Consider the following 113,365-nt stretch of genomic DNA (forward strand, 5'->3'; position numbering starts at 1 on the left):
GTCAACAAGGAGGGGCACCTGAGCAACGCCGACCGCGAGCTGCTGGCCGTCGTCGTCAGCAGCGTCAACCGGTGCACGTACTGCGAGGTGAGCCACGGCGCAGCCCTCCGGGAGCACACCGGAGACCCCGTGACCGCCGACCTCGTCGCCTCGAACTGGCGGCAGGCAGGGCTTGCCCGCCGTGAGTATGCGATGGCCTCCTACGCCGAGAAGCTGACTCTCCATCCCGCCGAGGTCACCGAGGCCGACCTCGTCCCGCTGCGAGCCGTGGGACTCGACGACCACCAGGTGGTCGAGCTCGTCCAGGTCGTCGGGATGTTCAACCTCACCAACCGGGTGTCGACGGCGCTGGGGCTCGTGCCGAACTCGGAGTACCACTCGAGCGGCAGAGCGACCTCATGAGCCGGGTGGCGCTCGCCGCTCCGGGTCCGGCGGCCCTGCAGGCCGGGCTCGAGGTGGCAGCCGAGGGCGGTAACGCCGTCGATGCGGCCATCGCCGCGTCCCTGGCGGCCATGAGCACCGAGCCCGGGGTCGTCAGTCTGATGGGTGGCGCCTTCGTCAACGTGTGGCTCGCCGGCGACGACCCTGTCGTCATCGACGGCAACGTCGAGATGCCCGGCCGGGGACTGGACCGGTCGGCCTTCGGCCACGGCGTCCGGCAGGTCCCCACCGACTACGGCGGCGGGGTGACGATCGGTGCGGGACACGCTGCGGTCGCGAACTCCGGTGCCGTGCAGGCACTCTCAGCCGCCAGGGACCGCTTCGGGAAGGTGCCGTGGCGGCGGCTCGTGGAGCCGTCGGCCCGGACCTGTCGCGACGGGTACCGGGTCGGCGCGGCCGCCGCCCTCTACCTCGGCATCGTCCGCGACACGCTCTTCGGCCACGACCCCGAGGCCCACGCCCTCGTGACAGGAGCCGACGGCGGACCGCTCGAGCCGGGCGAGACCTCCCTCAACGTCGACCTCGCCGACATCTTGGACCTCCTTGCGGCACAAGGGGCCTCGCTCTTCACGACCGGCGCCGTCGGACGCGTTCTCGTCGAGGACATGGCCGCGAACGGTGGGTTGATCACGATGGCCGACCTCACGGCATACGAGGCCGTGGAGCGTGCACCCACGATGCGGACCGTCGGCTCCTGGCACATCGCCCTCAACCCGCCGCCCTCCGTGGGCGGCCCGATGCTCGCGGCCATGCTCGGCCAGCTGGCGCGGCACGAGGACTGGACGTGGGCCGAGGTCATCGAGATCCAGCGCCGGGTCCTCGCCTACCGCCTCTCCGTCCACGACAGGTCCCTCGACCTCGACGCCGACGGCCATGCCCTCCTCGAGGCGGTGGAGCGACACGGGCTGGCGGGGCTTCCCACCTCGGCCTCCACTGCTCACGTCTCCGCCGTGGACGAGGACGGGAACGCGTGTGCCATCACGATGTCGTGCGGATACGGCGCCGGCATGGTGATCCCCGGCACCGGCATCCTGCTCAACAACGCCCTGGGCGAGCCGGAGCTCAACCGGCTCGGCATCCACGCCGTGTCCCCCGGCACGCGGCTCGCCTCGAACATGGCCCCGACCACCGGCCGCAGCTCCTCGGGCACCGCGCTCGCCGTCGGCTCACCCGGGGCGGATCGGATCACGACGGCGCTCATGCAGGTGCTCGGACGCGGACTCCTTCGCGGCGACGACCTCCAGCACTCGATCGACGCCCCGCGCTTGCACGTGCGGTTCATGGACGATGGGTCCCCACGCGTCGAGCACGAGCCGTCGGACGACATCGCGGCCGCGATCGAGGCGAGCGGATTCCCGTCGCACCGCTTCCCAGGGCCGCACATGTACTTCGGTGGGGTGGGCGCAGCGGTGCTGGGTCCGGACGGGCTGGTAGCCGCCGGGGACGCGAGACGGGACGGGTCGGTGGGGGTCTCCTCCTGACCGGGTGCGGTCGCCATCGCCACCAAACTCGGTGCGGACGTGGGCGTGCCGTGCGATCCTCGTCGCACCCGGACGGTCGGAGGGCCGACGGAGACTCGGGGGGCACGGCCATGCAGCGACGCCGACGAACCAGCTGGCTCCGCAGGCTGCCTCGCTGGGTGTCGTCGTCATGCAGGCGACCTATCGCACCTCGACCCGCGAGTGGCGCGTCGTCGGGAAGCGACGGGCCTGCCGCCGGATCTCGAGACCGTGCGCCTCGGAGCTGCCGACACCCTCATCGGGTCGGCCGCCGTCGACACCACGGGCGCATGGTCCGTGCGCGTCCCCGACGGCTCCTGGGGGCAGGCGCGGGACGCGAGGACGCGATCCGGGTATCTCCATGACGGTGCGCCGTGCCGCCCCATCCGACGCGCGGCCGGCACCGAATCATCTTGAGTCGACCCCCAACGAGAGGCCACCCCGATGACCATGACCGACGACCGCCCCGACGCTCCCGCCCCCTCCGCGGCGTCCTCCCGACCGAACGGCATCGCCGCCCGGCTGGCGGCCGTCGTCGAGCCCCTCTTCGGCGGCCAGCTGCCCGTGCGCCTCAAGGCGTGGGACGGCACCGTCGCCGGACCCGCCGACGCCCCGACCGTCGTCCTGCGCGATCCCGCGGCGCTGCGCCGGCTCGTGCGCCACCCCGGCGAGCTCGGTCTCGCCCAGGCGTACGTCACGGGCGAGCTCGACGTCGAGGGTGACCTGCTCGACGGCTTCCGTCGCGTGTGGTCGACGGCCCGTACGCTCGCGGGCGGCCGTCCCTCGGCCGGCACCGTGGCTTCCGTCGCCACGAACGGCATCAGGACGGCGTTCGACCTCGGTGTCGTGGGGCTGCCGCCCGAGCCGCCCGTCTCGCAGGCCCGGCTCCGCGGGCGCCTGCACACCCAGACCCGCGACCGCAGCGCCATCGAGCACCACTACAACCTCTCCAACGAGTTCTACTCGCTCATCCTCGACCCGCACATGGCCTACTCGTGCGGCTACTGGACGAGCACCGAGCCCGGCTACACCGTCGAGGACTCGCAGCGCGACAAGCTCGACCTCGTGTGCCGCAAGCTCGGCATCGCGCCCGGCAGCCGGCACCTCGACATCGGCTGCGGCTGGGGCTCCCTCTCGCTGCACGCAGCCGAGACGTTCGGCGCCCACGTCGTCGGCGTGACGATCTCGAGCGAGCAGAAGGCCTTCATCGACGAGCGGATCCGCGAGCGCGGCCTGCAGGATCGCGTCGAGATCCGGCTCCAGGACTACCGCGAGGTGCCGGACGGCCCCTTCGACACCATCTCCTCGATCGAGATGGGCGAGCACGTCGGGCAGAAGAACTACCCGGCGTTCACGGGGCAGATCCACCGCCTGCTGCGGCCGGGCGGTCGCGCGCTGATCCAGCAGATGTCGCGCACGACGCGCCCCGGCGGCGGTCCCTTCATCGAGGCCTTCATCGCGCCCGACATGCACATGCGTCCGGTCGGCGAGACGGTCGACCTCATCGAGCAGGCCGGTCTCGAGGTCCGCGACGTGCACGCCCTGCGTGAGCACTACGTGTGGACCGTCAACGCCTGGTACGACACGTTCGAGGCCAACTGGGACCAGGTCGTGGCCATGGTCGGCGAGGAGGTCGGCCGTGTCTGGCGTCTCTACCTCGTCGGTGGCGCGCTCGCCTTCGAGGAGGGCCGCATGGGCGTCGACCAGATCCTCGCCGTGAAGCCGACGGCCGACGGCCGCAGCGGTATGCCGCCCGTCCGGGCCTGGTGACCACCGTGACGTCAGTCTGGACGTCCGTCGCTCCCGTCGTGGCTCCGGCGGCCGACGCCGCCGGCTTCGACGGCGGCGCCTTCGGGCGCACGCTGCTGTTCACGGCGCTCGCCGTCGTGGTCGTTCTCGGCATCACGTTCGCCGTGGCGCTGCGCGTCGGCAAGCAGGCCGTCATCGACGTGACCTGGGGGCTCGGGTTCGCGGCCATCGCCCTCACGGCGTTCGTGACGAGCGGCGGCCACGGTGACGCGCTGCGGCGCTGGCTGGCGCTGGTGCTCACGGTCGTGTGGGGGCTTCGCCTGGCCGCGCACATCTTCAGCCGGTCACGGGGCAAGGGTGAGGACCCGCGCTACGAGGCGATGCTCAAGCGTGCCGACGGCAACCCGAACGCCTACGCGCTGCTGCACATCTACCTCCCGCAGGGCGTCATCATGTGGTTCGTCTCGCTGCCGGTCCAGATCGCGATGTTCGTCGAGGGTGGCATCGGCTGGGTGCTGTGGCTGGGCGTCGTCGTCTGGGCCATCGGCTTCTTCTTCGAGTCGGTCGGCGACCTGCAGCTGACACGCTTCCGCAACGACCCCGCCAACAAGGGCACGGTGCTCGACACCGGCCTCTGGCGCTACACGCGGCACCCGAACTACTTCGGCGACGCGAGCGTCTGGACCGGGCTGTTCCTCGTCGCGGCAAGCGCCTGGCCCGGCGTGCTGACGATCCTGTCGCCGGCCGTCATGGTGTGGAACCTCTACGGCGGCACAGGCAAGAAGCTGCTCGAGAAGGACATCGGCGACCGCCGCCCCGACTACGCCGACTACGTGCGCCGGACGAGCGGCTTCTTCCCGTGGCCGCCGAAGCCCGCAGACCCGTCGGTGAAGCCCGGCTGAGCAGGCACCATGACCATCGGTGCTAGGGGCGGGATGATGGACGGCATGCGCCCGCCCCTCGCGGACGTCCTCGACCTCGAGCCGCACCCGGAGGGCGGGTGGTTCCGGCAGACGTGGGTCTCCCCCGACACCGTGACGCTTCCGGACGGTCGCGTGCGAGCGACCGCCACCCTCATCCACTTCCTCCTGCCCGCCGGCGAGTCCTCGGCCTGGCACCGGGTCGCCTCCGACGAGGTGTGGCTCGCCCACACCGGCTCGGTCGTGCTCGAGCTGGGCGGCACCGGAGCCCAGCCACCCTCCGAGGGTGGTGCCGACCCGGTCGCGCTCGGTCTCGACCTCATGGCGGGACAGGTGGCCCAGGTGGTCGTCCCCGCGCACGTCTGGCAGCGCACCGTGCCGGGTGATGACGACGCGCTCGTCAGCTGCCTCGTGTCGCCCGGCTTCGACTTCGTCGACTTCGAGCTCGCGCCGGGGGCCGCGCACGACTGACGGGCCCTCACCCGGAAACCGCGCGGACCTCGTCCCCGTCTGTGACGACTGCGACGTCACCCTCGAGGTCGGTGCGGTGCACGTGGAAACCCCTGTCCTGCAAGGCTTCCATCGTGGCGGGCGCAGGGTGGCCGTAGTCGTTGCCGGCGCCGACGCTGATGAGCGCGAGCCGTCCGTCGACGTGGTCGAGGATGCGGTCGTCGCGGTTGCTCGACCCGTGGTGGGCCACCTTGAGCACGTCGACGCGGCCCCAGCGCTGCGGGTCGAGCTGTGACTCGTGGAGCACCTGCCCGGCGGCCTCGCGCTCGATGTCACCTGCCAGCAGCACGGTGACGCCGTGGACGTGCATCGTCATCACGACCGAGCCGTTGTTGGGCACGGAGCCCGCGTCGATGCGGCGCGCGGGCCACCAGACGTCGGCAGTCACCGCCCCGACGGCAAGGCGCTCTCCGGCCCGCAGCTCGCCCAGAGGTATGCGTCGGGCGGCGGCGAGCCGGGCGACGCGGGCTGCCTCGGCGGGCGGGTCGAGCACGGGCGAGGCCCGGATCTCGGCGACCGGCCTCTCGAGCACCGCGGCCAGTCCGCCGACGTGGTCGGCGTGGTAGTGGGTCAGCACGACGAGGTCGACGGCCGTCGCGCCGATGCGCTCGAGGCAGGCCCGCATCGGCTCCGGGCCGGGACCGGTGTCCACGACGACGACGTGTCCGCCGCCGTTGTCGACGACGAGCCCGTCGCCCTGACCGACGTCGCAGGCGATGAGGGCCCATCCGGGTGGGGGCCAGGCGATCGGCGCGGTCGGCGCCGCGAAGCCCGTCGCGAGCACGACGACGGCGACGGCCACCGTGGGGCGGTGTCTCGTGCGGAACCACGCCCACGGCGCCCCGGCGACGACGCCGACGGTGAGGACGGCGAGCAGGATCGCCGCGCCGGCCGAGTCGCCCCAGGCGATGCTGCCGAAGGGCAGGTCGGCGCACCACCGCGCCACGGCAGCGATGGCCTGGGCCGGTAGCGCCGCGACCCACGCGAGCCCCGCCGCACCCGCGACCCAGACGACCGAGACGAGCGCGACGACGACGCCGACGACGGTCGTCGGCGCGACGAAGGGCGCAGCGAGGAGGTTGGCGAGCACGGCGACGACCGAGACACTCCCCTGCAGAGGCACGACGACCGGCGCACAGACGGCTTGCGCCGCGACCGGGATCGCGAGGACGGGACCCAAGGGCTTGAGGAGTCTCGGGAGCCCCCGGGAGATGACGCGCCCCCACGGCCGGGCGAGGACCAGCAGCCCGAGGGTGGCGATGCTCGACAGGGCGAAACCGTAGGAGCGGGACAGCCACGGGTCCCACACGAGCAGCACGACGATCGCACCGGCGAGCGCCGGGATGCCCGCCCGGCGCCGCGACGTCGAGAGTGCGAGCAGCCCGACGAGCCCCATGACGGCGGCGCGCACGACGCTGGGCTCGGGGCGGGCGAGGACGACGAAGCCGAGCAGGCCCAGCGCAGCCGCCGCCGGGCGCCAACGTCGCCGGACTCCGACCAGCCCGCAGAGCCACACCACCGCGGCGAGCACGAACGTGACGTTGCTGCCGGACACCGCGCTGAGGTGGCTGAGACCCGTCTCGAGCATCGCCGCGGTGAGGTCGGGGGGCGTCTGTGAGGTGTCGCCGACGACGAGCGCCGGGACGAGCCCGCGCGCGTCGGGCCAGAGGTCGGCGGTGGCGGCTCGGAAACGCCCACGCACCGCATCGGCCGCCGCGAAGACCCCACCGGCGGACCCGACGACCTCGACGGCGCCCTTGGGGGTCGCCACCGCGACGACGTCGTCGCCGGGCTCGGCCGGTCCGAGCCGCAGGACGGCCTCGACCTCGTCGTGCCACCGCAGTGTCGACCACTGCGTGCCTCGTCCGATGACGAGCACGGGAGCGGTCACCGTCGTGGTGCGACCTCGCCCCGCGACCTGGGTCACGTCGAGGCGCACGACGCTGACGACGGCGGCATCGGGACGGTCCGCCGCCCCGGCGCCGGTCCCGCCACCGACCGCTCGTGGCTCGGCGGCCACCGTGGCCCTCACCGTGACCACGGCTCGCTCGGCGGCCAGTCCCTCGACCGGACCTGCGGTCCGCACGGCCCGGTGGCCGACGCCGGCGCCGAGCAGGAGGGAGAGGACGGCGCAGACGGCTGCCACGCCGCGCAGAGCAGGCGGCCCGAACTCCATGGCACTCGCGCGCACGCCCCCACCGCGACGCGGCAGCCGCACGAGCCGCGGTAGGCACGCGGTGACCCCGCGCCCAGCCGCGGTGGCAGCAAGGACACCTCCCGCGATGGCGGCCAGGGCCACCGCGGCGACGAGCCAGATCGGGGCGAGGAGTCCCCAGAAAGCCAGGGCAGGCCACACCACCACCACGGGCACCAGGAGCCGCAGGTCGAGGCGCCGCGACGTGCGGGGCCGGACTCGCCGCACCGTCTCGCGCCCGGTCAGCACGACGAGCGATGGGCCCCGCGGCGCCTGCTCGCGCTCCCTCGGGGGGTCCGACGCCCGCGGCGTCACAGCGTCACCTTGGGGCGCAGCTGGGCCATGAGCTTGTCGCCGATGCCGCTCACCTCGCCGAGCTCGTCGACCGAGGTGAAGCGACCGTGCTCGGTGCGCCAGTCGATGATCCGCTGGGCGAGCACCGGCCCGACGCCGGGCAGCGTGTCGAGTGCTGCCGCGTCGGCCGCGTTGAGGCTCACCGGGCCGTTCGAGCCACCGGACGAGCCCGACGTGCCTGCGCCACCGGCGCCACCGGCGCCGCTGCTTCCCGCGCCCCCAGCCCCTCCGGCTCCCGGACCTACGGCCGGCGACTCCCCCGGCCTCGGCACCCGGATCTGCTCGCCGTCGACGACGAGCCGCGCGAGGTTGAGGGCCGCGACGTCCGCGCCCGTCCGGGTGCCCCCGGCTGCCGTGAGGGCATCGGCCACGCGGGCTCCGGGACGGAGCCGCACGAGGCCCGGACGCACGACCTGCCCGACGACGTGCACGACGAGCTCCGCGCCGGACGTCGGGCCACCCGACGGCGCACCCGACGCAGCGCCTGACACCGCGCCCGACACTGCGCCCGACACAGCGCCAGTCGACGGGTCCGTCGTCGCCCGGGCCGCTGCCGTCGCCGTCCCACCCACGACCTGGACCGATCTCGACGGTCCGGGCGCGACGTCCGGAGCGGAGGCCGAGCGTTCGGCCCACAGGACGCGCAACACGAAGACGCAACCGACGGCCACGACGAGGGCGAGCATCGAGACGACGGCCGCGCTGCTCACCCCGCGCCGCCCCGTGCGCAGCTCGTCCGGGACCGTGAGGACGCCCGGCCGCCGCGCCCGACGAAGGTCGGCGTCGAGCCGCTCCACCTCGTCGTCGTCCGTGGCCCTCTGGGTCAGCCTCCGCACTGCCGACGCCACCGGGTTCTCGCCGACGGCCGCGCCCGGAGCGCGAGGCACCCAGCCGCCGACCTCCTCGCCCTCCGCCGGAGCAGCGCGGGCACCGTCATCCCCCGGCCCGACACGACCGGTGTCCGCGCCGAGGATCCGGGCCACCCGCTCGAGGTCCGGCGGTCTCTGGGCGGGTCGGAACGGCATACCCCGACGCTAGGAAGCCCGCCGCCCACCCGCCCGCCCTCGGGCACCCGCTGGGGACAACCCGACCCGCACTGGAGGGGGTGTGGACGGCCACGGCCCGAGACGGCCCGCGCGTCGATTCACGCCCTCGTGTCCGGCTGGTCCAGACTGCTCCAATGGCTCGGCACATCATGACCCTCACCTGCGACGACCGACCCGGCATCGTGGCGGCCGTCTCCGCGGCGCTGCTCGCCGTCTCGGCCAACATCGTCGAGAACCAGCAGTACTCCGACGAGGACACCGACCTCTTCTTCATGCGCACCGTCTTCGACGCCGAGGCGCACGAGGTCGAGCAGGTCCTGGCCGCGATCCGTGAGAGCCCGGCCATCGCGCACCACCACCTCGCGGCCCGGCCCGAGGACGAGCACTGCCGCACCGTCATCCTCGTCAGCAAGTTCGACCACTGCCTGCTCGACCTGCTCTACCGCTGGAAGTCCGGCGACCTGCCCATCGACATCGTCGGGGTCGTCAGCAACCACGAGGACTGCCGCGGGCTCGTCGAGTACTACGGCCTGCCGTTCACCGTCATCCCCGTCACGAAGGACACCAAGGCCGACGCCGAGGCCGAGCTGCTCCGTCTCGTCGAGACCGAGGACGTCGGGCTCGTCGTGCTCGCGCGCTACATGCAGATCCTCAGCGACGGCCTGTGCCGCGCGCTCGAGGGCCGGGCCATCAACATCCACCACTCGTTCCTGCCGGGCTTCAAGGGCGCCAAGCCCTACCACCAGGCGCACGACCGGGGCGTCAAGCTCATCGGTGCCTCGGCCCACTACGTGACGGCCGACCTCGACGAGGGCCCGATCATCGAGCAGGACGTCGTCCGCGTCACGCACGCCGAGTCCCCCGAGAGGCTCGTGGCCATCGGCCGCGACGTCGAGCGTCGCGTGCTCTCGCGCGCGGTCCGCGACCACGCCGAGTCCCGCGTCTTCCTCTCGGGCCGCCGCACCATCGTCTTCTGAGCCGCCACCACAGCGTGCGCATGCCGTGTGCTCCCACAGGCTGACCGCGCTCTGTCGCGCTCGGCGCTCGACGCCGAACGGGCGCCGTCCGGTCGGTAGCGTGCTCTCATGAGTGGGTCCGCGTTCGTCGTCGGTCAGCCGCACTTCGGTCGGTTCACCCGAACGCCGGAGGAGAACGAGGACGCCCTCGAGGCGGCCCGCACCGGCCTCACGTCCGCCGTCGAGGCAGCGCCCGGCGACGGCGCGGGCAGCGCGGTGCTCGACGCCGCCGTCGACCTCGCCGAGGCGCTCACCATCGCCGGGCTGGAGCAGGAGGCCGTCGCGCTGGCTCGCCCGGCGGTCCACGTCGCCCGGGACACCGGCCGCGGCGAGACGCTGCGCTGGGCGCTCCTCGTGCTCGCGACGGCCGAGCACTACGCCGACGAGGTCTCCGCTGCCGAGGCGCACTTCCGTGAGGCGCTCGAGCTCGCTCGCACGTCAGGCGACCGGGTCCTCGAGCACTACACGCTGCACCACCTGGGTCGGTTCCTCGTCGACACGGGGCGCACCGACGAGGCCCTCACGTGCTTCGAGGCGTGCCTCGTGATCCGCGAGGAGCAGGGCGAGCTCCGGGCCGAGACGACCCGCGCCGCCCTCGCCGCCCTGACGGGCCCTGACCTCATGTCGAGCGAGAGGATCGAGTCGAAGTAGTCGTTCGCCGGCAGGCGCGGCAGCAGACCTAGCGCCGCGTGAGCGCCGAGCAGGCCCCCGGCACAGGTTGCCCGCCCAGTCGGGGGACGTGGACCCGGTTCCCGTCGACGGCGGGAGTGCCCGAGACGTCGCGGCCGGTCGTCAGCTCCCACTTCTTCGTCAGTCCCCGACCGTCGCCACGGAACTTCGACTCGCAGTTCGTGAGAAGCAGCGGTCGAAGTGGGACGAAGCCGCTCAGGGCAGGTGCCGCTGACGCCACCAGCCGACGACGTTGTTCTTGTGACGGGCCAGGACGAGCAGCCCGATCGCCATGAGCCACAAGCCGGTCCACACATCGCCAGGCGCGTGACCCGTCCAGATGAGGACGGCGACCGCGAGCATCGCGAGGGCGCCGAAGATCGATCCGGCCGCGACCCAGCGGGTCAGCGCGACGGCGACGGCGAAGACCACGACGACGATGAGTGCCACCCACGGGTGCACCCCGAGGATCGCCCCGAGCGTCGTCGCGACACCCTTGCCACCGCGTCCCTTGAGGAAGGGTGACCAGATGTGTCCGAGCACCGCGGCGATGCCGACGGCGTATGCCGCGTGGGCGCCGAAGAGGTGGCCGGCGACGAACGTCGGGACGAGACCCTTGAGGACGTCGAGCACGCCGACGACGACACCCCACTTGCGCCCGAGAACCCGGCCGGCGTTCGTCGCGCCCGGGTTGCCCGACCCGGACGAGGCGAGGTCGTGGCCGAGGAGGCGGGCGATCATCGTCGCCGGGTTGAGCGAGCCGACGAGGAAGGCGGCGACCACTCCTCCCGCCCAGGCGAGCACCGTGCCGACGTTCACGACCCGGAGACCTCGCTGGGTGACGGACGGTCCGGCAGCGGGTCGCCGGGACGTGGGCTGACGGCGATCGCGACGGTGCCGGGCCCCACGTGCGCGCCGACGACGGCGCCGAGCTCGACGACGAGCACGTCCGGCGAGCCCGGGACCATGGTGCGCAGCTCCGACGCGATCTGCTCGGCGCGGGCGCGTGCGTCGAGGTGGTGCACGGCGATGTCGACCGCGAGGCCTCCCTTCGCGACCTGCTCGACGACCATCGCCTCGATGCGGGCCACCGCACGCGCGGACGTGCGGACCTTCTCGACCGGCACGATGCGACCGCCACGGACGGCGAGGATCGGCTTGATGGCGAGGGCCGAGCCGAGGAGGGCCGACGCGGCACCGATGCGACCGCCACGCCGTAGGTGCTCGAGCGTGTCGACGTAGAAGAGGACGCCCGAGGGCTGGAGCCGCGAGCGCACGACGTCGAGGACGGCCGTCACGTGGGCGCCGCCGGCGGCCGCCTCGGCCGCTGCCACGACGGCGAACCCCATGGCCATGCCGATGGTCTCGCTGTCGACGACCTCGACCGCGACCGGGGCCTCTGCCGCCGCGAGCCGGGCTGCCTCGACCGTGCCCGACATCTGCGACGACAGGTGGATCGACACGATCGCGGTCGCCCCCTCGTCGGCGAGCCGTTGGTACGTCTCGGCGAACGCCTGCGGCGTCGGGCGCGACGTGGTGACGATGGTGTACTCGCGCAGGGCCGCCGCGACCCGCTCGGCCGAGATGTCCCGGCCCTCGACGTGGTCGCGGCCCCCGACGACGACGTGGAGCGGGACGACCTCGATGCCGTGCTCCTCGAGGACCCCACCGGGCAGGTAGGCCGTCGAGTCGGTGACGATCCTCGTGGTCACGTCCCGCTCCCTCCGTCGTCGGTCAGCAGCTCGTCACATCGGGACGACGTTGACGAGCTTGGGTGCCCGCACGATGACGGTGCGGATGCCGCCCTCCGTCGCCGCCCTCACCTTGTCACGACCGAGCGCCAGCTCGCGCAGGTCGTCCTCGGAGATGTCGGGGCTCACCTCGACACGGTCGCGCACCTTGCCCTTGATCTGGATGACGCAGGTGACCTGCTCCTCGACGATCTTCGCGGGGTCGCTGACGGGGAACGCGGCATACGCCACCCCACCGTCGTGACCGAGGCGCTGCCACATCTCCTCCGCGATGTGCGGGGCCACGGGAGCGAGCATGAGCACCATCGTCTCGACCACCTCGCGCGGCGGGGCGTCGAGCTTCGTCACGGCGTTGTTCAGCTCGATGAGCTTGGCGATGGCCGTGTTGAAGCGCAGCCCCTCGAAGTCCTCGCGGACCCCGGCGATCGTCTGGTGCAGCTGAGTCGTCAGGGCCTGGTCGAGCGGCGCTTCGACGACCCGGACCTCGCCCGTCGACTCGTCGACGACGTTGCGCCACAGGCGCTGCAGGAACCGCTGGCTGCCGACGACGGCGCGGATCTCCCACGGCTTGCTCAGCTCGAGCGGGCCCATCGACATCTCGTAGACGCGGAAGGTGTCGGCGCCGTACGCGTCGTACATCTCGTCGGGGCTGACGGAGTTCTTCAGCGACTTGCCGATCTTGCCGTACTCGCGGAAGACCTGCTGCCCCTGCCACGTGAACGTCGGCTCGGCGCCGTGGCTGCCCGGGTGCTCCTCGACCTCGGACGCGGTGACGTACTGGCCGCGGCTGTCGGTGTAGGCGTACGCCTGGATGTAGCCCTGTGAGAAGTACTTCCGGAAGGGCTCCTCGCTGTGCACGTGGCCGAGGTCGAAGAGGACCTTGTGCCAGAAGCGGGCGTAGAGCAGGTGCAGCACGGCGTGCTCGACGCCGCCGACGTAGAGGTCGACGCCGCCGGGGTCGCGGGTGCCGGCCGGGGCGCCCTCCACCGGGGTGGCCTGGCGGCCCATCCAGTACGCCTCGTTGGCCGGGTCGACGAACGCCTCGTGGTTGGCCGGGTCGAGGTAGCGCAGGTAGTACCAGCACGAGCCGGCCCAGTTGGGCATGGTGTTCGTCTCACGGCGGAACGAGCGCGGGCCACGGCCGTCGCCGAGGTCCTGCTCGACCTCGACCCACTCGGGCACGCGCGACAGCGGCGGCTCGGGGCTGCTCTGCGAGTCGTCGGGGTCGAACGTCTTGGGGCTGTAGTCCGGCACGTCCGGGAGGGTCAGCGGCAGTTCGTCGTCGGGGACGGCATACGCCACCCCGTCCTCGTCGAACATGATGGGGAACGGCTCGCCCCAGTAGCGCTGGCGGCTGAAGAGCCAGTCGCGGATGCGGTAGCTGATCGTGCCCTCGCCGATGCCTTCGTCCTCGAGGAACGCGACGATGCGCGCCTTGGCCTCGGCGACGTGCAGGCCGTCGAGCGAGACGCGGTCGTTGGCGGAGTTGATCGCGACGCCGTCGCCGAGGAACGGCTCGTCGGCGGGGTGGCCCTCGGTGGGCTGGACGGTGCGGATGATCGGGATGTCGAACTTCTCGGCGAACTCCCAGTCGCGGGTGTCCTGCCCCGGCACAGCCATGATGGCGCCGGTGCCGTAGCCCATCAGCACGTAGTCGGCGACGAAGACCGGGATGCGCTCTCCCGTCAGGGGATTCGTGGCCCACGACCCGGTGAAGACACCGGTCTTGTCCTTGCCCTCGGTCTGACGCTCGACGTCACCCTTGCGAGACGCCGCGAGCTGGTATGCCGTCACGGCCTCCTTCGGGGTCGCCCGCGCGTCGGCGTCCGCACCCGTCCAGGCGTCCTTGGTGCCCTCGGGCCAGCCGCCGGCCGGCAGGAGCGCGTCGACGAGTGGGTGCTCCGGCGCGATGACCATGAAGGTCGCTCCGAAGATCGTGTCGGGGCGCGTCGTGAAGACGTCGATGCCGTCCGTCTCGCCCGTGCCGGTGACGACGGGGAAGGTGACGCGGGCGCCCTTGGACCGACCGATCCAGTTGCGCTGCATGAGCTTGACCTTCTCGGGCCAGTCGACACCGTCGAGGTCGTCGGCGAGGCGGTCGGCGTACGCGGTGATGCGCATCTTCCACTGGCTGAGGTTGCGACGGAAGACGGGGTAGTTGCCGCGCTCGGAGCGCCCCTCGTTCGTGACCTCCTCGTTGGAGAGCACGGTGCCGAGGCCGGGGCACCAGTTGACCGGGGCGTCGTCGGTGTAGGCCAACCGGTGGCCCTCGAGGATCTTGGCGCGCTCGGTCGCGGACAGGTCGGCCCAGCCGCGACCGCCGGCGTCGACGACGGTGCGACGGCCGGACTCGAACTCCTCGACGAGCTCGCTGATGGGGCGCGCCTTGCCGCGGCCGCCGTCCTCGCGCACGGCGTCGGCGTCGTACCACGCGTCCCAGATCTGCAGGAAGATCCACTGCGTCCAGCGGTAGTAGTCGTCGTCGATCGTCGCGAAGGTGCGGCGATTGTCGAAGCCCAGCCCGAGGCGGCGCAGCTGGCGCTTCATGTTCGTCATGTTCTCCTCGGTGGTCTTCCGAGGGTGCTGCCCGGTCTGGACGGCGTACTGCTCAGCGGGCAGGCCGAACGCGTCGTAGCCGAGGGCGTGCAGGACGTTCTTGCCGAGCATCCGGTGGAAGCGGCTGTAGACGTCGGTCGCGATGTAGCCGAGCGGGTGGCCGACGTGCAGGCCGACGCCCGAGGGGTAGGGGAACATGTCGAGGACGACGAGCTTCTCGCCGCGCGCCGCGACCTTCTCGGGCTCGGCCCAGGGACCGGCGGGGTTGGGGGCGTTGAAGGTGCCCTCCTCCTCCCAGCGGTCCTGCCAGGAGGTCTCGATCTGCTGCGCCATCGCCGCGGTGTACCGGAACGGGTTCTCGGATGTCTGCTCGCTCATGTCTTCTCTTTCGTCGCTGCTCGGCCTGGGCAAAAGAAAACCCCTCGCACAGGAGGGGAAGCCGCGTTGATGTCGGGAGTCCCGACCTTCGTCAACGCGGCTGCGGAAGGAGCAGCAGGCCAGCCATGCGCCCAAGGTTAGCGCAGCCCCACTCCCCCTCCCGCGGGCGCTCACCCGAGTGCGCCCCCACCACGCCGAGCGGCCCCGCACCCACCCGCCACACCATGGGTCGTCCCCCGACAACTCGAGTGAGCGCCCAGCCACAATCGAGTGAGCGCCCCGTCACCATCGCGGGCTCACGCCGTTCCGCATCCCTCGCTGGATCGCCACGTCGATCGCGTGCTGTGAGAAGAAGCGCGGGCTGACCTCGCTGAGCCGGAGCTCGTCGGCAGGAACCCTCAAACTCCAGGCCATCCTCTCCACGAGGGATCGCCGTGCTTGATCATCACTGACGTCGGACTTCCAGATCTCCTGCACGGTCCAGCCATCCCGTTCGAACCCGCGGCGGCGATGCTTGTCGTGCTCACGTTGTTCGTCGGATGCGTGGAACTCCTCTCCTTGGTACTCACCGATGACCTTGACGGGCTTCTTGCCGGGTCGATGGATCTTCCAGACAAGGTCACCGAACCCCAGCAGACGACCGGAGCCGTCGGACGCGTGGACCGGCTCGTTCAACAGCGGCTCCGGCAGGCCGGCGCGCACAAACATGACCCGGACAACCGACTCCATCGGTGATGCCGAACCGAACCGGATGAGTCCCAGAGCCTCTTGGAGCGTGCGCTTGCCACGCGGACGTGTTCTCCGCCCGAGTGCAACGCGTAGGGGTTCGACAGCGCCGAGTCTCGTCGCACAGGCATCCCCGAGGACGATGAGGTCATCGAGTCCGACAGGTCTCCCCCGCCCGACCAGCTCACCCATGTCGACCCAGGTGTCCGCAGGACAGACGACCTGCATGCCGTCGACCGTCACCATCTCGCGGGGGTGATGGAAGCGATGTCCGACGATCCCGTCGATTCGCGTCTGCGCGTGAGCGATCGGCCTGATGGCGTGCAAGCGCACGTCTTCCGCTATGGCATACGACCAGGGAAGACCGAGCAGCCGCGCCGCAGTCACGTGTGAGAACGCGCTGGAAGCTGGCAGCACGGGAAAGGCCGCCCTGCACTGAGCGAGGAGCGCCTCGTCGATGACGGGCTCTGGCACCTGAAGTCTGCGCACCCGTTCACTGTCGGCACCGAGCACCGACAGCGGAAGTGCGAGGACACGTCTGTGGAAGCCGAGCTCTGAAGGCAAAGAGGTGTGGACGAGCGCTCACTCGACTGGGAATGCGCGCTCACTCGAGTGTGGTGGGGGCCGGGGTCAGCGGTAGAGGGCTACGACGATGAGGGTCTGGGCGACGTGGTAGGTCACGATGACCGTGAGCGGCGCCCAGCGGCGCTCGTGGACGAAGCGGTCGTGCCCGAGCACGGTGTCCGAGACGACGAAGACGAGACACCCCAGGAGCAGCAGCCAGTCACCCGTGCCTGCCGCCACGAGCACGAGCACGAAGAGGACGAGCTGGTAGACGAACACCGGCCCCCTCTGCGGCCCGGAGTGGCGCACGATGTCCCGCCCGGCCTTCGCGTGGAGCACCGCCAGGAAGGGCACGGCCACGAGGACCGGCCACGGGAATCCCTCCGCCCGCACCGTCTCGAGGATGGCCCAGACGTAGGCGAGGTGGGCCACGAGGAAGGCCCCCAGGCCGACGAGGAAGCGGGTCTCCGTCGCGTGCAGCAGCGCGACGTCGCCGATGAGGCAGAACGTGAGCGCCACGATGACGGTCAGCAGCGGCGGTGAGCCCGGCACCCGTCCTTCCCAGTAGAGCGACCATGCCAGCCCCATGAGGAGCAGCACGACGAGCGGCTTGGTGATGCGCTCGACGAGGTGGTCGCCGCGCAGGACGGAGCCCCAGTTGATGAGCGCCGTCACCCCGAGCGCCACGCTGGTAACCCACAGATGGGTGGTCACGGACCCACATTCCCAGCCGCGGCTCAGGTTCGCCGCGCAGACACGCTGCGGACGTCCACCACCTGTCGAGACGAATCGGCGTACGTCCAGTTCTCTGCCAGACTCGTCCAATGCCCATGCGCAAGTTCCAGCACACGGTGACCGCCGACGACACGTCCGCCCAGGTCGGCAGCGGTGACCTCGACGTCCTCGCGACCCCGCGTCTGATCACGTGGTGCGAGAACGCCGCGTTCCAGGTCTGCAAGCAGAACATCGACGCCGACCACACGACCGTCGGCACCATGGTGAGGCTCGAGCACGTGAAGGGCAGCGCGGTCGGCTCCGAGATCACCGTGCTGTGCGCCGAGCCGATCAACGACGGACGCCGCCTCGTCTGCCACGTGACCGTCAAGGACTCCGACGGCGAGGAGATCGCCAAGGGCGAGTTCCACAGGGCCGTCGTCGACCCGGACCGCTTCATGAGCAAGTGCCAGCGGGTCCACTGACCCGCAGCCACCTCCCAGCCGCGGTTGCCACGATGACCGCGTGACGCTCGGACTGCTCGGTGCGCTCCTCGCAGCGCTCGCCTACGGCGGGGCCACCGTGCTCCAGGCCGTGGGCGTACGCCGCGTCTCCGCGCTGCCTCCCGGCACGACCCTGCGCGACCGGGTGCGGACCGGCTGGCCGTATGCCGTGGGCCTCGCCCTCGACGGCGTCGGTTTCCTCGCGTCGCTGGCCGCCTTGCGCACGCTGCCGCTCTTCCTCGTCGAGTCCGCGGTCGCCTCGTCGGTCGCCGTCACCGCGGTGCTCTCGGTCGTCGTGCTCGGCGTGCGTCTCGGGAGGGCCGAGGTGGTCGCGCTGCTCGTCGTCGTCGCCGGGCTCACCGGGCTCGCCCTGACCGCGGAAGCCGGACCGGCCGTGCGCCCCGGGCCCGGCGCGACCTGGTGGCTCCTCGCGGCAGCCGCTCTCGTCGCCCTGCTGTTGGTCGTCGGGACCGTCGACCACGACCGACGACGGGGGGCCGTCGTCCTCAGCGTCGGCGCGGGCCTCGGCTTCGGAGGCGTCGGCGTGGCGGCCCGACTGCTCGAGGTCCCCCCGTCGGCCTGGCAGCTCGCCACGGACGGAGGCGCCTGGGCCCTCGTCGCCCACGCCGTGCTGGCGACCGTCGCCTACGGTCTGGCCCTGGCCCGCGGCCGGGTCACGACCGTCGCGGCCCTGACGTTCGCCACCGAGACGGTCGTCCCCGCCCTCCTCGGGGTGCTCCTCCTCGGTGACCGCGTCGCGCCCGGGCAGGGTCCCGCCGCCGCGCTGGCCTTCGTCGCCACGCTCGGCGGCTGCATCGCCCTCGCCGGTCGCGCCGAGCCCCCGGGCCCCGCCCACCCGAACCCGGGCGACGACGCGAGAGGTCCGGCTGCCGTGCCCGACGTGTCCCGGCAGCGCTGACCTGCGGTCACCGACGCCGCAGGCGCTCCATCTCGGTCTCGATCTGTTCCTCGGTCGGCGCATCGACGACGTAGGCGTCCACGGCGTTCGCCACGACGCCGATGCCCCAGCCGGCGATCGGGAAGACCGGCCAGAAGAAGCCTGCCCCGGTCATGGCCCAGATCAGGACGAGCATCCCGTTGACGAGCACGTAGATGAGCAGATGGACGCGGAAGTCGGCCTTCTTCTTGAGCCTGCCGAGCGCTCTGCCGCGCAGATCGACCTCCGTGACAGCGCGGTCGATCGTCGGGTCGGGCGCGTCGTGGTGGGGTACGACCGGAAGCTGGTTCGCGGTCATGGTCGTCACCGCTCCTTCGCGGGCCGCCGCGCAGGAACTCTGCGCAGCTCCCTGCTTCCAGCGTAGGCCGGACCCGTGCGGCCGGCCGGCGAGCGTGCGGGACGTCACCGTCGCACACACCCCACGGGGCTCACGAGCGGTCAGAGCACGTAGGCGTCGCCGTCGCGGTGGAAGCCCAGGCTCTCGTAGTACGGCTCGACCATGTCCGGCGGTGTCAGCACCCGCCGGAACCCGCGCCGTCGGAACGGCCCCTCGGGACCGAAGACGAACTCCCCCGGCGTGACGTCGCGGTGGCGCGGCGTCACCCAGTCGAGCAGCAGCTGCGCCGTGTGCTGGCCGGCGTCGCGCATCAGGACGACGCCGACCGTCTCGTCGCCGCGGAGCACGAGGTAGGACGGGTCCCCCGCGAACGGGTCGTGCACGAACGCCGGGTTGTAGCGCCGGATGTCACCCTCGTGCACCCGCAGCACGTGCCGCAGGTAGGTGTCGTCGCCGGCGACCTCGAGCACCTCGTAGACGCCGGAGTCGTGCTTCTCACGCGACATGCGCGCGAGGTAGTAGACGTTGATGCCGGCGAGCACGACGTTGAGCCCGACCATCGGCCAGACGTGGTTGACCGCGTTGTAGGCGATGAGGACGACGCAGCCGACGAGGTTGATGATCCTGAGCCGGCGCAGCTGCGTCTGCAGCAAAGACCAGACGAGGATCGCCGACCCGATCCAGCCGACGGCCTCGAGCCACCAGGTACCCATGGGCGCGACCCTAGCGCCCGGGGCGACCCGGCCGGCCGGGATTCGGGGTGGCCCGCGTCGCCCGGACGCGGACCACCCCGAAGCCGCCGCTCAGGCGTCGGGCGCGACGAACTGCGGCAGCGCCACCTCGAACCGGGAGTCGAGGGTGAGCGAGGGCAGGATCTGCCCCTGCTTCTGCGCGTCGGCCGCGACCGACGCGCCCCATGACGAGGCGCGCAGCCGCTGGTCGGGCGTGCCGTGGTGGCCTGCGCTGGTGAACGCGCAGTCACCCACCTGGTAGAAGGACTGCTCGGCCTCCAGGACGCGCCTGGTGTTGAGGGCGAGGCCCCGCTTGTGGGTGACGAAGTACGTCCCGAAGGCGTCGGCCATCAGCTCGGTGCGACGGGTCGCCTCCGGGCCGGTCAGCGGCGAGGCGAAGAGGTTCTTGTCGTACTGCACGTGGTGGCCGTACTCGTGACCGAGGACGGCGCGCGGCCCGACGTCGCCGACACCGATGGCGCCGAGCGCATCGAGCATCCCGTCACCGAAGACGAGCTTGTCCGGCAGCGAGGAGATGACCGGGTCGGGGTCGCCCACCCCGCTGAAGGCGAAGGCGTTGAGGGTGAAGATCGGGCTGGCTCCGCCGTCGAGGCCGGGGTCGGACGTGACGACGTCGACGACGATCGCCGCGAGCTTGGCCGCGTCGGCGTCGGAGACGCTGTAGAGCACACCGATCAGACGGGCGAGCCGGGCGGGGTCACGCATGACGTCGCCGTGCATCGCCATGAGCTGGATGTCCGTGCCGTCGGTGTCCCAGAACTTCTGGGCCGCCCGGAACGAGCTCGTCAGCTCGTTGCGCGAGTCCTTCGTCAGGGCGTAGGCCGGGTCGCCCGTCGACCCGAAGAGCAGGGCGTCGTAGGTCGGGAAGTCGAAGCCGCCGAGCAGTGAGAGCACGAACAGGCTCGACGGGTCGATGCGGGCCACGACCCCGTCGACGTACGCGTCGAGCCGGGTCGGCGCGCACTGGTAGTGCGTGGGGTCGATGGCGCGCCCCAAGGCGTCCTGGGCCGCAGACGGCTCGACACCGAACCTCTCGAGGGCGCTCGCCTCCCGGGCCCGCCAGTCGGCGGGCAGGTGCGCCCGTGCCGCGGCGAGCAGCGCGGACGCCCTCGGGTCGGTCGTCGTGCCCGAGACGTAGTCGTAGGTCTGGCCGTCGGCGGCGACGGACGCCGAGACGCTCCGGCTCTGGGCCTGGGCAGCGGGAGCCGCCGTGGCGACCGCCGACCCGGTGGCCCCCGAGATGGCCAGCGACGTGACGAGAGCGATCGTCCTGGTCGTGGTCCTGCGCACGTGAGAGCTCCTTCGTGTCGTGCCCCGGCCCGCTGCCGGGGCGACGAGCCCATCATCACCGCCGGCGCCGACACCGACCACCGAACCACCGCATATCCGGGTGAACGGCGCGATGCGTCTCACCCCGCGGGAGCGTCGTCCCTGCCCGGGGTCTCGGCCGGCTCGTGCCCGACGAGCTTGAGTCCGACGACCGCGGCGACGATCCCGACGAGCAGGACGACCTTGACGGCGGAGAACGCCTCACCACCCGTCGTCATCGCCCACGTCACGGTGAGCGCGGCCCCGAGACCCGTCCACACGGCATACGCCGTCCCGATGGGGATGGTGCGCACGGCGTGCGCGAGCCCGACCATGCTGAGCGCGCCCGCGACGAGGAAGACGACCGCCGGGACGGGGCGCGAGAGCCCCTCGGACGCGGCGAGCGCCGAGGCCCACACCGCCTCGAGGACGGCGCTGACGAGCAGGACGACCCACGGCATCACGCCACCGCCTTGAGGCCGGCGACGCACGCGACGAGCACGACCAGGAGGGCGGCCCGGGCGCCACCGAGGCGCTCCTCGCCGCGGGCGACCGCGAGCAGGACGGTGCCGACGGCGCCGATCCCGACCCACACGGCATACGCCGTGCCGGTGGGCAGGGCGGTCATGGCCCACGCGAGGCCGACCATGCTGAGCACGAGGGAGACGGCGAAGAGGACGGTCGGCCGCGGACGGCGGAAGCCGCCGGACGCGGCGAGCGCGGTGGCCCACACGGCCTCCAGCGCGCCGGACAGGATGAGGACGAGCCAGTGCACGGCGTTCCGATCTGGCCGTCTTGTCGCTGTGCGGGTACGGCTCCCTCGTCCGCGAGCGCGGCTCGCGCTCACCGACGATTCTACCGAAGGGGCGCGTCCGGGTCGAAACGACGTATCAGGAGCACCCGCCCGGCGTACTGTCGAGTGCAGGCGCGCTCCTGCGAACAGAGGATCGCCATGAGCCGTGACTATCTCGACTTCGACGTCGCCGTCACCCGTGAGGGCCAGGGGTATGCCGCTCACGTCCTCGCCTCGCCCGCAGGCGAGGCGTCGGCCCCCTTCACGCTGCCGTTCGCCGCCACGGACCTCGCCCAGTTCATGATCGCGGTGGGACCGCCGCGGGTGTCCTCGAGGCGACTCGTGCCCGCCGAGGCGCGCGTCGTCGACGTCAAGGAGTACGGCCGCCGGCTCGGCGACGCACTGCTGTCGGGAGATGTCGGGCGGGCCTTCCGCGAGAGCCTGACGACCGCCACCGGCCAGGGCAGGGACCTGCGGCTGCGGCTGCGGCTCGACGCCGTGCCGGACCTCGACCCGGTGCCGTGGGAGTACCTCTACGACTCGAGGCTCGGTCGCTTCCTCACGCTCTCGCAGGAGACGCCGATCGTCCGTCTGCTCGACTCGCTCGAGCGTCCGCCGGTGGTCCACGTCGATGCGCCCCTGCGCGTCCTCGTCATGATCTCGAGCCCGAGCGACATGCCCGAGCTCGCCGTGGACCGCGAGCGAGAGCTGCTCACGGCGACGACCGGCGACCTCGTCAAGGGCGGCCGCCTCAGCGTGACGGTCCTCGAGGACGCGACCCTGACAGGCCTCCAGCGCGCCCTGCTCGACGACTTCCACGTCTTCCACTTCATCGGCCACGGCGGCTTCGACCAGCAGGCCCAGGAGGGCGTCCTCGTCCTCGAGCGCGAGGACGGCACGGCGCACCGGGTCTCCGGAGCGCGGCTCGGGACGCTGCTCCACGACGCCCGGACCATGCAGCTCGCCGTCCTCAACGCGTGCGAGGGCGCACGGACGTCGGGACGCGACGCGTTCTCCGGCGTCGGCCAGGCCCTCGTGCGCCAGGGTCTGCCGGCGGTCGTGGCGATGCAGACCGAGATCTCCGACCGGGCCGCCCTCGTCTTCAGCCACGAGTTCTACTACTTCCTCACCCGCGGACTGGGCATCGACGCCGCGATCTGCGAGGTGCGCAAGGCGATGGCCGTCTCCGACGAGGCCTCGGAGTGGGGCACCGCCGTGCTGCTGCGGTCGGGCGCCGACCAGCCCTTCTCGTTCACGACGAGCGCCACCGCCGTGACCGAGCGGCCCGACAGCCGGCTCGAGTCCCTCTACGACGCCGCGAAGGGCGCGTTGCTGGCCCGCGCCCCCGCGACAGCCCTCCCGCTGCTCGAGCAGATCGCCGCCGAGCATCCCGACTACCAGGACGTCACCCAGCTGCTCGAGCGGGTCCGGCCCGAGGCAGCGCCCGTCGGCGACGGCTTGACGCCGCGGCCTCGCCGCGATCCCGTGACGCTCACGCAGCCGATCCCGCAGCCGATCCCGCAGCCGGACACCCAGCCGGACACCCAGCCCGACACCCGGCCGGACACGCGACCGGTGGCCCGTCCCGAGCCGCAGCCGGACCCTCGGCCGGACCGCCGGGGAGACGACGCGCCCGCACCACCCGACCCGCACCCCCGCCGCGGGGGCAACGGCTTCGTCCGCAGCCTCATCGGGCTCGTCGTCCTCTTCGGGCTCTTCTGGCTCGGCGCGACCCAGGTCCCGAAGTGGTTCAAGGGGGCCACGGCCGACGTCACGAGTGCCTGCGGCCCTGCGCCCGCGGCCGCGAACGCCCCGGCGACGACGTTCGTCGCCGGGTGCGCCACGACGACACCGGCCATCGACGGTGACTTCGCCGACTGGGACGGCGTGCCCACGGCCCCGATCCCGCACGTCATCGCCCAGGTGGGCACGCCCCAGCCCGAGTTCGGTGGCGACTGGCAGGTCGTCTGGGACAGCGGCGCGCTCTACCTGCGCCTGCACGTCGTCGACCCGGACATCCGCAGCGTCAACCTCGCCACCCCCGGGGCCTGGTTCAACGGCGACGGCTTCTCCTTCGAGTTCGGCCCGGACGCCCGGAGCCTCGACCCGAAGGCCACGACGCGACGCGGTCAGGACGTCCACGTCATGGTGGGACTGTCCCGTGACGCCCCGACGTCCGGCGTCGCCTCGATCAACCCGGCCGGCCGCGGCACCTTCACCACCGGCACACGCCACCCTGAGATCACCGTCGGGCGCGCCGACACGCTGACCGGCTACGACCTCGAGGCCCGGGTGCCGTGGTCGGCCCTCCAGCTCAGGAAGGCTCCGGTCCGTGGCTCCGTCTTCTCCATGAACGTCAACCTCAGCGACGCGACGAGCGCCCCGGCCACGTGGAGGCTGCGCACCATGAAGAGCACGAATGCCGCCCGCACCGCCGACACGCAGGGCTTCCCGCACGGCTGGCAGACGATCACCCTCGCCGACGCGGCCTCCTGAGACGGCCGCCTCAGATGGCCGGACGCCTGCTCGCCCTCCTCGTCGGGATCGACGCCTACCCGACGCCGATCCCGCCCCTGTCGGGCTGCGTCAACGACGTCACCGGCTTCGCCGACGTCCTGCGCGACCGCGTCGGCGAGGACGCCCTCGACCTCGTCGTGCTCACCGACGGCCAGGCCACGCGGGCGGCCGTGACCAGCCGGCTCAGCGAGCACCTCGGCCGCGCGGGCGCCCAGGACGTCGCGCTCTTCTACTACAGCGGGCACGGTTCGCAGCAGACGACCCCCGAGGAGCTCTGGTCCATCGAGCCCGACCACCGCAACGAGACCCTCGTGTGCGTCGACAGCCGCTCTGCCGGCAGCTGGGACCTCGCCGACAAGGAGCTCGCGGCCCTGCTCGACTCGATCTCGGCGACCGGCTGCCACACGCTCGTCGTGCTCGACTGCTGCCACTCGGGCGACGGCACCCGGGACGCCGACGAGGTGGTGCGCCTCGCGCCCCCTGACCCGCGACCCCGACCCGCGTCGACGTTCGTGGGGCTCGGCGACGCCACGGCCGGCGCACCCACCCGGGGTGCTGCGCGCTGGACACCCGCAGGCCGTCACGTCCTGCTCGCCGCCTGCCGGTCGTCCGAGAAGGCGAAGGAGGTCACCGTGCTCGGCCGCCAGCGCGGCGCCCTGTCGGCGGCACTCGAGGCCGCCCTGCTCGGCAGCGACGGACGCCCCTCGTACCGCGACGTCCTGCGGATGGTGACCGCCGACGTGACGAACCGCGTCACCGACCAGCACCCACAGGTCGAGACCGCCGACGCGACCGAGCTCGACCGACCCTTCCTCGGCGGCGCGATCCCGGCCACCCCGAGGCCGCTCACCCTGAGCCGGCTGCCCGACGGCTGGTCGATCGACTCGGGCGCCGTCCACGGCGTGCCCGAGCCCATCGGTGACGACACGACCGAGCTGGCCGTCTACCCCCTGACCGGCGAGACGTCCGGGTCGCCGCTCGCCACCGCACTCGTCACGAGGGTCCTGCCCGACCGCAGCCTCGTCCGCCTGACGCCCGAGCTCGACGAGGCGTACGTCTACCGCGCCGTCGTCACGTCGATCCCACTCGCGCCGCTGCGCGTCGGGGTCGTCGGCGATGCCGCTGGGACGGCGGCGCTCCGGACCGCCGCCGATGCCGCGGACGAGACGCTCGTCGACCTCGTCGAGGGTGCGGGGGACGGCGACGGCCCTGCGGACCTCCTCGTCGAAGCCACCCCTGACGGCTTCGTCATCACCCGTCCCGGCGTCACGCGCCCCCTCGTGCCCGTCGTCGCGGGCGAGGCCCGCGAGGAGCGCACCATCCTCGCCCTCGAGCGCGTGGCCCGCTGGCTGCGCCTCTCCGCACTCACGAACCCCGCCACGCGCCTGCCCGACGCCGCCGTCCGCGTCGAGGTGGACGCGGGCACCGGGCCTGTCGGTGCGGGGGGCACCCTGCCGATCGCGTATGCCGGCACCGACGCCCCCCGCTTCACCGTCCGTCTCGCGAACACCACGTCCACCCCCCTCTGGGCGGCGCTCCTCGACCTCACTGAGACCTACGGCATCTTCACCGACGCGTTCCCGGCCGGATCGGTGGCGCTCGGCCCCGGCGAGGCGACGAGCGTCGACCTCGTCGGCCAGGTCGACGACGGGCTGTGGGAGGCGGGCGCCGTGTCGCTGCGCGACCAGCTCATGGTCGTGACGAGCACGCTCGAGTTCGACCCGAGGTCGCTCGAGCAGGAGGAGCTCGACGTCAGCGCCGTGCCGGCCGCCGGGACGACGAGGAGCGCCGACGGGCCGCCGGCCCTGCGCTCCACCCTCGAGCGCGTGCTCGGCGGCACCCGGACGCGGCGCCTGGGGCCGCGCACCGCATCGGCGGCCGTGGCCGACTGGCGCACCGACTCGGTCTTCGTCGTCACGACCCGCCCACGCGCCTGAACTCGCACCCGGGACGGAAGAAGGGCCAGACGGCGTCCCGTCTGGCCCTTCTTCGTTCGGTGGAGCTGAGGGGACTCGAACCCCTGACCCCCTGCATGCCATGCAGGTGCGCTACCAGCTGCGCCACAGCCCCTTGCGGGTGTCACCTCGTCGAAGCGACTGCGTAACCATAGCGGGTCTCCGGCCGAGAGCCAAAATCGGGGGCGGCCTTTCGGGTCAGACGTTCCAGGGCCCGAGGTTCCAGCCGCTGATGCGCCACCGGGTCACCTCGGAGAAGCTCTTGCCGGCCTCCACGAGCTCGATCCAGTGGCAGTTGTCGAGCCCGCGGAACACCGCGTCCGACACGTCCTGGTCGAGCCCCACGAGGGCGCTGGCCGCGACGCGTGCGGACACGCCGTGGGCCACGACGACGGCGGTCTCGCCGGGGAGCAGCTCCCGCGAGACGTCGCGCAGCGCGGCGCCGGCACGCTCGGCCACCTGCGCCCGGGTCTCCCCCGTGACCCCGCGCGGGGTGTCCTCCCCCCGGTCGAGGGCGGCGATGACGTCCGGGTAGCGCTCACGCACCTCGTCGGCGTGCAAGCCCTGCCACTCGCCGACGTGCACCTCACGCAGGCGGGCGTCGAGACGCACCTCGAGGCCCGTCAACCCCGCGATGGCGTCGGCCGTCGAGGCCGCACGCCGGAGGTCGCTCGAGACGATGAGTGCCGGCGCGTAGGCGGCGAGGTGCGGGGCCGCGGCCTCCACCTGCTCGTGGCCGCGGTCGGACAGCTCTGTGTCCTTGTGGCCCTGCCAGACGCGGGCTGCGTTGTCGACCGTCTCGGCGTGCCGGACGATGACGATGCGGCGCGGCCCGACGGGGGGCACGGACCCGGCTGCCGTCACGCCTGGTCGACCTCGTCGACCTCGTCGGCCCCCGGACGGGCCGGCGCCTCCACCGTGGAGAGGTCGATCTCGGGGCAGTCCTTCCAGAGGCGCTCGAGCGCGTAGTACTCGCGCTCCTCCTCGTGCTGGACGTGGACGATGATGTCGCCGAAGTCGATGAGGACCCAGCGGCCCTCGCGCTCGCCCTCGCGGCGGATCGGCTTGCTGCCCAGCTCACGCAGGCGGTCCTCGACCTCGTCGACGATGGCGCCGACCTGCCGCTCGGACGGTGCGGAGGCGATGACGAACACGTCGGTGAGCGGCATCTGCTCGCTCACGTCGATGGCCATCACCTTCTCGGCGAGCTTCTCCTCGGAGGCCAGGGCGGCCACCTTCGCGAGCTGGATCGAGTGGTCTGCTGCGGTCACGAATCTCCTCGGGGCGGTGCCGACGACAGGTGCGTCGGCACGGTGCCTGCGCTCGCCAGGTCGGCGGCATACAGGCGGTACTTGTTGATGTACTGGACGACCCCGTCGGGCACGAGGTACCAGACCGGGGCGCCGTCGGCGACGCGCGCCCGACAGTCGGTGGAGCTGATCGCCATGGCCGGCACCTCCTGCAGCGTGACCCGGTCCTCGGGCAGCCCCTTGTCGGACAGCTCGTGGCCGGGACGGGTGACGCCGATGAAGTGGGCCAGCTCGAAGAGGTGCTCGGCGTCCTTCCAGGACAGGATCTCGGCCAGGGCGTCGGCGCCGGTGATGAAGAACAGCTCGTCGTCGGGCCGCTCGGTCCTGATGTCGCGCAGGGTGTCGATCGTGAACGTCGGCCCGGGCCGGTCGATGTCGACCCTGCTGACGGTGAAGCGCGGGTTGGAGGCCGTCGCGATGACGGTCATGAGGTAGCGGTCCTCGGCGGGCGAGACGTGACGGTCCGCCTTCTGCCACGGCTGACCCGTGGGGACGAAGACGACCTCGTCGAGGTCGAAGCGCGACTGGACCTCACTGGCGGCCACGAGGTGGCCGTGGTGGATCGGGTCGAACGTCCCGCCCATGACGCCGAGGCGCATGGTCAGTGGTGGGCCCCGTCGGATCCGCTCGTGCTGCCGTGCGTGCCCTCACCCCGGCGCGGCGACTGCACCTTGTAGGCGGTGTTGCGGAAGCTCCACGTGACGGCGAGCGCCACGAGGAACAGCGAGAAGGTGATGAAGAAGTAGGCGATCACCGGCATGGGAAGCTCGCGGGCGGCTTCCTCCCCCTCGGTGACGAGTGCGAGGACACGATCAGACATGCGCCCAGCCTAGCGCCCGCCCGCCCCGGCCGACGCAGCGCGTGCCCACCGGGCGCGTATGCCGTCCGCCCGGCTCACTCGGCACGCGGCGCCGCGTCCCCGCTCGGGACGGGCGCCTGCGCCTCCGCGCGTCGCAGCCAGTCGCGCCCGACCGTCGCGAACGGCTCGTCGCCGGCCACGACGGCCGCGTGGACGAGGTCGCGCCACCGTTCGGCGAGGGCGACGACCTCCTCCGGGTAGTCGAGCTCGACCTGGTGCTGCGCGAACTCGTCCTCGTCGTCGACGTAGAGGTGACCGTCGCGGGTCAGCACGACGTCGAGGTCGAGGTCCACCATCGTCACCTCCCACTCCGGCCCGCCGTCGGCGGCCTCGCGACGCTGCCAGGCCGGTTCGGTGGTCATGTCGACGTAGACGCTGACCTCGCGGTGGGCCGGGTAGAAGCCCACGACGAACGCGCCCTCGTGCGGCACGAGGGAGACCCAGCCGCTCGACTCGACGAACTCGACGCCGGGACGCACGCACCGCGTGCCGACCGGTGCGTACCACCAGTGACCGTGCTCGTCGGACCCGAGATAGCGACCGTCCCACTCCCAGTGGCGGCCACCGCCCCACTTCGTGAAGCGCCCGGCGACGGCCGTGCCGGGCTCGAGCCCGCCCGGCGGCATACCTCGTCGGGACGGACGGTCGGCGGCGGCAGAGGTCACGCTCGGCACGCTACCGTCGCCGCGGCGGAAGTGTAGGGCACGAGCAGGGACGTGCAGGCGACGTGCGGTACAGCACGCGCACAGCGAGGTGACAGGCACAGCCCATCCGCGGCCGTACCCTAGAACCCATGGTTCCCGAGTTGTCCGTGGTCATCCCGATGTACAACGAGGAGGAGGTGCTCCCCCTCCTCGTCGAGCGGCTCCGACCGCTCCTCGACGGCATGGGCACCAGCTACGAGGTCGTCGCCGTCGACGACGGCAGCAAGGACCTGACCGCCGCGCTGCTCCAGCGCTACCACCGCGAGTGGTCCCAGCTGCGCGTCGTGCGCCTGCGCGCCAACGCCGGGCACCAGGCCGCGATCTCCGCCGGCCTCGTCAGCGCCCTCGGCGACTACGTCGTCACGATCGACGCCGACCTGCAGGACCCGCCGGAGATCATCCCGCAGATGCTCGCGGCCGCGAAGGACGACGGCGTCGACGTCGTCTACGGCGTGCGCAACGACCGCTCGACCGACACGTGGTTCAAGCGGGCCTCGGCCCAGGCGTTCTACAAGCTCATCGGCCTGATGTCGCAGACCTCGGCCCACGCCGACGCCGGCGACTACCGCCTCATGTCGCGCGCCACCGTCGACGCGGTCAACAGCCTCCCCGAGCACAACCGCGTCCTTCGCTTCATCGTGCCGGCCCTCAACTTCCCGTCCGACACGGTCGAGTACAAGCGCGAGGAGCGCGCGGCCGGGGACTCGAAGTACCCGCTGATCAAGATGATCAAGCTCTCGCTCGACTCGCTGACCGGCTTCTCGACGGCGCCGCTGCGGCTAGCGACGTTCGCCGGCTTCGGTGGTGCGGTCCTCGCCGTGCTGCTCGTCCTCTACACGCTGATCTCCCGGTCGCAGGGCCACACCGTCGCCGGTTGGACCTCGACCGTCGCCATCGTCGCGGGCGTCGGCGCCGTCCAGCTCGTTTGCGTCGGCATCCTCGGCGAGTACATCGGCCGGATGTACGGCCACATGCAGGGCCGCCCGACCTACTTCATCGCCTACGACTCGATGACGACCGACATCGGCGCGCACGGTCCGACCGACACTCCCCTGCCGGCTCAGCCCAGCGGGGAGCACATCCTCACGACGTCGGACGAGTCGGAGACCGACACCGTGACGCTGCTCGACCCGACAGCGGACCCCACGCCGCAGCCGGCGCCCCAGCCCACGCCCCAGCCCACGCCCCAGCCGGCGCCGCAGCCGATGCGTACTCAGCTGCGCGGCTGAGCGCGCACGAGGAGGCTGACGCCGGGCAGGCCGCCGACGGGCAGGTAGCGCTCGGCGGTGATGATCGTGCGCAGCCCGAAGTTGACGACCGGGTGGAGGTTCTCGAGGTCCGAGCCCGAGCTCGTCCGGCGGCGCATCGCCACGACGGGACGCAGCAGCACGTTCCACGACCGCACATCGGTGACGTCGAAGCCGCCGTGGTCGAGCAGGTCGAGCACGCCCTCGCGGGTGTAGCGGCGTACGTGGTCGACGGCCTCGTCGTGCTCGGACCACAGCTTGGGGTCGGCCGGCACGGCCACGAGGTAGGTGCCGGTCGGCTTGAGCACACGGCGCACCTCGGCCACCGCGGCGGCGTCGTCGTCGAGGTGCTCGAGCAGGTCGAAGGCCATGACGAGGTCGAGCGAGTCGTCCGCGAGCGGCAGCCGGGTCGCGTCCCCGCGTAGCGTCGCGAGCCCGCGACCGTGCGCCACCTCCGCGCCGTCCGAGCCGTACTCGAGGGCGACGGCGTCCCAGCCGTGCTCGCGCAGGACACGGGTGTTGCCCCCGCCCGCGGCGCCGATGTCGAGGGCGCGTCCGGGCACCAGCCCCGAGATGGCCTTGGCCAGGAGGTGACGCCGCTCGCGGTACCACCAGTGGTCGTCCTCCAGCTCAGCGAGCTTGCGGACCTCGGTGCCTTCCATGGTGCGCCATCATGCCACCCGGGGTCGGGGGTTGCGCCGGCACCCGTCAGCGCGTGTGGCCGTCGCCCTCGACGATCCACTTCGTCGTCGTCAGCTCGGGCAGGGCCATCGGCCCGCGGGCGTGCAGCTTCTGCGTCGAGATGCCGATCTCGGCGCCGAAACCGAACTCTCCGCCGTCGGTGAAACGGGTGCTCGCGTTGACCATGACCGCCGCCGCGTCGACCTCCGCCGTGAAGCGCCGGGCCGCTGCCCGGTCCTCCGTGACGATCGCCTCGGTGTGTCCGGTGCCGAACCGACGGATCCGATCCATCGCCTCGTCGAGGTCGTCGACGACGGCCACGCTCATCTCGAGCCCGTGCCACTCGGTGCCGAAGTCGGCCTCGCTCGCGAGGGCGTGTGCCGCACCGGCCGCCTCGGCGTACGGCGTGACCTCGGGTGCCACGTGCAGTCGCACCCCGGCCCCGGCGAGGTCGGTGAGCGCCTTGGGCAGGAAGTCGGCGGCGACGTCACAGTGGACGAGGAGCGACTCGGCCGCGTTGCAGACGCTGGGGCGGTGGGTCTTGGCGTTGAGCGTGATGGCCCGGGCCTTGTCGAGGTCGGCGGCCCGGTCGACGTAGACGTGGCACACCCCGACGCCGGTCTCGATGACGGGGACCGTCGACTCGCGGACCACCGTCTCGATGAGGTCGGCACCGCCGCGCGGGATGACGAGGTCGACGTGGCCGCGCGCCGTCATGAGGGCCCGCGCTGCGTCGCGGCCTCCTTCCTCGAGCAGGGTCACGGCGTCGACCGGGAGGCCCTGCTCGGCGAGCGATCCGCGCATCGCCTCGACGAGGGCGTGGTTGCTGCTCGCCGCAGCCGACCCGCCGCGCAGGAGGACCGCGTTGCCGGACTTGAGGGCGAGGCCGGCCGCGTCGACGGTGACGTTGGGCCGCGCCTCGTAGATCATCCCGATGACGCCCATCGGCACCCGCACCTGGCGGATCTGCAGACCGTTGGCGAGGGTCGACCCACGGACGATCTCTCCGACGGGGTCGGGAAGGGCCGCGACGTCGCGCAGGGCCTGGGCGACCGCAGCGACGCGGGCCTCGTCGAGGCGCAGCCGGTCCTGGAGGCTCTCGCTCATCCCCGTGGCCCGACCTCGCTCGATGTCCTCGGCGTTGGCCTCGATGACCGCGGGTGCAGCGGCGTCGACGGCGTCCGCGAGCAGCAGCAGGGCCGCGTCCTTCTCGGCACGGGACATGAGGGCGAGCCGTCGTGAGGCGGCGCGGGCGCGCTCTGCCAGGGCCGTCACGTGCTCGACGACTGCGGGGTCGATCGTCTGGGACATGCCTCCAGCGTAGGTCGTCGCGCTCCCGGACGACCGACCGTCTCCGGGGGCTGGACCGGTGGTCCGCGACGGACAGCCCTGCGTGGTCCCACGGCCCGTCACTAGAGTTCGAGGTGTGTCGCCCCACTCCGTCATCAGCACCGCTCGACGGCTCGTCGTCAAGGTCGGCTCCAGCTCGCTGACCGGCGTCGACGGCGGCATCGACCACGGCCGGCTCGTGGCTCTGGCGAACGCCTTGGCGCACAAGCACCTCGACGGCACCCAGATCGTCCTCGTCAGCTCCGGTGCCATCGCCGCCGGCATCCACCCGCTCGGCCTGAGCGCCCGACCCCGTGACCTCGCGACCCAGCAGGCAGCCGCCTCGGTCGGGCAGGGCGCCCTGCTCGCCGGCTACACGCAGGCGTTCGCCGGACACGACATCACCGTCGGTCAGGTGCTGCTCACCGCCGACGACGTCACGCGACGTACGCACTACGCGAACGCCCGACGCACGCTCGAGCGGCTCCTCGACCTCGGCGTGCTGCCGATCGTCAACGAGAACGACACCGTCGCCACGAGCGAGATCCGCTTCGGCGACAACGACCGGCTCGCCGCCCTCGTCGCCCATCTCATCGACGCCGACGCCCTCGTGCTCCTCTCCGACGTCGACGCCCTCTACGACGGGCCCCCGAGCCGCCCCGGCGCCCAGCGCATCCCAGTCGTCCGCGGCCCGCAGGACCTCGTCGGCGTCGAGATCGGGGGCAGCGGCTCGAAGGTGGGGACGGGTGGCATGACGACGAAGATCGAGGCGGCCCGGATCGCGACCGCCGCGGGCGTGATCACCACGGTCACGGCCGCCGACCGCGTCACCCAGGTGCTCGCCGGCGAGGACGTCGGCACCGTGTTCCTGCCGATCGGAGTCCGCGGACGCTCGAGACGGCTCTGGCTCGAGCACGCGACGACCGCGCGCGGGCGGCTCATCATCGACGACGGCGCCGTCACCGCGCTGGTCCAGCGCAAGAAGTCGCTGCTCCCCGCCGGCATCACGGCCGTCGAGGGCACCTTCCACGACGGAGACCCCGTCGACGTGTGCTCTCCCGACGGCACCGCGATCGCCCGCGGTCTCGTCAACTACAGCTCGTCCGAGCTCCCGTCCTTGCTGGGACGGTCGACGAGGGAGCTCGCCCGCGAGCTCGGCCCGGAGTACGAGCGGGAGGTCATCCACCGCGACGACCTCGTCGTCATCTGACGACGAGCACCAGGGCGCTCCGTCACCGTCCGCCCGAGAGGTAGCGGCTGGCGGACCGCTCGACGGTGCGACGCCCGCCGCGGAGCCGAAGACCGGCGCGACGAGCCCGGCCCGCCATCCGGACCCGATGACGTCGACGACGCCGGTGAGGCTCCAGGACGCGCGAGTGGCCGCGCACGCCCCTGGCGTGCGCCTCGGCGTACTTCGCCGCGTTGTACTCACGGCTCGTGACGGTCCCGATGTAGCCCAGGACGAAGCCGAGCGGGATCGAGATGATGCCCGGGTTGTCGAGCGGGAACCAGTGGAAGTCGACCCCCTGGAGCATCGACGGGCTCTTCTTCGTCAGCGGGTCGATCGGCTTGCCGGAGACGACCGGGCTGAAGATGATCAGCGTGATGGCGCTGATGAGGCCGCCGTAGATGCTCCACAGCGCACCCCTGGTGTTGAACCGCTTCCAGAAGAGCGAGTAGAGGATCGTCGGCAGGTTCGCGCTCGCGGCGATGGCGAAGGCCAGCGCCACGAGGAAGGCGATGTTCTGGCCCAGGGCGAAGATGCCGCCGATGATGGCGATGGCGCCGAGGACGAGCGCTGCGATGCGCGCGACCTTGACCTCCTCCTCGGGGGTGGCGGTGCCCTTCTTGACGACCGTGTTGTAGATGTCGTGCGAGAGGGAGGCGCTCGCCGTGATGGTCAGCCCGGCGACGACCGCGAGGATCGTCGCGAAGGCGACCGCCGAGATGATCCCGAGCAGGATCTCGCCGCCGAGCTCGAAGGCGAGCAGCGGGGCGGCGGAGTTGACGCCACCGGGTGCGGCCTTGATGGCAGCGGCGCCGACGAGGTCGGCCGCTCCGAAGCCGAGGATGAGCGTGAAGATGTAGAAGATGCCGATGAGCCAGATCGCCCAGACGACGGAGCGACGGGCCTCACGCGAGGTCGGCACCGTGTAGAAGCGCATGAGGACGTGCGGCAGACCGGCCGTGCCAAGGACGAGTGCCATCGACAGGGAGATGAAGTCGACAGGGTTCTTGTACTGCAGACCCGGCTGGAGCAGGTCCTTGCCGCCGGCCTCCTGCGACGTGGCCGTCGCCTCGCCGAGCAGGTTCGACAGGCTGAGGCCGAACTTGGCGAGGACCCAGAAGGTCATGATCGCCGCGCCGATGATGAGCAGCACGGCCTTGATGATCTGCACCCAGGTCGTGCCCTTCATGCCGCCGAAGATGACGTAGAAGATCATGAGGATGCCGACGACGACGATGACGAGCCGCTGACCGACCGCCCCTTCGATGCCGAGCAGGAGGGCCACGAGTCCACCGGCCCCCGCCATCTGGGCCAGCAGGTAGAAGAACGACACGACGAGCGTCGAGATGGCCGCGGCGATGCGGACCGGACGCTGGCGCAGCCGGAAGCTGAGCACGTCGGCCATCGTGTACTTGCCGACGTTGCGGAGCAGCTCGGCCACGAGCAGCAGGGCGACGAGCCAGGCCACGAGGAAGCCGATGGAGTAGAGGAACCCGTCGTAACCGTTGATGGCGATGGCGCCGGCGATACCGAGGAAGGAAGCCGCCGACAGGTAGTCACCGGCGATGGCGATGCCGTTCTGACGGCCGGTGAAGGCACGTCCACCCGCGTAGTACTCCGCGGCGCTGCGGTTGTTGCGCGACGCCCGGATGACGATGGCGAGGGTGACGACGACGAAGAGGGCGAAGATGCCGATGTTGATCGCCGGGTTGCCGACCGTCGTCGCCGCGGGGACGAGGGACGGGGCGGAGGTGAGGAGCGCGCTCACTGCTGCACTCCCATCTTCTGGGCGAGGGCTTCGGCCTCGGGGTCGAAGACGCGGTCGGCCCATCGGGCGTAGACCATCGTGATCGTGAAGGTCGAGACGAACTGGAGGAGGCCGAGGATCAGGCCCCACGTGATGTTGCCGAGGACCCGCGTCCCCATGAAGTCCTTCGCGAACACGGACAGCAGGACGTAGAGGAAGTACCACGCGAGGAACAACGCGGTCAGCGGGAAGACGAACCTGCGGAACTTGCTGCGCAGCTGGTCGAACTCGGGCGAGTTCTGCATGGCGACGTTGGGATCGTCGACCATGCGCTCTGGAGCCTCTTTGCTCACTGGGCCACCTCCGGGGCGGTTGGGTCGTGCCTGGGTGCTGGGCGTTCAGCGCGGTCCTGCCGCCGCCGCTCCCCCGGACGGTCCCGTGGTGACGTCGACGCCCCTGTCGCTCCGCGCTGCCGGCACAGGGCCGGCGAGAGCCAAGGTAGGAGCCCGCGCGGTGCCCCGGCAGGCGCAGCGTGGGCGGCATCGCCCAGCGGCGCCGACGGCTCGCCGTGCGCGGGATCAGCTGCGACGAGCGGTCGTCCCGGGGCGACGAACGGTCTCCGCCGTGCTGCCGTATGCCGGGTGCTGCGTCCCGTCGGACGCCCCCTCCGCGGTCGGCGGGCGCCGGTACCAGCGCTCGGGGTGGAACGAGCCCCGGTTGAGGTCGACGTTCTCGGGGGCGTGCAGCCGGACCATCGTCTGCGCGACGTGCTCCGGGGTGCTCGATCGGGTGGCCAGCGACACGAGCACCATCGTCGCGAAGGCCAACGGCACGCTGACGGCCGCGGGCTGGGTCAGGACGACGCCGAACCAGCCACCGGTGGCGATGCCGAACGTCGTCGTGACGACGGCTCCCATCGAGAGAGCGCCCCCGACGACGAGGCCCGAGATCGCCCCACGCGAGGTGAGCCCCCGCCACCAGATCCCGAGGAGGAGCATCGGGCAGAACGTCGACGCGGCCACCGCGAACGTCAGCTCGACCGCGTGGGCCACGGGGACGCCGGCCGAGACGACGGTGAGCACGAGCGCGCCGGCCACGACGGCGACCGTCGTCAGGCGGAACGTGCGGATGCCCTGGCGGTGCCCGGCGCCCCAGCGCACGAGGTCCTGGCTCACGACGCCGGCGACCGACACGACGAGGCCGGTCGACGTCGACAGGAACGCGGCGAACGCCCCCGCGGCGAGGACGGCGGTGAGCCCCTCTGCGACCGGGCCGTCGAAGAGCCGGCTCGGCAGCTCGAGGACGACCGAGTCGGCGCGGCCCGCGGCGACGAGGTCGGAGGCGACGTAGCGCCCGATGACGCCGTAGACGACGGGCAGCAGGTAGAAGCCGGAGAGGAGCACGAGGACCGCGAGCGTCGTCCGCCGCGCCGCCCGGCCGTCGGGGTTGGTGTAGAAACGGACGACGACGTGGGGCAGCCCCATCGTCCCGAAGAAGGTCGCCAGGACGAGGGAGTACGTCAGGTAGAGGGCGTGGTCACCCTGGAGCGGCTCGACCCAGTCGGTGACGAACACCGCGCCGGCGGCGGGGTCGTCGCTGCGTTCGCCGACCGCGCCGAGCAGGAGGAAGAGGGGCGTCAGCAGGGCGAGCAGCTTGAGCCAGTAGTGGAAGGCCTGAACGAGGGTGACGCTCCGCATGCCGCCGGGCAGGACGTTGAGACAGACGACGACGGCGACGGCGAGCTGCCCGACCCACGACGGCGCCCCGGTCAGGGTGCGCAGCGTCAGGCCCGCGCCCTGGAACTGAGGGATGAGGTAGAGCAGGCCGATCGCGACGACGAGCAGGCTCGACGCCCGGCGGGCGACGACGGACTCGAGGCGCAGCTGGGCGAAGTCGGGCAGCGTGTAGGCCCCCGACCGGCGCAGGGGCGCCGCGACGAACACGAGCAGCAGGAGGTAGCCCGCTGTCCAGCCGATCGGCAGCCAGAGCATGTCGACGCCGCGCGCGAGGATGAGCCCGGCCACCCCGAGGAACGATGCGGCAGAAAGGTACTCACCGCTGATGGCCGAGGCGTTGAGCACCGGGCTGACGCCGCGGGAGGCGACGTAGAAGTCGCTCATGGTCCGCGAGAGCCGCAGCCCGAACGCGCCGACCGCGAGGGACGCGATCGAGACGAGGACGACGGCGACGATGCTCGCGGCGTTGTTCACCGGTGACGCACCCGGGTCACCGGCCGTCGAGCAGGTCGCTGAACGTGGCCTCGTTGCGCTCGGACCGCCGCACGTAGAACGCGCCGAGGCCGATGATCTCGACGAACGCGACGACCGTGAGCAGGATCCACGGCAGCGGCACCCCGAGCAGGTCGATCCCGGCAAGGCCGGGGACGGCCGTGAAGAGGAGGGGCAGCAGCCCGAGCGTCGAGGCGAGCACGAGCAGGACGCCGAGGGCGAGGCGGAGCTGGCTGCGCATGAGCGAGGTGATGTAGACCTCGCCGAGCCGGGTCTGCTCGTCGATCTCGGATGCGATCGAGACGTTGCGGGTGCGCGCGGCCGACGTGCGGGGGCTCGTGACGCGGACCCGCGCTCGAGGCGCCTCGGGCGTCATGACCCACCGCGCCCGAGCGGCTGGGCACGTCGCACGAGCAGGTCGCGCAGCGCACGCGTGTGGCGCCGGCTCACGACGAGCTCGTGCCCGCCGACGACGACGGTCGTGCGCCCGCCCTCGGTGCGCCACTCGGTGATGTGGCCCAGCGCGACGAGCGAGGACCGGTGGATGCGGACGAACCCCGCCTCGCGCCACTGGTCGGCGAGGGTGGTGAGCGGCACACGGACGAGGTGGCTCTCGCTCGCCGTGTGCAGGCGGGCGTAGTCGCCCTGCGCCTCGACGTAGAGGACGTCGGAACGCGGCACGAGCCGGCTCACCCCGGCCAGCTCGACGACGATGGTCTCGTCGCCCGTCGCCGCGGACGTCTCACGCCCGTGGATCTGCCGGACGACGCGGCGCACCGCCTGGTCGAGCCTCTCGTCGCGCACCGGCTTGAGGACGTAGTCGACGACGTTGAGCTCGAACGCGTCGACCGCATGCTGCTCGTGGGCGGTGACGAAGACGATCGGGGGTTGGGTCGTGAAGCGCGACAGCACCCGCGCGAGGTCGAGGCCGCTGAGGCCCGGCATCTGCACGTCCATGAAGATCGCGTCGACCTGCCCCTCGTGGAGCACGCGCAGCGCCGCCTCCCCCGACCCGGCCGGGACGACCTGGCGCACGCACTCGTGACGGCCGAGCATCCACGTGAGCTCGTCGAGGGCCGGTGCCTCGTCGTCGACGGCCAACACCCGCAGCAGCGGAGCGAGCTCGGTGTCCGGGGTCGTGGTCACACGTGCACCCCCGGACGGAACTTCGGCAGCCGGACGACGACCTTGGTGCCGGCGCCGGGCGCCGTCTCGACGACGAGACCGTAGTCGTCGCCGAAGGCGGTGCGCAGGCGCTCGTCGACGTTGGCGAGGCCCACGGAGTCGCTGCCCGGGTCGCCCGCGAGGACCCGGCGCACCCGCTCCGGGTCCTCGCCGACGCCGTTGTCCTCGATCGTCACGACGCACTCGTGGTCGGCGTCCTGCGCGAGGATGCTGATCTCACCGCGGCCTGCCCGGCCCTCGATGCCGTGCTGCACGGCGTTCTCGACGAGTGGTTGGAGACAGAGGAACGGCACGACGACGGGGAGCACCTCGGGCGCGACGCGGACCGTCACAGTGAGCCGGTCACCGAAACGGGCCTTCTCGATGACGAGGTAGGCCTCGATGGACCGCAGCTCCTCTGCCAGCGTCGTGAACTCGCCGTGCCGCCGGAAGGAGTAGCGGGTGAACTCGGCGAGGTCGACGAGCAGCTCCCGGGCCCGCTCGGGGTCGGTGCGCGTGAACGACGCGATCGCGGTCAGCGAGTTGTAGATGAAGTGCGGGCTGATCTGCGCCCGGAGGGCGCGCACCTCGGCCTCCATGAGCCGGGTGCGCGAGGCGTCGAGCTCGGCCAGCTCGAGCTGTCCGGACACCCAGCGCGCCACCTCGTTCGTGGCCCGGACGAGACCCGCCGAGGCCCGGCCGGTGAAGACCTGCAGCGTCCCGACGACCTTCTCGTCGACGTCGAGCGGCGCGACGATCGCCTGGCGCACGATGCACGAGGGCTCGGCGCACCCGACGTCCGCACCGTCGACGACGGTCGTCCGGCCGTGGCCGAGCGTCCCCGCGGAGATGACGACGGGCTGGTGGGCGTGGTGCGAGCGACCGCCTTCCCATGCGAGCAGCGCGCTCGTGTCGGTCATGGCGACCGCCGGTGCTCCCAGGAGCGACCGGAGGTGCTTGAGCGAGCGCTCGGCGGCCGCCGGCGTCAGGCCCATCCGCAGCGGGGGCGAGGCCAGCAGCGCCGTGTGCAGGGTGCGGTACGTCGCACGGTCGGCCTCGGTGCCGAGGTGACCGCGACGCAGCAACGCGCCCCACGAGCTCATGCCGACACTGTAGGCGGTCACCGCGCGCCGGGGGCGCCGTCCTCGCGACCCGCGGGACCGACCCCGACCCCCGGCGGAAGACACCCCGCGACGGGGTGCGGGTGGACTCAGGCGTCGTCGCCCTCGTCGGCGGCGACGTGCCAGAGGCCCGAGCGACGCTCGGCCTCGAGCTCCTCCTGCGTGGCCGCGCGGGCTGCGTAGCGGTCCTTCTGGGCCTCGCGCTTCTCGTCACGGGTGGGCCGCGAGGACTCCGCGAGCCGCAGGTCGGTGCCACGGGTGCCGAGCAGCTCGGCGCCGGCCTGCAGGGTCGGCTCCCAGTCGAAGACGACGGCGTCCTCGGCGGTACCGATGACGACGGTGTCGCCGGCCACGGCGCCGACCTTGTAGAGCTCCTCCTCGACACCGAGACGGCCGAGCCGGTCGGCGAGGTAGCCGACGGCCTCGTCGTTGGAGAAGTCGGTCTGGCGCACCCAGCGATAGGGGCGCTCGCCGGCGACCCGGAAGATCGGCCCGTCCGGACCGTTCTCCTTGACGATGCTGAAGCCCTTGTCGTCGACGGACTTGGGGCGCAGCACGACGCGCTTCGGCACGGCGGCCTCAGCCTCGATCTCGGCGCGGGCGGCATCGACGTGGCGGGCCATCGCGAAGCTCAGCTCGCGCAGGCCCTGGTGGGCCACCGCGGAGACGATGAAGACCTCGATGCCGCGCGCCTCGAGGTCCGGCTTGACCATCTCGGCCAGCTCGCGGGCCTCGGGCACGTCGGCCTTGTTGAGCACGACGATCCGGGTGCGGTCGGCGAGCGGCTTGCCGCCGAGGTCGGCGTCGGGCACGTAGAGCGACAGCTCGTTCTCGATGACGTCGAGGTCGCTCATCGGGTCACGACCGGGCTCGAGGGTCGCGCAGTCGATGACGTGGACGAGGACCGAGCAGCGCTCGACGTGGCGCAGGAACTCGAGGCCCAGGCCCTTGCCCTCGTGCGCGCCGGGGATGAGACCCGGGACGTCGGCGACGGTGAATCTGGCCGAGCCCGCGGTGACGACGCCGAGGTTGGGCACGAGCGTCGTGAAGGGGTAGTCGGCGATCTTCGGCTTGGCGGCCGACAGCACCGAGACGAGCGAGGACTTGCCGGCGCTCGGGAAGCCGATGAGCGCGACGTCGGCGAGCGTCTTGAGCTCGAGCACGACGTCGACCTCCTCGCCGGGCTCGCCGAGGAGCGCGAAGCCGGGCGCCCTGCGGCGGGCCGACGACAGCGCCTTGTTGCCGAGACCGCCGCGGCCGCCACGGGCGATGACGTGCTCGGTGCCCATGCCGACGAGGTCCATCACGATGCGCCCCTCGCCGTCCTTGACGACCGTGCCTTCCGGAACCGAGAGCACGAGGTCGTCGCCGTCGGCGCCGTTCTTCTCGTCGCCGGCACCGGGCAGGCCGTTGACCGCCTTGCGGTGCGGGTGGCGGTGGTAGTCGAGCAGGGTCGTCGCCTGGGGGTCGACGCGCAGGATCACGGAGCCGCCGTGCCCGCCGTTGCCGCCGTCAGGACCGCCCAGCGGCTTGAACTTCTCGCGCTTGACGGAGGCGACGCCGTGCCCCCCGGCGCCGGCGCTGAGATGCAGCACGACGCGGTCGACGAAGGTCACAGCCATGGGGGTCACTCTTCCAGATCAGGGTGGGCGGACGGCATACCCGCGTTGGGGATGCCGTGTGCCCGGGAAAGGCGGAAGGGCGGGCCACGCGGGCCCGCCCTTCCGGTACAAACTCAGTTGTGATCAGCAGATCACTCGGCAGCTGCGGTCTCGACCTGCTCGATGTTGACCGTCTTGCGGCCGCGCTTGGAGCCGAACTTCACGGCGCCGGCGACGAGGGCGAAGAGCGTGTCGTCGCCACCGCGACCGACACCCTCGCCCGGGTGGAAGTGCGTGCCGCGCTGACGGACGAGGATCTCGCCCGCGTTGACCTTCTGGCCACCGAAACGCTTGACGCCGAGGAACTGTGCGTTCGAGTCGCGACCGTTGCGGGTCGAGGACGCACCCTTCTTGTGTGCCATGTCAGTCCTTCTCTCGTGAGTCTCTGGGTTCCGGGTGGATCACGCGTTGATGGCGGTGATCTTGACCTGGGTCAGCGGCTGACGGTGGCCCTGACGCTTGCGGTAGCCGGTCTTGTTCTTGTACTTCATGATGACGATCTTGGGGCCCTTGGCGGCCTTGACGACCTCGGCCTTCACCGACACCTTGGACAGCTTGTCGGCATCGGACGTGACCGTGGTCCCGTCCACGAGGAGCAGCGGCGTGAGCTCGATGGCATCGCCGGGCTGACCCGTCACCTTGTCGACGAGCAGGACATCGCCCACCGACACCTTCTCCTGGCGACCGCCAGCGCGAACAATCGCGTACACAGTGAAACTCACTCTCTCATCAAGGTTTGGTATCGCCGCTTTCGGCACCGGCCCGTCAACACGGGCCCGGTGGGCGCACCAAGGGAAAAGATTACCGGCTGGAAGGTCCGACCTCCAAACCGAGGTCAGGCCCCGCCGGTGCTGCCCGACTCGCCGCCCGCGTCGCCGCTGGCACGAGGCGGGCCGGCCGGGGCGACGACCCGGCCGCGACGACGCCGACCCCGGGCTGCGGGCTGCACCTCGACGACCGCCTCGACCGGAGCAGGGCCGCTGGTCTCGGCGCTGACCTCGGGCGAAGCGGGCGCCACCTCGGCGGCTGCTGCGTGACCCGCACCTCGGCCGCTACCGGTCTCGTCCAAGACGTCGGACTCCAGCTCGACGTGGGCGCCTCCCTGGGTCGCCTGCTCGTCGGCGGCGTCGGCGTCGTGCGCGTCGTCTCCCGACCACGGGCCGTCGTCCTGGGGGAAGGCCTTCCCGTCGTGGACCTCGGTGCTCATCTCGGCGCTCATCTCGGCGACGGCCTCAGCTGCCGCCTCCCCCGCGGGCTGGCCGGAGGCGCTCTTGAGCGCGGCCGCGTGGGCCGCTGCCGCGATCTGGGCGGCCGTGGGGCCGTTGCCCTTGGACTCCGCCTGCGGTGCCTGCTGGGACTGCTGGCTCGCCTGCTGCCCCCCGTTGCCCTGGGTGCCGCCCTGGCCCGAGGCCTGGCCGGCGCCCTGGCCCCGGCCACGACGACGACTGGTGCCGCCACCTCCGCCGTTGTCGCCCTGGCTCTGCTCGTGCGCGTGAGCGCCCTTGTCGACGGGGTCGGTGTGGATGATGAAGCCACGGCCGTTGCAGTGGTCGCACGTCTCGGAGAAGACCTCGATGAGGCCCGACCCGACGCGCTTGCGGGTCATCTGGACGAGGCCGAGCGAGGTGACCTCGGCGACCTGGTGCTTGGTGCGGTCCCGACCGAGGCACTCGAGCAGGCGACGCACGACGAGGTCGCGGTTGCTCTCGAGGACCATGTCGATGAAGTCGATGACGATGATGCCGCCGATGTCGCGCAGCCGGAGCTGGCGCACGATCTCCTCGGCCGCCTCGATGTTGTTCTTGGTGACCGTCTCCTCGAGGTTGCCGCCCGAGCCGACGAACTTGCCGGTGTTGACGTCGACGACCGTCATCGCCTCGGTGCGGTCGATGACGAGGGAGCCGCCGCTCGGCAGCCAGACCTTGCGGTCCATCGCCTTGGAGAGCTGCTCGTCGACCCGGTGGTGCGTGAAGAGGTCCTCCTCGGCGGTCCACTTCGTGACGCGGTCGGCGAGGTCGGGCGCGACGGAGGAGATGTAGGGGTGGATCTCGTTCCACGCCTGGTCGCCGGCCACGACGAGCTGCTTGAAGTCCTCGTTGAAGACGTCGCGGATGACCCGGACCGTGAGGTCGGGCTCACCGTGCAGGAGCATCGGGGCCTGGCCGCCGGTGACCGACCCGGCCGCACCGTTCTTCTTCTTGCCCTTGCTCTTGCCGGCGCGGGGGGTGGACGCAGCCTCGGCCTTGGCCTGGATGTCCTCCCACGTGCGCGTCAGTCGCTCGACGTCGGCACGCAGCTCCTCCTCGCTGGCGCCCTCGGCCGCGGTGCGCACGATGACGCCGGCCGAGTCCGGCACGACGTCGCGCAGGATCTTCTTGAGGCGCGCCCGCTCGGTGTCCGGCAGCTTGCGGCTGATCCCGGTCATCGAGCTGTTGGGGACGTAGACGAGGTAGCGACCCGGCAGCGAGATCTGCGAGGTGAGGCGGGCGCCCTTGTGGCCGATCGGGTCCTTGGTGACCTGGACGAGCACCGTCTGGCCCGAGCCGAGGGCGTTCTCGATGCGCTTGGGCTGGTTGGCCTCGAGGCCGGCGGCGTCCCAGTTGACCTCACCGGCGTAGAGCACGGCGTTGCGGCCCTTGCCGATGTCGACGAAGGCGGCCTCCATCGAGGGCAGGACGTTCTGCACGCGGCCGAGGTAGATGTTGCCGGCCATCGAGACGTTCGTGGCCTGGTCGATGTAGTGCTCGACGAGGACGCCGTCCTCGAGCACGCCCATCTGGGTGCGCCCCTCCTTGTTGCGCACGACCATGACCCGGTCGACGGCCTCACGGCGGGCGAGGAACTCGGCCTCGGTGATGATCGTGCGGCGGCGCCCGGCCTCGCGTCCTTCGCGACGGCGCTGCTTCTTGGCCTCGAGACGGGTCGAGCCCTTGACGGCGACCGGCTCGTCGCTCTGGCTGCGCGGCTGGCGCACGCGGGTCGAGACGTTGGGGGTGTCGTCACCGGACTCCGGGGCGGAGCCGGCCCGGCGGCGGCGACGGCGACGACGGCTCGAGCCGCCCTCGTCGTCGGAGTCGCCCTCGGAGTCGGAGTCGGCGTCGGACTCGGCGTCGTCCGCGCCCTCGGCGGACTCGCCGCGAGCGTCGGCCGAGCGTCGGGAGTCGCGGGAGTCGCGCTCGTCGGTCTCGGACTGCTGGTCCTGCGCCTCGTCGTCGTCGGTGGCGCGGCCCCGGCGCCCCTTGCCGCCGCGGCGGCGGCGCGAGCGACGCGGGCTGCTCTCCTCGTCGGTCTGCTCGTCGGTCTGCTCGTCGACGTCGGTCTGGTCCTCGTCGGCGACGGTGGGCTCGTCGTCCTCGACGTCGGAGGTCGGCTCCTCCGCCTCGGGTGGGGGCGTGCCACGGCGTCGACGCGTCGGCACGGCCTGGCTCGCGTCCGGGGCCTGGAAGAGCACGCTGAAGCTGGGGACGACGGCTCCCTGGCGGTCGTCGTCGGCGTCAACGGCGGAGGCAGCGTCGTCGAGGTCCTCGGACTCGTCGAGGGCGTCGACGTCGATGAGGGCGGAGAGGTCGATCGCCGCGGGGTCGGCGGCCGTGTAGGTCGCCGCGCTCGCGTCTGCGGGGCTCTCCGTGGTCGCGTCGTCACCCGAGAGCGCGCCGGCGACGAGCTCCTCGACGGCCGCGTTGGCGCGGTCGGCCTTGGTGCGCGATCCACGCTTCGTGGCCCGGGCGGCTCGCGGTGCCCTCTCGGCCCTGGGGGCCTTCTCAGCCGGCGCGGGCTCGGTGGACACCTCGGAGACCTCGGAGACCTCGGCGACCGGGCTCGGCCCGTCGGTGTCGGGGGCCGGCTCGACCGGCGCGGCGACCGTCGCCTTCTTGCGCGTCGCGCGCTTGCGGGCCGGACGCTTGGTCTCGGGGGCGGTGGCCTCAGCCGGGGCGTCGCCGGTGGAGACTCCCTCGGGTGCTGCGGCGGCCGCGGGCTCGTCGGTGGAGGCCTCAGCGGTCGCGTCGGCCGGAGCTTCGGCCGGAGCCTCGGCGGAGGGCACGATCGTCGTGGCCTTCTTCGTGGTGCGACGCGTGGCGCGGCGACGCGGCGCCGGCGCGTCCGCGCTCTGCTCGTTGCCCTGCTCGGAGGGGAACAGCGTGGCTTCGTCGCCGGTGGTGGTGTCGTTGGGTGCCATCAGGCAGCCTCCCGTCAGGTGCGGTGTGACCCACACGCGGCCGGGGCCGTCGACACCGCACGAGTGCGGTTGCAGTCGTCGCGCCGCGTCTGCGACGGGACGGAAGTCGTCTCGCTACACCCGAAAACGGTTCGCGCTGGGCGCGGCCCCGTGATCGAATGCCGTCGGCGTCCTGGTCGGCAACCATTTCGTCGTCATGACCTGGCAGGTCATTCCAGCGGGTCGGTCACCCGCACGTTTGCGGTGTCGAGCGGTCCCTGCGCCAGTCGCGTCACCAGTGGGGGGCGCGGAGGCTGCAGGTCGGCGATCTCACGCAGCGCGGTCAGAATGTCGTCGGGGCGTACAGCCGGTGTGGTGTGCCGTACGACCATGCGCAGTATCGCACAGTCGGTCCCGACTTCGTGAGTCGTGACCGTGTCGCCGAGCGCGTCGCCCGGGCTCAGGACGCGTGCGGCCACGATCGAGCCACGCACGTCGAAGGTGCGCGGACCGGACTTCGTCAGCCGGGTCACCTCGGCCGAGTCGCGCTCCATGAGAGCCGCGACGGCCGCCTCGAGGACCTCGAGCGGCACCCCGGCGAACTCGAGGAGCCAGTCGCTCGCCTCGAGACGGTCGGCGAGCGCCCCGGGGGTGGCCTCGACGACCTGGAGGATGTCGATCCCCTCGGGCAGGGCCTCGTCGAGCGCGGCGCGGACCGACTCGGGCTCGACGCGCTGGGTCACCGAGATCTCGAAGTACTCCGCCTCGCTGCCGGTGCCCGTGGCCGCGGCGTTGGCGTAGCTGATCTTCGGGTGCGGGTGGAAGCCGGCCGAGAACGCCATCGGCACATCCGCCCGGCGCAGCGCGCGCTCGAGCGCGCGCTGGAAGTCGCGGCTCGAGGTGAACCGCAGTCGCCCCCGCTTCGTGTAGCGGATCCGGAGCTTCTGGACCGCGGGGTCCGGAGCCGGACCCTCGGGGACGCGCTGACGTGCCTGACGAGCCATGCCCGGAAGGCTACCGGCGTCGGCTCGTCGCCCGGAACGTCCTCACCCAGGACCGGGTCACCCGGGCGGGAACCCCCGCTGCTCGTCGGCGCGTCGCTGCCGCTCCAGCGTGTCGGCCTCGTCGAGGCGGGTCGCCTCGGCGAGCGTCGGCGCGGTGCCGCCCATGCTCGCGGGGAGGAACTTGAGGTCCGGGCCGGTCAGGGGCTCGTAGGCCGCCCGGGCGACCGCGAGCAGGTCGGCCATGACGGCCTTGTACTGCTCGGTGACGGCCACGGGGTCGGCGTCGGGCGCGACGGCGATCGGCTCCCCGACGTTGATGAGGATCGGGACGTTGGTGCGGCCGAGCCGCTTCGGGTGGCCCTTGGTCCAGACCCGCTGCGAGCCCCAGATCACGACGGGCAGGATCGGGACACCGGCCTCGACCGCCATCCGGGCCGCACCGGTCTTGAACTCCTTGAGCTCGAACGAGCGCGAGATCGTCGCCTCCGGGAAGACGCCGACGATCTCTCCGGCGCGGAGCGCGTCGACGGCGCTGGCGTACGACGCCGCTCCCGCGGTCCGGTCGACCGGGATGTGCTTCATGCCGCGCATCAGCGGACCGCTGACGGCGTGCGAGAAGACACCGTCCTTGGCCATGAACCGCACGAGGCGGTCGGACTTCTGGGCGGCGAGCCCGGCGTAGGCGAAGTCCATGTAGCCGGTGTGGTTGATCGTCATCACCGCTCCCCCGGTGCGCGGGACGTTGTCGTCGCCGAGGACGGTGAACTTCAGCCCCTGCATCGCGAACACCCCGCGGGCGAAACCGATGACGGACGAGTAGACGGGCTCCATGGGGACACTCTGCCCTGCGCCGCTCCGCTTCGGCACGCCGATGGGCCGATCGCCCCTGCCGACGAACACGGGATGACCGTGATAGCGAGCGCGGCCGTGACGCACGCCACGCCCGTCGCGGCTCTTGACGTGCCGACCCGCTGGGGTGGCGCGCGGACCGAGCCGGACGGCATACGCGCGTGGTCCGACCGTGCCGGTCGGTCGGGGGAAAGCCGGTCGAGGGCACCCCGGCGCGCATGGAAGGATTGGGCGCATGACTGACACACCTGCACCCACGACCTCGCGGATCCCCGAGCGACCCACGCTCGACGGGCTCGAGGAGAAGTGGATGCAGGTATGGGCCGATGAGGGCACCTACGCCTTCGACCGCGAGAAGGCCCTGTCGCTCCCCCGCGACCAGGTCTTCGCCATCGACACCCCGCCGCCGACGGCGAGCGGCAGCCTGCACGTCGGCCACGTCTTCAGCTACACCCACACCGACTGCATGGCCCGCTACAAGCGGATGCAGGGCCTCGAGGTCTTCTACCCCATCGGCTGGGACGACAACGGCCTGCCGACCGAGCGCCGGGTGCAGAACTACTACGGCGTGCGCGGCGACGCGAGCCTGCCCTACGAGGAGGGCTTCACGCCGCCCTTCGAGGGGGGCGTCGACGCCAAGGGCAAGGCCATCAAGGCCGCCGACCAGCGCCCGATCAGCCGCAAGAACTTCATCGAGCTGTGTGACGTCCTCACCGTCAAGGACGAGGTGACCTTCGAGTCGCTCTTCCGTCGCCTCGGCTTCAGCCTCGACTGGGACATCTCCTACCGCACCATCGACGAGCGCTCGCGCGCCGTGGCGCAGCAGGCCTTCCTGCACAACCTCGAGCGCGGCGAGGCCTACCAGAGCGAGGCCCCGGGCCTCTGGGACGTGACGTTCCAGACCGCCGTGGCGCAGGCCGAGCTCGAGGCGCGCGACTACCCCGGCGCGTACCACCGGGTCGCCTTCCACCGGGACGGCGGCGAGCCGGTCTTCATCGAGACGACCCGACCCGAGCTCATCCCGTCGGTCGTGGCACTCATCGCGCACCCCGACGACAAGCGCTACCAGTCGCTCTTCGGCACGACGGTCACCTCGCCGCTCTTCGGCGTCGAGGTGCCGGTGGTCGCGCACCGTGCCGCCGAGATTGACAAGGGCGCCGGCATCGCCATGTGCTGCACCTTCGGCGACCTCACCGACGTCATGTGGTGGCGCGAGCTGCAGCTGCCGATCCGGTCGCTCATCACCCGCAACGGCCGCCTCCAGGCCGAGACGCCCGAGTGGCTCGCCGGCGGCCCGGGCGAGTCCCTCTACGCCGAGTCGCTCGCGACGAAGACGACGTTCAGCGCGCGCGAGGCCGTCGTGGCCGCGCTGCGCGAGTCCGGCGACCTCGACGGCGAGCCGCAGAAGACCCAGCGCAAGGCGAACTTCTACGAGAAGGGCGACAAGCCGCTCGAGATCGTCACCTCGCGGCAGTGGTACATCCGCAACGGGGGCCGCGAGGAGGCGCTGCGCTCCAAGCTCGTCGGCATGGGTGACGAGGTCGACTTCCACCCCGCCTTCATGCGCTCGCGCTACAAGAACTGGGTCGAGGGCCTCAACGGCGACTGGCTCATCTCGCGCCAGCGCTTCTTCGGCGTGCCGTTCCCGGTCTGGTACCCCGTCGACGCCGCGGGTGAGGTCGACCACGACCACCCGCTGACCCCGCCCGCCTCCGCGCTTCCCGTCGACCCCCAGATCGACGTGCCCGAAGGCTACGAGGAGTCCCAGCGCGGCCAGGCCGGTGGCTTCGTCGCCGACCCCGACATCATGGACACGTGGGCCACGTCGTCGCTGACGCCGCAGATCGCCGCCGGCTGGCCCGTCCGCGAGGGCGCCCCCGACGGCGACCGGCTCGGGTCGGACGAGGCGCTCTTCGCGAGCATCTTCCCCTACGACCTGCGTCCCCAGGGGCACGACATCATCCGCACCTGGCTCTTCGCCACGGTGACGCGCTCGTACTTCGAGCACGGCGTGGCGCCGTGGAAGCACGCCGCGATCAGCGGCTGGATCCTCGACCCCGACCGCAAGAAGATGAGCAAGTCCAAGGGCAACGCCGAGACGCCCGAAGACGTCGTCAAGGCCAACGGCGCCGACGCGGTGCGCTACTGGGCGGCCTCCGGTCGCCTCGGCACCGACGCCGCCTACGACACCGGCCAGATGAAGGTCGGGCGCCGGCTCGCCATCAAGGTGCTCAACGCGAGCAAGTTCGCCCTCGGCTTCGGTGACGTCGACGGCGACCTTCGTGCCGCCGTCACCCACCCCCTCGACCTGTCGATGCTCGCGGCCCTCGCCGACGTCGTCGACAAGGCGACCCAGGGGTTCGAGGGCTGGGACTACACCCGCTCGCTCGAGGCCACGGAGACCTTCTTCTGGACGTTCTGCGACGACTACCTCGAGCTCGTCAAGGACCGCGCCTACGGCGGTCAGGGCGACGAGGCCGCTGCGAGCGCCCGTGCCGCGCTGCGCCTCGCCCTCGAGACGCTGCTGCGCCTGCTCGCACCGTTCCTCCCCTACGCCACGGCCGAGGTCTGGTCGTGGTTCGGCGAGGGCTCCGTGCACCGCCAGTCCTGGCCGACCCGTGGCGAGCTGCCCTCCGGTGGCGAGCCCGCGCTCCTCGCGTCGGTGGGGTCGGCGCTGGCGGGCGTGCGCAAGGTCAAGTCGGAGGCCAAGGTCGGCATGCGTGCCGAGGTGCGCACCATGACCCTCGTCGCGCCCGCCGCGTCGGTCGCCCACGTGCGGGCGGCCGAGTCCGACCTGCGGGCCAGCGGCCGCATCAGCGAGCTGGCGTATGCCGAGGGCGAGGTCGTCGAGGTGCGTGACGCCGAGCTCGTCCCCGTCGAGAAGCCGCCCGCCCAGGGCTGACCCACCGAGCGACCCGTCGGTCGTGTGCCGTCCGGACCTATCGGGACGGCAACGATCGGCCGGCTCGGGGACCGTCGACGAGCCCGCTGGCATAGGGTCACTCGCATGTCGAGGCCGGGGGCTCAGGTCACCATCGTGGGTGGCGCCGTCGTCATGGCCGCTCTGGTCGTGGCCGCGTTGGGCCAACCCGTGCCGTTGCTGTCCCGGCCGCTCGACGCGCAGACGTTCACGCCGCTGCCGACCCTGACGTCCCTGCCTCCCTCCGCGACGCCGTCCCAGCCCACGTCGACGTCGACGTCGACGCCCTTCGACCCGTCTCCCGTGCTCGTCACCCTCGTCCAGATCGTGCTCGTGCTGGCAGCCCTCGTGGTGCTCGTCGTCCTCGCGCAGCTGGTCCGGTCGCTGCTGCGCCGGCGCCCGCACCTCGAGCTGCACGAGGAGCCCGACTTCGCGATCCCGCTCGTGCCGACCGAGCTCCTCGAGGAGGCGCGGGACCGGCTGCGGGACCTGGAGAGCGGCGAGCCCCGCAACGCCATCGTCGCGGCCTGGCTCGGACTCGAGACCTCCGCCGCCGCGACCGGACTGCCGCGACTGGCCGCCGAGACGTCGACGGAGTACACCGAGCGCGTCATCGGCGTGTGGCCGGTCGACTCCGCCCGGCTGGGCGACCTCGCCGCCCTCTACCGCGAGGCGCGCTTCTCGGTCCACGACCTCGGCGAGAGCCACCGTGACCGGGCGATCGCCGACCTCCGGGTCCTCATCGCCGACCTCGAGCAGGTGGCTTCGCGGCAGGCTGCCGAGCGTGGCGCGTCGGCGGCCGCGCAGGAGGAGTCGTCGTGAGCAGCCAGCCGGACGGCATACCTCCTCGGACCCGGCGGGAGGCGCGCGGGGCGCGCGACCAGGCAGCGGCGTCGGCCGGACGGCCACTCCCCCGCGGCGCGGTCCGCCGGGCGCCCTCGCGGACCCGGGAGATCGCCCTGGCGCTGCGCCCGTGGCGTCGTCGACTCGTCGGCCTGTTCCTGACGTGGGTGGTCCTGGCGGCACTCACGGCGGGGCTCGGTCTCGCACCGGACGTGCCGGTGCTCCTCGTGATCCTGCTCGCCGCCGCGCTGCTCGTCTGGCACCTCATCGACCACACCGCGCCGCAGCACCTGACGGTCTGGCCCCTCGTCGACGGCGACCTCGGCGGGCACTCGCGCGGCAACGACTTCCGCGTCACCAACCTCGCGGGACGGCTCGAGGCGGCCAACACCCGCCGCGAGGGGCGCGAGAGCGTCGTGCACGACCTGCACCTGCAGCTGCAGGTGCTCATCCGCGAACGGCTCTACGCCCGGCACGGCATCGTCGCCGAGGAGGAGCCGAAGTGGGCCCAGGGCGTGACGCCACCCGAGCTGTGGGACCTGCTCGTCGGCCTGCCCCCACCCGACCTGTACCGTCCCCAGCGCCTCGACCCCATCCTCCGACGAATCGAGCAGTGGTAGCGCATGACCGAGATGAACCTGGCCCGGGTCAGTGAGCTGAGCGGTGCCGTCCTCGACGAGGTCGACCGGGCCGTCGTCGGCAAGCGCGAGTCGCTGCGGCTCGTCCTGTCCGGCATCCTCGCCGGCGGGCACGTCCTCATGGAGGACTTCCCCGGCCTCGGCAAGACGCTGGCGGCACGCAGCTTCGCCCAGACCCTGGGGCTCGACTTCAAGCGGGCCCAGTTCACGCCGGACCTGCTGCCCGGAGACATCACCGGCTCGTTCATCTACGACCAGCGGTCGGGCGAGTTCGAGTTCCGCGCGGGGCCCCTCTTCGCCGGACTGCTCCTCGCCGACGAGATCAACCGGACGCCGCCGAAGACGCAGGCGGCGCTCCTCGAGGCGATGCAGGAGAAGCAGGTGACGGTCGAGGGCCGCACCTTCCAGCTCCCCCGCCCCTTCCACGTCCTCGCGACCGCGAATCCCGTTGAGTACGAAGGGACCTACCCGCTCCCGGAGGCGCAGCTCGACCGCTTCCTCATGCGCATCTCTTTCGGCTACCCGACCCTCGACGAGGAGTGGGAGATCCTCTCGAACCGGATGGCCCGCCAGCGCGAGGAGCAGGAGCTGCGCCGCATCGTCGACGCGGAGCAGCTGCTCGCCATGCAGGCGGCCATCGAGGCGACGGCCGTCGACGAGTCGGTCGGGCGCTACTGCGTCGCACTGACCGCAGCCAGCCGCACCCACGCCGACGTCCTCATGGGCGCCTCTCCCCGTGGCGCGCTCGGCCTGCTCCTGTGCGCCCGGGCGTATGCCGTCGTCGACGGTCGCGACTACGTGACCCCCGAGGACGTCAAGGCCGTGGCCGTGCCGGTCCTCGCGCACCGCATCACCGTCAAGCCCGAGCTGTGGATGAGCAACGCCTCGGGGCGCAGCATCGTCGAGAGCCTCCTTCGGACGGTCGCGACCCCGTCGGCCCGGGAGCACCTGGCGCCGGGACCGGTCGCCGACTCGTCAGCCGGCCCGGCGGCTGGCGGCTGAGAGCCCGTGCAGCCCTGGCACCCCCACCGGACCGCCACGCGCCGACTCGGCGGGTGGGAGCCGACCGCTGCCCACCAGCGGGCGATCCTCCTCGCCGCCGGGGGCGCGATCGTCGCCGTCGTCGGTCGCCGGGCCGACCTGCTCGTCATCGTGGCGCCGCTCGTCGTCGCTGCGCTGTGGGGCCACCTCGCGCGGCCACGCACGGAGGTGACCGCGACGGCGCGACTCGGCGACTCGACGCTGCGCGAGGGGTCGGCGACCGGGGTCTACGTGACCACCGAGCCGGCCCTGCACGACGTCCACGGCGTCGTCACCCTGGCCCAGGCCCCGTGGGTCGAGCGGAAGCCGTCGAGCGGGATCGCCGAGCTCGAGGACGGGGCCGCGACGCTCGGGCTGCGCTCCACGCGATGGGGACGACGTCGCGTCGGCACCGTCAGCGTCGCGCTCGTCAGCACGTGGGGAGCCTTCCGTGCCGGTCCCGTCGACCTGCCCGACCTCGACTCGGCCACCCTCCCCGTGCCGGCCTCCTTCGACGCGAGCGCCCCCACACCCCACCCCCGCGGCATCGTCGGGCTGAACCGGTCGAACCGGCCCGGGTCCGGCTCGGAGTTCAACACGATCCGCCGCTTCCACCCGGGTGACCGGCTGCGGCGGATCCACTGGCCCGTCTCGATGCGGACGGGCGCCCTGCACGTCACGTCGACGTTCACCGACGAGGACGCCCACGTCTTCCTGCTCGTCGACTGCTTCAGCGACGTCGGCCCTCGCGAGGGCATCGACGGACGCCCGACGAGCCTCGACGTCACGGTGCGGGCCGCCGGCGCGATCAGCGAGCACTTCCTCCGGAGCAACGACCGGCTGACCCTGCGCACCGTCGGCGCGGCCGAGGTCCCGACCCTCGGCGTCGGCTCCGGCACGAACCACCTCCGGCGCGTGCTCGACACGCTCGCCGCGATCTCGCCGGCCACCGAGCGACGCGACACCGGCGAGCACGCGATCCGCGGCGTCGACCCCAACGCCCTGTGCCTCGTCCTTTCACCGCTCATCGACCCGACGATGGTGACGCTGGCCCACACGCTGGCGGCGCGCGGCATGACCGTCGTCGTCGTCGACACGTTCCCCGACCACCTCGTCGCCGACCCGTCTAGCGTCTACCAGGCGTTGGCCTGGCGGATCCGGCTGCTGTCGCGCGACGCCGAGGTGCACAACCTCCGGCTGCGCGGTGTCCCGGTCGTGCCCTGGCGGGGCGCCGGCTCCCTCGACCAGGTCCTCCGCGACATCGCGCGCCGGGCGTCGGCACCACGGATGGCGAGGCGGTGACCGTGCGGGCACCTGCCGAGGACCCGCTGCCCCGGGAGCCGCTGCGGTCGACGCGTACGCCGTCGGTGGCCCGCCGCGTCCGGCTGCGCCGGACCGTGCGGTTCGGCGCCGGACCCGAGTGGTCGCTGAGCCAGCTCGGCGCGACCGGCGCGGCGATGGGCGGTGTCGCCGTCTACCTCGCGAGCCTCTCCCTCGCGGTCGGCGGGTTCGACTCCCTCTGGTGGGCGCTCGTGCTGCTGCCGCTGGTCACGATGGCCTGGGCCGGCTCGGCGGCTCCTGCCGCCTACTGGACCCTGCTGCTCTACGGGTGGTTCACGCTGACGCCGACGGGGAGCTTCTCGTGGTGGTCGCTGCCGGCCGCCGCCGGCTGCGTCGTCGGCCATGCGGCGACCGCGCTCTCCGCGTCGTCACCACCGGCGGGGTCGTTCACCGCCGCCACCACCCGTCGCTGGGTACGCCACACGGCCCTCGCCTTCGCGGCGGCCGTGCCCGTCGCGATCCTCGCGGGGCTGCTCGCCGGACGTTCGCCGGGACTCGTCCCGGCGGCATACGTCATCGGGCTCGGCGGGGTGGCCGCCGGCCTGTGGTTCGTGCGCACGAGCCCGCCCGTCGAGCGGGTCTGAGCCGTTCCGTCCGTCGGGGCGGGACGTCCGCCAGGTCGACGCACCCAAGGCTCGACACGTGGTTTGCCAACAGGCCCGTCCCGATCTACTGTTTGATGAAACGAAACAGTTTCGTTTCATCGGTGGAGTCGGGGTGAGCATGAGCACGACCAGCGCGAGCACGACGGACGCCGCACACGCGAGCCGTCCGCGTGTCGCCGGTGACCGTGAGGTCGAGATCCTCGAGGCAGCGATCGACGTCCTGCGGGAGAGCGGCTACGACCGGCTCACCTTCGACGCCGTCGCCACGGCCGCACGAGCGTCCAAGGCGACGCTCTACCGACGCTGGCCGCACAAGCGCGACCTCGTCATCGACGCCGTCGGGCTCTTCATCGACTGCCCTGCCGAACAGGACCCCCACACCGGGAGCCTGCGCGGCGACCTGCTTGCCCAGGCCTGCGCCGACGGGGGCCTCGACGACGAGGTCGTCATCGGCACGTGGGGGGCGCTGCTCCCCGTCATCCACCGCGAGCCAGAGCTGGCACGCGGCATCCACGAGCGGTTCCTGGCCCCGAAGATCGAGGCCACCCGCACCATCTTCGAGCACGCCCGAGAGCGTGGTGAGGTCGGCGCCGACGCCGACCTCGACACCCTGCTGATGATCCTCCCGTCCCTGTCGATCCACGAGGCACTGCTCTCCGGACGTCGACCCGGGCCGGACCGCATCGCCGAGTTCGTGGACAGCGTCGTCCTCCCGGCCTGCGCCGCCACCCTCGCACCCGCGCCCAGCACTCGCTGAGCAGGACCGCGACGGGGGGCGACCCCACCATTCCTGCATGTCTTCGAGAGGACACCCATGTCTGCCACCACGGTCGAAGAGGTGGACGAGCCCCAGGGCGAGTTCACCTCCCACGACGCACCGCCGAAGCGCCTCGGCCTGGCGCTCCTGGTCATCTGCGCCGCCCAGCTCATGATCGTGCTCGACGGCACCATCGTGAACATCGCCCTCCCCCACATCGAGACCGACCTCGGCTTCAGCCAGGCGAACCTCCAGTGGGTCATCACCATCTACACCCTCGCCTTCGGTGGCGTGCTGCTGCTCGGCGGTCGCCTCGGTGACCTCTACGGTCGGCGGCGGCTCTTCTTCTGGGGCATCGTGCTCTTCACGCTGGCCTCGCTCGTCGCCGGCGTGGCCCAGAACGAGGCGATGATGCTCGCCGCCCGGGCCGTCCAGGGTCTCGGTGGAGCCCTCGCCGCCCCCAACGCGCTCGCGCTCATCACGACGACCTTCCCGGCCGGCAGGGAGCGCAACCGCGCCATGGGCGTCTTCGCCGCCATGTCCGGCGCCGGCGCCGCCATCGGCCTCATCCTCGGCGGTGTGCTGACCGAGATCGACTGGCGCTGGAACTTCTTCATCAACCTGCCGATCGGCATCGTCGTCGCGATCCTCGCCCTGCGGATCCTCACCGAGTCCGAGGACGGCGGCGGCACGCTCGACATCCCCGGCGCCATCACCTCCATCGCGGGTCTCTCCTCGCTCGTCTACGGCCTGACCCACGCCGCGAGCACCTCGTGGGGTGACGCCACGACGGTCACCTACCTCGCCATCGGTGTCGTCCTGCTCGTCGCCTTCGTCGTCATCGAGACGCGGGTCAAGCACCCCCTCCTGCCGATGCGCATCCCCGGCGACCGGACGCGCGGTACGTCGTACTTCGTCATGCTCATCGTCGGCGCCGGCATGTTCGCGATGTTCTACTTCCTCGGCATCTACATCCAGACGATCCTCGGCTACTCGCCGCTCAAGACGGGCCTCGCGTTCCTGCCCTTCTCGGTCGGCATCGTCGTGGCCGCGCAGCTCGCGTCGTTCCTCATCGCCAAGGTCGACCCACGCTGGATCTCCGGTCCGGGCGCCGGCTTCGCGGCGCTCGGCATGTGGGGCTTCACCCACCTGACGCCGCAGAGCACGTATGCCGCCGACCTGCTGCCGTGGATCGTCGTCCTCGCCTTCGGCCTGGGTCTCATCTTCGTGCCCCTCACCCTGACGGCCGTCCACGGCGTCGCCCACGAGGACTCCTCGGTGGCCTCCGCCGTGCTCAACACGATGCAGCAGGTCGGCGGCACGCTCGGCCTTGCAACGCTGAGCACGATCTTCGTCAACAACATGGGCGACAAGGTCGCCGAGCTGACCGCGAAGCTGCCGCAGGGTGGCCCGGCTCCCTCCAAGGAGCAGCTGGCCGCGGCCCAGAAGATGATCGCCGACGAGGCGTTCACCTACGGCGCCAGCCGCGCCTACCTCGTCGCCGCGATCATGATCGCCGTCGCCGGCGTCGTCACGCTCGTCGCGCTGCACGTGCGACACGAGGAGCTCGCGACCGACGGCGCGGCCCCGGCCCACATGGGCTGACCTGCCTGACCCACCGCTGGCCATCGACGGGCCACCGAGAGGCCACCGTTCATGCGAACGGTGGCCTCTCGCCGTGTCAGGGGTGGGGATCGGCCCAGACGGCGGCCCAGGGCACGTCCCATCCGGCGATGGCGAGACGGCGCTCGACGAAGGCGTGCTCCGGGAGGTCGACGACGCGCCCGACCGACGGCTCGTAGACGTCGAGCTCCTGCTCCCCCGTCGGTGGCATGACGAGCACGACGTGCCGCGGCGCCCAGGCGTTGCCGACGTAGAGGAGCGCCGGACGGCCGGGACGCACCCGGGCGCGGAGGGCGGCATACGTGTGCCGGAGCCCGACGCGTCCCCGCTGGCGGAACCACGCGAGGTCGTAGTCGGCCTCGGGATCGGCGGCGCCGTACTCGAGCTCGTTCAGCGCGCCCCACGGGGGCGTGCCGAGCGCCCGCGGCCACGGCAGCTGCAGCCGGCCCCCCGCGCCGACCACGGCATTGGTGCGGGACGCGACGACCTGCTCGTAGGCGGCGAAGCGCTGGGCCTCGGTGCCGCCGTCCGGCACGTCCCCGTCACGCGCATCCTTGCGTATGCCGTCCCGGACCCACTGCGCGAACGCCGGGTTGGCGAGCATGCGGGCGACGGTCAACGAAGCCGACCCGCACGTCGTGCTCGTCTGCTGCACGGGCGCGTGGTCCCCGGCCACGAGCCGGAAGGGAGCGACCACGGGTCAGCCTCCGTTCACGCGGCCGCGGCGCGGGCGACCATGAGGGTCAGGCAGATTCCTTGCGCGGACGCTTGGCCCGCGGCTCGGCCTCGCGACGCACGATCGTCGGGTTGACGTTGTCGAGCACGACCTCGCGGGTCACGACGACCTTGGCGATCTCGTCGTCGCTCGGCACGTCGAACATCACCGGGAGGAGGACCTCCTCCATGATGGCGCGCAGTCCGCGAGCACCCGTGCCGCGCAGCAGCGCCTGGTCGGCCACCGAGGCAATGGCGTCGTCAGTGAACTCGAGGTCGACGCCGTCGATCTCGAACATCTTCTGGTACTGCTTGACGAGCGCGTTGCGCGGCACCGTGAGGATGTTGACGAGGGCCTGCTGGTCGAGGGGCGCCAGCGTCGTCAGGACGGGCAGGCGGCCGATGAACTCGGGGATGAGACCGAACTTCAGCAGGTCCTCGGGCATGACGTCCTGGAAGCTGTCGCCGAGGTCCTTGGGGTTGTGCAGCGGCTGGCCGAAGCCGAGGCCCTTGCGACCCGAGCGCGACTCGATGATCTTCTCGAGGCCGGCGAAGGCGCCGCCGACGATGAAGAGCACGTTGGTCGTGTCGATCTGGATGAACTCCTGGTGCGGGTGCTTGCGCCCGCCCTGCGGGGGCACCGACGCGGTCGTGCCCTCGAGGATCTTGAGCAGGGCCTGCTGGACGCCCTCGCCGGACACGTCACGCGTGATCGACGGGTTCTCGCTCTTCCGAGCGATCTTGTCGACCTCGTCGATGTAGATGATGCCCGTCTCGGCCTTCTTGACGTCGTAGTCGGCGGCCTGGATGAGCTTGAGGAGGATGTTCTCGACGTCCTCGCCGACGTAGCCGGCCTCGGTCAGCGCCGTCGCGTCGGCGATGGCGAACGGGACGTTGAGCATCTTGGCCAGCGTCTGCGCGAGGTACGTCTTGCCCGAGCCCGTGGGGCCGATGAGCAGGATGTTCGACTTCGCGATGTCGATGTGGTCGTCGTCGCGCTTGACGCCCTCACCGGCCTGGATGCGCTTGTAGTGGTTGTAGACGGCGACGGCGAGCGACTTCTTGGCGACGTCCTGGCCGATGACGTAGTTCTCGAGGAAGTCGAAGATCTCGCGCGGCTTCGGCAGGTGGTCGAGTCCCAGCTCGCTGCTCTCCGCGAGCTCCTCCTCGATGATCTCGTTGCAGAGGTCGATGCACTCGTCGCAGATGTAGACACCGGGACCGGCGATGAGCTTCTTGACCTGCTTCTGGCTCTTCCCGCAGAAAGAGCACTTGAGGAGGTCTCCGCCTTCTCCGATGCGTGCCACCGATTCGCTCCTGGTTCGTCGGCGCCGAACGCTGGGGTGCACCCGGCAGGCCCCAAGCTAGGGGCCGACTCCTATTAGACGACGAGGTGGCCCCCTCCCGCTCGCGCAACGCCGCTTGTCCGCTGATGGCGGACAAACGACGAGGCTGTCACTTGAACGGCGTTCCATTCGAATCGCGCTGTGTCGCATCATCGCTGCCGTCGGTCCGGCCACGCCGCCGACGGGTGAGGAGCCCGAGACCGATCGCCAGCGCGAGACCCCCGAACGTCACGACGAGCAGCCCCACGAGCGCGATGACGAGCATCGTCGTCAGCGACATCCCTCCGCCTCCGACGTCGACAGCCGCAGCACCGGGGAGCACGGCGCCGTCCGCAGCCGGCGCCCGGGCCGGACCGGCGGCAGCCATGAGGGCTCCGGCAGCATCGGTGCCGGTGGCGACGACGTCCTGGCAGCCGGTGGCCGTGAGCTCGCCGCCGGACTCGACGAGGGCGAAGACGTAGCTCCCGCCCGAGCTCACGAGGTCGGGACTCTCGGTCAGGGCCCGGACGTGCGTGGTCTGCGGCGCACTGCCCCGGTGCACCGCGCTGACCGCGATGGTCCAGGCGACCGGACGCGGGTTGTGGTCGCCTCCCGGGTCGTCCACCGCGGTGACGCGCCCGGTGAGCACGACGTCCGAGTCGGCGACCACCTGGGCGGGCTCGCGGCCCGCGCACGAGGCGAGCGCGGACGACGGCGTCGCCACCAGCCCGACGGCCACGAGACCGACGAGCGCGACCAGGCGCACGGCATACGTCCTCATGACGCGAGCGTAGGGCGGGAGCTCCCGACGCGCCGCCTCGCCGGTCGCGCCGTGGCTGGATCGTTGTGGTCAAGTGGACGCTCCGACCGCAAACATCCCGCCACGGCGGGACCCACGCTCATGCCGGCTCCCGCTGGTCCTCAGACGTGCTCGGGAAGTGCCGCCGCCGCTCGTCGTCGACCGGCGGGACCGACATGCCACGGCCCCGCATCGCCGCGCGAATCCGGGACAGGGTCGCTGCCGGTGTGCGATGGAGGTCCTTGGCGATGACGACGACGATGCGCCAGTCGTTGTCGTCGAGCCACTCGCGCCGATCGCGGTCGGAGCCCCACTGCGTCTGCGACTCCACGTGCTGCCACCCGTCGTACTCGATGACGAGGCCGTCGTCCGGATAGCTGAGGTCGAGACGGAACCGCACCTCACCGTCGGGCCAGTGGATCTTGTGGTTCACCACGGGTTCGGGCAGTCCCGACAGCACCATGAGCATCCGAAGGCGCGACTCCATGGCCGAGTCGACGTCGGCGCGCACTAACCCTGCAGCCTTGCGAGCCAGCCGCCCACCCGTCCCTCGATGGGCAGTCGCTGCCTCGACGAGCAGGTCGACCGTCACTCGCTTCCGCCGCACGAGCGAGTCGCCGAGTACGACCAGGTCGACGAGGCTCAGCACTGCGGCGAGGTCGAGGAACGTCTGGACCGGCGTCGTGACGGGGATGCCACGCCACCTCGTCGCCCGCTTCGGGCGGCCGCACCGATGAGTGCGGATGCCCTCGACCTGCGGACGGCGAGTAGGACAGGTCAGGTGCACGAAGCCGTCGTCCGGAACGACCGCTCCCCACAGGCGCGCTGCGCTGTGGTGCGAGACCGTTGCGTCCGGCGCCACGAGCAGGGCTCCCCGTGCCAGCAGGAGCGGAGTGAGCTCGGCCTCTCGGTCGACGTAGACGTCATGGAAGAGCCGCCGAAACCGTGACGTGCGCAAGTGCCAGTCGGTGATGCCAGGAGGCCGCTGACCTCGGCGGAAGGGCTCTTCAGTCGGCATGCCCGATCGTTGCGCGGTCCGGACGGCGTGCGTAGACGTCGTCCACAGGCCCCCAGACCCTCGCCGTGGCGGGATGATCGCGGCCCCAGCGCCCGGTCCGCCGCAGAGATCCAGCCACGGCGGGACGAGGGCGGGTCAGGCGGACGTGAGGTCGCGGACGATCGCGACGTACTGCTCCTGCGCCGCCTCCGGGGCCGTGCCCGAGAGCTTGGCCCACGCGTCGTACTTCGCGCGCCCGACCGGGTTGGTGAAGCCGGGACGCGACCCGCTCACGTCGCCGGCCGTCGCCTGCTTGAAGAGGCCGTAGAGCCGCAGCTTGAACTCGTTGCCGGGATCGGTCGTCAGGCCCTTGACTGACTCGACCGCCTGCTCGAACTCCGCACTCGCCATGACCGGACCTCCACGCTCGACACCAGGTTCACCGCCCATCCAAGCAGGTACGCCGAGGGCCGGGTCCCAGCGGAACCCGGCCCAGCGGCATACGTGCTCGTGACGAGCGGGAGGTCAGTCCTCGAGCGAGGCCTTGCGCGAGGCGAGGACCTCGTCGATGAGGCCGTAGGTCTTGGCGTCCTCGGACGACAGGATCTTGTCGCGCTCGATGTCGCTGCGGACCTGCTCGGACGTGCGCCCCGTGTGGTGCGCGAGGGTGTCCTCGAGCCACGTCCGCATGCGCAGCACCTCGTTGGCCTGGATCTCGATGTCCGAGGCCTGGCCGTAGTCGCCGCCCGAGAGCGCCGGCTGGTGGATGAGGATGCGGGCGTTCGGCAGGGCGAAGCGCTTGCCCGGTGCACCGGCGCCGAGGAGCACGGCGGCGGCCGAGGCGGCCTGGCCGATGACGAACGTCTGGATGTCGGGCCGGACGAACTGCATCGTGTCGTAGATGGCCGTCATGGCCGTGAACGAGCCACCCGGGCTGTTGATGTACATGAGGATGTCGCGGTCGGGATCGAGCGACTCCAGCACGAGCAGCTGGGCGATGATGTCGTCGGCCGACGCGTCGTCGACCTGCACGCCGAGGAAGATGATGCGGTCCTCGAAGAGCTTGTTGTAGGGGTCGGACCGCTTCATGCCGTAGGAGGTGCGCTCCTCGAACTGCGGCAGGATGTAGCGGCTCGAGGGCTGGGCCACCGCGAGGCGGTTGGTGGGTTCGATGTTCATGCGTGTCTCCAAGTCCTGGTCAGGCCGCGGTCAGTTCTCGGCCTTGGCGTCGGCCTGGCCGACACCCTTGCCCTCGACCGCCTGGTCGGAGCGGCTGAACACGTGGTCGACGAAGCCGTACTCCTTGGCCTCCTCCGCGCTGAACCAGCGGTCGCGGTCGGAGTCTTTCTCGATCTGCTCGACGGTCTGTCCGGTGTGCTCGGCGATGAGCTGCGCCATCTGCTTCTTGACGTAGAGCATCTGCTCGGCCTGGATCTTGATGTCGGTGGCGGTGCCGCCGATGCCGCCCGAGGGCTGGTGCATCATGACGCGGGCGTGGGGCGTGGCGTAGCGCTTGCCCTGCGTGCCGGCCGACAGCAGGAACTGGCCCATCGAGGCGGCCATGCCCATCGCGACGGTGGCGACGTCGTTGGGGATCCAGTTCATCGTGTCGAAGATGGCCATGCCGGCGGAGATCGAGCCGCCGGGGCTGTTGATGTAGAGCCAGATGTCCTTCTCAGGGTCCTCGGCCGAGAGCAGCAGCAGCTGCGCGGCGATGGCGTTCGCGTTGTCGTCGCGCACGTCGGACCCGAGGAAGATGATCCGCTCCTTGAGCAGGCGGTTGTAGATGTGGTCGTCCAGACCACCCGGCATGCCGTTGCCGTTGGCGGAGGTCTCCGAAATCACCGTGTCTCCATCGTCGAAGTGGTCCAGCCTCTCGCCACGGGATGTGGCGCCTGGCTGGCTCGTCACTGACCCTAACGCCCGACCCCTCGGCCAGATTTCCCGAACCGCGCTCTGTTCGCCGTGAGCGCACAAACCTGAGCGGGAGGGGCGCAACCACACGCACGGACCCCACCGGTCGTATGCCGTCCGGCGGGGTCGGTGGGCAGAGCGCGGTCAGTCGGTCAGGCCGTTGTCCTGGCCCGAGTCGCCGAGGTCGGCGGCGTCGCTCTCGGGGCCGGCCTGCTCGGACGCGTCGTCGAAGGATCCGTTGCCGCCGGCCTGGTCCAGCGAGCGGTCCCGCGGCTCGTCGACGGCGTTGCTGCCGTCGAGGTTGCCGCGGTCGGCGTCGTCGCCCTGGCCCTGCGGTGCGGCCCCGTCGCTGCCGTCGTCGTGCCCGGGGACGTTGGTGCCGTCGGCGTCGGTGCTGTTGATGTCGGTGTCCGCCATGCCGGCGCCCGACTCGTCGGTGCTGCTCATCTCTGGCTCCCTCGTCGAGGTGCGTGCCGCCGGACGGCGACCGTAGGCCACGTACCCGGGCCACCGGGTGGACAACCGCGGGGACACCAGCGGGGCCACGCCGTCGGTCCGACCCCGGACACGCGTGAGGCCGGCTCCCGAGCGGGAGCCGGCCTCACGGCAGTCGTGGTGGTGACGGTCAGGCGTCGGCCTTCTCGGCCTTCGCCTCGTCGGTGCCCTCGGCAGCGTCGACAGCCTCGTCCTCGTCGCCCTCGGTGCCGGGGACGGCCTCGTTGAGGTCGATGACGTTGCCGGCGGTGTCCTTGACGGAGACCTTCTCGAGGACCGTGGCGAGCGCCTTGCGGCGGGCGACCTCGGCGACCATGGCGGGGATCTGACCCTCCTGGTCGAGCGACTGCGCGAACTGGTTGGGGTCCATGCCGTACTGCTGCGAGCTCATGACGAGGAACTCGATGAGCTCCTGCTGCTCGACCTTGACCTCTTCCTTCTCCGCGATGGCGTCGAGGACGAGCTGGGTCTTGAGGCCCTTGCGGGTGCTCTCGCCGACCTCGGCACGGTGCTCGTCGTCCTCGAGACGACCCTCGCCCTCGAGGTGGCTGTGCACCTCGGCCTCGACGATGCTCTCGGGGATCGGGACCTCGATCTTCTCGAGGATGGCCTCGAGGAGCTGGTCGCGGGCCGCGACGCCCTGGGCGAACTTGGCGTCGACCTCGGCCTTGGCGGTGAGGTCGGCCTTGAGCTCGTCGAGCGTGTCGAACTCCGAGGCCAGCTGGGCGAACTCGTCGTCGAGCTCGGGCAGCTCGCGCTCCTTGACCGCGGTGACGGTCACGGTGCAGCTGGCGTCCTGGCCCTCCTGGTCACCACCGGCGAGGGGGGCGGTGAACTGCTTGGTCTCGTCGGCCGTCATGCCGACGAGCGCCTCGTCGAGGCCCTCGAGCATGTTCTTGCTGCCGACCTCGTAGGAGACACCGGTGACCTCGTCGATCTGCTCGCCGTCGATCTCGGCGGACAGGTCGATGGAGACGAAGTCGCCGTCCTGGACGGCACGGTCGACACCCTTGAGCGTGCCGAAGCGGGCGCGCAGGTCGGTGAGGCGCTGCTCGACGGCCTCGTCCTCGACCTTGGCCTCGTCGACGGTCAGCTCGATGTCGCTGAAGTCGGGCAGGTCGATCTCGGGACGCTTGTCGACCTCGGCCGTGAAGACGAAGTCCTCGCCGTCGGTCGCGGGCACCTGGAGGTCGGTGATCTCGGGCTGGCCGAGCGGGCGGACCTCGTTCTCCTCGAGGGCCTGGCCGTAGAACGTCGGAAGGGCGTTGTTGACGGCCTCCTCGAGGACGGCCGCTCGGCCGACGCGCTGCTCGATGATGCGGGCCGGCACCTTGCCCTTGCGGAAGCCGGGCACCTGGATGTGCTCACCGATGTGCTTGATGGCCGCGTCGAGGCTCGGCTTGAGCTCCTCGAACGGGACCTCGACGGTCATCTTGACCCGGGTCGGGCTGAGGGTCTCGAGCGCACTCTTCACTGCGGGGTACTCCATAGGGGCTGGTGCCGACGTGGTCGTCGACGGTGAACGGACGGGCCAGCGCACCATGCTATAGGCCGCGCGGCGGATGGCTAAATGCGCGGATCGTCCGCCGGGCCCCCGCGCCTATGCTCGGGAGCCATGAGCACCCCTCCCGGCCCCTTCGCCTCCCCCGAGAGCGCAGCCCTGCGCCCGATCCAGATGGTGTCGGTCGCGGTCGGCATGGGAGCCCTGATGCTCAGTGCCGTGCGGATCCTCGTCGACCCGTCGGCGCCCCTGCCGTCACCGTGGGCCATCGGCATCGTGCTCGCCACGCTCGTCGGGTCGGCCACCCTGATCCGCTACGTCGGGTATGCCGTTCCGGCGCTCCCCCACGGCCTGCCGCGCGAGAACGCGGAGACGACGAGCCTGCGCTACTTCACGTCGACGACGACCCTGCGCACCGCGCTGGCCGAGGCCCCCGTGCTCGTGGCGTTCGCGTGCTCGTTCGTCTTCACCCCGCACTCGTGGCTGACGCTGCTCATCGCCCTGCCGGGCGGGCTCGCGCTCTTCTGGGTGCACGGGTGGCCGTCGCCGCGCACGGCTGCCGCCGTCGAGGCCGGTCTCGAGGCCGACGGCGCCGAGAGCTGGCTCAGCGAGGCGCTCGGCTTCCGCTGAACCCGACCTCGCGTATGCCGTGTGGCGCGGGCTGAGGGACCGGCGCAGTCAGTCGACGGTCCCGCCGCTGCGCCAGTAGAACCCGTCGGCCCGGTCGAGGAAGCCCTCCTCGACGAGGTAGCGGCGCAGGGCCGCGACGTCGGGGTGGAAGGCGCGCAGGCGGTTGTTGACCTGGCTCTCGTCGTAGCGCTCCCCCGGCTCGAACTCCTGCGACAGCAGGTCGAGGACGACGAGGCGCTTGCGGATCTTCGTGGGGATGCTCGTCAGGGTGCCGTCGGCGGCGAGGAACGAGCGCAGGACGGCGTCGCGGTCGCGGAGGGCGTCCTGCAGGTCTGGGCGGAACATGCCACCCACGCTAGGAAGGGGGGAGTGCCGACGCCAAGGGAGTTTTGGAGCGGGCGACGAGAATCGAACTCGCGTGATCAGTTTGGAAGACTGAGGCTCTGCCATTGAGCTACGCCCGCGGGGCACCGGTCGTGCCGGCGATCCGAGGCGTCAGCCTACTGGTTCGCGCCCGATCCACAGAAATCGACCCGCCCGCGCCGCGTGGGAAGAGGTCGGTTCGCCCGCCGGTTGTCGGCTACGATTCCGACGCCACGGGGTGTGGCGCAGCTTGGTAGCGCATTGCGTTTGGGACGCAAGGGCCGCAGGTTCAAATCCTGTCACCCCGACCGCGCCGAAGGGCCTGGTGGAAGAGCGACGGAGTCGCCTTCCGCCAGGCCCTTCGGCTTGTCGGGAGACAGGATGCCGGGAGGCCGAGCAGGCGCGGCGAGGAACGAGCCGCGGCAGCGAGGCCGGCGTCCTGTCACCCCGAGAGGCAGCGACGCGGCTCTGTCCGAAGGTCGTGGAGATCATCCGGCACCAGGCGCCGAAGGAACTCCTCGACCTTCCCGGCTGACGGTCGCGCGGCTAGGGCAAGAGGTCCAGGCGCAGCTCGTTGATCGTGCGCCCGGCCGCGATCCCCTTGGCCTCGAAGCCGTCCCGTGGCCGCCACTGCGGCCGGTCGGTGCGGCGGGCCTCGAACCTCGGGTGCGCCGCGACCTCGGCGAGCGCGTGTTCGGCGTAGAAGTCCTGGTCGGTGGCGATGAGCACGTGGCCGCCCGGCTTGAGCACGCGCGCGAGCAGGTCGAGGTTGGCGGGGCTGACGAAGCGCCGCTTCGTGTGCTTCTGCTTGCGCCACGGGTCGGGGAAGAAGAGGTGGACGGCGTCGAACGTGGCATCGGTGACCCGCTCCTCGAGGAAGAGCACGGCGTCGCCGATCTCGACACGCAGGTTCGGCAGGCCCGCCTCGTCGGCATCGGCGAGCATCCGGGCGAGTCCCGGGGTGTGGACGTCCATGGCGAGGATGTCGCGCTCGGGGAACGCGGCGGCATACGCGATCGCGGCGTGGCCGTGGCCGCAGCCGATCTCGAGCACCACCGGGGCGGTGCGCCCGAACGCGGCCGCGGGCCCGAAGGGCCCGTCTGGCACGGAGCGGGCGGGCGCGAGCCGCTCGACGCGGTCCTTGGTCAGCGACGACAGCCGGCCCCGGCGCACGAAGGTGCGGACGCGCGCGGGCGCGACGCCGGGCGGCAGGTCGGGTACGACGTGCTCCCTGCGCCGGTCGGGGCCGGCCTCGCGGGCCGGCGTCGTCGCTTCGGTGGGGTGCTCGCTCACGCAGGCATCGTAGTGACGGGCCGCGTTCACCCGAAGTTCGCGGCGGACGCCTGCTTCGAGGAGGCCGCGCGGGGCTACGGTGACAGGTGCACGGGGGCCACGAGACGGTCTTCGACGACGGAAAGGCCAGTCATGGGCGTCTTCGACAACATGAAGGACAGGGCCAGCGAGCTCGTGGACCAGCACGGCGACCAGGTGGGCGACGGCGTCGACAAGGCCGGCGACCTCGTCGACGAGAAGACGGGCGGCCAGTACGCAGACAAGGTCGACCAGGGTCAGGACGGCCTGAAGAACGCGCTCGACGGCCTCGACGGCCAGGACGACGACATCAACTGATCCTCACGGCGCCGCGCGCCGGGACGCGAGCGGCGGTGACCTGGCCGGGTCACCGCCTTCGTCGTGAACGACCGGGTCCCCGGAGGGTCGCGACCGGTCAGGTGCGCCAGATCGTCACGACGGCGCGGTCGTCGCCGAGACCGGCCGCGGCCTGGTCGCAGAGCCGCTGGGCGAGCCCCTCGAAGCCGGTGCGGATGAACGACTCGGCGCGGCCGAGCATGCGGTCGATGCCGTCGACGAGGGCCTTGTCGCGGGCCTCGATGACCCCGTCGCTGTAGAGCACGAGGGCGTCGCCGCGACGGATCGTGCCGGTCTCGCGGGGGTACTCGGCGTGGTCGATGACGCCGAGCAGCGGCCCGCGTCCACCGGAGAGCATCCGCCAGCGGCCCGACCCGGCCGCGAACTGCGCGGCGGCGGGGTGGCCGGCGTAGCCGATGGTGAAGTTGCCGGTCTCGAGGTTGACGGCGACGTGCACGGCTGTCGCGAAGCCCTCCGGCCAGCGCAGGCGCAGCAGGTGGTTGTTGGCGGACTGGAGGAAGCCCCGCTCGCTCATCTCGCCGAGCAGGCCCCCGAGCGCGCCGGAGAGGAGCAGCGACCGGGCACCGACCTCGCGACCCTTGCCGGAGACGTCGACGAGGGCGATCTCGAGGGTGCAGCCGTCGGTGGAGCGACTCGCGACGACGAAGTCGCCGGCGAAGCTGTCGCCGTACGCCGACTCGAGCGCGACCTCGGCTCCCCACTGTGCGGGCAGCGGCGGCAGCTCGCCCTGGGCGCGGAGCCGGTCGCGCATGTCGACGAGCATCGACTCACCCGTGACCCCGACGACGCCGACCTGGGCCCTGGCGTGCGAGAGCCAGATCATGAGCAGCATCGTGACGACGGTGACGATCTGCGCCCCCGTGGTAGTCGGCTTCACCGGACCGAGGTAGGCCCCGAGGATCGCCATGGCGAGGAAGAGGCCGATGTAGACGACGAGCAGGTAGCGCGGCTCGAGGAACAGGCCGGCGGCCACGACGATGAGGCCGTAGACGCCCCACGGGACCACCGTCGGCCACACGAAGACGGCCGCCGTCGCGAGGATGCTGAGAAGCAGGAACGCCGTGACGACGACCCAGGGGGCACGGCTGAGCCACGGGCCCAGGAGTCGGAGTCGTCGCATCGGTCCGGCAGCGTAGCGCGGGCGTCGAGAGACGGAGCTCTCGTTGTGGGCCACGTGCCTCCCTTGCGGCGATGAAGGGGGACGGCGGACGTCGCGACGTCAGCGTGCGTCCGAGTCCGGCAAAGCCGGCAAGTCCCCCGTGGTCTCGTACGCGGAAACCATACCCAGACGACGGCTGTGGCGCGCCTCATCGGTGAACTTCGTCGCCACGAAGGTGTCGACGATCTCCTTGGCGACGTCGTCGGCCGTGAACCGCGCCCCGATCGAGACGACCTGCGCGTTGTTGTGCTCGCGCGCGAGGCTCGCGAGCTCGGCGCTGTAGGCGAGCGCCGCCCGGATGCCGCTGACCTTGTTGGCCGCCATCTGCTCGCCGTTGCCCGACCCCCCGAGCACGACACCGAGCGAGCCCTCGTCGGCCGCGACGGCCTCGGCCGCACGGAGCACGAACACCGGGTAGTCGTCCTGGGCGTCGTACGTGAACGGGCCGTGGTCGACGACCTCGTGGCCCGCGTCGCGCAGGTGCGTGGCGAGGGACTGGTGGAGCTCGTAGGCCGCGTGGTCGCCGCCGATGTGGATGCGCATGTCCGTCCTTGGGTGCGTCGGGTGGAGCAAGGGTCAGGTGAAGATGGGACCGAGCGTGCGGGTGCGCTTGAGCTCGAAGAAGCCGGGCGTGCTCGCGACGAGCACGCAGCCGTCCCAGAGCCGGGCGGCGTCCTCGCCCTTGGGCGCGGGCGTCACGACGGGGCCGAAGAAGGCGACGCCGTCGACGGCGATGATCGGCGTGCCCACGTCGGTGCCGACGAGGCTGATCCCGCGCTTGTGGCTGCGGTGCAGGGCCGCGTCGTGCTTCTTGTGGTGGGCCTCCTTGGCCAGGTCGACGGGCAGGCCCACCTCCTCGAGCGACTCGCGGATGACCTCGTCGAAGTCGTTCATCTTGCGCAGGTGGATGCGGGTGCCCATGGCGTCGTAGAGCGGCTTGATGACGGAGTCACCGTGCGCCTCGACGGCGGCGATGATGACCCGGACCGGGCCCCACGCCTCGTCCATCCGTGCCCGGTAGGCGGCGTCGAGGTCGTGACGATGCTCGTTGAGGACCGCGAGGCTCATGACCGACCAGGTCACCTCGATGTCGCGCAGCGGCTCGACCTCCATGAGCCAGCGGGAGGTCATCCACGCCCACGGGCAGATCGGGTCGAACCACATCTCGACGGCGTCGCGGCTCGTCTTCGGGCTGTCCTTCGCATCGGCCATGCGGCCCATCATGGCACTGCCACCCGGCCGCCGATCGCGGTGGTGGACGGGTCGGGGTTCCGTGCGAGGATGGCCCGCGACGACGGCGTCCGACCGACGATCCGTCGCGCCCACAGCACCCTTCCCAGGAGGTCCCTACGTGCCCGGCAAGAACCTGACCCGCGACGAGGCGGCGAGCCGCGCCAGCATCCTGCGCGTCGACTCCTACGACGTCCGTCTCGACCTGACGACGGGTCAGGAGAACTTCCACACCGTCACCACGGTCACGTTCACCTGCTCCGAGCCCGGGGCCGACTCGTTCATCGACCTCATCGCCGACTCCGTCGAGAAGGTCACGCTCAACGGCGTGGACCTCGACCCCGACGAGGTCTTCGCGGACTCCCGCATCGCCCTCGCCGGCCTGGCCGCCGAGAACGAGCTCACCGTCGACGCCACCGGCCGCTACACCAACACGGGCGAGGGGCTGCACCGCTTCGTCGACCCGGTCGACAACGAGGTCTACCTCTACACGCAGTTCGAGGTCCCGGACTCCCGGCGCATGTATGCGGTGTTCGAGCAGCCCGACCTCAAGGCGACCTTCCGCTTCACGGTGACCGCCCCTGCGCACTGGAAGGTCATCAGCAACTCCCCCACGCCCGCCCCGCAGGCCGCCGGCGTGGCCGACGGCGTCGAGCGCGCGACGTGGTCGTTCGAGCCGACGCAGCGCATCTCCTCGTACATCACGGCACTCATCGCCGGCCCCTACGACGAGGTCCGTGACGAGGTCGAGACCCGCAAGGGTGTCGTGCCGCTCGGCGTCTTCTGCCGCAAGTCGCTGACGCAGTACCTCGACGCCGACAACATCTTCGACTGCACGAAGAAGGGCTTCGCGTTCTTCGAGGAGGAGTTCGACCAGCCGTACCCGTTCGAGAAGTACGACCAGATCTTCACGCCCGAGTACAACATGGGCGCGATGGAGAACGCCGGCGCGGTGACCTTCGTCGAGGTCTACATCTTCCGGTCCAAGGTGTCCGAGGCGAAGATCGAGCGCCGGGCCCTGACGATCCTGCACGAGCTGGCCCACATGTGGTTCGGCAACCTCGTGACGATGAAGTGGTGGGACGACCTCTGGCTCAACGAGTCGTTCGCCGAGTGGGCGTCGACGACGTGCCAGGCCGAGGCCACCGAGTGGACGAGCGCGTGGACGACCTTCGGGACGTCGGAGAAGGCGTGGGCCTACACCCAGGACCAGCTCTCCTCGACGCACCCGATCGCGGCTGACATGCGCCACCTCGAGGACGTCGAGGTCAACTTCGACGGCATCACGTACGCCAAGGGTGCGTCCGTGCTCAAGCAGCTCGTCGCGTACGTCGGCCGCGAGCCCTTCGTGGCCGCGCTGCGCGAGTACTTCCGCAAGCACGCGTGGGGCAACACGACGCTGGCCGACCTGCTCGGCGAGCTCGAGAAGGCCTCGGGCCGCGAGCTGACCGAGTGGAGCAAGCTGTGGCTCGAGACGGCCGGCGTCAACACGCTGCGCCCCGTCTTCGAGGTCGACGCCGACGGTCGCTACAGCTCGTTCGCGGTCACGCAGACCGCGACCGAGGAGTACCCGACGCTCCGCCCCCACCGCATCGGCATCGGGCGGTATGCCGTCCGGCCGGGTCAGGGCGGCGACGTGCTCGAGCGCATCGGCTACGACGAGGTCGACATCGCGGGAGAGCGCACCGACCTGGCCGAGCTCGTCGGCCAGGAGCAGCCCGACCTGCTGCTGCTCAACGACGACGACCTCGCCTACGGCAAGATCCGCCTCGACGAGCGGTCGCTCGCGACGGCGCTCTCCCTCCCCCGCGGTTTCAGCGACTCGCTGCCGCGCTCGCTCGTGCTCGGCGCGACGTGGGACATGACGCGCGACGGCGAGATGCCGGCTCGTGACTTCGTCCGCTTCGTCCTCGAGTCGATGCCGGGCGAGACGGACTCCACGCTGCTGCGGGTCCTGCTCGGCCAGGTGTCGACGGCGGCCCGGCTCTACACGGCTCCGGAGCACCGGTCCGAGGTGTCGGCTCTGCTGTCGTCGTCCCTGCGCTCGCTCGCAGAGACGGCCGAGGCCGGCAGCGACGCCCAGTTCCAGCTCGTCGAGGCGTGGGCGGGCTCGACGTCCGACCCGGCCGACGAGGCTCGCCTGCGCGCGCTGCTGACCGGGACCGAGACGCTGCCGGGCCTCACCACCGACACGGAGCTGCGGTGGACCTTCCTCAAGGCCCTCGCGGCCCTCGGGGTGGCCGACGAGATCGAGATCGAGACCGAGCTCGACCGTGACCCGACGGCCACCGGCAAGGAGCGCGCCGCGGAGGCGCTCGCCGCTCGTCCGACCGCCGAGGCCAAGGCCGACGCCTGGGCCAAGGCCGTCGAGCGCAACGACCTGTCCAACCAGATGGTCGAGGCGGTCAGCGCCGGCTTCCGACGCAGCCGCGACCTGACGCTGCTCGAGCCGTACGTCGAGAGCTACCACGCGATGCTCGTCGACGCGTGGGCCGAGCGCAGCGTCGCCATCGGTGAGCGGGTCGTCGGCGGCTTCTACCCGTTCTCGCTCGCCAGCCAGGAGCTCAAGGACGCCTCGGACGCGTGGCTCGCGGCCAACGCCGACGCGGCGCCCGGCCTCGTGCGCACGGTCGCCGAGAACCGCGACACCATCGCGCGCGCCCTCGTGGCGCAGGAGCGCGACCGCCGCGGCTGAGCCCGTGGTGCGGGGCCGTCCGGACGGGCCGCCCCGCACCCAGGCTGCGCCGAGCCCGACTCCGAGCCTTCCTGACCGACCCTGACCGACCCTGACCGACCCTGACCGAGACCCTTGACGAGACCCTGACCGAGACTCCTGTGATCGACGCCTTCACGAACCTGACCCCTTTCGGCTCCACCCCGACACCCAGCCCGCCACCCGCCCAGGACCCAGCCATGACGCTTTCCATGCCCGACCTGTCGACCCTGACGTGGGCCGGGGTCGGCGACTGGCTCGCCGGTGCGCCGTTGCTGATCCTGACGACCGTCGTCCTCGGTGTCGTCGCGCGCTGGGTGCTGCACCGGCTCATCGACCGGGTGGTCGCGACGGCGACGTCCCGGCGCGCGGAGCACCTCGCGAGGATCCCCGGCGCCGGGCGGGCGCTGCAGGCGGTGGGCGGCGTCGCCAACGCCCGCCACGTGCAGCGCACCGAGACCGTCGGAGCCCTGCTCAAGAGCATCACGACGTTCGTCGTCTTCGGCATCACCGCGCTCACGGTGATGTCGCTCGTGGGCATCCCCCTCGGGCCGATGCTCGCCTCCGCCAGCGTCGGCGGCGTGGCCCTGGCCTTCGGAGCCCAGAGCCTCGTCAAGGACTTCCTCTCCGGCGTCTTCATGATCGTCGAGGACCAGTACGGCGTCGGCGACGTCATCGACACGGGTGAGGTCGTCGGCACGGTCGAGAACGTGTCGCTGCGTGTCACCCAGCTGCGCGACGCGGGCGGCATGACGTGGTACGTCCGCAACGGCGAGATCATCCGCATCGGCAACAAGACGCAGGGCTGGTCGACGGCGATCGTCGACGTACCGATCGCCTACGACCAGGACGTAGAGAAGGCGATCACCGTGATCCGCGACGTCGTCGGCGTCATGGACGACGACGACGCCTTCAAGGACATCCTCCTCGAGGAGCCGAACGTCGTCGGCGTCGAGTCGATCGCGAACGGCGTCATCACGATCCGCATCGTCGCCAAGACGATCGCCAACGAGCAGTTCGGCGTGCAGCGCGAGATGCGCGAGCGGGTCAAGGCGGCCTTCGACCGTGACGGCGTGCGCAGCCCCCAGCCCGTCATGCCGCCCTACGGCGGGGCGGCCCCGCAGTGACCGCCGGCACCGCTCTGGGAGACTGGCCGACGTGACGTACTACGACGACTTCGGCGGCCACGAGACCTTCGCCAAGCTCGTGCGCGAGTTCTACCGCGGCGTCGCGGAGGACGAACCGCTGCGCGCGCTCTACCCCGAGGAGGACCTCGGCCCGGCGCAGGAACGCCTGCGGATGTTCTTCGAGCAGTACTGGGGCGGCCCGACGACCTACTCCGAGCAGCGCGGCCACCCGCGGCTGCGGATGCGGCACGTGCCGTATGCCGTGACGCCCGACATGCGTGACCGCTGGCTGCTGCACATGATGAACGCCGTAGACACGCTCGAGCTCTCCCCCGAGAACGACGACCGGCTGCGCGACTACCTCACCCGGGCGGCATACTCCCTCGTCAACGCGCCGGGACCCGACGGCACCTTCTGAGCACGGCCTCACACTCCCGAGGACTCACAGCAACTCACAGCGCATTCACGGGTCACGGTCCTCGAGCCGGGTGTTCTCTGGAGTCAGGCGTTTCCACGGTCGGACCACGTGTCCGACGACGACGGAGGGATGCGGCATGGTGTCGATCAACAAGAAGGTGGCGGGGATCGCCGTGGTGGGTGCCGCTGCAGCCGCCATCGGACTCGGTGTCTCGCAGGGGGCCCGCGCCGACGACGCCACGACGACGACCCCCAGCCCGACGGCGACCTCGACCCAGGGAGACCCCAACCAGGGCACGACCGACAGCACGCCGGGCAACGGGCGCGGCTGGGGCCCCGGTGGCCGCCACGGCGACATGGGACCCGGCATGGGCAAGGGCGTGGACCTCGCGGCGCTCGCGACGAAGCTCGGCGTCGACCAGACCAAGCTCGAGGATGCCCTCAAGGCCGTGCGACAGGACCTCAAGGCCAAGCCCACTCCCGGTCAGGGCACGGCGACGAAGCCCGACCGCGCGACGATGCAGGACGAGCTGGCGACGAAGCTCGCGAGCGAGCTGGGCATCGATGCCGCCAAGGTCAAGGCGGCGTTCGCCGACCTTCGCGCCGCGCACGAGGCCGATGAGCAGAAGGCGTTCGACGACCGCCTCGCGCAGGCCGTCAAGGACGGCACGCTGACCCAGGCGGAGGCCGACGCGGTCAAGAAGGCCGCCAAGGCCGGCGTCATCGACATGCACGACGGACCCCACTGACGGTGGGCTGACTGCGCCGTCGCAGGGCGTCACCGGGTCCCGGGTGACGCCCTCAGCGCGTCGCGAGGTGCGCCCGCAGGGAGGGCACGACGTGGTTGCGCAGCAGCGGCGCGAGGTCGGCCGGCAGCTCGTCCTCGAGACCCAGCCAGCGCTGCTCGGCGATCTCGGCGAGCGGCGCCGGGGAGTCCTCGGGGAGCAGGTGGGTGACGTAGACCGTCGCGTCGACCCACGCACCCGGCTCGTTCGCGGCGACGTCGTGGAACCGACCCAGCGGCTCCCCGACACCCGACACGTCGAGTCCGACCTCCTCCATCACCTCGCGGACGGCCGCCTCGCGCGCGGACTCGCCCGGGTCGATCTTGCCGCCGGGCAGCATGAACCGCGTCGAGCCGGCCTTGCGGACGGTGAGCAGGTGGCCGTCCCTCACCAGGCAGAACGCAGCGGTGACAAAGGTCGTCATGCCCCCGACGGTAGTGCCGACTCCTCGGCGTTCTGCTCCCCGGGCTCCCACCGCACTCGGTGACCCGTGATCCACGCGCTCGAGCGATCGGTGACCACGAAGCGGAAGACGAGCCGCATCATCGCGTCGCGGACCGCGCGGCCAGCGCGTCCCGGGATCTTCGAGCTGCTGCTGCGCGCACCGGCGGCGACGATGCGCTCGACGCGCGCCCGTCGTGCGGTGTCGTATGCCGTCAGGGCCTCCTCCACCGTGCCCGCATCGCGCAGGCACGTGGCGAGGACGACGGCGTCCTCGAGCGCCAGGGCGGCTCCCTGACCCGAGCTCGGGGACGGCGCGTGCGCGGCGTCCCCGATGACGACCATCCGGTCGCGGTGCCAGCGGGCGACACGCGGCAGGTCCTGGGTGTTGTCGGCCCAGAGCTCGAGCCGGCCGCTCCGCACGAGGTCGGCGGCAGGCCCGGCGTCGGCGGCGAGCAGCCCCTCGAGGTGGTCGCGCCACTGCTCCGGGGTGCGCGCCGCGCGTTCGGCCGAGGTGATCGCCGGGCCGGGGACGTTGACGAACCACACGACGTCGCCGTCTGGCGTCGGGTGGGCTCCGAAGAAGGCGCGCGACCCGAAGACGAAGTGCCACTCCCGGGCCGGGAGGGCGCCGGCGATCGACGTCGCCTCGGTGATGCCTCCGAAGTTCGTCAGCCCGACGTAGCGCGCCGGAGCCGCTTCGGGGTCGATGGTGCGACGGACCAAAGAGCGGACACCGTCGGCGCCGACGAGCAGGTCGCCCTCGAGCCTCGACCCGTCCTCGAGGGTCACGGTGACCCCGTCGGGGCGGCTCGCCACATCGACGACCCGGCTGTCGTGACGCACGTCGATCCCGCGTCGCCCGGCCTCGTCGAGGAGAGCCGCGGCGAGGCGGGAGCGCTTCATGGTCACCGCGACGGTGCCGTCGTCGAGCGGCACGCCGAGGCTCATCGTGCCGAGCACGCGACCGGTGGCGCCGACCATGACGTTGCGCTCGCTCGGGAAGCCGATCGGTGCGACGAGGTGCCGTGCGCCGAGCAGGTCGAGGGCGTGCAACCCGTTCGAGGCGAGCGTGAACCACGACCCGGCCTCGCCGTCGGACCGTGGCCAGGCCTCGAGGACGACGGGCTCGATCCCGGCCTGCTGGAGGGCGAGCGCGGCGGCCGGACCGGCGATGCCGCCTCCCACGACGAGAGCCTTCATCTTGATATCCTTCCCTACGAGAATCGAATGTTTCGAGATTCGAAAGGTAAGGCCGATGTCGTCCGTCCGTCAACCCCCTGACCCCGGAAGCCGCGAGCAGCTCGTCCACGCGCTCGGGGACGCGATGCAGCAGTACCAGCGCTCGGTGCAGGCCTTTGACGACACCGTCGGGCGGGCCCTCGCACTCGGACCGGCCGACCTGCGGTGCCTCGACTGGCTCGTCGACGGCCCGAAGTCCGCCGGCCAGCTGAGCACCGCGACGGGCCTGCGTCCGGCCGCGACGACAGCCCTCATCGACCGGCTCGCCAAGCGGGGCCTCGTGCGGCGGACGCGCTCTGAGGCCGACCGCCGCACGGTGCTCGTCGAGATGACCGAGCTCGGCCAGACGCGGACGTGGGAGGCCTACGGCCCGCTGGTCCGGGCCGGCCAGCCGATGCTCGACGAGCTGGACACCGAGCAGCTGGAGTTCATGGCCGACTACCTGCGCCGGATCACGGCACTGACCGACGAGCACCGGGCGCTGCTCGCTCAGCACCCACCCGAGCCCGCCTGACCGGCGCCACCCCACGGCATACGCCGTGTGGTTCGCGCGCGAAGTGGCGGGCTCAGCGGCTCGTGGGCGGACCCGCCTCGATGCGGCGGCGCACCTCGGCGAGACCGTGCGGCCCCGGCTCGAGGTCCCACCAGCTCTCGATCCACCACGTGGCGCCGGCCTGCTCCCAGGCGGCCGGCTCAGCGGGCTCGAGCGCGGTGAACGAGCCCCACGAGTCGGCCTCGATGACGACGTCGTAGGGCTGCGGGGCCAGACCCGCCTCCGCACGGAGCCGGTGCACCGCGTCGACGACGGCCGCGAACGCCTCGACGGTCTTCGGCTGCCCGTCAGGCGGGTGGATCGCGGGGATGAGGCCCTGCCAGCGCGCCGCCCGCTCGAGCGAACGCTGACGCCCGCCCCCGGGCGTCGGTGCCCCGACGACCCACACGGGCGGGTGGGGACGCTGCGGCGTCGGAGGCGGGAGCATGAAGTCGTCGGGCCCGGCGCTGTAGTGCTCACCGGCATACGTGAAGGTCGAGGCGTCGCCGAGCAGGCCGGCGTAGATCGCCAGGCACTCGTCGAGCTTGCGGGCGCGCACCGCACGACCCTCGTCGGCCTCGAAGGCCGTCCACCCGGGGTGGAGAGCGCCGAGACCGACCGACATGAACGCCCGTCCGCCGCTGATCCGGTCGACCGAGCCGACGCGGGAGGCGAGGTCCCACGGGCGGTGGCGGGACGCCGGCGTCAGCAGGGTGCCGAGCCGGATGCGCTCGGTGACCATGGCGGCCGCGCCGAGCTGCACCCACGCGTCGACGCCGTAGAGCGCCTCCCAGCCGAGAGCGGCGTCCCATCCCCGCTCCTCGCCGAGCCGCGCCAGGTCGGCGAACTCGAGCTCGGTGGCATACGGGACGACGAAGCCGCTCTTCATCCTCCGTTCCTACCAAGGCGCGGTGACAGGCCGGCACAGGCGACGCGTTGCAAGAAGTTGCAGAACTTTCTTTGAGTTTTCGGCGTGATGCGGAACGATGGTGGCCCGTGACGCGATCAGCAACCCAGACCCTGAACCACCCGGCGCTCGACCTCGAGGTGCGCGAGGACGCCACCCCCGTGCACGCCGCGGACCGCCCGGACGCCGCCTGGTGGCGCCAAGCGGTGATCTACCAGATCTACCCGCGCTCGTGGGCCGACGGCGACGGCGACGGCATCGGTGACCTCCCCGGCATCACCTCGCGCCTGCCCCACCTGCGCGCGCTCGGCGTCGACGCCATCTGGCTCTCGCCGTTCTACACCTCGCCGCAGGCCGACGCGGGCTACGACGTCGCCGACTACCGCGACATCGACCCGATCTTCGGCACGCTCGCCGATGCCGACGCGATGATCGCGCGCGCCCACGAGCTCGACCTCAAGGTCATCGTCGACATGGTGCCCAACCACTCCTCCGACGAGCACGTGTGGTTCCAGGCCGCCCTGGCCGCCGGCCCCGGCTCGGCCGAGCGCGAGCGCTACATGTTCCGTGAGGGACGCGGTGAGCACGGCGAGCTGCCCCCGAACAACTGGGAGTCCGTCTTCGGCGGAGCCGCGTGGACCCGGGTCACCGAGGCCGACGGCAAGCCCGGCCAGTGGTACCTCCACATCTTCGACACGAAGCAGCCCGACTTCAACTGGCAGCACCCCGAGGTGCGCGCCGAGTTCGAGTCGATCCTGCGCTTCTGGCTCGACCGCGGCGTCGACGGCTTCCGCGTCGACGTCGCCCACGGCCTCATCAAGGAGCAGGGCCTGCCCGACACCGAGGAGGAGCGCACGACGATGCTCGGCCACTCCGAGCACGAGCACGGCCTCGAGGGGCTGCACGAGGCCGCCCCCGTCGAGGAGGCGCCGCGGATCGACCACACGAAGCGCAGCCCGATGTGGGACCAGGACGGCGTCCACGAGATCTACCGCGCCTGGCGCCAGATCCTCGAGTCCTACGGCACGCCCGACCGCATCCTCTGCGCGGAGGCGTGGGTCGAGCCGCAGGAGCGCGCCGTCGCCTACGTCCGTCCCGACGAGATGCACCAGGCGTTCAACTTCGACTTCCTCACCGCCTCCTGGACGGCCGAGGACCTCCGCGCCGTCATCACCTCGTCGCTGCACGCCGCGGACTCCGTCGGCGCCCCGTCGACGTGGGTGCTGTCCAACCACGACGTCGTGCGCCACGCCTCGCGTCTCGGCTTCGCACCGGGCACGCCCCGCATGAACGGCATCTCGGCGACCGACCCGCAGCCGGACCGCGCCCTCGGCCTGCGCCGTGCCCGCGCGGCCACCTCGCTCATGCTCGCGCTGCCCGGTGGCGCCTACATCTACCAGGGCGAGGAGCTCGGCCTGCCCGACTCCACCGACATGCCGGCCGAGTTCCGCCAGGACCCGACGTTCGCCCGCACCCACGGCGCCGAGACCGGCCGCGACGGCTGCCGCGTCCCGATCCCGTGGTCGGCCCACGGCCCGTCTCTCGGCTTCGGCCCGGGCGACAGCACGTGGCTGCCGCAGCCCGCCGTCTACGCCGACTACGCCGTCGACCGCCAGGAGGGCGTGGCCGGCTCGACCCTCGAGCTCTACCGCTCGCTCCTCGCCGCGCGCCGCGAGCTGTCTCTCGGGACCGGCTCGCTCACGTGGGTCGAGGGGTATGCCGGCGACGTCATCGCGCTGACCAACGGCTCGTCCCGGCGTGACCGGGTGCTCGTCGTCGCCAACCTCGGCGCCGAGTCCGTCGCCCTCCCTGAGGGCGCGGAGCTCATCGTGGCCTCCGGGCCGCTCGAGGACGGCCTCGTCCCGACCGACACGACGGTCTGGGCCCGCTGGTCCTGATGTCCTGACGACGGGTCCACGACCCGCCCGCACGTGAGGCCCCGTCCTGCTGGACGGGGCCTCACGGCATACCGGGGCCTGTGGATGACGCCGGAGACGGCGTCGCGGGCTCTCCTACGGTCGGGGCATGACGCGCTACGCCATCGACTCCGACGGGGTGTCCCGGGAGTGGCTCGCGCTGGCGCACGACCCGGCGGAGCTGCGCGAGTGCGCGTCGCACGTGGCTACGGCGACCGCCGGCGCGGTGGCCTCGACCGGCGACGAGGGCGACGTGCTGAGGGTCGAGCTCGACCGCTTCCGGGTGGTCCATGCCCTCGCACTCGACGCCGTCGCCGATGCTGCCGGCGCCTTGGCCGACCGGCTCGACCGGTCGACGCTCGAGGCTCGGTCGGTGGAGCTCTTCGTGACCGCCGGGTTCGCCGGTGTGACGGCGAGCAGCACTGTGAATCTTGGTGATCCGGTCAGCGCAGTGGTGCCGTGAGTCGCGTCCACGAGGTCGGCCACGCGTCTGCGGCGATTCCCGGCGGCGTTGCGCTTCCCCTCCCGACGGGTGACGTCGCGGGTCTTCGTGCCGCGGCGCGCTCGCTCGGCCAAGCTGCGTCCCGGGCGCGTGCGACGGCCACGGTGCGGGGGACGCTGGGACCGCGGCTCTCGGCCGTCTGGACCGGGGAGGCGGCGACCGCGGCTCGCTCGGAGGCGGACGAGCTGGGCACACGCGCACGCGGTGTCGTCGAGGCGCTGCCCGCCGCCTCCCGCTCGCTGCTGACGTATGCCGCCGCGCTCGACCACGCCCAGGCGCGCATCCGCTCGTTGCAGCGGCAGTGGGACGCTCTCGACGCCGAGCACACGCTGGCTCTCTTGCGGATCGCAGCACTCACCGATCCGACGGGTGCCATCGGGGTGCTGGTCACTGAGCGGGCTCGGTCGGAACAGGCGGAGGGGCGGGTCCGACTGAGCCGGACGTACGCCGGCGTCCTCGACGACCTGCGCGCGACGGCTCGGCGCTGCGCGGGACTCGTGGCGGCCGCTACCGACGTGACGTTCCCGTCCGGGGCCTCGGCCAGTACGGGACGGGTGCGCTCTGCTGTCACCGGCGGACTGTGGTTCGCCGACGGCGTGGTCGCAGCGCGGGCATCGCGCGACGCTGCTCTGGCCGACGGCCTGATGGCACGCACGGTCATGGCCGGGGGTCGCGCGTCGGGCGGGCTCACGGACGCCGAGGTGGCCGAGCTGGCGACGCACGTCCGTGCACGAGTCGACGACCCGGTCTACGCGCAGGCGCTGCTGTCGGAGATCGGGGCCGACGGACTCGCCAGGGTGCTCATGGCCGCCGGTGCGGCTCGGAGCGCGTCAGGTGCAGACGTCGACACCGTCCGTGAGCTCCTCGGGGCGTTCGGCTCGCTCGTCATCACGGCCACGAGTCACGGAGCGCCCGCCGGCACCGACCCGCGGACGCGCGCCCAGCTGGCCTCCGGGGCGGCCCTGCTCGCAGACGACCTCGTCGCCGCTGTCGACACGGTCCAGGTGGACCCCGTGGCAAGGGGCCGGGCGACCGGGGCGTGGCTGCTGGGCCAGCTCCTCTCGGGCGCTCGGGCCTCGGGTGACGACCGTCGCCTACCCGGGCGGTTCGCGCGACGTGCAGCCGCCGCGGCGGCCACCGCCGAGATCGCTGAGACGCGCGACGACGACGACGCCCTGGCGCACGGGACGACGCTGCGCGCCGACGCCGGAGCGACGTTCGCGTCGTGGTTCGACGACGGCTCGCGCACCGGTGACCCCGTCCACGCCCTGCTCGGGCACGTCGTTGACGATCCCGCCGAGACGTCGGCGCTGCTGGCCGAACCGCTGCCGGACTCGGAGGCTCCTGCCGGCGCCCTGGCCAACAGCCGGGGTGACCGGATCACCCTGGGCGAGTACCTCGTGCGTCGATGGGTCGCCTACGAGGCCAACGGGATCGAGAGTCACCCCGATCTTCGGCTCTCGACGGACGCCGACCTGGCGAGACTCCTCTCGAGCGTGTCGACCCCGACCGATGAGGGGGCTGCCGAGACCCGCACGCGCGTGATGCTCGAGGTCTCCCGCACCAGCACGCACGCGATGCTCGAGGCCTCGACGACGCACCTCTACTCGGGTGCCACCGCGCCGCTCGAGCACGTCGTCGCCGACTGGCTCTCGGCGATGCGTGAGAACGTCGACGCCACCCTCGCGACACCACCCCTGGGTGCAGCACCTGCCACGGGCTACGTCCGGCAGACCTCAGGGGGCATGGAGCCGTGGCTCGACGCCGAAGAGCTGACCGGAGTGCTCGCCGCCCTTGCCGTCGACACCGGGATGGGCTTGCGCGCCAAGGACGCCGGCGCGGCATACGGAGGTCTCGTCGACCGAGAGCTCCGAGCGGCACAGGACACCGCGGAACGTGGTGGCGACGTGCGTCGCGATGTCGTTCGGCTGGGCTTCCTCGACCAGGCGGCCTCCGCCGCGCTCGTGGCCGTCGCCCGCCGGCAGGACGTGCTGAACCGCTCGGCCTGGCAGGGACTAGCCGAGGCCGGTCACGTCATCGAGGAGATCCGTCGCGGGAGCCTGGCGGACTCGGCGTCGACGGTGCGCACCTACGTCGACGGCGGGACGATGCGCACGGCAGCCGACGACCTCGTCATCGCACTGGTCCGCTCCGACGTCGAGCTGGCGCAGACCGAGCTCGACGACGCACGACGGGCCCAGCTGGTGACGCGAATCTGTGAGGTCACCCGCGGTCGCGCCGACGTGCTCCCGGCCATGCAGCTCGGAGCCGCCCGTGCTCCCCTGCTCCCGACGGTCGCCGAGCTCCGGGCTGTCCGTGACGCCGAGATCCGCGCTGCGTTCGACGCTGCCGTCAAGGACAGCTCGCGAGGCGGCGCCAGCTCGGCCGCGGACCGCCTCAAGCAGCGCACCACCCCCACCGACCGCGTCCACGTCGTCCACCCATCCGACGGGAGCCCTGCGCGTCCACCCGGCACCGTCGACGAGACCCTTGCCAGGGACGTCGCCCCTCACGAACGAGCGACTGCTACGCGACTCGCGGCCCACGGATACGACGTCACGTTCCTACCGGCGACCGGGCAGGGCAAGTCTGCCGATGCTCTCATCAACGGTGAGCGCTGGGAGTTCAAAGGGGTGCAGGGGAAGGGCAAGAGCACCGTGGTCGGCCTGCTCAGACAGGGGCGCAGGCAATCCCCACGGATGGTCCTGGACATGGCGGAGTCAGAGTTGTCGCTCGAGGAAGTCCTGCGCCAGGTCGACTACACACTGCGTCGTTACGATGGCATCACCGCCATCCGTGTCATCACCAAGGACGAGCGCATCGTCGAGAGGAGACCGTGAAGTGTCCGGATGGATGATCAACATCGACCTAGCTGTCGACGAGGTCGTACCTCTCCTGCAGGCGATGCCGGGCGCCCAAGCGGGTGGAACGCCCCCACCTGATGCCGTGGTGTGGGAGGACGAGAGCTCGATCGAGATCTGGGACGCGTCACCTGATGCCGGTACGGACATCAGCGTCCATGACTTCACGGAACGACGTGGATGGGTGGTCTTCGACTTTCTGGTCGACCGCACCGCTGCGAACATCTGGATGATGGACGATGGCGGTCTGCTGTTGAGCGGGCGAGGTGTCGACCCGGACGGGCTGGGTCTGGACCTGGCGACGAACCGCACCCCGGTCGGGGTCATCCACCGCGACGACGACGGCGAGGTCTCCGAGTGGAGTCCGCTGAAGAACAAGCGGGACGGCATCCTCGAAGACACCGACCGCTGACGGGCCGGTGGATCGCGGGGCACTCCGGGTCGGGAGCCCATCGGTGCACCCGCTGGCGCGCTGAACGGCCCGAATGGCTCCACGCCACCCCCTGGTGACCCGTCCGTGACCCGCTCTCGCCACGCTACCCACGACGGTTCACTGAACGCACGCGGGGCGAGTGTCCTTGACCTAGCATGGGCCTGCCGCAGCGCGCGGCCAGCGGTTCGAGACGACTTCCGGGGGGCGGGATGGACCTGCGCGACCACGATCGAAGCAGTCTTCGGCGCGGGATGCGAGGAGTCGCGCTTCCTCCGAGTCGAGGCTCCGTGGCGGAAGCGGCTGGGCTCGCAGTGACATGCGTGCGAGCAACGGCTCGGTCTGGCGTGGCTCGAGCGTGAGTGCAGCCGACGGTCGACGGCGCCTCCACGCGTATGTCCTCGCAGCAGATCCCTGGTGGCTCGAGGAGAGCGTCTCGAGCTACTACGACATCGTGGATCGCATCGTGGTCTCCTACGATGAGGACTCCCTCTCCTGGACCGGCACCCCGCTGCCCGTCGCCGAATGCCTCGACCGGCTGCGCTCCGTCGATCCCCTCGGCAAGCTCGACTTCCGGCCGGGACGCTTCTCGCACTCCGACCGGACCGCGCTTGAGAACGACACCGCGCAACGGCAGGTCGCTCTCGACCAGGCATCCGATGGCGCGGACTGGGTGCTTCAGCTCGACACCGACGAGGTGCTGCTCGACCCCACTGCTCTCTTGGCTGCGATCGACGAGGCAGAGTCCCGCGCGTGCGGAGCGGTGGAGTACCCGGCCCGCTACCTGTACGCCCGGGCCCGCTCCGGATGGATGTTGGAGGCCACCCGCCCGTTGTGGCGACGACGTGCCGGCTACCCCGGGCCGGTTGTCGTCCGCCCCGGCGCCACACTCGTCCACTGCCGCCAAGGCACGCTGCCGATCCTGCGGGTCGACATGTCGGCGGTCAACACCGATCCCGCGCATGCGCGGAATGCAATCGTGCACCGGGTGGTGCGTCCGGACCAGGCCATCCTTCACTACAGCTGGGTGAGGGACGACGACTACATGACTCGCAAGGCCGCCTGGTCGGGCCACAGCGACACGTACACGAAGATGCTCCGCAGCTGGCGATGGCGCACGCGCAGTCCCCTGCTGGCCGTCGCGCTCGGCTGGCTGCGAGCGGATCACGAGTGGCACAGGATCACACGGCTGTCGCCGGACCGACGGTACTGGAGAGGCGAGCATGAGTAGCCGACTGGTCTTCGTGAACAACAGCCGCGAAACCTTCACTCCGACGCACAGCGGGGCGATCGCGACGTGCATACGGTCCGTCAGCGAGCGAGCTCTGCTTGATGGGGTCCGACCGACGATCATCACCCGAGCCCACTCGTCCGTGTTGCAGACCGTTCCGTGGGGCAGCACGGTGGTCCTGCCGGCGATTCCGTCACCCCGCAGCGGGTTGGTCGGCAACGTTGACCGTGCTGGACGTCGACTGACCGGTTGGGCGCGGCCGGATCAACGGTCCTACGCGAAGGAGGTCGCGAGGGTGCTCCGGGGCGAGGCGCTCGACAGCGTCGTCCTGAGCAACGACCCGGAACTGGCCGTGTACCTTCGACGCCGGTTCCCGACGGTGCGCGTCGTCCATTGGTTTCACAACTTGGAGGTCTCGTCGGACCGTTTTCGTCGGATGTATGCGGCAGACTCCGGCATCGTCTCGATGGCGGTCAGCGCCTACCTGGCGCGGGCTGTTGAGCAGGTGTACCGGTTGACGCCCGGTCGCGTCCAGGTCAACCTCAACGGGGTCGATGTAGCGCGCTTCGCGGGCGCTGAGCGGCCAGAACGGGTTCCCGTCATCGGATTCGTCGGCCGGATCGCCGTGGAGAAGGGCGTGGATGTCCTCTTGGATGCTGCGACGTTGATCTCTGATCGCGGAATCGCCTTCTCGCTTCAGGTGACGGGAGACACCAACTGGGGAGAGAGGCACAGGAACTCCTACCTCGACAGCATCGAAGCGCGTATCACGTCGCTGAGGGCCCGTGGCGTCACGGTCAACACGCTTGGTCACGTCACCCACGCGGAGCTCCCGGCCGCGCTCGCAGCATCCGACATCCACGTGCTCCCGTCGCGTTGGGACGAGCCCTGCGCACTCGCTCTCCTGGAGGGGATGGCAAGCGGTCAGCCCGTGGTCGCCAGCGCAACGGGCGGATCGCCGGAGATCCTGGCGGGATCGGGCGCTCTCTTCAGCCGGGAGGACCCGCGCGCACTCGCGGGTGACCTCGAGCGTCTGCTCCGCGATCCAGTTTTACGCCGCCGCCGCGGAGTCGAGGCACTGGTGCGCGCGCAGGAGCTGACGTGGCAGGCGACCTGGCAGCGCCTCCACGCACTGCTCGAAGGGAACTCACGATGAATCCCGACGCCAGTGCTCCTGACGTGTCGGTGCTCATCTGCACTCGCAACCGAGCGGCTCGTCTCGCTACGTCGATCGAAGCGGTACTGCGATCAATGGACGTGGCTCAGGCCTCCGGGATCTCCAGCGAACTGGTCATCGTCGACAACGGATCCACTGACGCCACAGCGAGCGTCGTCGCAGCCGCCGCGGCCGAGGATCCCCGCGTCCGCCGAACGGTGGAGGCCCAGGCCGGCATCGGCCGTGCCCGCGAGCACGGCTGCGCCGTCGCGCGTGCGCAGGTGATTCTCTTCACCGACGATGACGTCATTGTGCCGGGGCCGTGGGTGCTCACCATGGCTCGCGCGATGCTCGACGGTGACGCGGATGTCGTCAGTGGCGGCATAGCCATGTCGGAAGGACTGTGGCGTCCGTGGATGACACCGACGCTGGCGGCGCGGTACTTCGCCCACAATCCGACCCCGCCTCTCAGCAACCCCGGACTTGCGGGCGCGAGCATGGGCATCACGTCCGAGGTGGCGAGGCGGATCGGGTTCGATGATCTGCTGGGAACTGCCCGCTGGCCGGGGGCGGAGGACGTCCTGCTGTACGTGCAGGCGCTCGAAGCCGGTTACCGCGTTCGCGGAGTGCGCGACGCGCTGGTCGAGCACCGCTTCGACGAGTCTCGCCTCGACCCTCGGCGACTGCGTGGCATCGCCGAAGGCTACGGGCGGTGCGACGCCTACTACTTCCATCACTGGCTCCATGTTCGACTGGCGATGCCGCGGGTGCGGGAGCTGAGCCACCGACTCAGGTACGCCGCTCGATGCGCTGTCGCGGGCCGCGACCCGTACGACGAAGTTCTGCTCGACCGGCGACGATCGAGCGCCTTCCATCGCGAGCTGCGCCTCCTGCGTGACCAGCCCCGGCGGTACGCGTTCCGCGGGGTGGGCAGGGTCGGCCGGCCCGTGCCCGACGACGACCTCGCGGCGAGCTTCGAGGGTCCGACACGCTTCCGACAGTCTGGAGAGATCTGACATGCTCACCATCGCGGTCGTCATACCGACGTACAACCGACCTGGACGGGTGGTCGACTGCCTCCGCCACCTCGAGCAGCAAAGCCAGCGTCCGGAACGGATCGTCGTGGTCGACTCGTCGTCGGACAACCGGACCAGAGATGCCTTGAGGGCCTTCCCCCACGTGGTCTACGCCCGCAACCCCTTGGGTCGCGGTCATACTGCGGAGTCGCGAGCCATCGGAGTCTCGCTGTGCTCGGAGGATGTGATCGCCTTCCTGGACGACGACGCCAACGCGCGCACGGACTGGCTCGTCGAGCTCGTGCGGAGGTACGACGACGCCACGGTTGACGGCGTGGGCGGGAGCGCGCTCAACGGCTACCCCGGTGAGCGCGAGGAGGGCATCGGCTCCATCGGTTTGCTGCTGCCCGACGGACGACTGACCGGCTTCTTCGCCTCGGACCCGGGCCGCGACGTCGACGTCGACCATTTGCTGGGGGCGAACATGTCGTTCCGCCGGCGGGCCATCGAAGCCGTGGGCGGCATCCATGGGGGCTACCCGGGGACGTGCCTGCGAGAGGAGAGCGACCTTGCCCTGCGGGTACGCCAGCAAGGCGGACGCCTCGTCTACACCCCCGACGCGATCGTCGACCACCTGCCCGGCGAGTACGCCAAGGGGAAGCGGTTCGACCGACGTTACGTGTACTTCGCGAACCGGAACACCGTGGTCCTGCTAGGCAGGGTGTACGGGATGGGTTCGCCGATCGTGGGGAGGTATCTCGGACTCGCATCACGTGAAGTCCTGGATGAGCTACGACGCTCGGTCCGCGCGCTGAGCTCCGCTCCGCGTGTCGGGGCCACTGCGACGGCTCGGACCATGGTCGGCGGCGTCACGCGTGCCGCTGCGGTTGCCGCCGGGGTCGCGGCGGGTTTCCCGGCAGCCATGACCGGTATCCGACGCGACCGCGCCGCCATGCGGCCCTGAACGCATGCGCTTCACGTTCGTGTTGCCCGTCGACGAGTACTTCACGCCCGGCTGGTCGGGAGCCGTCGCGACGGTGACCCGGCAGCTCGTCACGGAGCTCGGCCGCATGGAACACGAGTGCGTCGTGCTCGCACCCGACGACGGCGAGGACGTGTATCCCGACGTGTCCGTGACGCGACTGGGCTTCGGGCCGGCACATCCACGGCCCGTCGTGGCCCGCAAGCTCGCCAGCCTGACGGCACGCGTGCGCGGCCTCCCCCGATGGGACTACGCCGCCTACTGGTCAGCGGTCCGACGGGGACTCGACCGAGCCCCGCACGGTGATGTCGTCATCGCGAACGACCCCGTCACGGCAACTCGGCTGGCTCGTCGCGATCGGAAGGCGCGAGTCGTGCTGTGGCTGCACAACTTCCCGGACAGGCAAGCCACCGAAGCGCTGCGCAACGTTCCCGACGAGGTGCTGGTCCTCGCCGTCAGCGAGGCAGTGGCGCGGGCGACGGCAACCGGCTCGGACAGCCGCGTTTCGCCACTGGTGGTCCACAACGGCGTCGACACGCGCCTGTTCCACCCGCCGAGCGAGCCGCCGGCTGGTCGCCCGCTGCGCGTCGTCTGCCACGGACGGATCGACCCGAACAAGGGCCAGGATGCGGCCGCACTCGGCGTGGCGATGCTGCGGCAGGAAGGCCATGACGTCGAGTTGACCGTCATCGGCGAGCTGCGCACCTTCGGGTTCGATCAGGCCGTCGCCGACGCGTACGCGTCTCGGGTCGCCGACGCGGTGGCCCTCGCAGGGGGACGGATGCTCGGATGGATGCCCCACGACCAGCTCGCCGTGGAGCTGCGGACGTACGACATCGCCTGCGCGCTGTCGCGCGTGGAGGAGCCGTTCGGCCTGGCAGCCCTGGAGGCAATGGCATCGGGATGCGCGGTCGTCGCGACCTCGAAGGGCGGGCTGCCCGAAGTCGTCGGATCGGCCGGGGTGATGGTCGCACCTGACTCACCGGAGGAGGTCGCCGCAGCGATCCGCAGCCTGAGCGACCTCGAACGGCTCCGCGACGTGCGGAGGGCGTGTTCGGAGCGCGCTGCAGGCCTGACGTGGAGTGCGACCGCGAACCGGTTCCTCCAGGTCCTCGACGAGCCTCGCCGGGCGCGTGCCGCCACGGGCGCAACAGACCGGCCCCGCACCGATCCCCTGAGCGGCGACGGCACGGGCACGATCGGGTGAGCGGACGACTCGGTGCGACCCAGCGGGGAGTCGACTCACGTTGTCGCGGGGGCCACGACGGGTTTGGCGCGCCCCCATCCGCTGGAGCGAGGCTGGAGTCGTGTGAACACCGCGCCGGACGGATCCGGAAGGACGTTGCGGTACCGATAATGTCGGCGGCATGGTGACGACACGGGCCTACCTCGCACACACGCCCGTGGCGCTGGCCCACCGAGGCGGCTCGCTCTACGCGCCGAACGTCGGGCTCGAGAACACGATGACGGCCTTCGGCAACGCCGTCGATCTCGGATACACCCACCTCGAGACCGACGTCCACGTCACCCGCGACGGCGAGCTCGTCGCGTTCCACGACACGAGGCTCGACCGGGTCAGCAACGCTCGCGGGCGCATCCGCGACCTGCCCTGGTCCGAGGTCTCGCACGCCGAGGTCGGCGACGGCGGCCACGTGCCGTTGCTCACCGACGTGCTCGACACGTGGCCCGACGTCAACCTCAACATCGACCTCAAGGCGCCGGGCACGGCCGAACCGCTCTGGCGCATCATCGAGGAGCGCGGGCTGCACGACCAGGTCTGCGTCGGCTCGTTCTCCCAGCGCAACATCTCGCACTTCCGCCGCCTGTCCCGCGGCACCGTCGCGACGGCGGCGGCCCAGGTCGGCACGGCGCTGGCCCGCTTCGGACCCGGCGTGCTGACCTCGGTCTTCCGCACGCCGGCGGACGTCTTCCAGGTGCCTCCGTCGATCCCGCTGCGCGGACGGTCGGTGCCGGTCGTCACCCGTCGCCTCGTCGACACCGCGCACCGCTTCGGCAAGCAGGTCCACGTCTGGACCATCGACGACGCCGACGAGATGCGGCGGCTGCTCGACCTCGGCGTCGACGGGCTGGTCAGCGACCGCATCGACATGCTCAAGGACGTCCTCCTTGAGCGCGGCGCGTGGACCGGGCACGCCTGAGCCACTTCCCCGCGCCACGTCGCGACCCCGCCGCACCCCCGACCGCGGCGGACGGCATACGCCATCGGGTCAGCGGACGAGGACGTGACCGCGCGACGTGCTGAGGCGCGTCCACCGGCCGTGGGCCGCGATCGACGCCGGCTCGCCCGGAGCCGTGAAGCCGAGCACGTGCGCACCGAAGGCGAGTCCCGCCGCGATGGGCGGCACGGTGTCGCTCATCGCGCCCCAGGTCCGCCGTCGGAGCGCGTCGACCGCGTGACCCCCGGCGTTCTCGGGGGTGCCCTCGGCGACCTGCGAGATGCCTTGGCGCGCAATGGAGTCGATGGTCCCACCGTCGAGCTGGCCAACCGGCTCCCAGCCGTCCCGCGGGGGCGTGAGCCCGCTCCACGGAGCGCGGACGGTCGTCGGCGGGACGCTCAGCACGGCGCTCGCGCCGTCGCGGGCGAGGCGGTCGGCGACCGACGCGAAGGACACGGTGGTGTCGACGGCGTCGGACGGCGCGATCGTCACGACGCGCATGCCGAGCACCGTGCCGTCACCCATGAGCCCGGTGCCCTCGATGACCGCCACCGTGGTGACGAGGAGAGTGCCGAGCACCTGGAGGCGCACGGCGCCGTCGGGGTTGGCGCGGCTCGCCCGGGCGAGGTAGGTGCCGAGATCGGCGAGACCCCGCGGGTCGCCGAAGTCGATCTGCGGCGTGCCGGTCACCGGCGTCGCTTCCGGAAGGGCGCGGGACCGCCGACGTGGGCCTGCACCGACGCGCGCTCGTCGGGGCGCATGCGCCGCGGCGCCTCGCTCGCGAAGTCGTAGAGCGCGAGCTCGGTCTCGGCGACGGCGTAGACCAGCCGCTCGCCCTCGCCGACACCGTCGGGGTCGGTGACGATGTAGGCGACGTCGAAACCCGCGCCACCCACTCGCGAGACCCACATCTGGATCTCGACCGGGGCGTGCCGGAAGCCGAGGGGACGGCGGTACTCGATCTCGTGGCGCGACACGAGCACGCCCTCGTCGAGCAGGGTCTTGTCGCCCGCTCCCCCGCCCTCGAACCAGTCGCGGAACGCGATGACGCGCGCATCCTCGAGCAGTCGCAGGAACTGCACGTTGTTGATGTGCGCGTAGGCGTCCATGTCGGACCAGCGCAGCGACACGTGGGCGGCATACGGCGTGGCCTGCGGTTCGGTCTCCGTCATGCCCCCATCCTTCCAGCCGCCCGTCTCGCCGCTCGTCCACATCCCGTTGGTGGGACGCGGGCCCCTCCACAGCCCGGGTATGCCGGTCGGCCCGGTCGGTGGGGACCCGTAGGTTGGGTGCCATGCCGTCACCCCCCGCCGCTCCCCACGTTGCCGACGTCGACCCCGCCCTGCGCGAGCGGGCCACGACCGCGCTGCGGCGCCTCGTCGGGCGCGACGACGTCGACTTCCGCGACGGGCAGCTCGAGGCCGTCAACGAGCTCGTCGCCGGTCGTCGGCGTGTGCTCGTCGTGCAGCGGACCGGGTGGGGCAAGTCCGCCGTCTACTTCGTGTCCACCGCGCTGCGCCGTGCCGAGGGTGCCGGGCCGACCGTCATCGTCAGCCCCCTCCTCGCTCTCATGCGCGACCAGATCGCTGCCGCCGAGCGCGCCGGCATCAAGGCCGTCACCCTCAACTCGACGAACGCCGACGAGTGGGGCGCCGTGTCCGGTGCCCTCGCCCGCGGCGAGGTCGACGTCCTGCTCGTCAGCCCCGAGCGCCTCAACAACCCCCGGTTCCGCGACGAGCAGCTGCCCGCCCTCGCCGAGTCGTGCGGGCTCCTCGTCGTCGACGAGGCCCACTGCATCAGCGACTGGGGTCACGACTTCCGCCCCGACTACCGCCGCATCCGCGACCTGCTCATGACCCTGCCTGAGCGCACTCCGGTCCTCGCGACGACGGCCACGGCCAACGCGCGCGTGGTGACCGACGTCGTCGAGCAGCTCGGCGCTGGTGGCCGTGACGTCCTGACCCTGCGCGGCCCCCTTGCCCGGGCGTCGCTGCGACTCGGGGTGCTGCCGCTCGCCGCACCAGAGCAGCGTCTCGCCTGGCTCATCGCGCACCTCGGTGAGCTGCAGGGGTCGGGCATCGTCTACGCCCTGACCGTGGCCGCTGCCGAGGACGTCGCGGTCGCGCTGCGCGAGGCCGGCCACAAGGTCGCTGCCTACACCGGCCGCACCGAGCCCTCAGAGCGGATCCGCCTCGAGGAGGCCCTGCGCGACAACGAGGTCAAGGCCCTCGTCGCGACCTCGGCGCTCGGCATGGGCTTCGACAAGCCCGACCTGGGCTTCGTCCTGCACCTCGGGGCGCCGTCGTCACCCGTCGCGTACTACCAGCAGGTCGGGCGAGCCGGCCGCGCCACGGAGCGGGCCGACGTCCTCCTCATGCCGGGGCCCGAGGACAAGGACATCTGGCGCTACTTCGCGTCCGCGTCCATGCCCAAGCAGGACCAGGCCGATGCCGTCGTGCGCGCCCTGTCCGAGTCCCCCCGGGCCCTGTCGACGGTCGCCCTCGAGTCCATCGTCGACGTGCGCCGCACGCGCCTCGAGCTGCTCCTCAAGGTCCTCGACGTCGACGGCGCCGTGCACCGCGTGCCCGGCGGATGGACCGCCACCGGTGAGCCGTGGACCTACGACGCCGAGCGCTACGGACGCGTCACCGAGGCGCGCGAGCGCGAGCAGCAGCTCATGGTCGACTACGAACGCACCGACCGCTGCCGCATGGCCTTCCTCCAGCAGACCCTCGACGACGACTCCGCCGAGCCCTGTGGCCGGTGCGACCGGTGCACCGATCCCTGGTTCGACACGACGATCCCCGAGGCCGCCGTCAACACCGCCCGCTCGCGCCTCGAGCGCCCCGGCGTCGTCCTCGAGTCCCGTGCGCAGTGGCCGTCGGGCATGGACCGTCTGGGCGTCCCGCTCAAGGGCAGGATCGCGCCATCGGTCTCGATGCAGGAGGGCCGTGCCGTCGCCCGCCTCAGCGACCTCGGGTGGGGTCAGCGGCTCCGTGAGCTGCTCCGCGGCGAGGACCGTGAGATCCCCGCCGAGGTCGTCCGCGCCTGTGTCGACGTGCTCGCCGGGTGGGGGTGGCAGGAACGGCCCGCGGCCATCGTCTCCGTGCCGTCGCGTCGGCGCCCGCTGCTCGTCGAGTCGCTGGCCGCCGGCCTCGGACAGCTGGGACGGCTCCCCTACCTCGGTGCGCTCGACCTCGTCGAGGGCGGCCCCGTCGGCGAGCCCGGCGGCAACAGCGCCTTCCGGCTCGCCAACGTGTGGGGTCGGCTCGCCGTCGGCCCCGAGCTCGCGGCCTCGCTCAACGGCATCCCGGGTCCCGTGCTGCTGCTCGACGACGTCAGCGACTCACGGTGGACGCTCACGGTCTGTGCCGGGCTGCTGCGCGAGGCCGGTGCGCCGGCCGTCCTGCCGATGGCCCTGGCGATGGAAGGGTGACGCGCGTCGCGGGCAGCAGCGAGCACTCGTCCGGGGCCACTAGGGTCGACCTGTGAGTGCCGACGCCCCCGCCGAACCGCGCCCGCTGCCCCCACTCGAGGACCTCATCGAGGTGCTGACCCTCCGTGACGTCGGCACCGCGCAGATCGCCGTCACCGACGTCCAAGGACGTGACGCCGCGGAGTCGATCGGCGCATCATCCGCCCGGGTCTTCGAGGGGCGCAGCCAGAAGATGCCCCACGGGCGCGTCTTCGGTGGTCAGGTCCTCGCCCAGTGCGTCATGGCCGCCGGCATCACCGTGCGTGACCTCAACGACGGCGACGGCGCGCGGCCGATCCACTCGCTGCACGGCTACTTCATGCGGCCGGGCGACGACACGCTGCCGATCCGCTTCGCCGTCGAGGAGATGCGCGACGGCAACTCGTTCTCGACCCGCCGGGTCCATGCAGTCCAGAAGGGCGCGCCGATCATGTCGATGGTGTGCTCCTTCCAGGAACGCGCCGGGGGTCTCGACCACCAGAACGGGATGCCGCAGGTCGCGGGCCCCGACGGGCTCACGTCGCTGGCCGACGCCTTCCGCGGCGTCGACCACCCCGGCGCCCGGCACCTCGCCGAGTCCCGACCGATCGAGCTGCGGCCTGTCGAGAGCAACATGTTCCTCGACGCCGGGCCCGAGCAGGTCGCGACGAACCACGTGTGGATGCGCGCCATCGACCGCCTGCCCGACGACCCCCTGCTGCACGCCGCGGTCCTGGCCTACTCGAGCGACTACTCGCTCCTCGAGCCCGTGTTGCGCCGGCACGGTCTGGTCTGGACCGACCGTCGCCTGCGGGTCGCGAGCCTCGACCACTCGATGTGGTTCCACCGCGAGGTGCGCGTCGACGAGTGGCTGCTCTACGCCCAGCAGTCTCCGTCGGCCGTCAGCGGTCGCGGCCTCTCGATCGGTGAGATCTTCAGCCAGGACGGCACCCTCGTCGCCACGACGGCCCAGGAGGGCATGGTCCGCGTCAAGTCGTGACGCACCGGGGTGGGCTCCGCCAGTTCGACGGGCAGCGGGCCCCGCTCGCTCCCTCGCGTAGACGCTCGGTCTCACTCGAGTGGCCTCTTCACCCCACGCCTACCACCGAGGGTGGGACCAGAGTGTCGTGGCGGCCACTCGAGCTGCTGGCGGTGGGACCCGGGAGACGTGGCGGCCACTCGCGTGGCGTCTGAGGTCAGGCGGTCGTGCGCAGGACGGCGACGTCGTGGCCGTCGAGGCTGACACCGTGCGAGTCGACGATCGGCGACCGCCCCCACGAGGCGAGCACGTGCTCGACCTCGCCCGCGAACGGGACGACGCCGGCGCGGCCCGCGAGGTTGGCCACCACGTGCACCGACCCGCGCGACAGGATCATCCAGCGGGCAGTCTCGTCGAAGGTCACCGTCGTGGCACGCAGATCACCGGAGGCGACGTCCGGCTGCGTGCGCCGCACCTTGATGAGCTCACGGTAGAAGTGGAGCATCTCGTTGTGGCCGGGCGCGTTCGGCTCGCTCCAGTCGAGCACGCTGTGCGCCCGGGTCGCGGGGTCCTGGGGGTCGGGGACGTCGGCCTCGTCCCACCCGTGGGCGGCGAACTCGGCACGTCGGCCGGAGCGCACCGCGTCGGCCAGCCATTCCTCCTCGAAGGAGGTGAAGAACGCGAACGGCGTGCTCGCACGCCACTCCTCGCCCATGAAGACCATGGCCGTGAACGGGGAGAGCAGGTAGAGGGCGGCGCCGATCGCCTGCTGCCCGGGCGAGACCTGGTCGCTGATGCGGTCACCCATCGCGCGGTTGCCGACCTGGTCATGGGTCTGCAGGTAGGCGAGGAACTCGTGCCCCGAGCGCGTCCCGGGGTCGACCCGCGCGCCCCAGAGCTCGCCCCGGAAGGTGGAGACCCGACCGTCGTGCAGGAAGGCGTCGGTGAGTGTCTTGGCCAGCACCGAGATGGCGCCGCCCTCCGGCCACGCCTCGTTGCCGCCGGCGAAGTCGGCGTAGTAGCCCTGTGTCTCGCCGGTCAGGGCGACGTGGAGGGCGTGGTGGATGTCGTCGTCCCACTGGGCCGTCATGCCGCGGCCACCCTCGGCGGTGGGCGTCACCATGACGGCGTCGTTGAGGTCACTCTCGGCGATGAGGTCGAGTGGCCGGCCGAGCTCCTCTGCGAGAGAAGCGGTCTCGCCGGAGAGCTGGGCGAGGATGTGTGGCTCGGACGTGTCGCGCAGCTCGTGCACGGCATCGAGCCGAAGCGCGTCGACGTGGAAGTCGCGGAACCACCGGAGGGCGTTGTCGACGACCCAGCGCCGCACCTCGTGGCTGCCGTCCGCGTCGAGGTTGACGGCGGGCCCCCACGGCGTCGTGTGGGCGTCGGTGAAGTAGGGCCCGAACTCGGCGAGGTAGTTGCCGGTGGGACCGAGGTGGTTGTAGACGACGTCGAGGCACACGCCGAGGCCCCGGACGTGGCACGCGTCGACGAAACGCTGGAAGGCGGCCGGGCCGCCGTACGCCTGCTGGACGGCATACGGCGCGACCCCGTCGTAGCCCCAGCCGTGGGTGCCGCCGAAGGCGGCGACGGGCATGACCTCGACGACGTCGACTCCGAGCTCGACGAGGTGCTCCAGGTGGGCGATCGCCGCGTCGAAGGTGCCCTCCGGCGTGAACGTCCCGATGTGCAGCTCGTAGACGACCCCTCCGAGGACGCCACGGCCGTCACGGGTGCCGCGCCACTCACCGTCACCCCAGGTGTGAGCCGCCGCGTCGAAGGTGCGGCTCGCCGCGTGGACGCCGTGCGGCAGCCAGGCACTCCGCGGGTCGGGTCTCGGGTCGCCTCCGTCGATGCTGAAGGAGTAGTCCAGGGTGACGTCGTCCGGGCGCGGCCACGTCCACCAGCCGCCGTCGCCGGCGGTCATGGCGTGCCGCTGCGCCGCCGAGGTCGGCTCGGCGCCGGACCCGTCGACCCGGGCGACGACGACGTCGACCCGTGACGCTGATGGCGCCCAGACGCTGAGGCTCTCGGGGGTCATGACTCGTCCCGTACCCGCACGAGCAGCGCGACGGGCAAGCCGTCGTCACCGACGAGGTCGGCGAGGCGCGTGCGCCCACCGTCGAAGGTGCGCGCGGACACGACGTCGGACCAGCGCCTCTCGGGCAGGGCGAGGGTGGCGTCCCCGAAGCCGCCGGCGTCGGCGAGCCGGCCGGCGAACCGCGTCACCACGGTCACGACCTCCACGTCGTCGCCCGTGCCCCGACCGAAGGCGACGGCGTGCTCGGAGCCGGTCGCGACCGGGACATACGTTGCGTCCTCACCCGTGAAGCACTCGGGCCACTCGCGGCGCGTGCGCAGGGCGGCCGCGGTGACGAGCAGCTTCTCGTCGTCGAGGTCCGCCGGGGCACCGCCGGCGTCGAGGCGGGCGAGCCGGTCGCGACGGTCGTCGTAGTCGACGGGCCGCCGGTTGTCGGGGTCGACGAGCGACAGGTCGACGAGGTCGGTGCCCTGGTAGACGTCAGGCACGCCCGGCATCGTCAGCTGGACGAGCTTCTGGCCGAGCACGTTGGCACGCGTCTCGCGCCCCGTCGAGTCGACCCAGTCCTCGACGTGGGCCACCATCTCCGGTGTCGTGACGACGCCCGAGACGAACCGCTCGACCGCCGACTCGTAGGCCTCGTTCGGCTCGGTCCAGCGCGTGAAGAGCTTCGACTCGCGGATCGCCTTGAGCGCGTAGGCCTGCAGCCGCTCCTCACTGATCGGCCACGCCCCGACGAGGGTCTGCCAGAGGAAGTACTCGGTGAGCGTGTCGAGCTCCTGGGCGCGGACCGGTGTCGCCAGCTCTCGTGCCGCGCGCACCCAGGTGGCCCACGCCTCCGGTCGTTCCGCGAGCACGAAGAGCCGCGCCCGCACGTCCTCGGACCGCTTCGTGTCGTGCGTCGAGAGCGTCGTCATCGACTGCGGCCACTCACCGAGCAGGTTCTCGGCGAACCCGTGGAAGGCGGACGTCGGCAGGCCCACCCGGGTCGGGTCGCCGCCGACCTCGTTGAGCCCCACGAGCCGGACGTAGCGGTAGTACGCCGTGTCCTCGATCGCCTTGGCCATGGCGGGACCGCACGTCTGCTGGAACCGCACGACGAACTCGTCGCGCGCCGCGTCGTCCCGGACGTCTCCCCGGCCGAGGCCGAGGTCGACGAGGCCCTCGACGACCGTGTCGTCCAGGGCACCCGAAGCGCTCTGTGCACCACGAGACGCGGCGGCCCGGAGCTCGGCCGCGTCGGCGCCCGCGATGGGGGCTCCGGGCCTCACGTAGACGCGGTAGCGGTCCATGCCGACGAGCATCGCCTCGAGCACCTCGCGAGCGGCGACCTCCTCGAGGTCCGGCCGCGCCCGCGCGACGAGTCGCATGAGCCGGCTCACCTCGGTGGCAAGCATGACCTGGACGACCCACCGCTTCGACTCGGTGACGATGTCCCCGAGGTCCTGCCGCTCTCCGAGCAGCTCGGTCGACAGGTCGTCGAGGGGCTCGGCCCCGGCGGGGTCGACGAAGAGCCCGCCGATGCGCAGCAGGGCGTCGTAGCCGGTGGTGCCTGCCGTCCGCCACAAGTGCGGCAGCTGCTCCTCGCCCTCGAGGATCTTCTCGACGACGACCCACGCGTCACCGGTCGCCTCGGCGAGCCGCTCGAGGTAGCCCTCGGGGTCGGCGAGGCCGTCCGGGTGGTCGATGCGCAGCCCGTCGATCGCGCCGGAGCGGATCCCGTCGACGAGGAGGGCGTGCGTGGCGTCGAAGACCTCGGGCTCCTCGACCCGCACCGCGATGAGCGACGTGACGTCGAAGAAGCGACGGTAGTTCAGCTCGGAGTCGCCGACCGTCCACGACGCGAGGCGGTAGTGCTGGGCGTCGAGCAGCTCACCGATCGGCAGCCGCGGGTCCGTGCCGGGCGCGAGCGGGAAGACGTGGTCGTAGTACTGCACGACCGCCTCACCCTCGTGCTCCCCCACGGAGATCTCCCCAGCTGCGAGCACCTCGTCGAGCGGCGCCCCGAGCACCGGCATGAGGAGGTGCCCGTCCTGGGCGTCCCAGTCGACGTCGAACCACGTGGCGTATGCCGACTGCCGGCCCTCGCGGAGCACCGACCACAGCGGGCGGTTGAGCGAGAGGGGCGTCGGTGTCGTCATGTGGTTGGGCACGACGTCGACGACGACGCCGAGCCCGGCCTCGTGGGCTGCCTCGACGAGGCGGCCGAAGCCGGCGTCGCCGCCGAGCCCTGCCGCCACCGACGCGTGGTCGGTGACGTCGTAGCCATGCTTGGATCCGACGGTGGCCTGCAGGATCGGCGACAGGTAGAGGTGCGTGATCCCCAGTGCCGCAAGGTGTTTCACCTGCGCGAGCGCGTCGTCGAGGGTGAAGTCCGGCTCGAGCTGGAGCCGGTGGGTCGAGACCGGTGCGCTGGCATACCTCACGCGGTGGCCTCCTCCGTGACGCCCGGGATGATGGGCGAGACGATCTCGCGTGGGCACCTCAGCACGACGATGCTGCGGGGCTGCACCTGGATCTGCCACGTGGCGTCGAGGTGGTTGGCCTCGACCTCGTGCAGGGCCGTGTCGATGACCGGGATCCACTCGGCCCCGTACTCCTCGTCGGGCAGCGTGAAGGTCAGCGGCTGGTCGTGGGCGTTGAACATCACGAGGAACGAGTCGTCGAGGATCTGCTGGCCGCGCGGGTCCGGCTCGGGGATCGCCGAGCCGTTGAGGAAGATCATGAGCGACTTGGCCAGGCCGTTGCTCCAGGCCTCCTCGTCCATGTGCTGTGCCTCGGGCGTGAACCAGGCGATGTCGCCGAGCTCGCTCTCGCCGCCGTGGTCGGCGTTGCCGGCGAAGAAGCGGCGACGACGGAACACCGGGTGCTCGCGCCGCAGCTTGACGAGCGACTGGGTGAAGACGAGGAGCTTCTGGTCGTCCTCGTCGAGGACCCACTGGATCCACGAGATGTCGTTGTCCTGGCAGTAGCCGTTGTTGTTGCCGCCCTGCGTGCGACCGAGCTCGTCGCCGTGCAGCATCATCGGCACGCCCTGCGAGAAGAGCAGCGTCGTGAGGAAGTTGCGCTGCTGGCGCAGCCGCAGGTCACGGATGACCGGGTCGGTGGTCGGCCCCTCGACGCCGCAGTTCCACGACCGGTTGTGGCTCTCGCCGTCGTTGTTGCCCTCGCCGTTGGCCTCGTTGTGCTTGTCGTTGTAGGACACGAGGTCGCGCAGGGTGAAGCCGTCGTGGGCTGTGACGAAGTTGATCGAGGCGATCGGCTTGCGGCCCGAGTGCTCGTAGAGATCGCTGGATCCGGTGAAACGAGAAGCAAACTCGCCGAGGGCACCACCCTCACCGCGCCAGAAGTCGCGCACCGTGTCGCGGAACTTGCCGTTCCACTCGGTCCACAGCGGCGGGAAGTTGCCCACCTGGTAGCCACCCTCGCCGACGTCCCACGGCTCGGCGATGAGCTTGACCTGGCTGACGACCGGGTCCTGCTGGATGAGGTCGAAGAAGGCCGACAGCTTGTCGACCTCGTGGAACTGGCGGGCCAAGGTGGCGGCGAGGTCGAAGCGGAAGCCGTCGACGTGCATCTCGGTGACCCAGTAGCGCAGCGAGTCCATGATGAGCTGGAGCACGTGCGGACTGCGCATGAGGAGGCTGTTGCCCGTGCCCGTGGTGTCGTAGTAGTGGCTGAGGTCGTCGCTGACGAGGCGGTAGTAGCTGTTGTTGTCGAGCCCGCGGAAGGCCAGCGTCGGGCCCATGTGGTTGCCCTCGGCCGTGTGGTTGTAGACGACGTCGAGGATGACCTCGATGTTCGCCGCGTGCAGCGCCTTGACCATGGCCTTGAACTCGAGCACCTGCTGGCCACGCTGCCCACCGGCGGCGTACTCGTTGTGCGGGGCGAGGAAGCCGATGGTGTTGTAGCCCCAGTAGTTGGACAGGCCGCGGTCGACGAGCGGCGCGTCCTGGACGAACTGGTGCACGGGCATGAGCTCGATGGCGGTGATGCCGAGGTCGCTCAGGTGCTTGATCATCGCCGGGTGCGAGATGCCGGCATAGGTGCCGCGGATCTCCTCCGGGATCTCCGGGTGGAGCATCGTCAGGCCCTTGACGTGGGCCTCGTAGATGATGGTCTCGTGGTACTCGTGGCGCGGCGGGCGGTCGTCGCCCCAGTCGAAGAACGGGTTGATGACGATGGAGTGCATCGTGTGGCGCACGTTGTCGTCGGTGTTGATCTTCGTCGTCGTCGCGGCCTTGGCGTCGCCGAAGGTGTACGAGTAGAGCGACTGGTCGTTCTCGGCCTGGCCCTCGATCGCCTTGGCGTACGGGTCGAGGAGGAACTTGCTCGGGTTGCAGCGGTGGCCGTTCGCGGGGTCGTAGGGTCCGTGCACGCGGAAGCCGTAGCGCTGCCCGGGCTGCACGTAGGGCACGTAGCCGTGCCACACGAAGCCGTCCGTCTCGGGCAGGTCGAAACGCGTCTCGTTCAGGTCGTCGTCGAGCAGGCAGAGCTCGATGCGTTCGGCGACCTCGGAGAAGACGGCGAAGTTGACCCCCGAGCCGTCGTACGTCGCTCCGAGTGGGTAGGGCTTGCCCGGCCAGATCTCCATGGACCTTCTTCCGTCGTTCGGTCGCGGCAGCGCCGCGGCGCCACGGCGTGGCGACCTGCGGACGACGGTGGCCGCACAGCGCATTCTCCCCTGCCCGGGCCCGTCGAGCGCAAGCGGCCGTATGCCGGTCGGCGCGCCGTGCCGCGACGCGCCGTCCGGGCGGGGTGGAGAAAGGGCTGCTCAGCCGGCGCGTCCCTGCTTCCAGTACCCCATGAAGGCGACCTGCGGACGGGGCATGCCTCCCTCGCCCACGAGGAGGCGCCGACAGGCCTTGACCGTGTCGGAGTCGCCGGCGACCCAGGCATACGTGTCGCGATCGCCTGGTCGGGGCCGCGCCCGCCCGGATGCCGTGACGTCGTCACCCGAGGAGCTGTGGGCCGGGGTCTCCCACACGGCGTCGTCCAAGTCGGCCGAGGGGCCGAGGGACGAGGCGTCGGCGACGGCACGCTCCGGGTGCAGGTCCAGGCACTCGCGCAGCACGGCGAGGGTCTGCTCGCCCCTGGGGCGGCCCCCGCGAGCGATCCAGTGACGCTCGATCCCGGCCGGGAAGCGGACGTCGAGGAAGTCCGTGGCGTCCGGCACCTCCACGACGGCAACGCCCCGGGTGCAAGCCGGCAGGGACTCGACGATCGACGCGAGCGCAGGCAGGGCCGTCTCGTCGGCGACGAGGAGCAGTCGCCCCGCGGCGCCCGGGTCGAACTCGATGCCCCCGAAGGCGTGTTCGTGACCGCGGCGCGGGGCAAGCAGGCCGACCTCGTCGCCGACGGCGGCTCGCGCCGCCCACGTGCCGGCGGGACCGGCGGCCGCGCCGGCTGCGCCGAGCGGGTTGGCCGCGCCGAGCGGGCCGTGACCGTGCAGCACGAAGTCGACGACGAGCTGGCGGTCGCCACCCTCCCCCTCGACGGCACGGGCCGTGTAGGTGCGCAGGTGACCACGGTCGGCCCCCGGCAGCGCCAGCCACGCGGCATACCACCCGTCGGGGTCGAGGAGCGCGCTCGGCGCCGGCTTCCCCGGCGACGGGATGAGCAGCTTGACGCGCTGGTCGAGCGTAGGCCCCTCGGGGCCGAGGTGCTCGAAACCGTTGCCGCCCAGACGGATCCGGACGAAGGACGGGCTGAGTCGCTCGACCCGGCGGACGACCGCCGTGAGGAGCAGGACGGGGCTGACGGCGGTCGTGGTCACGAGGTGGCTCCGCTCTGGTGGTGGGTCGAGGTGGGCACGACGAGCGGCGAGCCGGTGACGGGGTCGGCGATGACACGACTGCGGAGGCCGAAGACCTGCGCCACGAACTCCTCGTCGACGAGGTCCGCCGGTGCGCCGCTGCCGACGAGACGGCCGTCGCGCAGGGCGACGACGTGGTCGGCGTAGCGGGCCGCGAGGTTGAGGTCGTGCAGGACCATGACGACGGTCGTCCCCCGGCTGCGGTTGAGGTCGCGCAACAGGTCCAGGACGTCGATCTGGTGCGCGAGGTCGAGGTAGGTCGTGGGCTCGTCGAGGAGCACGACGTCGGTCTCCTGGGCGAGGGTCAGCGCGATCCACACGCGCTGTCGCTGGCCGCCGGACAGCTCGTCGACGGGTCGCTCGGCGAGCTCGAGGGTCCCGGTCGCCCGCATGGCCCTGGTGACGGCCTCGTCGTCGGCCCGCGACCACCGGCGGACCAGGGTGTGGTGCGGGTGTCGACCGCGGCCGACGAGGTCGACGACGGTGATGCCCTCGGGCACGGGCGGGCTCTGCGGGAGGAGCGCGACGTGGCGGGCGAACCCCTTGGGCCGCAGCGACCAGACGTCGTCGTGGGCGCCCTCGGAGGCGAGGTGGACGCTGCCCTCGGTGGGGCGCAACAGACGTGAGAGCCCGCGCAGGAGGGTCGACTTGCCGCAGCCGTTGGGCCCGACGACGACGGTGATCCTGCCGGCCGGCACGTCGAGGTCGAGGTGCTCGACGACCCGCCGACCGTCGTAGCAGAGGGTGAGGTCGCGGGCACGCAGGGCCTTGCCGTCCGTCGGGGTGGGGGCGAGGGTCGTGGAGGTCATGTCAGGCCTTTCCGGCTCGGCCCGCGGTGACGACGACCGCGAGCATGAGGGGTGCGCCGAGGGCGCCGGTGACGACGCCGACGGGAAGGTTGACGTCGGGGATGAGGTAGTCACCGGCGAAGTCCGACAGCACGACGACGACGGCCCCGACGAGGGCCGCCGCCCACAGCGAGGGACGCCCACCGCAGAGGCGTCGCGCGATCGGCCCCGCCAGGAAGGCGACGAACGCGATGGGACCGGTCGCGCTCGTCGCGACGGCGGCGAGGGCCACGGCGACGACGAGCCCGAGGCGAGCCCGACCTGCGGGCGCCCCGAGGGTCGCCGACAGGTCGTCCCCGAGCTCGGCGAGCCGCATCCACCGCGCGCACACCGCGAGCAGGGGCGCGAGGACGAGCACCGCGGCCGAGAGCAGCTCGATGACGGGCCACGTGGCGCGTGCGAGGCTCCCGGTGAGCCAGACGAGGGCAGCCTGCGCGTCCTGGATCGAGGTGCGCGTCATGACGAACTGGATGACGCTCGACAGGAGGGCGGCGACGCCGATGCCGACGAGCACCATGCGCTGGCCGGCGAGCGTGGTCCCCCGACCGACGGCATGCATGAGCAGCCCGACGGCCACCGCACCGACGAGGGCTGCTGCCGGCAGCCAGAGGCCCTGCGCGTCGAGGAACGTCAGGGCGATGACCGCTGCGGCGGACGCGCCGAGGCTGATGCCGATGATGTCGGGGCTCGCGAGCGGGTTGCGCAAGGTGGTCTGGAACATCGCCCCCGCCGCCCCGAACGCCAGACCCGCGAGGAGCCCCAGCAGGGCACGTGGCAGCTTGGCCTCCATGACGATGAAGGAGGCGCCCGGAGCGTCGGGCAGCGTCTCGCCCCTGAGGATGGGCAGCAGGTGGGTGAGCGCGACGACGTAGTCGCCGAGGAGCACACGGACGAGGACGGCGGCGACGGCGGCCACCGCGAGGGTCGCGATGACGAAGCGCACCCGACGCGTGGGCCGCCTGCGGGCTCGCACGACGCGGGTGAGGTCGGCGGGTTCTTCCGCGGCCACGGCACGCGGGTCGGCGCGGGCCCCGGTCGGGGCGAGCACGTCGGCGGTCACAGGCTCGCCATCCGGCCGCGGCGCACGAGCACGATGAAGAAGGGCACGCCGATGACGGCCGTCATGATGCCGGCCTGCACCTCGCTCGGCTGGGCCACGAGCCGTCCGACGGTGTCTGCGGCGAGCAGCAGGATCGGCCCGGCGGCCAGACACACCGGGATGATCCGCCGGTGGTCGGGGCCGACGACGGATCGGGCGACGTGCGGCACGACGAGGCCGAGGAAGCCGATCGGCCCTGCGAGCGCGGTCGAGGCGCCACAGAGGACGGCGACGCCGACGGCGACGGTGGCCCGGGCGACGAGGACGTTCTCGCCGAGACCGCGGGCCAGGTCGTCGCCCAGCGCGAGGGCGTTGAGCCGACGCACGGCGAGGAGGACGACGACGAGCCCCACGGCGAAGAACGGCAGCACGGTGACGACGAGGTCGAGCCCCCGGCCCCCGATCGTGCCGACCTGCCAGAAGCGGAAGGAGTCGAAGGACTGCTTGCTCGAGACGAGGACCCCGGACGACCAGCTCGCCAGACCGGCCGCGACGGCGGCTCCGGCGAGCGTGAGGCGCAAGGGCGATCCACGACCGGCGAGCCCGGCGAGCGCGTGGACGAGGACGGCCGCGAGACCGGCACCGGCCATCGCCCACCAGACGTAGCCGCTGAGCGAGCCGACGCCGAAGACCGAGATCGCCAGGACGACGGCCAGTCCGGCGCCGGCGTTGACGCCGAGCAGTCCCGGGTCGGCGAGGGGGTTGCGGGTCAGCCCCTGCATCGCCGCGCCCGCGACGGCGAGCGCCGCGCCGACGAGGACGCCCACGACCGTCCGGGCGACGCGAGCCTCGACGATGCCGCTGCCGGCCACGCCGTCGCCGTGGCCCGTCAGCACCTGCACGACGTCGCCGAGAGGAATCGCCTTTGATCCCAGCACGATCGACGCGACGACGGCCAGGACGAGCACGACGAGCAGGGCGAGCAGGAGGGCTGCGAGCCCCGGGAGGGTCGCGTCGCCGGAGGCCACCCGCCCTTCCCGTCCAGCGGTCTGGGTGGCGCTCATCAGGCGGCGTCGGCCTTGTCGGCCGCGGCCGCCACGAGGGGCACGAACAGCTCGGTCATGTACGGGATGGACAGCGGCGTCGGCGAGCTCATCGTCAGACCGACCTTCTGGTCCTTCGTCGCGACGAGCGCCCCCGCCTTGATGGCGGGCACCTGGCCGACGAGCGGGTCCTTCGTCATGACCACGACCTCGGAGTCCTCGGTGATGTACGTGAGGAAGACGTCGGCCTCGAGCGTCGAGGCACGCTCGGCGCTGACGGTCAGGTAGAACTCCTTGGAGCCCCTGGCCTGCTCCTCGACGACCGGCGCGTTCTTCATGCCGAGCTCGGTGAGCATCTGCGGCCGGAGGTCGCTCGGGGTGTAGAAGCCGATCTGCGAGAGGTCGGTCGGGGCGACGTAGCCGTAGATGAAGGTCTTGCCGGCGAGCTGCGGATACCTCGCCTTGGCCGCCTCGAGCGCCCCGATGGTCTTCGCCTCGACGTCAGCCGCCTGCTTCGAGCGCCCGAGCGCCTTCCCGATCGTCTCGAGCGAGACCTGCCACGGCGTGCCGTAGGCGACCTCCGGGTAGGCGACGACGGGTGCGAGCTTGCTCAGCTTGTCGTACTCGTCCTTCGTGATGCCGGAGTTCGTGGCGAGGATGAGGTCGGGCTGCAGCTGCGCGATCTCCTCGACGGGGTTGCCGTCGGCGTCGTCGAAGCGTGTCGGCGCGGTGCCGCCGAAGGTGGCCAGCTGCGCGTCGAACCAGTCCGTCGAGAGGTTCGCGTTGCCGCCCCACGTCACCGTGGGGGCACCGACGGGGGCCACCCCGAGCGCCGCCACGTGGTCGGCGTCGGACCAGCCGAGGGTGACGACCCGCTGCGGCTCCTTCGTGATGGTGGCCGTCCCGAAGGCGTCCTTGAGGGTGACGGGGTATGCCGTCGGGTCGGCTCCCGTGTCGCCGGCCCCTGCCGCTGCTGCGCCCGCGGGGGTCGGGGCGGAACCCCCGGTGGGTCCGGTGGTGCAGCCGGCGAGGACGAGCGCCGCGGCGACGGCGGCGAGGAGGGCGGTGCGAAGGCGCGACACGGGGGATCCTTCTGTCGAGTCGACGAAACATTAGGTGAGGCTTACCTTAGTAAGCCTCACCTAACTGATGTCAAACCCGGCCCGGAATGCGTCCGGCCCCGTGCGCTCGCACGGGGCCGGACGGCATACATCGTCGGCGAATCGCCTTGCGGCGGAACGGATCTCCTAGAGGGCGCCACCCAGGGTGACGCCACCGTCGATCGTCAGCGTCTGACCGGTGACCCATGACGCGTCGCTGCTCAGCAGGAAGCTGACGGCGCCCGCGACGTCCTCGGGCAGGCCGAGGCGCTTCATCGGGTAGGCGCGGACGACCTTCTCCTCGCGCCCCTCGTAGAGCGCCTCGGCGAACTTCGTCTTGACGACCGCGGGGGCCACGGCGTTGACCCGCACGTCGGGACCGAGCTCGTAGCCGAGCTCGGTCGTCAGGTGGATGAGCGCCGCCTTGGACACGCCGTACCAGCCGATGACTCCGCTCGCGCCCTGGCCGGCGACGGAGGCGAGGTTGACGACCGACCCGGGGTGGGCCTCGTCGCCGAGCCCGGCCGCGACGGCCTTCTTGATCCACGAGAAGGCGGCGACGACGTTGACGTCGAGCACCTTGCGCGCGATGTCGAGCCCGGTGTCGAGCATCGGCCCGTAGACAGGGTTGATGCCGGTGTTGTTGACGAGCAGGTGCAGCCCGCCGAACGTCTCGCGCGCCGCGCTGATGACCTCGTCCTGGTGGTCCTCGTCGGCTGCGTTGCCGGCGATGCCGAGGGCGTGCTCCGGACCGCCGAGCGTGGCGACCGCCTCGGCGAGCGCGTCCGGCTTGCGGGCCGTGATGACGACCTTGGCCCCCTCGGCGACGAGGCGCTCGGCGATGCCGAGACCGATCCCGCGGCTGGCGCCGGTGATGATCGCGACGGCACCCTCGTGGCGGCCGCCGCGTGCGTCGGCCGCCATCAGAAGCCGAGGTCCCGGCCGATGAGCTCCTTCATGATCTCGTTGGAGCCGGCCCAGATCTTCGTGACGCGGGCGTCGCGCCAGGCGCGGGCCACGCGGTACTCGTTCATGAAGCCGTAGCCGCCGTGCAGCTGGACGCAGTGGTCGAGCACGTCGTTCTGCACCTCCGAGCTCCACCACTTCGCCTTGGCGGCGTCGACGGCCGAGAGCTTGCCCTCGGCGTGGGCCGCGATGCAGTCGTCGACGTAGGCCTCGGCGACCTCGATCTTCGTCACGAGCTCGGCCATGAGGAACTTGTTGTGCTGGAAGGCGCCGATCGGCTGGCCGAACGCCTTGCGGTCCTTGGCGTACTGGATCGTCTCCTCGAGGATCGCCTTGGCGTGGGCGACGTTGGAGACGGCGGCGCCGACGCGCTCCTGCGGGAGGCGCTGCATCATCGAGATGAAGCCCATGCCCTCGGGGCCGAGGCGGTTCTCGTCGGGGACGCGGACGTTCTCGAAGAAGAGCTCGGCCGTGTCGGACTCGTCCATGCCGACCTTGTCGAGCTTGCGGCCGTTCTCGAAGCCCTCCATGCCGCGCTCGACCATGAGCAGCGTGATGCCCTTGGCACCCTTGGACGGGTCGGTGCGCGCTGCCACGATGACGAGGTCGGCCTGGTAGCCGTTGGTGATGAAGGTCTTGGAGCCGTTGAGGATCCACGAGTCACCGTCCCGGACGGCGGTCGTCTTGAGCGCGGCGAGGTCGGAGCCACCGGAGGGCTCGGTCATGGCGATGGCGCAGATGAGCTCACCGCTCGCCATCCCGGGCAGCCAGCGCTGCTTCTGCTCCTCGGTGCCGAGGTCGACGATGTAGGGCGGGCACACGTCGGAGTGGATGCCGAAGCACGAGCTCGTCGCGGCGTTGAAGCGCGACATCTCCTCGGCGACGACGGCGTTGAAGCGGTAGTCGTCGACGCCGGCACCGCCGAACTCCTCGGGGATGTCGAGGCCGAAGAAGCCCTGCTTGCCGGCCTCGAGCCAGATGTCGCGCGGGATCGACTTGCCCTCGATCATCTCCTCGGCGCGCGGCGCGAGCGTGCGGGCGACGAACTCGCGCGCGGAGGCGCGCATCGCCTCGTGGTCCTCGTCGTAGATGTTGCGGGGCATAACGTCCTCCATCGGGCGTGCTCACGGGTGCGACGCGCTGGTACCCGTCGGTAACTAAGCGCTTGCTTAGTTTCCCTCCCCTGCGGCATGCTGTCAACGTGCCGCAGCCCACCACGACCCCGCCGTCCGTCGGCGCCCGGACGTCCGACCCCGACGCCTCGACCGTCGAGCGGCTCCTGCAGGCCGCGGCCCACGCGTTCGCCGACAAGGGCTTCCACGCCACGACCACCCGTGACATCGCCTCCGGGGCCGGGCTCTCGCCCGCCGGGGTCTACGTCCACTTCGGCTCCAAGGAGGAGCTGCTCTTCGCCCTGAGCCGCAGCGGGCACGAGTCCGCGCTGCGCCTCATGCGCTCGGCCATCGCCGAGGGCTCGACGCCTGCCGAGCAGCTCGTCACCGTCATGGCGCGCTTCACCGAGTGGCACGTCGAGCAGTACCAGGTGGCCCGCGTCGTGCAGTACGAGCACCACCACCTGACCCCCGAGCACCACGCCGAGGTCCTCAAGCTGCGCAAGGAGATGGACTCCCTCGTGCGTGACGTCCTCGACCGTGGGGTGGCCGACGGGACGTTCTCCGTCGACGACAGCGCCGACACCGCGCTGGCCCTGCTCTCGATCGTCGTCGACGTGGCCCGCTGGTACTCCCCGACGATCCGACGCAGTCCCGCCGAGATCGGCGCGACGAACGCCGCCCTCGCGCTGCGGCTCGTTGGCGCCGGGCACTGAGCGTGCCGCCATCATGACCTCGGCCGTCACCGGCCACTCGGTGCTCCAGGTGCCGGTGCCGGTCCTCGAGCCGTTCGTCCTCGCCCGCACGCGGCACTACGACGCCGACTACGTCTCGGCAGACCCGGACTTCGTCCACGCGCACGTCACGGCGCTCGCGCCGTTCCTCGACCTCGAGTCCCTGACGCAGACAGCGCTCGACGTCGTCGCCGAGATCGCCGCAGCGACAGAGCCTTTCGCGTTCACACTCGAGGCCGTCGACACCTTCCCCAACGGGATCGTCCACCTGCTGCCCGAGCCGTCGGCGCCCTTCGCCACCCTCACGTCGCGGCTGCGGGAGGCCTTTCCCCAGTGCCCGCCGTATGCCGGTCGCTTCGGTGACGTCGTGCCGCACCTGACGCTCGACGCCCTCTCCGACGTGGTCACCGAGGAGTCGACCCGCAGGCTGGCCGCCCCCCGTCTCCCGGCCCGCTGCCGGGCCGAGCGACTCGACCTCGCGTGGTACGAGCCGGGCGCCTGCAGGGTGCTCCGGTCCTGGCCCCTCACCGGCGCCTGAGACGTCAGCTCGTCGTCGAGCCCAGCGCCGACGTCGGCGTCACGGGGGCGGCGCCCTCTTCGGGCGCGGCGCCGTCCTCACGCGGGGGCGCTCCCGCAGGGGCGAGGTCGATGGTCAGCCGGGGCAGGAAGAACTGGACCAAGGGGCCGATCGTCACGGCATACAGCACGGTGCCGAGGCCGACGGGTCCACCGAGCAGCCAGCCGACCGCGAGCACGACGACCTCGATGGTGGTGCGGACGAGCCGGATCGACAGCCCGGTGCGCCGCGCGAAGCCCGTCATGAGCCCGTCACGGGGGCCGGGACCGAGCTGGCTGCCGATGTAGAGGCCACCGGCGACGCCGTTGAGCACGATGCCGGAGGCGAGGAGCGCCACCCGGGCCCACATCGCCTCGGGCGGCGCGATGAGCGCGAGGCCCGCGTCGGCGGCGAGGCCGATGACGACGACGTTGGCCACGGTGCCGAGACCTGGCCACTGCCGCAGCGGCACCCAGAGCAGCAGGACGAGCGCACCGACGATGATCGTCACCTGCCCGAAGGTCAGCGACACGTGCGTGGCGATCCCGGCATGGAAGACGTCCCACGGGTCGAGCCCGAGCGTCGAGCGGATCATCATCGCCATGGAGACGCCGTAGAGCACGAGTCCCACGAGGAGCTGGACGACGCGGCGCGGGAGGCGGCCGGCACGCAGCTGCTGCCGCGGAGTGAGGTTCGCGAGGGGGACGTGACGTCTCATACCGTCCATGATGCCGACCAGTGGACTGCCTTTTAAGGGCCAGTCGTGGGACAGTGGACCGGTGCGCACCATCTCGGCCCGGTCACTGGCCCTGCTTCTCGGGTCCGGTCCTCTCCCCCGGCCGGCCTATCGCGGTCTCGCCGACGGCATCCGCCGACTCGTCTCCGACGGACGGCTCCTCGTCGGGACGCGGCTGCCGAGCGAGCGCACGCTGACGACCGAGCTGGGCCTGAGCCGCACGACCGTCGGTGCGGCCCTCGACGCCCTGCGCGACGAGGGGTTCGTCGCGACGCGGCGCGGCTCGGGAAGCGTCGTCTGCCTTCCGGCCGGGCCCTCGGGCCTCGCGCTGTCGCAGGCCGGCCTCATCCCCACGGACGTGCCGCCCGACGTCATCGACCTCACGTATGCCGCCCTCCCGGCCGCCGCCGGTGTCACCGCGGCCTACGAACGGGCCCTTCTCGAGCTGCCGCGCTTCCTCGCGACCGCGGGCTACGACCCACGCGGGCTGCCGGAGACGCGCGCCGCGGTGGCCGACTGGTTCGAGGGCCGGGGGCTGTCCACCTCCCCCGACCACGTCGTCATCACGTCCGGTGCGCACGGTGGACTGTCGGCCGTGCTCCGCTCCCAGCTGGACATCGGTGACCGGGTCCTCGTCGAGAGCCCCACCTACCCGAACGCCATCGTGGGGGTGCGGCGTTCGGCGTACCGCGCAGTGCCCGCGCAGCTGACGGCGACGGGGTGGGACGTCGAGGCGATCGAGGTCGGGCTGCGTCAGAGCGGCGCCCGGGCGGCATACCTCATCCCCGACCACCAGAACCCGACCGGACTCGTCATGGATGCGCCCACGCGACAGGCGCTGGCCGGCGTGCTGGCCCGGGCGAACACCGTCCCGGTCATCGACGAGACGTTCGTCGAGCTCGGCCTCGAGGACCCGGACGGCGCGGCACGAGCTGCGCCCTTCGCGGCCTCCTCCCCCGCCGCCCACACCCTCGGCAGCGCCGGCAAGACGTGGTGGGGCGGCCTGCGCGTCGGCTGGGTGCGAGCACCCCGCGGCGGTGCCGAGGCCGTCATCGAGGCCCGCCACAGCCTCGACCTCGGCACGGCGATCCTCGAGCAGCTCGTCGTCACCGACCTGCTGCGGCAGGGTGAGTCCCTGCTGACCGAGCGCCGGCGCGAGGCGCGCTCCCGGCGCGACGCCCTCGTCACGGCTCTTCGCCAGCACGTCCCCGACTGGCGCCTCACGGTGCCCTCGGGCGGCCTGAACCTCTGGTGCGAGCTGCCGGAGGCCAGGGGCGACGAGCTCGCTCGGGTCGCCGAGTCCGCCGGCGTCCGGCTGGCCCGCGGTGGACAGTTCGGGGTCGAGGGCGGTTTCACCCGCTGGGTCCGGGTGCCCTTCTGCGTCGCACCCGACGAGGCCGACGAGGTCGGCCGACGGCTCGCCACCGCCTGGCAGCTCGCGCTCGGCGAACGCCCCACGACTCGCGAGGTCACGCCCCTCATCGCCTGACCGTGCCAGCGCCTCGGGGCTGCGAGACTGGCCCGGTGAGCAACGACGGAACCGGGCGCATCACCTCCTGCCGGTGGGAGCACGGCAAGGTGGTCGACGAGGGCTTCCCGCTCGAGGACGTGTCCGAGCTGCTGGGTCGCGAGGACTCGCTCATCTGGGTCGACCTGTGCGAGCCGGACCACGCCGGCCTGCGCGCCCTGTCCGCGGAGCTCGGGCTCGACCCCCACGCCGTCGAGGACGCCGTCTCCGCCGGCGAGCGACCGAAGGCGACCCGGCACGCCAAACACACCTTCCTCACCGTCTATGCCACCCGGCTCGAGCCCGGCGGCACCTCGACGGGCGCCAACGGTCCCGAGCCCCTGGGGCCGGAGTCCCGCCTGCGCACTGCACGGATCTCGGCGTTCGTGCTCCCGGGCGGCATCATCACCGTCCGCGGCACCGACGAGGTCGACATGCAGCAGGTGCTCGACCGGTGGAACGACGACCCCGAGCTGCTCGCGCTCGGCGTCGGAGCACTCGTGCACGGGCTGCTCGACACCGTCGTCGACGGGCACTTCGAGGCGATCCAGCAGCTCGACGACGCGATCGAGGACCTCGAGGACCTCCTCTTCGACGAGAGCGGGCGCATGCACGCCGTCCAGGTGCGCACCTACCGGCTGCGCAAGGAGCTCGTCGAGCTGCGACGTGTCGTGCTGCCGATGCGCGACGTCGTCAACGCGGTGCTCCGTCACCGGGGCGAGCTCGACCAGCGGCACACCGAGCTCGACGGCTTCTACGACGACCTCTACGACCACGTCCTCCGGGCTGCCGAGTGGACCGAGTCGCTGCGCGACATGGTGACGACGATCTTCGAGACCAACCTGTCGCTGCAGGACGCCCGGCTCAACACGGTGATGAAGAAGCTCACCGGCTGGGCCGCGATCATCGCCGTCCCGACCGCCGTGACGGGGTGGTTCGGCCAGAACGTGCCCTACCCCG

The 113,365-nt window shown here is 71.6% G+C and carries 105 protein-coding genes, 3 tRNA genes and 1 riboswitch (2 of these 109 running past the window's edge); of the genes, 45 read left to right on the plus strand and 63 right to left on the minus strand.

What is annotated here, in order from left to right:
- The 5 genes from AB4Z14_RS12795 to AB4Z14_RS12815 form a co-directional block, all read left to right on the plus strand.
- Window positions 1–402, plus strand: partial view of a peroxidase-related enzyme gene (locus tag AB4Z14_RS12795; RefSeq protein ID WP_442275516.1) — the 3' portion only. 180 nt of this gene lie to the left of the window's left edge; only the last 402 of its 582 coding nucleotides appear in the window; its start codon lies beyond the left edge, outside the window; its stop codon occupies window positions 400–402.
- Complete coding sequence (locus AB4Z14_RS12800; protein ID WP_442275517.1) at window positions 399–1,922, plus strand: gamma-glutamyltransferase; 1,524 nt, start codon at window positions 399–401, stop codon at window positions 1,920–1,922. The genes AB4Z14_RS12795 and AB4Z14_RS12800 overlap by 4 nt, the downstream gene beginning before the upstream one ends.
- A gap of 462 nt (window positions 1,923–2,384) precedes the next feature.
- On the plus strand, window positions 2,385–3,710 hold the full coding sequence (locus AB4Z14_RS12805) for a class I SAM-dependent methyltransferase (RefSeq protein WP_442275518.1): 1,326 nt from the start codon (window positions 2,385–2,387) through the stop codon (window positions 3,708–3,710).
- A gap of 5 nt (window positions 3,711–3,715) precedes the next feature.
- A complete protein-coding gene (locus AB4Z14_RS12810) occupies window positions 3,716–4,591 on the plus strand; it encodes a DUF1295 domain-containing protein (protein ID WP_442275519.1) in 876 nt (291 codons plus the stop codon).
- A gap of 9 nt (window positions 4,592–4,600) precedes the next feature.
- A complete protein-coding gene (locus AB4Z14_RS12815; protein WP_442275520.1) occupies window positions 4,601–5,080 on the plus strand; it encodes a cupin domain-containing protein in 480 nt (159 codons plus the stop codon).
- 7 nt (window positions 5,081–5,087) lie between these two features.
- Here AB4Z14_RS12815 and AB4Z14_RS12820 read toward each other — a convergent pair whose 3' ends face one another.
- Both AB4Z14_RS12820 and AB4Z14_RS12825 read right to left on the minus strand, forming a co-directional pair.
- Window positions 5,088–7,628, minus strand: a complete 2,541-nt coding sequence (locus AB4Z14_RS12820) for a ComEC/Rec2 family competence protein (RefSeq protein WP_442275521.1) — start codon at window positions 7,626–7,628, stop codon at window positions 5,088–5,090.
- The gene (locus AB4Z14_RS12825; RefSeq protein ID WP_442275522.1) at window positions 7,625–8,692 is read right to left on the minus strand and encodes a helix-hairpin-helix domain-containing protein; all 1,068 of its coding nucleotides are present in this window, start codon (window positions 8,690–8,692) and stop codon (window positions 7,625–7,627) included. The genes AB4Z14_RS12820 and AB4Z14_RS12825 overlap by 4 nt, the downstream gene beginning before the upstream one ends.
- Before the next feature lie 155 nt (window positions 8,693–8,847).
- On the opposite strand from AB4Z14_RS12825, the gene purU reads away from it, so the two are divergent.
- Together purU and AB4Z14_RS12835 are read left to right on the plus strand one after the other, a co-directional pair.
- A complete protein-coding gene (gene purU, locus AB4Z14_RS12830) occupies window positions 8,848–9,690 on the plus strand; it encodes a formyltetrahydrofolate deformylase (protein ID WP_056776030.1) in 843 nt (280 codons plus the stop codon).
- A 108-nt stretch (window positions 9,691–9,798) separates the two neighbouring features.
- Entirely contained in the window at window positions 9,799–10,380 is a 582-nt protein-coding gene (locus AB4Z14_RS12835; RefSeq protein WP_442275523.1) for a tetratricopeptide repeat protein, read from the plus strand.
- Window positions 10,381–10,614: 234 nt separating this feature from the next.
- Here the strand turns inward: AB4Z14_RS12835 and plsY are convergent, their stop codons facing one another.
- The 5 genes from plsY to AB4Z14_RS12860 all read right to left on the minus strand — a co-directional run bounded on the left by plsY (window position 10,615) and on the right by AB4Z14_RS12860 (window position 17,087).
- Window positions 10,615–11,217: a glycerol-3-phosphate 1-O-acyltransferase PlsY gene (plsY, locus tag AB4Z14_RS12840; protein WP_442275524.1), complete on the minus strand. Its 603-nt coding sequence runs from the start codon at window positions 11,215–11,217 to the stop codon at window positions 10,615–10,617.
- Complete coding sequence (locus AB4Z14_RS12845) at window positions 11,214–12,110, minus strand: DegV family protein (RefSeq protein WP_442275525.1); 897 nt, start codon at window positions 12,108–12,110, stop codon at window positions 11,214–11,216. Before AB4Z14_RS12845 ends, plsY begins: the two co-directional genes overlap by 4 nt.
- 33 nt (window positions 12,111–12,143) lie before the next feature.
- Entirely contained in the window at window positions 12,144–15,083 is a 2,940-nt protein-coding gene (leuS, locus tag AB4Z14_RS12850; RefSeq protein ID WP_442275526.1) for a leucine--tRNA ligase, read from the minus strand.
- Between the two features lie 282 nt (window positions 15,084–15,365).
- Complete coding sequence (locus AB4Z14_RS12855) at window positions 15,366–16,298, minus strand: hypothetical protein (RefSeq protein WP_442275527.1); 933 nt, start codon at window positions 16,296–16,298, stop codon at window positions 15,366–15,368.
- Between the two features lie 141 nt (window positions 16,299–16,439).
- Entirely contained in the window at window positions 16,440–17,087 is a 648-nt protein-coding gene (locus AB4Z14_RS12860) for a lysoplasmalogenase (RefSeq protein ID WP_442275528.1), read from the minus strand.
- A 110-nt stretch (window positions 17,088–17,197) separates the two neighbouring features.
- Here AB4Z14_RS12860 and AB4Z14_RS12865 point away from each other — a divergent pair, with 110 nt between their 5' ends.
- Together AB4Z14_RS12865 and AB4Z14_RS12870 are read left to right on the plus strand one after the other, a co-directional pair.
- Entirely contained in the window at window positions 17,198–17,572 is a 375-nt protein-coding gene (locus tag AB4Z14_RS12865; RefSeq protein ID WP_056827198.1) for a thioesterase family protein, read from the plus strand.
- Between the two features lie 40 nt (window positions 17,573–17,612).
- Window positions 17,613–18,509: a hypothetical protein gene (locus tag AB4Z14_RS12870; protein ID WP_442275529.1), complete on the plus strand. Its 897-nt coding sequence runs from the start codon at window positions 17,613–17,615 to the stop codon at window positions 18,507–18,509.
- Window positions 18,510–18,516: 7 nt separating this feature from the next.
- Here AB4Z14_RS12870 and AB4Z14_RS12875 read toward each other — a convergent pair whose 3' ends face one another.
- The 5 genes from AB4Z14_RS12875 to AB4Z14_RS12895 form a co-directional block, all read right to left on the minus strand.
- On the minus strand, window positions 18,517–18,846 hold the full coding sequence (locus AB4Z14_RS12875; protein ID WP_442275530.1) for a 2TM domain-containing protein: 330 nt from the start codon (window positions 18,844–18,846) through the stop codon (window positions 18,517–18,519).
- A 140-nt stretch (window positions 18,847–18,986) separates the two neighbouring features.
- Window positions 18,987–19,598 (minus strand): YgjV family protein, encoded by a 612-nt coding sequence (locus tag AB4Z14_RS12880; protein ID WP_056776015.1) that lies wholly within the window; start codon window positions 19,596–19,598, stop codon window positions 18,987–18,989.
- A 90-nt stretch (window positions 19,599–19,688) separates the two neighbouring features.
- On the minus strand, window positions 19,689–20,927 hold the full coding sequence (locus AB4Z14_RS12885) for a hypothetical protein (RefSeq protein WP_442275531.1): 1,239 nt from the start codon (window positions 20,925–20,927) through the stop codon (window positions 19,689–19,691).
- A gap of 119 nt (window positions 20,928–21,046) precedes the next feature.
- The gene (locus AB4Z14_RS12890) at window positions 21,047–21,406 is read right to left on the minus strand and encodes a DMT family transporter (RefSeq protein ID WP_442275532.1); all 360 of its coding nucleotides are present in this window, start codon (window positions 21,404–21,406) and stop codon (window positions 21,047–21,049) included.
- Complete coding sequence (locus tag AB4Z14_RS12895; protein ID WP_056827194.1) at window positions 21,406–21,720, minus strand: DMT family transporter; 315 nt, start codon at window positions 21,718–21,720, stop codon at window positions 21,406–21,408. The genes AB4Z14_RS12890 and AB4Z14_RS12895 overlap by 1 nt, the downstream gene beginning before the upstream one ends.
- Before the next feature lie 9 nt (window positions 21,721–21,729).
- Window positions 21,730–21,793: riboswitch (guanidine-III (ykkC-III) riboswitch) on the minus strand.
- Window positions 21,794–21,897: 104 nt separating this feature from the next.
- On the opposite strand from AB4Z14_RS12895, the gene AB4Z14_RS12900 reads away from it, so the two are divergent.
- Together AB4Z14_RS12900 and AB4Z14_RS12905 are read left to right on the plus strand one after the other, a co-directional pair.
- A complete protein-coding gene (locus AB4Z14_RS12900; RefSeq protein ID WP_442275533.1) occupies window positions 21,898–24,234 on the plus strand; it encodes a CHAT domain-containing protein in 2,337 nt (778 codons plus the stop codon).
- A gap of 14 nt (window positions 24,235–24,248) precedes the next feature.
- Entirely contained in the window at window positions 24,249–26,192 is a 1,944-nt protein-coding gene (locus AB4Z14_RS12905) for a caspase family protein (RefSeq protein ID WP_442275534.1), read from the plus strand.
- 60 nt (window positions 26,193–26,252) lie between these two features.
- On the opposite strand, the gene AB4Z14_RS12910 is transcribed toward AB4Z14_RS12905, so the two are convergent.
- From AB4Z14_RS12910 to AB4Z14_RS12935, 6 genes are all read right to left on the minus strand, one after another.
- A tRNA-Ala gene (locus tag AB4Z14_RS12910) sits at window positions 26,253–26,325 on the minus strand.
- Window positions 26,326–26,408: 83 nt separating this feature from the next.
- Window positions 26,409–27,074, minus strand: coding sequence for a histidine phosphatase family protein (locus tag AB4Z14_RS12915; protein ID WP_442275535.1), 666 nt, complete (start codon window positions 27,072–27,074; stop codon window positions 26,409–26,411).
- Complete coding sequence (gene rsfS, locus AB4Z14_RS12920; protein WP_442275536.1) at window positions 27,071–27,481, minus strand: ribosome silencing factor; 411 nt, start codon at window positions 27,479–27,481, stop codon at window positions 27,071–27,073. Before rsfS ends, AB4Z14_RS12915 begins: the two co-directional genes overlap by 4 nt.
- Entirely contained in the window at window positions 27,478–28,119 is a 642-nt protein-coding gene (nadD, locus tag AB4Z14_RS12925) for a nicotinate-nucleotide adenylyltransferase (protein ID WP_056776002.1), read from the minus strand. Before nadD ends, rsfS begins: the two co-directional genes overlap by 4 nt.
- Before the next feature lie 2 nt (window positions 28,120–28,121).
- Window positions 28,122–28,340 carry a hypothetical protein gene (locus AB4Z14_RS12930; protein WP_156415552.1) on the minus strand — a complete coding sequence of 73 codons (219 nt, stop codon included), beginning with the start codon at window positions 28,338–28,340 and terminating at the stop codon, window positions 28,122–28,124.
- Between the two features lie 74 nt (window positions 28,341–28,414).
- Window positions 28,415–29,044 (minus strand): DUF402 domain-containing protein, encoded by a 630-nt coding sequence (locus AB4Z14_RS12935; protein WP_442275537.1) that lies wholly within the window; start codon window positions 29,042–29,044, stop codon window positions 28,415–28,417.
- 128 nt (window positions 29,045–29,172) lie between these two features.
- Here AB4Z14_RS12935 and AB4Z14_RS12940 point away from each other — a divergent pair, with 128 nt between their 5' ends.
- Entirely contained in the window at window positions 29,173–30,312 is a 1,140-nt protein-coding gene (locus AB4Z14_RS12940; protein WP_442275538.1) for a glycosyltransferase family 2 protein, read from the plus strand.
- Here the strand turns inward: AB4Z14_RS12940 and AB4Z14_RS12945 are convergent.
- Both AB4Z14_RS12945 and AB4Z14_RS12950 read right to left on the minus strand, forming a co-directional pair.
- Entirely contained in the window at window positions 30,297–30,992 is a 696-nt protein-coding gene (locus AB4Z14_RS12945; protein ID WP_442275539.1) for a class I SAM-dependent methyltransferase, read from the minus strand. The genes AB4Z14_RS12940 and AB4Z14_RS12945 overlap by 16 nt on opposite strands.
- A gap of 46 nt (window positions 30,993–31,038) precedes the next feature.
- The gene (locus AB4Z14_RS12950) at window positions 31,039–32,322 is read right to left on the minus strand and encodes a glutamate-5-semialdehyde dehydrogenase (protein ID WP_442275540.1); all 1,284 of its coding nucleotides are present in this window, start codon (window positions 32,320–32,322) and stop codon (window positions 31,039–31,041) included.
- Between the two features lie 115 nt (window positions 32,323–32,437).
- Here AB4Z14_RS12950 and proB point away from each other — a divergent pair, with 115 nt between their 5' ends.
- Window positions 32,438–33,550, plus strand: a complete 1,113-nt coding sequence (gene proB / locus AB4Z14_RS12955) for a glutamate 5-kinase (protein ID WP_442275541.1) — start codon at window positions 32,438–32,440, stop codon at window positions 33,548–33,550.
- Window positions 33,551–33,572: 22 nt separating this feature from the next.
- Here the strand turns inward: proB and AB4Z14_RS12960 are convergent, their stop codons facing one another.
- From AB4Z14_RS12960 to AB4Z14_RS13015, 12 genes are all read right to left on the minus strand, one after another.
- A complete protein-coding gene (locus AB4Z14_RS12960) occupies window positions 33,573–35,336 on the minus strand; it encodes a solute symporter family protein (RefSeq protein WP_442275542.1) in 1,764 nt (587 codons plus the stop codon).
- On the minus strand, window positions 35,333–35,644 hold the full coding sequence (locus tag AB4Z14_RS12965; RefSeq protein ID WP_082619781.1) for a DUF485 domain-containing protein: 312 nt from the start codon (window positions 35,642–35,644) through the stop codon (window positions 35,333–35,335). Before AB4Z14_RS12965 ends, AB4Z14_RS12960 begins: the two co-directional genes overlap by 4 nt.
- A gap of 249 nt (window positions 35,645–35,893) precedes the next feature.
- On the minus strand, window positions 35,894–37,525 hold the full coding sequence (locus tag AB4Z14_RS12970) for a sodium/solute symporter (protein ID WP_442275543.1): 1,632 nt from the start codon (window positions 37,523–37,525) through the stop codon (window positions 35,894–35,896).
- A gap of 16 nt (window positions 37,526–37,541) precedes the next feature.
- Window positions 37,542–37,919, minus strand: a complete 378-nt coding sequence (locus tag AB4Z14_RS12975; RefSeq protein WP_442275544.1) for a hypothetical protein — start codon at window positions 37,917–37,919, stop codon at window positions 37,542–37,544.
- On the minus strand, window positions 37,916–38,689 hold the full coding sequence (locus AB4Z14_RS12980) for a LytR/AlgR family response regulator transcription factor (protein ID WP_442275545.1): 774 nt from the start codon (window positions 38,687–38,689) through the stop codon (window positions 37,916–37,918). The genes AB4Z14_RS12975 and AB4Z14_RS12980 overlap by 4 nt, the downstream gene beginning before the upstream one ends.
- Window positions 38,686–39,810 carry a sensor histidine kinase gene (locus AB4Z14_RS12985; RefSeq protein WP_442275546.1) on the minus strand — a complete coding sequence of 375 codons (1,125 nt, stop codon included), beginning with the start codon at window positions 39,808–39,810 and terminating at the stop codon, window positions 38,686–38,688. Before AB4Z14_RS12985 ends, AB4Z14_RS12980 begins: the two co-directional genes overlap by 4 nt.
- Window positions 39,811–39,917: 107 nt before the next feature.
- Window positions 39,918–41,450 (minus strand): GTPase ObgE, encoded by a 1,533-nt coding sequence (gene obgE, locus AB4Z14_RS12990; protein WP_056775981.1) that lies wholly within the window; start codon window positions 41,448–41,450, stop codon window positions 39,918–39,920.
- 131 nt (window positions 41,451–41,581) lie between these two features.
- Window positions 41,582–41,851 (minus strand): 50S ribosomal protein L27, encoded by a 270-nt coding sequence (gene rpmA, locus AB4Z14_RS12995; RefSeq protein WP_020144532.1) that lies wholly within the window; start codon window positions 41,849–41,851, stop codon window positions 41,582–41,584.
- A gap of 39 nt (window positions 41,852–41,890) precedes the next feature.
- A complete protein-coding gene (gene rplU / locus AB4Z14_RS13000; RefSeq protein WP_028785644.1) occupies window positions 41,891–42,199 on the minus strand; it encodes a 50S ribosomal protein L21 in 309 nt (102 codons plus the stop codon).
- 125 nt (window positions 42,200–42,324) lie between these two features.
- Window positions 42,325–45,666: an Rne/Rng family ribonuclease gene (locus AB4Z14_RS13005; protein ID WP_442275547.1), complete on the minus strand. Its 3,342-nt coding sequence runs from the start codon at window positions 45,664–45,666 to the stop codon at window positions 42,325–42,327.
- Between the two features lie 209 nt (window positions 45,667–45,875).
- Window positions 45,876–46,649, minus strand: coding sequence for a TIGR03936 family radical SAM-associated protein (locus tag AB4Z14_RS13010; RefSeq protein WP_442275548.1), 774 nt, complete (start codon window positions 46,647–46,649; stop codon window positions 45,876–45,878).
- A gap of 57 nt (window positions 46,650–46,706) precedes the next feature.
- Window positions 46,707–47,480, minus strand: a complete 774-nt coding sequence (locus tag AB4Z14_RS13015; RefSeq protein ID WP_442275549.1) for a lysophospholipid acyltransferase family protein — start codon at window positions 47,478–47,480, stop codon at window positions 46,707–46,709.
- A 253-nt stretch (window positions 47,481–47,733) separates the two neighbouring features.
- Here AB4Z14_RS13015 and valS point away from each other — a divergent pair, with 253 nt between their 5' ends.
- From valS to AB4Z14_RS13055, 8 genes are all read left to right on the plus strand, one after another.
- Window positions 47,734–50,400: a valine--tRNA ligase gene (gene valS, locus AB4Z14_RS13020; RefSeq protein ID WP_442275550.1), complete on the plus strand. Its 2,667-nt coding sequence runs from the start codon at window positions 47,734–47,736 to the stop codon at window positions 50,398–50,400.
- Window positions 50,401–50,505: 105 nt separating this feature from the next.
- On the plus strand, window positions 50,506–51,240 hold the full coding sequence (locus tag AB4Z14_RS13025; RefSeq protein WP_442275551.1) for a DUF4129 domain-containing protein: 735 nt from the start codon (window positions 50,506–50,508) through the stop codon (window positions 51,238–51,240).
- A complete protein-coding gene (locus AB4Z14_RS13030) occupies window positions 51,237–51,881 on the plus strand; it encodes a hypothetical protein (protein ID WP_442275552.1) in 645 nt (214 codons plus the stop codon). Before AB4Z14_RS13025 ends, AB4Z14_RS13030 begins: the two co-directional genes overlap by 4 nt.
- A gap of 3 nt (window positions 51,882–51,884) precedes the next feature.
- On the plus strand, window positions 51,885–52,901 hold the full coding sequence (locus AB4Z14_RS13035) for an AAA family ATPase (protein ID WP_442275553.1): 1,017 nt from the start codon (window positions 51,885–51,887) through the stop codon (window positions 52,899–52,901).
- A gap of 6 nt (window positions 52,902–52,907) precedes the next feature.
- On the plus strand, window positions 52,908–54,221 hold the full coding sequence (locus AB4Z14_RS13040) for a DUF58 domain-containing protein (RefSeq protein WP_442275554.1): 1,314 nt from the start codon (window positions 52,908–52,910) through the stop codon (window positions 54,219–54,221).
- 2 nt (window positions 54,222–54,223) lie between these two features.
- On the plus strand, window positions 54,224–54,844 hold the full coding sequence (locus AB4Z14_RS13045; RefSeq protein WP_442275555.1) for a hypothetical protein: 621 nt from the start codon (window positions 54,224–54,226) through the stop codon (window positions 54,842–54,844).
- A gap of 139 nt (window positions 54,845–54,983) precedes the next feature.
- A complete protein-coding gene (locus AB4Z14_RS13050; protein WP_235508768.1) occupies window positions 54,984–55,622 on the plus strand; it encodes a TetR/AcrR family transcriptional regulator in 639 nt (212 codons plus the stop codon).
- A gap of 57 nt (window positions 55,623–55,679) precedes the next feature.
- Window positions 55,680–57,227, plus strand: a complete 1,548-nt coding sequence (locus tag AB4Z14_RS13055; RefSeq protein WP_442275556.1) for a DHA2 family efflux MFS transporter permease subunit — start codon at window positions 55,680–55,682, stop codon at window positions 57,225–57,227.
- A 76-nt stretch (window positions 57,228–57,303) separates the two neighbouring features.
- Here AB4Z14_RS13055 and AB4Z14_RS13060 read toward each other — a convergent pair whose 3' ends face one another.
- From AB4Z14_RS13060 to tig, 9 genes are all read right to left on the minus strand, one after another.
- Window positions 57,304–57,942, minus strand: coding sequence for a hypothetical protein (locus AB4Z14_RS13060; protein WP_442275557.1), 639 nt, complete (start codon window positions 57,940–57,942; stop codon window positions 57,304–57,306).
- A gap of 46 nt (window positions 57,943–57,988) precedes the next feature.
- Complete coding sequence (gene clpX / locus AB4Z14_RS13065) at window positions 57,989–59,266, minus strand: ATP-dependent Clp protease ATP-binding subunit ClpX (protein ID WP_020144518.1); 1,278 nt, start codon at window positions 59,264–59,266, stop codon at window positions 57,989–57,991.
- A 148-nt stretch (window positions 59,267–59,414) separates the two neighbouring features.
- The gene (locus AB4Z14_RS13070) at window positions 59,415–60,065 is read right to left on the minus strand and encodes a hypothetical protein (RefSeq protein ID WP_442275558.1); all 651 of its coding nucleotides are present in this window, start codon (window positions 60,063–60,065) and stop codon (window positions 59,415–59,417) included.
- A 118-nt stretch (window positions 60,066–60,183) separates the two neighbouring features.
- On the minus strand, window positions 60,184–61,101 hold the full coding sequence (locus AB4Z14_RS13075) for a hypothetical protein (RefSeq protein ID WP_442275559.1): 918 nt from the start codon (window positions 61,099–61,101) through the stop codon (window positions 60,184–60,186).
- Between the two features lie 135 nt (window positions 61,102–61,236).
- Entirely contained in the window at window positions 61,237–61,491 is a 255-nt protein-coding gene (locus tag AB4Z14_RS13080; RefSeq protein WP_442275560.1) for an acyl-CoA-binding protein, read from the minus strand.
- 114 nt (window positions 61,492–61,605) lie between these two features.
- On the minus strand, window positions 61,606–62,259 hold the full coding sequence (locus tag AB4Z14_RS13085; protein ID WP_056759361.1) for an ATP-dependent Clp protease proteolytic subunit: 654 nt from the start codon (window positions 62,257–62,259) through the stop codon (window positions 61,606–61,608).
- Between the two features lie 30 nt (window positions 62,260–62,289).
- Window positions 62,290–62,892, minus strand: coding sequence for an ATP-dependent Clp protease proteolytic subunit (locus AB4Z14_RS13090; protein WP_056777619.1), 603 nt, complete (start codon window positions 62,890–62,892; stop codon window positions 62,290–62,292).
- Window positions 62,893–63,138: 246 nt separating this feature from the next.
- Window positions 63,139–63,441: a hypothetical protein gene (locus AB4Z14_RS13095; protein WP_442275561.1), complete on the minus strand. Its 303-nt coding sequence runs from the start codon at window positions 63,439–63,441 to the stop codon at window positions 63,139–63,141.
- 178 nt (window positions 63,442–63,619) lie between these two features.
- Window positions 63,620–64,963 carry a trigger factor gene (gene tig, locus AB4Z14_RS13100; protein ID WP_056775932.1) on the minus strand — a complete coding sequence of 448 codons (1,344 nt, stop codon included), beginning with the start codon at window positions 64,961–64,963 and terminating at the stop codon, window positions 63,620–63,622.
- 141 nt (window positions 64,964–65,104) lie between these two features.
- On the opposite strand from tig, the gene AB4Z14_RS13105 reads away from it, so the two are divergent.
- Window positions 65,105–65,620: a hypothetical protein gene (locus AB4Z14_RS13105; protein ID WP_442275562.1), complete on the plus strand. Its 516-nt coding sequence runs from the start codon at window positions 65,105–65,107 to the stop codon at window positions 65,618–65,620.
- Between the two features lie 48 nt (window positions 65,621–65,668).
- Here the strand turns inward: AB4Z14_RS13105 and AB4Z14_RS13110 are convergent, their stop codons facing one another.
- Both AB4Z14_RS13110 and AB4Z14_RS13115 read right to left on the minus strand, forming a co-directional pair.
- Window positions 65,669–65,965 (minus strand): DUF2087 domain-containing protein, encoded by a 297-nt coding sequence (locus tag AB4Z14_RS13110; protein ID WP_056775929.1) that lies wholly within the window; start codon window positions 65,963–65,965, stop codon window positions 65,669–65,671.
- 45 nt (window positions 65,966–66,010) lie between these two features.
- Window positions 66,011–66,084, minus strand: a tRNA-Gly gene (locus AB4Z14_RS13115).
- Window positions 66,085–66,217: 133 nt separating this feature from the next.
- Between AB4Z14_RS13115 and AB4Z14_RS13120 the strand changes: the two genes are divergently transcribed.
- Window positions 66,218–66,291 (plus strand) — tRNA-Pro (locus AB4Z14_RS13120).
- Between the two features lie 238 nt (window positions 66,292–66,529).
- On the opposite strand, the gene trmB is transcribed toward AB4Z14_RS13120, so the two are convergent.
- Window positions 66,530–67,276: a tRNA (guanosine(46)-N7)-methyltransferase TrmB gene (trmB, locus tag AB4Z14_RS13125; RefSeq protein WP_442275563.1), complete on the minus strand. Its 747-nt coding sequence runs from the start codon at window positions 67,274–67,276 to the stop codon at window positions 66,530–66,532.
- A 132-nt stretch (window positions 67,277–67,408) separates the two neighbouring features.
- Here trmB and AB4Z14_RS13130 point away from each other — a divergent pair, with 132 nt between their 5' ends.
- A complete protein-coding gene (locus AB4Z14_RS13130; RefSeq protein WP_442275564.1) occupies window positions 67,409–67,612 on the plus strand; it encodes an antitoxin in 204 nt (67 codons plus the stop codon).
- Window positions 67,613–67,709: 97 nt separating this feature from the next.
- Here AB4Z14_RS13130 and AB4Z14_RS13135 read toward each other — a convergent pair whose 3' ends face one another.
- The 3 genes from AB4Z14_RS13135 to AB4Z14_RS13145 form a co-directional block, all read right to left on the minus strand.
- A complete protein-coding gene (locus AB4Z14_RS13135; RefSeq protein ID WP_235508766.1) occupies window positions 67,710–68,771 on the minus strand; it encodes a PP2C family protein-serine/threonine phosphatase in 1,062 nt (353 codons plus the stop codon).
- A gap of 99 nt (window positions 68,772–68,870) precedes the next feature.
- The gene (locus AB4Z14_RS13140; RefSeq protein ID WP_442275565.1) at window positions 68,871–69,353 is read right to left on the minus strand and encodes a ribose-5-phosphate isomerase; all 483 of its coding nucleotides are present in this window, start codon (window positions 69,351–69,353) and stop codon (window positions 68,871–68,873) included.
- A gap of 33 nt (window positions 69,354–69,386) precedes the next feature.
- Entirely contained in the window at window positions 69,387–70,022 is a 636-nt protein-coding gene (locus tag AB4Z14_RS13145; RefSeq protein ID WP_442275566.1) for a mycothiol-dependent nitroreductase Rv2466c family protein, read from the minus strand.
- A gap of 139 nt (window positions 70,023–70,161) precedes the next feature.
- On the opposite strand from AB4Z14_RS13145, the gene pepN reads away from it, so the two are divergent.
- From pepN to AB4Z14_RS13165, 4 genes are all read left to right on the plus strand, one after another.
- Window positions 70,162–72,735, plus strand: coding sequence for an aminopeptidase N (pepN, locus tag AB4Z14_RS13150; RefSeq protein WP_442275567.1), 2,574 nt, complete (start codon window positions 70,162–70,164; stop codon window positions 72,733–72,735).
- A 218-nt stretch (window positions 72,736–72,953) separates the two neighbouring features.
- The gene (locus AB4Z14_RS13155) at window positions 72,954–73,880 is read left to right on the plus strand and encodes a mechanosensitive ion channel family protein (protein WP_442275568.1); all 927 of its coding nucleotides are present in this window, start codon (window positions 72,954–72,956) and stop codon (window positions 73,878–73,880) included.
- 31 nt (window positions 73,881–73,911) lie between these two features.
- Window positions 73,912–74,298 (plus strand): globin, encoded by a 387-nt coding sequence (locus AB4Z14_RS13160; RefSeq protein ID WP_442275569.1) that lies wholly within the window; start codon window positions 73,912–73,914, stop codon window positions 74,296–74,298.
- A 136-nt stretch (window positions 74,299–74,434) separates the two neighbouring features.
- Window positions 74,435–75,046 carry a hypothetical protein gene (locus AB4Z14_RS13165; RefSeq protein WP_442275570.1) on the plus strand — a complete coding sequence of 204 codons (612 nt, stop codon included), beginning with the start codon at window positions 74,435–74,437 and terminating at the stop codon, window positions 75,044–75,046.
- A gap of 52 nt (window positions 75,047–75,098) precedes the next feature.
- Here AB4Z14_RS13165 and AB4Z14_RS13170 read toward each other — a convergent pair whose 3' ends face one another.
- Both AB4Z14_RS13170 and AB4Z14_RS13175 read right to left on the minus strand, forming a co-directional pair.
- On the minus strand, window positions 75,099–75,506 hold the full coding sequence (locus AB4Z14_RS13170; RefSeq protein WP_056775915.1) for an NUDIX hydrolase: 408 nt from the start codon (window positions 75,504–75,506) through the stop codon (window positions 75,099–75,101).
- On the minus strand, window positions 75,503–76,726 hold the full coding sequence (locus AB4Z14_RS13175) for an FAD-dependent oxidoreductase (protein WP_442275571.1): 1,224 nt from the start codon (window positions 76,724–76,726) through the stop codon (window positions 75,503–75,505). Before AB4Z14_RS13175 ends, AB4Z14_RS13170 begins: the two co-directional genes overlap by 4 nt.
- Before the next feature lie 55 nt (window positions 76,727–76,781).
- Here AB4Z14_RS13175 and AB4Z14_RS13180 point away from each other — a divergent pair, with 55 nt between their 5' ends.
- On the plus strand, window positions 76,782–77,279 hold the full coding sequence (locus AB4Z14_RS13180) for a MarR family winged helix-turn-helix transcriptional regulator (RefSeq protein WP_442275572.1): 498 nt from the start codon (window positions 76,782–76,784) through the stop codon (window positions 77,277–77,279).
- A 52-nt stretch (window positions 77,280–77,331) separates the two neighbouring features.
- Here AB4Z14_RS13180 and AB4Z14_RS13185 read toward each other — a convergent pair whose 3' ends face one another.
- Window positions 77,332–78,186 (minus strand): LLM class flavin-dependent oxidoreductase, encoded by an 855-nt coding sequence (locus AB4Z14_RS13185; protein ID WP_442275573.1) that lies wholly within the window; start codon window positions 78,184–78,186, stop codon window positions 77,332–77,334.
- Between the two features lie 158 nt (window positions 78,187–78,344).
- Here AB4Z14_RS13185 and AB4Z14_RS13190 point away from each other — a divergent pair, with 158 nt between their 5' ends.
- The 10 genes from AB4Z14_RS13190 to AB4Z14_RS13235 all read left to right on the plus strand — a co-directional run bounded on the left by AB4Z14_RS13190 (window position 78,345) and on the right by AB4Z14_RS13235 (window position 90,457).
- Window positions 78,345–80,102: a glycoside hydrolase family 13 protein gene (locus tag AB4Z14_RS13190; protein WP_442275688.1), complete on the plus strand. Its 1,758-nt coding sequence runs from the start codon at window positions 78,345–78,347 to the stop codon at window positions 80,100–80,102.
- Window positions 80,103–80,229: 127 nt separating this feature from the next.
- Complete coding sequence (locus AB4Z14_RS13195) at window positions 80,230–80,583, plus strand: hypothetical protein (protein WP_442275574.1); 354 nt, start codon at window positions 80,230–80,232, stop codon at window positions 80,581–80,583.
- Window positions 80,580–83,462 carry a hypothetical protein gene (locus tag AB4Z14_RS13200; protein ID WP_442275575.1) on the plus strand — a complete coding sequence of 961 codons (2,883 nt, stop codon included), beginning with the start codon at window positions 80,580–80,582 and terminating at the stop codon, window positions 83,460–83,462. The genes AB4Z14_RS13195 and AB4Z14_RS13200 overlap by 4 nt, the downstream gene beginning before the upstream one ends.
- 13 nt (window positions 83,463–83,475) lie before the next feature.
- Window positions 83,476–83,895 (plus strand): hypothetical protein, encoded by a 420-nt coding sequence (locus AB4Z14_RS13205; protein WP_442275576.1) that lies wholly within the window; start codon window positions 83,476–83,478, stop codon window positions 83,893–83,895.
- Between the two features lie 472 nt (window positions 83,896–84,367).
- On the plus strand, window positions 84,368–85,144 hold the full coding sequence (locus tag AB4Z14_RS13210; RefSeq protein ID WP_442275577.1) for a hypothetical protein: 777 nt from the start codon (window positions 84,368–84,370) through the stop codon (window positions 85,142–85,144).
- A complete protein-coding gene (locus AB4Z14_RS13215; protein ID WP_442275578.1) occupies window positions 85,137–86,300 on the plus strand; it encodes a glycosyltransferase family 4 protein in 1,164 nt (387 codons plus the stop codon). Before AB4Z14_RS13210 ends, AB4Z14_RS13215 begins: the two co-directional genes overlap by 8 nt.
- On the plus strand, window positions 86,297–87,316 hold the full coding sequence (locus tag AB4Z14_RS13220) for a glycosyltransferase family 2 protein (protein WP_442275579.1): 1,020 nt from the start codon (window positions 86,297–86,299) through the stop codon (window positions 87,314–87,316). Before AB4Z14_RS13215 ends, AB4Z14_RS13220 begins: the two co-directional genes overlap by 4 nt.
- Before the next feature lies 1 nt (window position 87,317).
- Window positions 87,318–88,280 carry a glycosyltransferase family 2 protein gene (locus AB4Z14_RS13225; RefSeq protein WP_442275580.1) on the plus strand — a complete coding sequence of 321 codons (963 nt, stop codon included), beginning with the start codon at window positions 87,318–87,320 and terminating at the stop codon, window positions 88,278–88,280.
- Between the two features lie 4 nt (window positions 88,281–88,284).
- Window positions 88,285–89,505, plus strand: coding sequence for a glycosyltransferase family 4 protein (locus tag AB4Z14_RS13230; protein WP_442275581.1), 1,221 nt, complete (start codon window positions 88,285–88,287; stop codon window positions 89,503–89,505).
- A 160-nt stretch (window positions 89,506–89,665) separates the two neighbouring features.
- Window positions 89,666–90,457 (plus strand): glycerophosphodiester phosphodiesterase, encoded by a 792-nt coding sequence (locus AB4Z14_RS13235; RefSeq protein ID WP_442275582.1) that lies wholly within the window; start codon window positions 89,666–89,668, stop codon window positions 90,455–90,457.
- A 69-nt stretch (window positions 90,458–90,526) separates the two neighbouring features.
- On the opposite strand, the gene AB4Z14_RS13240 is transcribed toward AB4Z14_RS13235, so the two are convergent.
- Both AB4Z14_RS13240 and AB4Z14_RS13245 read right to left on the minus strand, forming a co-directional pair.
- Window positions 90,527–91,165 (minus strand): hypothetical protein, encoded by a 639-nt coding sequence (locus AB4Z14_RS13240; RefSeq protein WP_442275583.1) that lies wholly within the window; start codon window positions 91,163–91,165, stop codon window positions 90,527–90,529.
- Window positions 91,162–91,647, minus strand: coding sequence for an acyl-CoA thioesterase (locus AB4Z14_RS13245; protein WP_442275584.1), 486 nt, complete (start codon window positions 91,645–91,647; stop codon window positions 91,162–91,164). The genes AB4Z14_RS13240 and AB4Z14_RS13245 overlap by 4 nt, the downstream gene beginning before the upstream one ends.
- Window positions 91,648–91,769: 122 nt before the next feature.
- Between AB4Z14_RS13245 and AB4Z14_RS13250 the strand changes: the two genes are divergently transcribed.
- Window positions 91,770–93,911 carry a RecQ family ATP-dependent DNA helicase gene (locus tag AB4Z14_RS13250; RefSeq protein ID WP_442275585.1) on the plus strand — a complete coding sequence of 714 codons (2,142 nt, stop codon included), beginning with the start codon at window positions 91,770–91,772 and terminating at the stop codon, window positions 93,909–93,911.
- A 52-nt stretch (window positions 93,912–93,963) separates the two neighbouring features.
- Window positions 93,964–94,929 carry an acyl-CoA thioesterase gene (locus tag AB4Z14_RS13255; RefSeq protein WP_442275586.1) on the plus strand — a complete coding sequence of 322 codons (966 nt, stop codon included), beginning with the start codon at window positions 93,964–93,966 and terminating at the stop codon, window positions 94,927–94,929.
- A 196-nt stretch (window positions 94,930–95,125) separates the two neighbouring features.
- On the opposite strand, the gene treZ is transcribed toward AB4Z14_RS13255, so the two are convergent.
- The 10 genes from treZ to AB4Z14_RS13305 all read right to left on the minus strand — a co-directional run bounded on the left by treZ (window position 95,126) and on the right by AB4Z14_RS13305 (window position 108,863).
- Window positions 95,126–96,949 carry a malto-oligosyltrehalose trehalohydrolase gene (treZ, locus tag AB4Z14_RS13260; RefSeq protein ID WP_442275587.1) on the minus strand — a complete coding sequence of 608 codons (1,824 nt, stop codon included), beginning with the start codon at window positions 96,947–96,949 and terminating at the stop codon, window positions 95,126–95,128.
- Window positions 96,946–99,375 (minus strand): malto-oligosyltrehalose synthase, encoded by a 2,430-nt coding sequence (gene treY / locus AB4Z14_RS13265; RefSeq protein WP_442275588.1) that lies wholly within the window; start codon window positions 99,373–99,375, stop codon window positions 96,946–96,948. The genes treZ and treY overlap by 4 nt, the downstream gene beginning before the upstream one ends.
- On the minus strand, window positions 99,372–101,543 hold the full coding sequence (glgX, locus tag AB4Z14_RS13270; protein ID WP_442275589.1) for a glycogen debranching protein GlgX: 2,172 nt from the start codon (window positions 101,541–101,543) through the stop codon (window positions 99,372–99,374). The genes treY and glgX overlap by 4 nt, the downstream gene beginning before the upstream one ends.
- Before the next feature lie 180 nt (window positions 101,544–101,723).
- On the minus strand, window positions 101,724–102,725 hold the full coding sequence (locus AB4Z14_RS13275) for a siderophore-interacting protein (RefSeq protein ID WP_442275590.1): 1,002 nt from the start codon (window positions 102,723–102,725) through the stop codon (window positions 101,724–101,726).
- Complete coding sequence (locus AB4Z14_RS13280) at window positions 102,722–103,573, minus strand: ABC transporter ATP-binding protein (protein ID WP_442275591.1); 852 nt, start codon at window positions 103,571–103,573, stop codon at window positions 102,722–102,724. The genes AB4Z14_RS13275 and AB4Z14_RS13280 overlap by 4 nt, the downstream gene beginning before the upstream one ends.
- A 1-nt stretch (window position 103,574) precedes the next feature.
- Entirely contained in the window at window positions 103,575–104,672 is a 1,098-nt protein-coding gene (locus AB4Z14_RS13285) for a FecCD family ABC transporter permease (protein WP_442275592.1), read from the minus strand.
- On the minus strand, window positions 104,669–105,715 hold the full coding sequence (locus tag AB4Z14_RS13290) for a FecCD family ABC transporter permease (RefSeq protein WP_442275593.1): 1,047 nt from the start codon (window positions 105,713–105,715) through the stop codon (window positions 104,669–104,671). The genes AB4Z14_RS13285 and AB4Z14_RS13290 overlap by 4 nt, the downstream gene beginning before the upstream one ends.
- Window positions 105,715–106,776 (minus strand): iron-siderophore ABC transporter substrate-binding protein, encoded by a 1,062-nt coding sequence (locus AB4Z14_RS13295; RefSeq protein ID WP_442275594.1) that lies wholly within the window; start codon window positions 106,774–106,776, stop codon window positions 105,715–105,717. Before AB4Z14_RS13295 ends, AB4Z14_RS13290 begins: the two co-directional genes overlap by 1 nt.
- Window positions 106,777–106,941: 165 nt before the next feature.
- Window positions 106,942–107,718, minus strand: coding sequence for an SDR family oxidoreductase (locus AB4Z14_RS13300; RefSeq protein ID WP_442275595.1), 777 nt, complete (start codon window positions 107,716–107,718; stop codon window positions 106,942–106,944).
- Window positions 107,718–108,863, minus strand: a complete 1,146-nt coding sequence (locus AB4Z14_RS13305) for an acyl-CoA dehydrogenase family protein (protein WP_020144477.1) — start codon at window positions 108,861–108,863, stop codon at window positions 107,718–107,720. The genes AB4Z14_RS13300 and AB4Z14_RS13305 overlap by 1 nt, the downstream gene beginning before the upstream one ends.
- 98 nt (window positions 108,864–108,961) lie before the next feature.
- On the opposite strand from AB4Z14_RS13305, the gene AB4Z14_RS13310 reads away from it, so the two are divergent.
- Window positions 108,962–109,588, plus strand: coding sequence for a TetR/AcrR family transcriptional regulator (locus tag AB4Z14_RS13310; RefSeq protein WP_442275596.1), 627 nt, complete (start codon window positions 108,962–108,964; stop codon window positions 109,586–109,588).
- 13 nt (window positions 109,589–109,601) lie between these two features.
- A complete protein-coding gene (locus tag AB4Z14_RS13315; RefSeq protein WP_442275597.1) occupies window positions 109,602–110,144 on the plus strand; it encodes a 2'-5' RNA ligase family protein in 543 nt (180 codons plus the stop codon).
- 4 nt (window positions 110,145–110,148) lie between these two features.
- On the opposite strand, the gene yczE is transcribed toward AB4Z14_RS13315, so the two are convergent.
- Window positions 110,149–110,880, minus strand: coding sequence for a membrane protein YczE (gene yczE / locus AB4Z14_RS13320; RefSeq protein WP_442275598.1), 732 nt, complete (start codon window positions 110,878–110,880; stop codon window positions 110,149–110,151).
- Window positions 110,881–110,887: 7 nt separating this feature from the next.
- On the opposite strand from yczE, the gene yczR reads away from it, so the two are divergent.
- Together yczR and AB4Z14_RS13330 are read left to right on the plus strand one after the other, a co-directional pair.
- Complete coding sequence (gene yczR / locus AB4Z14_RS13325) at window positions 110,888–112,387, plus strand: MocR-like transcription factor YczR (protein WP_442275599.1); 1,500 nt, start codon at window positions 110,888–110,890, stop codon at window positions 112,385–112,387.
- Between the two features lie 35 nt (window positions 112,388–112,422).
- Window positions 112,423–113,365, plus strand: the 5' portion of a protein-coding gene (locus AB4Z14_RS13330) for a magnesium transporter CorA family protein (protein ID WP_442275600.1). The gene runs 98 nt beyond the window's last position; the window shows 943 of its 1,041 coding nt (coding positions 1–943); the start codon lies at window positions 112,423–112,425; the stop codon falls past the right edge of the window.

Source organism: Terrabacter sp. 2TAF16 (genome assembly GCF_052115065.1).
GTDB lineage: Bacteria > Actinomycetota > Actinomycetes > Actinomycetales > Dermatophilaceae > Terrabacter.

What these genes read in the sequence shown, in the direction of transcription:
- AB4Z14_RS12800 (WP_442275517.1), top strand. Translation starts at nt 399, where the DNA reads ATGAGCCGGGTGGCGCTCGCCGCTCCGGGTCCGGCGGCCCTGCAGGCC.
- AB4Z14_RS12805 (WP_442275518.1), top strand. Translation starts at nt 2,385, where the DNA reads ATGACCATGACCGACGACCGCCCCGACGCTCCCGCCCCCTCCGCGGCG.
- AB4Z14_RS12815 (WP_442275520.1), top strand. Translation starts at nt 4,601, where the DNA reads ATGACCATCGGTGCTAGGGGCGGGATGATGGACGGCATGCGCCCGCCC.
- AB4Z14_RS12825 (WP_442275522.1), bottom strand. Translation starts at nt 8,692, where the DNA reads ATGCCGTTCCGACCCGCCCAGAGACCGCCGGACCTCGAGCGGGTGGCC.
- purU (WP_056776030.1), top strand. Translation starts at nt 8,848, where the DNA reads ATGGCTCGGCACATCATGACCCTCACCTGCGACGACCGACCCGGCATC.
- AB4Z14_RS12835 (WP_442275523.1), top strand. Translation starts at nt 9,799, where the DNA reads ATGAGTGGGTCCGCGTTCGTCGTCGGTCAGCCGCACTTCGGTCGGTTC.
- leuS (WP_442275526.1), bottom strand. Translation starts at nt 15,083, where the DNA reads ATGAGCGAGCAGACATCCGAGAACCCGTTCCGGTACACCGCGGCGATG.
- AB4Z14_RS12865 (WP_056827198.1), top strand. Translation starts at nt 17,198, where the DNA reads ATGCCCATGCGCAAGTTCCAGCACACGGTGACCGCCGACGACACGTCC.
- AB4Z14_RS12875 (WP_442275530.1), bottom strand. Translation starts at nt 18,846, where the DNA reads ATGACCGCGAACCAGCTTCCGGTCGTACCCCACCACGACGCGCCCGAC.
- AB4Z14_RS12880 (WP_056776015.1), bottom strand. Translation starts at nt 19,598, where the DNA reads ATGGGTACCTGGTGGCTCGAGGCCGTCGGCTGGATCGGGTCGGCGATC.
- AB4Z14_RS12890 (WP_442275532.1), bottom strand. Translation starts at nt 21,406, where the DNA reads ATGCCGTGGGTCGTCCTGCTCGTCAGCGCCGTCCTCGAGGCGGTGTGG.
- AB4Z14_RS12900 (WP_442275533.1), top strand. Translation starts at nt 21,898, where the DNA reads ATGAGCCGTGACTATCTCGACTTCGACGTCGCCGTCACCCGTGAGGGC.
- AB4Z14_RS12905 (WP_442275534.1), top strand. Translation starts at nt 24,249, where the DNA reads ATGGCCGGACGCCTGCTCGCCCTCCTCGTCGGGATCGACGCCTACCCG.
- nadD (WP_056776002.1), bottom strand. Translation starts at nt 28,119, where the DNA reads ATGCGCCTCGGCGTCATGGGCGGGACGTTCGACCCGATCCACCACGGC.
- AB4Z14_RS12930 (WP_156415552.1), bottom strand. Translation starts at nt 28,340, where the DNA reads ATGTCTGATCGTGTCCTCGCACTCGTCACCGAGGGGGAGGAAGCCGCC.
- AB4Z14_RS12940 (WP_442275538.1), top strand. Translation starts at nt 29,173, where the DNA reads ATGGTTCCCGAGTTGTCCGTGGTCATCCCGATGTACAACGAGGAGGAG.
- AB4Z14_RS12945 (WP_442275539.1), bottom strand. Translation starts at nt 30,992, where the DNA reads ATGGAAGGCACCGAGGTCCGCAAGCTCGCTGAGCTGGAGGACGACCAC.
- AB4Z14_RS12950 (WP_442275540.1), bottom strand. Translation starts at nt 32,322, where the DNA reads ATGTCCCAGACGATCGACCCCGCAGTCGTCGAGCACGTGACGGCCCTG.
- AB4Z14_RS12965 (WP_082619781.1), bottom strand. Translation starts at nt 35,644, where the DNA reads ATGGTCGACGATCCCAACGTCGCCATGCAGAACTCGCCCGAGTTCGAC.
- AB4Z14_RS12975 (WP_442275544.1), bottom strand. Translation starts at nt 37,919, where the DNA reads ATGACGCCCGAGGCGCCTCGAGCGCGGGTCCGCGTCACGAGCCCCCGC.
- AB4Z14_RS12985 (WP_442275546.1), bottom strand. Translation starts at nt 39,810, where the DNA reads ATGAGCTCGTGGGGCGCGTTGCTGCGTCGCGGTCACCTCGGCACCGAG.
- obgE (WP_056775981.1), bottom strand. Translation starts at nt 41,450, where the DNA reads ATGGCTGTGACCTTCGTCGACCGCGTCGTGCTGCATCTCAGCGCCGGC.
- rpmA (WP_020144532.1), bottom strand. Translation starts at nt 41,851, where the DNA reads ATGGCACACAAGAAGGGTGCGTCCTCGACCCGCAACGGTCGCGACTCG.
- AB4Z14_RS13005 (WP_442275547.1), bottom strand. Translation starts at nt 45,666, where the DNA reads ATGGCACCCAACGACACCACCACCGGCGACGAAGCCACGCTGTTCCCC.
- AB4Z14_RS13010 (WP_442275548.1), bottom strand. Translation starts at nt 46,649, where the DNA reads ATGGCTCGTCAGGCACGTCAGCGCGTCCCCGAGGGTCCGGCTCCGGAC.
- AB4Z14_RS13015 (WP_442275549.1), bottom strand. Translation starts at nt 47,480, where the DNA reads ATGGAGCCCGTCTACTCGTCCGTCATCGGTTTCGCCCGCGGGGTGTTC.
- valS (WP_442275550.1), top strand. Translation starts at nt 47,734, where the DNA reads ATGACTGACACACCTGCACCCACGACCTCGCGGATCCCCGAGCGACCC.
- AB4Z14_RS13025 (WP_442275551.1), top strand. Translation starts at nt 50,506, where the DNA reads ATGTCGAGGCCGGGGGCTCAGGTCACCATCGTGGGTGGCGCCGTCGTC.
- AB4Z14_RS13035 (WP_442275553.1), top strand. Translation starts at nt 51,885, where the DNA reads ATGACCGAGATGAACCTGGCCCGGGTCAGTGAGCTGAGCGGTGCCGTC.
- AB4Z14_RS13050 (WP_235508768.1), top strand. Translation starts at nt 54,984, where the DNA reads ATGAGCACGACCAGCGCGAGCACGACGGACGCCGCACACGCGAGCCGT.
- AB4Z14_RS13055 (WP_442275556.1), top strand. Translation starts at nt 55,680, where the DNA reads ATGTCTGCCACCACGGTCGAAGAGGTGGACGAGCCCCAGGGCGAGTTC.
- AB4Z14_RS13070 (WP_442275558.1), bottom strand. Translation starts at nt 60,065, where the DNA reads ATGAGGACGTATGCCGTGCGCCTGGTCGCGCTCGTCGGTCTCGTGGCC.
- AB4Z14_RS13075 (WP_442275559.1), bottom strand. Translation starts at nt 61,101, where the DNA reads ATGCCGACTGAAGAGCCCTTCCGCCGAGGTCAGCGGCCTCCTGGCATC.
- AB4Z14_RS13080 (WP_442275560.1), bottom strand. Translation starts at nt 61,491, where the DNA reads ATGGCGAGTGCGGAGTTCGAGCAGGCGGTCGAGTCAGTCAAGGGCCTG.
- AB4Z14_RS13085 (WP_056759361.1), bottom strand. Translation starts at nt 62,259, where the DNA reads ATGAACATCGAACCCACCAACCGCCTCGCGGTGGCCCAGCCCTCGAGC.
- AB4Z14_RS13090 (WP_056777619.1), bottom strand. Translation starts at nt 62,892, where the DNA reads ATGCCGGGTGGTCTGGACGACCACATCTACAACCGCCTGCTCAAGGAG.
- AB4Z14_RS13095 (WP_442275561.1), bottom strand. Translation starts at nt 63,441, where the DNA reads ATGAGCAGCACCGACGAGTCGGGCGCCGGCATGGCGGACACCGACATC.
- AB4Z14_RS13105 (WP_442275562.1), top strand. Translation starts at nt 65,105, where the DNA reads ATGAGCACCCCTCCCGGCCCCTTCGCCTCCCCCGAGAGCGCAGCCCTG.
- AB4Z14_RS13110 (WP_056775929.1), bottom strand. Translation starts at nt 65,965, where the DNA reads ATGTTCCGCCCAGACCTGCAGGACGCCCTCCGCGACCGCGACGCCGTC.
- AB4Z14_RS13130 (WP_442275564.1), top strand. Translation starts at nt 67,409, where the DNA reads ATGGGCGTCTTCGACAACATGAAGGACAGGGCCAGCGAGCTCGTGGAC.
- AB4Z14_RS13135 (WP_235508766.1), bottom strand. Translation starts at nt 68,771, where the DNA reads ATGCGACGACTCCGACTCCTGGGCCCGTGGCTCAGCCGTGCCCCCTGG.
- AB4Z14_RS13140 (WP_442275565.1), bottom strand. Translation starts at nt 69,353, where the DNA reads ATGCGCATCCACATCGGCGGCGACCACGCGGCCTACGAGCTCCACCAG.
- AB4Z14_RS13145 (WP_442275566.1), bottom strand. Translation starts at nt 70,022, where the DNA reads ATGGCCGATGCGAAGGACAGCCCGAAGACGAGCCGCGACGCCGTCGAG.
- AB4Z14_RS13155 (WP_442275568.1), top strand. Translation starts at nt 72,954, where the DNA reads ATGACGCTTTCCATGCCCGACCTGTCGACCCTGACGTGGGCCGGGGTC.
- AB4Z14_RS13165 (WP_442275570.1), top strand. Translation starts at nt 74,435, where the DNA reads ATGGTGTCGATCAACAAGAAGGTGGCGGGGATCGCCGTGGTGGGTGCC.
- AB4Z14_RS13170 (WP_056775915.1), bottom strand. Translation starts at nt 75,506, where the DNA reads ATGACGACCTTTGTCACCGCTGCGTTCTGCCTGGTGAGGGACGGCCAC.
- AB4Z14_RS13175 (WP_442275571.1), bottom strand. Translation starts at nt 76,726, where the DNA reads ATGAAGGCTCTCGTCGTGGGAGGCGGCATCGCCGGTCCGGCCGCCGCG.
- AB4Z14_RS13180 (WP_442275572.1), top strand. Translation starts at nt 76,782, where the DNA reads ATGTCGTCCGTCCGTCAACCCCCTGACCCCGGAAGCCGCGAGCAGCTC.
- AB4Z14_RS13185 (WP_442275573.1), bottom strand. Translation starts at nt 78,186, where the DNA reads ATGAAGAGCGGCTTCGTCGTCCCGTATGCCACCGAGCTCGAGTTCGCC.
- AB4Z14_RS13195 (WP_442275574.1), top strand. Translation starts at nt 80,230, where the DNA reads ATGACGCGCTACGCCATCGACTCCGACGGGGTGTCCCGGGAGTGGCTC.
- AB4Z14_RS13205 (WP_442275576.1), top strand. Translation starts at nt 83,476, where the DNA reads ATGATCAACATCGACCTAGCTGTCGACGAGGTCGTACCTCTCCTGCAG.
- AB4Z14_RS13215 (WP_442275578.1), top strand. Translation starts at nt 85,137, where the DNA reads ATGAGTAGCCGACTGGTCTTCGTGAACAACAGCCGCGAAACCTTCACT.
- AB4Z14_RS13220 (WP_442275579.1), top strand. Translation starts at nt 86,297, where the DNA reads ATGAATCCCGACGCCAGTGCTCCTGACGTGTCGGTGCTCATCTGCACT.
- AB4Z14_RS13225 (WP_442275580.1), top strand. Translation starts at nt 87,318, where the DNA reads ATGCTCACCATCGCGGTCGTCATACCGACGTACAACCGACCTGGACGG.
- AB4Z14_RS13230 (WP_442275581.1), top strand. Translation starts at nt 88,285, where the DNA reads ATGCGCTTCACGTTCGTGTTGCCCGTCGACGAGTACTTCACGCCCGGC.
- AB4Z14_RS13235 (WP_442275582.1), top strand. Translation starts at nt 89,666, where the DNA reads ATGGTGACGACACGGGCCTACCTCGCACACACGCCCGTGGCGCTGGCC.
- AB4Z14_RS13245 (WP_442275584.1), bottom strand. Translation starts at nt 91,647, where the DNA reads ATGACGGAGACCGAACCGCAGGCCACGCCGTATGCCGCCCACGTGTCG.
- AB4Z14_RS13250 (WP_442275585.1), top strand. Translation starts at nt 91,770, where the DNA reads ATGCCGTCACCCCCCGCCGCTCCCCACGTTGCCGACGTCGACCCCGCC.
- treZ (WP_442275587.1), bottom strand. Translation starts at nt 96,949, where the DNA reads ATGACCCCCGAGAGCCTCAGCGTCTGGGCGCCATCAGCGTCACGGGTC.
- glgX (WP_442275589.1), bottom strand. Translation starts at nt 101,543, where the DNA reads ATGGAGATCTGGCCGGGCAAGCCCTACCCACTCGGAGCGACGTACGAC.
- AB4Z14_RS13280 (WP_442275591.1), bottom strand. Translation starts at nt 103,573, where the DNA reads ATGACCTCCACGACCCTCGCCCCCACCCCGACGGACGGCAAGGCCCTG.
- AB4Z14_RS13290 (WP_442275593.1), bottom strand. Translation starts at nt 105,715, where the DNA reads ATGAGCGCCACCCAGACCGCTGGACGGGAAGGGCGGGTGGCCTCCGGC.
- AB4Z14_RS13300 (WP_442275595.1), bottom strand. Translation starts at nt 107,718, where the DNA reads ATGGCGGCCGACGCACGCGGCGGCCGCCACGAGGGTGCCGTCGCGATC.
- AB4Z14_RS13305 (WP_020144477.1), bottom strand. Translation starts at nt 108,863, where the DNA reads ATGCCCCGCAACATCTACGACGAGGACCACGAGGCGATGCGCGCCTCC.
- AB4Z14_RS13315 (WP_442275597.1), top strand. Translation starts at nt 109,602, where the DNA reads ATGACCTCGGCCGTCACCGGCCACTCGGTGCTCCAGGTGCCGGTGCCG.
- yczE (WP_442275598.1), bottom strand. Translation starts at nt 110,880, where the DNA reads ATGAGACGTCACGTCCCCCTCGCGAACCTCACTCCGCGGCAGCAGCTG.
- yczR (WP_442275599.1), top strand. Translation starts at nt 110,888, where the DNA reads ATGATGCCGACCAGTGGACTGCCTTTTAAGGGCCAGTCGTGGGACAGT.